At 41.8% G+C, this 115,343-nt stretch carries 92 protein-coding genes and 7 pseudogenes (1 of these 99 only partly in view); 70 read left to right on the top strand and 29 right to left on the bottom strand.

Annotation, left to right across the window (positions count from 1 at the left end):
• The 3 genes from ACMX2I_RS12605 to ACMX2I_RS12595 form a co-directional block, all read left to right on the top strand.
• Positions 1-8,721: the 3' portion of an SDR family NAD(P)-dependent oxidoreductase gene (locus tag ACMX2I_RS12605; RefSeq protein ID WP_414957119.1), read on the top strand. Its footprint begins 4,026 nt before the window's first position; the window shows 8,721 of its 12,747 coding nt (coding positions 4,027-12,747); the start codon falls outside the window, past its left edge; the stop codon is at positions 8,719-8,721.
• Between the two features lie 67 nt (positions 8,722-8,788).
• Positions 8,789-25,252: an amino acid adenylation domain-containing protein gene (locus ACMX2I_RS12600; RefSeq protein WP_414958337.1), complete on the top strand. Its 16,464-nt coding sequence runs from the start codon at positions 8,789-8,791 to the stop codon at positions 25,250-25,252.
• A 14-nt stretch (positions 25,253-25,266) separates the two neighbouring features.
• Entirely contained in the window at positions 25,267-32,886 is a 7,620-nt protein-coding gene (locus tag ACMX2I_RS12595) for a beta-ketoacyl synthase N-terminal-like domain-containing protein (RefSeq protein ID WP_414957118.1), read from the top strand.
• Between the two features lie 42 nt (positions 32,887-32,928).
• On the opposite strand, the gene ACMX2I_RS12590 is transcribed toward ACMX2I_RS12595, so the two are convergent.
• The 4 genes from ACMX2I_RS12590 to aprX all read right to left on the bottom strand — a co-directional run bounded on the left by ACMX2I_RS12590 (position 32,929) and on the right by aprX (position 37,068).
• Positions 32,929-34,146, bottom strand: coding sequence for a cytochrome P450 family protein (locus ACMX2I_RS12590; RefSeq protein WP_414957117.1), 1,218 nt, complete (start codon positions 34,144-34,146; stop codon positions 32,929-32,931).
• A 225-nt stretch (positions 34,147-34,371) separates the two neighbouring features.
• The gene (locus ACMX2I_RS12585) at positions 34,372-34,728 is read right to left on the bottom strand and encodes a hypothetical protein (protein WP_087991470.1); all 357 of its coding nucleotides are present in this window, start codon (positions 34,726-34,728) and stop codon (positions 34,372-34,374) included.
• Between the two features lie 78 nt (positions 34,729-34,806).
• Complete coding sequence (locus tag ACMX2I_RS12580) at positions 34,807-35,631, bottom strand: MBL fold metallo-hydrolase (protein WP_414957116.1); 825 nt, start codon at positions 35,629-35,631, stop codon at positions 34,807-34,809.
• 108 nt (positions 35,632-35,739) lie between these two features.
• Complete coding sequence (aprX, locus tag ACMX2I_RS12575) at positions 35,740-37,068, bottom strand: serine protease AprX (protein ID WP_414957115.1); 1,329 nt, start codon at positions 37,066-37,068, stop codon at positions 35,740-35,742.
• A gap of 221 nt (positions 37,069-37,289) precedes the next feature.
• Here aprX and ACMX2I_RS12570 point away from each other — a divergent pair, with 221 nt between their 5' ends.
• The 3 genes from ACMX2I_RS12570 (at position 37,290) to ACMX2I_RS12560 (ending at position 39,036) form a co-directional block, all read left to right on the top strand.
• Positions 37,290-37,523 carry a hypothetical protein gene (locus ACMX2I_RS12570; RefSeq protein ID WP_087991473.1) on the top strand — a complete coding sequence of 78 codons (234 nt, stop codon included), beginning with the start codon at positions 37,290-37,292 and terminating at the stop codon, positions 37,521-37,523.
• A gap of 278 nt (positions 37,524-37,801) precedes the next feature.
• On the top strand, positions 37,802-38,509 hold the full coding sequence (locus ACMX2I_RS12565) for a poly-gamma-glutamate hydrolase family protein (RefSeq protein WP_414957114.1): 708 nt from the start codon (positions 37,802-37,804) through the stop codon (positions 38,507-38,509).
• 74 nt (positions 38,510-38,583) lie between these two features.
• Complete coding sequence (locus ACMX2I_RS12560; RefSeq protein WP_394714969.1) at positions 38,584-39,036, top strand: OsmC family protein; 453 nt, start codon at positions 38,584-38,586, stop codon at positions 39,034-39,036.
• Between the two features lie 11 nt (positions 39,037-39,047).
• Here the strand turns inward: ACMX2I_RS12560 and ebrB are convergent, their stop codons facing one another.
• The 3 genes from ebrB to ACMX2I_RS12545 form a co-directional block, all read right to left on the bottom strand.
• Positions 39,048-39,401 carry a multidrug efflux SMR transporter subunit EbrB gene (ebrB, locus tag ACMX2I_RS12555; RefSeq protein WP_087991493.1) on the bottom strand — a complete coding sequence of 118 codons (354 nt, stop codon included), beginning with the start codon at positions 39,399-39,401 and terminating at the stop codon, positions 39,048-39,050.
• Positions 39,402-39,417: 16 nt separating this feature from the next.
• Positions 39,418-39,735 carry a multidrug efflux SMR transporter subunit EbrA gene (gene ebrA / locus ACMX2I_RS12550; protein ID WP_087991476.1) on the bottom strand — a complete coding sequence of 106 codons (318 nt, stop codon included), beginning with the start codon at positions 39,733-39,735 and terminating at the stop codon, positions 39,418-39,420.
• Between the two features lie 140 nt (positions 39,736-39,875).
• Complete coding sequence (locus ACMX2I_RS12545) at positions 39,876-40,124, bottom strand: hypothetical protein (RefSeq protein ID WP_087991477.1); 249 nt, start codon at positions 40,122-40,124, stop codon at positions 39,876-39,878.
• An 89-nt stretch (positions 40,125-40,213) separates the two neighbouring features.
• Between ACMX2I_RS12545 and ACMX2I_RS12540 the strand changes: the two genes are divergently transcribed.
• From ACMX2I_RS12540 to ACMX2I_RS12500, 9 genes are all read left to right on the top strand, one after another.
• Positions 40,214-40,627, top strand: a complete 414-nt coding sequence (locus ACMX2I_RS12540) for a YmaF family protein (RefSeq protein ID WP_414957113.1) — start codon at positions 40,214-40,216, stop codon at positions 40,625-40,627.
• Between the two features lie 99 nt (positions 40,628-40,726).
• Positions 40,727-41,671, top strand: coding sequence for a tRNA (adenosine(37)-N6)-dimethylallyltransferase MiaA (miaA, locus tag ACMX2I_RS12535; RefSeq protein ID WP_414957112.1), 945 nt, complete (start codon positions 40,727-40,729; stop codon positions 41,669-41,671).
• Positions 41,672-41,710: 39 nt separating this feature from the next.
• Positions 41,711-41,932 (top strand): RNA chaperone Hfq, encoded by a 222-nt coding sequence (gene hfq / locus ACMX2I_RS12530; protein ID WP_003221097.1) that lies wholly within the window; start codon positions 41,711-41,713, stop codon positions 41,930-41,932.
• 198 nt (positions 41,933-42,130) lie between these two features.
• Positions 42,131-42,406, top strand: a complete 276-nt coding sequence (locus ACMX2I_RS12525) for a YmzC family protein (RefSeq protein ID WP_414957111.1) — start codon at positions 42,131-42,133, stop codon at positions 42,404-42,406.
• Between the two features lie 81 nt (positions 42,407-42,487).
• Positions 42,488-42,718 (top strand): hypothetical protein, encoded by a 231-nt coding sequence (locus tag ACMX2I_RS12520; RefSeq protein WP_003238362.1) that lies wholly within the window; start codon positions 42,488-42,490, stop codon positions 42,716-42,718.
• Between the two features lie 243 nt (positions 42,719-42,961).
• Entirely contained in the window at positions 42,962-43,354 is a 393-nt protein-coding gene (gene nrdI, locus ACMX2I_RS12515; protein WP_087991481.1) for a class Ib ribonucleoside-diphosphate reductase assembly flavoprotein NrdI, read from the top strand.
• Positions 43,314-45,416, top strand: coding sequence for a class 1b ribonucleoside-diphosphate reductase subunit alpha (gene nrdE / locus ACMX2I_RS12510; protein ID WP_414957110.1), 2,103 nt, complete (start codon positions 43,314-43,316; stop codon positions 45,414-45,416). The genes nrdI and nrdE overlap by 41 nt, the downstream gene beginning before the upstream one ends.
• Positions 45,417-45,433: 17 nt before the next feature.
• Positions 45,434-46,423, top strand: a complete 990-nt coding sequence (gene nrdF, locus ACMX2I_RS12505) for a class 1b ribonucleoside-diphosphate reductase subunit beta (RefSeq protein ID WP_087991483.1) — start codon at positions 45,434-45,436, stop codon at positions 46,421-46,423.
• A gap of 49 nt (positions 46,424-46,472) precedes the next feature.
• Positions 46,473-47,093 (top strand): hypothetical protein, encoded by a 621-nt coding sequence (locus tag ACMX2I_RS12500; protein WP_414957109.1) that lies wholly within the window; start codon positions 46,473-46,475, stop codon positions 47,091-47,093.
• Positions 47,094-47,156: 63 nt separating this feature from the next.
• Here the strand turns inward: ACMX2I_RS12500 and ACMX2I_RS12495 are convergent, their stop codons facing one another.
• Positions 47,157-47,924 carry an N-acetylmuramoyl-L-alanine amidase gene (locus tag ACMX2I_RS12495; protein WP_414957108.1) on the bottom strand — a complete coding sequence of 256 codons (768 nt, stop codon included), beginning with the start codon at positions 47,922-47,924 and terminating at the stop codon, positions 47,157-47,159.
• 806 nt (positions 47,925-48,730) lie between these two features.
• Between ACMX2I_RS12495 and spoVK the strand changes: the two genes are divergently transcribed.
• The 6 genes from spoVK to ACMX2I_RS12465 all read left to right on the top strand — a co-directional run bounded on the left by spoVK (position 48,731) and on the right by ACMX2I_RS12465 (position 55,955).
• Positions 48,731-49,699: a stage V sporulation protein K gene (gene spoVK / locus ACMX2I_RS12490; RefSeq protein WP_148961936.1), complete on the top strand. Its 969-nt coding sequence runs from the start codon at positions 48,731-48,733 to the stop codon at positions 49,697-49,699.
• Positions 49,700-49,831: 132 nt separating this feature from the next.
• Positions 49,832-51,094, top strand: a complete 1,263-nt coding sequence (hflX, locus tag ACMX2I_RS12485; protein ID WP_367387408.1) for a GTPase HflX — start codon at positions 49,832-49,834, stop codon at positions 51,092-51,094.
• A 17-nt stretch (positions 51,095-51,111) separates the two neighbouring features.
• Positions 51,112-52,377, top strand: a complete 1,266-nt coding sequence (locus tag ACMX2I_RS12480) for an aminotransferase class I/II-fold pyridoxal phosphate-dependent enzyme (RefSeq protein ID WP_414957107.1) — start codon at positions 51,112-51,114, stop codon at positions 52,375-52,377.
• Between the two features lie 109 nt (positions 52,378-52,486).
• The gene (glnR, locus tag ACMX2I_RS12475) at positions 52,487-52,894 is read left to right on the top strand and encodes a transcriptional repressor GlnR (protein ID WP_003238341.1); all 408 of its coding nucleotides are present in this window, start codon (positions 52,487-52,489) and stop codon (positions 52,892-52,894) included.
• A gap of 58 nt (positions 52,895-52,952) precedes the next feature.
• Positions 52,953-54,287, top strand: coding sequence for a type I glutamate--ammonia ligase (glnA, locus tag ACMX2I_RS12470; RefSeq protein ID WP_087991491.1), 1,335 nt, complete (start codon positions 52,953-52,955; stop codon positions 54,285-54,287).
• 1,278 nt (positions 54,288-55,565) lie between these two features.
• Positions 55,566-55,955: a DUF2651 family protein gene (locus tag ACMX2I_RS12465; protein ID WP_414957106.1), complete on the top strand. Its 390-nt coding sequence runs from the start codon at positions 55,566-55,568 to the stop codon at positions 55,953-55,955.
• A gap of 452 nt (positions 55,956-56,407) precedes the next feature.
• Here the strand turns inward: ACMX2I_RS12465 and ACMX2I_RS12460 are convergent.
• A pseudogene (locus ACMX2I_RS12460) lies at positions 56,408-56,496 on the bottom strand (ATP-dependent DNA ligase); the annotation flags it as partial.
• 207 nt (positions 56,497-56,703) lie between these two features.
• Between ACMX2I_RS12460 and ACMX2I_RS12455 the strand changes: the two are divergent.
• The 8 genes from ACMX2I_RS12455 (at position 56,704) to xynB (ending at position 64,687) form a co-directional block, all read left to right on the top strand.
• The gene (locus ACMX2I_RS12455; RefSeq protein ID WP_414957105.1) at positions 56,704-57,576 is read left to right on the top strand and encodes a PhzF family phenazine biosynthesis protein; all 873 of its coding nucleotides are present in this window, start codon (positions 56,704-56,706) and stop codon (positions 57,574-57,576) included.
• 405 nt (positions 57,577-57,981) lie between these two features.
• A complete protein-coding gene (locus ACMX2I_RS12450) occupies positions 57,982-58,155 on the top strand; it encodes a hypothetical protein (protein ID WP_414957104.1) in 174 nt (57 codons plus the stop codon).
• A gap of 64 nt (positions 58,156-58,219) precedes the next feature.
• Positions 58,220-58,642, top strand: coding sequence for a UPF0715 family protein (locus ACMX2I_RS12445; RefSeq protein ID WP_414957103.1), 423 nt, complete (start codon positions 58,220-58,222; stop codon positions 58,640-58,642).
• Positions 58,643-58,751: 109 nt separating this feature from the next.
• Complete coding sequence (locus tag ACMX2I_RS12440) at positions 58,752-58,916, top strand: hypothetical protein (RefSeq protein WP_414957102.1); 165 nt, start codon at positions 58,752-58,754, stop codon at positions 58,914-58,916.
• A gap of 221 nt (positions 58,917-59,137) precedes the next feature.
• On the top strand, positions 59,138-59,608 hold the full coding sequence (locus tag ACMX2I_RS12435; RefSeq protein WP_414957101.1) for a hypothetical protein: 471 nt from the start codon (positions 59,138-59,140) through the stop codon (positions 59,606-59,608).
• Positions 59,609-60,360: 752 nt separating this feature from the next.
• Entirely contained in the window at positions 60,361-60,897 is a 537-nt protein-coding gene (locus tag ACMX2I_RS12430) for a hypothetical protein (protein WP_414957100.1), read from the top strand.
• A 754-nt stretch (positions 60,898-61,651) separates the two neighbouring features.
• Positions 61,652-63,043, top strand: coding sequence for an MFS transporter (locus ACMX2I_RS12425; protein WP_414957099.1), 1,392 nt, complete (start codon positions 61,652-61,654; stop codon positions 63,041-63,043).
• A gap of 42 nt (positions 63,044-63,085) precedes the next feature.
• Positions 63,086-64,687 (top strand): xylan 1,4-beta-xylosidase, encoded by a 1,602-nt coding sequence (gene xynB / locus ACMX2I_RS12420; protein WP_414957098.1) that lies wholly within the window; start codon positions 63,086-63,088, stop codon positions 64,685-64,687.
• Positions 64,688-64,838: 151 nt separating this feature from the next.
• Here the strand turns inward: xynB and ACMX2I_RS12415 are convergent, their stop codons facing one another.
• Positions 64,839-65,990, bottom strand: a complete 1,152-nt coding sequence (locus tag ACMX2I_RS12415; protein WP_414957097.1) for an ROK family protein — start codon at positions 65,988-65,990, stop codon at positions 64,839-64,841.
• A gap of 253 nt (positions 65,991-66,243) precedes the next feature.
• Here ACMX2I_RS12415 and xylA point away from each other — a divergent pair, with 253 nt between their 5' ends.
• The 3 genes and pseudogenes from xylA to ACMX2I_RS12400 form a co-directional block, all read left to right on the top strand.
• Positions 66,244-67,581 carry a xylose isomerase gene (xylA, locus tag ACMX2I_RS12410; RefSeq protein WP_289347405.1) on the top strand — a complete coding sequence of 446 codons (1,338 nt, stop codon included), beginning with the start codon at positions 66,244-66,246 and terminating at the stop codon, positions 67,579-67,581.
• A 168-nt stretch (positions 67,582-67,749) separates the two neighbouring features.
• Positions 67,750-69,255 (top strand): xylulokinase, encoded by a 1,506-nt coding sequence (gene xylB, locus ACMX2I_RS12405; RefSeq protein WP_414957096.1) that lies wholly within the window; start codon positions 67,750-67,752, stop codon positions 69,253-69,255.
• Between the two features lie 298 nt (positions 69,256-69,553).
• Positions 69,554-69,789: pseudogene (locus tag ACMX2I_RS12400) on the top strand (hypothetical protein); the annotation flags it as partial.
• A gap of 82 nt (positions 69,790-69,871) precedes the next feature.
• Here ACMX2I_RS12400 and alr read toward each other — a convergent pair.
• Complete coding sequence (alr, locus tag ACMX2I_RS12395) at positions 69,872-71,056, bottom strand: alanine racemase (protein WP_414958336.1); 1,185 nt, start codon at positions 71,054-71,056, stop codon at positions 69,872-69,874.
• A gap of 215 nt (positions 71,057-71,271) precedes the next feature.
• Here alr and ACMX2I_RS12390 point away from each other — a divergent pair.
• The 3 genes and pseudogenes from ACMX2I_RS12390 to dutA all read left to right on the top strand — a co-directional run.
• Positions 71,272-71,344, top strand: a pseudogene (locus tag ACMX2I_RS12390) (hypothetical protein); the annotation flags it as partial.
• Positions 71,345-71,473: 129 nt separating this feature from the next.
• A pseudogene (locus ACMX2I_RS12385) lies at positions 71,474-71,978 on the top strand (DUF2691 family protein).
• Complete coding sequence (dutA, locus tag ACMX2I_RS12380; RefSeq protein ID WP_414957095.1) at positions 71,956-72,390, top strand: dUTP diphosphatase DutA; 435 nt, start codon at positions 71,956-71,958, stop codon at positions 72,388-72,390. Before ACMX2I_RS12385 ends, dutA begins: the two are co-directional and overlap by 23 nt.
• A 415-nt stretch (positions 72,391-72,805) precedes the next feature.
• On the opposite strand, the gene ACMX2I_RS12375 is transcribed toward dutA, so the two are convergent.
• The gene (locus tag ACMX2I_RS12375; protein ID WP_414957094.1) at positions 72,806-73,396 is read right to left on the bottom strand and encodes a DUF1643 domain-containing protein; all 591 of its coding nucleotides are present in this window, start codon (positions 73,394-73,396) and stop codon (positions 72,806-72,808) included.
• A 44-nt stretch (positions 73,397-73,440) separates the two neighbouring features.
• On the opposite strand from ACMX2I_RS12375, the gene ACMX2I_RS12370 reads away from it, so the two are divergent.
• The gene (locus tag ACMX2I_RS12370; protein WP_414957093.1) at positions 73,441-74,280 is read left to right on the top strand and encodes a thymidylate synthase; all 840 of its coding nucleotides are present in this window, start codon (positions 73,441-73,443) and stop codon (positions 74,278-74,280) included.
• Between the two features lie 1,014 nt (positions 74,281-75,294).
• Positions 75,295-75,879 carry a hypothetical protein gene (locus ACMX2I_RS12365; RefSeq protein WP_414957092.1) on the top strand — a complete coding sequence of 195 codons (585 nt, stop codon included), beginning with the start codon at positions 75,295-75,297 and terminating at the stop codon, positions 75,877-75,879.
• A gap of 30 nt (positions 75,880-75,909) precedes the next feature.
• Here ACMX2I_RS12365 and ACMX2I_RS12360 read toward each other — a convergent pair.
• From ACMX2I_RS12360 to ACMX2I_RS12340, 5 genes and pseudogenes are all read right to left on the bottom strand, one after another.
• A pseudogene (locus tag ACMX2I_RS12360) lies at positions 75,910-76,128 on the bottom strand (hypothetical protein); the annotation flags it as partial.
• A 337-nt stretch (positions 76,129-76,465) separates the two neighbouring features.
• Positions 76,466-77,188, bottom strand: a complete 723-nt coding sequence (locus ACMX2I_RS12355) for a YrpD family protein (RefSeq protein WP_414958335.1) — start codon at positions 77,186-77,188, stop codon at positions 76,466-76,468.
• Positions 77,189-77,349: 161 nt separating this feature from the next.
• Positions 77,350-77,711, bottom strand: a pseudogene (locus ACMX2I_RS12350) (YoqO family protein).
• Between the two features lie 238 nt (positions 77,712-77,949).
• Complete coding sequence (cotC, locus tag ACMX2I_RS12345; protein WP_087991446.1) at positions 77,950-78,153, bottom strand: spore coat protein CotC; 204 nt, start codon at positions 78,151-78,153, stop codon at positions 77,950-77,952.
• Between the two features lie 264 nt (positions 78,154-78,417).
• Positions 78,418-78,513: pseudogene (locus ACMX2I_RS12340) on the bottom strand (SRPBCC domain-containing protein); the annotation flags it as partial.
• 130 nt (positions 78,514-78,643) lie between these two features.
• Here ACMX2I_RS12340 and ACMX2I_RS12335 point away from each other — a divergent pair.
• The 11 genes from ACMX2I_RS12335 (at position 78,644) to ACMX2I_RS12285 (ending at position 89,203) form a co-directional block, all read left to right on the top strand.
• On the top strand, positions 78,644-78,904 hold the full coding sequence (locus tag ACMX2I_RS12335) for a hypothetical protein (protein WP_414957091.1): 261 nt from the start codon (positions 78,644-78,646) through the stop codon (positions 78,902-78,904).
• A gap of 22 nt (positions 78,905-78,926) precedes the next feature.
• Complete coding sequence (locus ACMX2I_RS12330; RefSeq protein WP_414957090.1) at positions 78,927-79,115, top strand: hypothetical protein; 189 nt, start codon at positions 78,927-78,929, stop codon at positions 79,113-79,115.
• 148 nt (positions 79,116-79,263) lie between these two features.
• On the top strand, positions 79,264-80,454 hold the full coding sequence (gene chrA / locus ACMX2I_RS12325) for a chromate efflux transporter (protein WP_414957089.1): 1,191 nt from the start codon (positions 79,264-79,266) through the stop codon (positions 80,452-80,454).
• 241 nt (positions 80,455-80,695) lie between these two features.
• Entirely contained in the window at positions 80,696-82,264 is a 1,569-nt protein-coding gene (locus tag ACMX2I_RS12320) for a spore germination protein (protein ID WP_414958334.1), read from the top strand.
• Positions 82,265-82,291: 27 nt separating this feature from the next.
• Entirely contained in the window at positions 82,292-83,383 is a 1,092-nt protein-coding gene (locus ACMX2I_RS12315; RefSeq protein ID WP_414957088.1) for a spore germination protein, read from the top strand.
• Complete coding sequence (locus ACMX2I_RS12310) at positions 83,373-84,584, top strand: Ger(x)C family spore germination protein (RefSeq protein WP_414957087.1); 1,212 nt, start codon at positions 83,373-83,375, stop codon at positions 84,582-84,584. Before ACMX2I_RS12315 ends, ACMX2I_RS12310 begins: the two co-directional genes overlap by 11 nt.
• A 156-nt stretch (positions 84,585-84,740) precedes the next feature.
• Positions 84,741-85,547, top strand: coding sequence for a hypothetical protein (locus ACMX2I_RS12305; RefSeq protein WP_414957086.1), 807 nt, complete (start codon positions 84,741-84,743; stop codon positions 85,545-85,547).
• A 4-nt stretch (positions 85,548-85,551) separates the two neighbouring features.
• Positions 85,552-86,172: a DUF4166 domain-containing protein gene (locus ACMX2I_RS12300; protein ID WP_414957085.1), complete on the top strand. Its 621-nt coding sequence runs from the start codon at positions 85,552-85,554 to the stop codon at positions 86,170-86,172.
• Positions 86,166-87,806 carry a YndJ family protein gene (locus ACMX2I_RS12295; RefSeq protein WP_414957084.1) on the top strand — a complete coding sequence of 547 codons (1,641 nt, stop codon included), beginning with the start codon at positions 86,166-86,168 and terminating at the stop codon, positions 87,804-87,806. The genes ACMX2I_RS12300 and ACMX2I_RS12295 overlap by 7 nt, the downstream gene beginning before the upstream one ends.
• A gap of 96 nt (positions 87,807-87,902) precedes the next feature.
• Positions 87,903-88,214, top strand: coding sequence for a hypothetical protein (locus ACMX2I_RS12290; protein ID WP_414957083.1), 312 nt, complete (start codon positions 87,903-87,905; stop codon positions 88,212-88,214).
• Between the two features lie 230 nt (positions 88,215-88,444).
• Complete coding sequence (locus ACMX2I_RS12285) at positions 88,445-89,203, top strand: poly-gamma-glutamate hydrolase family protein (protein ID WP_414957082.1); 759 nt, start codon at positions 88,445-88,447, stop codon at positions 89,201-89,203.
• Positions 89,204-89,229: 26 nt separating this feature from the next.
• Here ACMX2I_RS12285 and ACMX2I_RS12280 read toward each other — a convergent pair whose 3' ends face one another.
• Positions 89,230-89,682, bottom strand: a complete 453-nt coding sequence (locus ACMX2I_RS12280) for a YndM family protein (RefSeq protein WP_087991452.1) — start codon at positions 89,680-89,682, stop codon at positions 89,230-89,232.
• A gap of 177 nt (positions 89,683-89,859) precedes the next feature.
• Here ACMX2I_RS12280 and fosB point away from each other — a divergent pair, with 177 nt between their 5' ends.
• Positions 89,860-90,282, top strand: coding sequence for a metallothiol transferase FosB (gene fosB / locus ACMX2I_RS12275; protein WP_414957081.1), 423 nt, complete (start codon positions 89,860-89,862; stop codon positions 90,280-90,282).
• Between the two features lie 80 nt (positions 90,283-90,362).
• Positions 90,363-90,785, top strand: a complete 423-nt coding sequence (locus tag ACMX2I_RS12270) for a hypothetical protein (protein WP_414958333.1) — start codon at positions 90,363-90,365, stop codon at positions 90,783-90,785.
• Between the two features lie 385 nt (positions 90,786-91,170).
• Here ACMX2I_RS12270 and lexA read toward each other — a convergent pair whose 3' ends face one another.
• A complete protein-coding gene (lexA, locus tag ACMX2I_RS12265) occupies positions 91,171-91,788 on the bottom strand; it encodes a transcriptional repressor LexA (RefSeq protein WP_087991432.1) in 618 nt (205 codons plus the stop codon).
• Positions 91,789-91,938: 150 nt separating this feature from the next.
• Here lexA and yneA point away from each other — a divergent pair, with 150 nt between their 5' ends.
• The 6 genes from yneA (at position 91,939) to ACMX2I_RS12235 (ending at position 96,299) form a co-directional block, all read left to right on the top strand.
• Entirely contained in the window at positions 91,939-92,256 is a 318-nt protein-coding gene (gene yneA, locus ACMX2I_RS12260; protein WP_414957080.1) for a cell division suppressor protein YneA, read from the top strand.
• An 18-nt stretch (positions 92,257-92,274) separates the two neighbouring features.
• Positions 92,275-92,928: a recombinase family protein gene (locus ACMX2I_RS12255; RefSeq protein WP_087991430.1), complete on the top strand. Its 654-nt coding sequence runs from the start codon at positions 92,275-92,277 to the stop codon at positions 92,926-92,928.
• Positions 92,929-92,991: 63 nt separating this feature from the next.
• Complete coding sequence (locus ACMX2I_RS12250; RefSeq protein ID WP_087991429.1) at positions 92,992-93,225, top strand: DUF896 domain-containing protein; 234 nt, start codon at positions 92,992-92,994, stop codon at positions 93,223-93,225.
• A 167-nt stretch (positions 93,226-93,392) separates the two neighbouring features.
• Positions 93,393-95,396 (top strand): transketolase, encoded by a 2,004-nt coding sequence (gene tkt, locus ACMX2I_RS12245; protein ID WP_289347426.1) that lies wholly within the window; start codon positions 93,393-93,395, stop codon positions 95,394-95,396.
• Between the two features lie 152 nt (positions 95,397-95,548).
• Complete coding sequence (gene sirA, locus ACMX2I_RS12240; RefSeq protein ID WP_087991427.1) at positions 95,549-95,995, top strand: sporulation inhibitor of replication protein SirA; 447 nt, start codon at positions 95,549-95,551, stop codon at positions 95,993-95,995.
• Between the two features lie 85 nt (positions 95,996-96,080).
• Positions 96,081-96,299, top strand: a complete 219-nt coding sequence (locus ACMX2I_RS12235) for a YneF family protein (protein WP_003221221.1) — start codon at positions 96,081-96,083, stop codon at positions 96,297-96,299.
• A gap of 73 nt (positions 96,300-96,372) precedes the next feature.
• Here ACMX2I_RS12235 and ynzD read toward each other — a convergent pair whose 3' ends face one another.
• On the bottom strand, positions 96,373-96,546 hold the full coding sequence (gene ynzD, locus ACMX2I_RS12230) for an aspartyl-phosphate phosphatase YnzD (protein WP_087991451.1): 174 nt from the start codon (positions 96,544-96,546) through the stop codon (positions 96,373-96,375).
• Between the two features lie 220 nt (positions 96,547-96,766).
• Here ynzD and ccdA point away from each other — a divergent pair, with 220 nt between their 5' ends.
• The 3 genes from ccdA (at position 96,767) to ACMX2I_RS12215 (ending at position 98,483) form a co-directional block, all read left to right on the top strand.
• Positions 96,767-97,474: a cytochrome c-type biogenesis protein CcdA gene (gene ccdA / locus ACMX2I_RS12225; RefSeq protein WP_087991426.1), complete on the top strand. Its 708-nt coding sequence runs from the start codon at positions 96,767-96,769 to the stop codon at positions 97,472-97,474.
• 87 nt (positions 97,475-97,561) lie between these two features.
• Positions 97,562-97,924 carry a response regulator gene (locus tag ACMX2I_RS12220; protein WP_087991425.1) on the top strand — a complete coding sequence of 121 codons (363 nt, stop codon included), beginning with the start codon at positions 97,562-97,564 and terminating at the stop codon, positions 97,922-97,924.
• 67 nt (positions 97,925-97,991) lie between these two features.
• A complete protein-coding gene (locus ACMX2I_RS12215; protein WP_414957079.1) occupies positions 97,992-98,483 on the top strand; it encodes a CcdC family protein in 492 nt (163 codons plus the stop codon).
• A gap of 58 nt (positions 98,484-98,541) precedes the next feature.
• Here ACMX2I_RS12215 and ACMX2I_RS12210 read toward each other — a convergent pair.
• The 5 genes from ACMX2I_RS12210 to sspO all read right to left on the bottom strand — a co-directional run bounded on the left by ACMX2I_RS12210 (position 98,542) and on the right by sspO (position 101,263).
• Positions 98,542-99,692, bottom strand: a protein-coding gene (locus ACMX2I_RS12210) for an IS3 family transposase (RefSeq protein ID WP_414957078.1) whose coding sequence is annotated in 2 segments (ribosomal slippage) — positions 98,542-99,419 and positions 99,419-99,692 — 1,152 coding nt in all. Because the reading frame shifts where the segments join, the coding sequence is not laid out codon by codon here.
• A 112-nt stretch (positions 99,693-99,804) separates the two neighbouring features.
• Positions 99,805-100,233 carry a DUF2621 domain-containing protein gene (locus tag ACMX2I_RS12205; protein WP_414957077.1) on the bottom strand — a complete coding sequence of 143 codons (429 nt, stop codon included), beginning with the start codon at positions 100,231-100,233 and terminating at the stop codon, positions 99,805-99,807.
• 232 nt (positions 100,234-100,465) lie between these two features.
• Positions 100,466-100,858, bottom strand: a complete 393-nt coding sequence (cotM, locus tag ACMX2I_RS12200) for an outer spore coat protein CotM (protein WP_414957076.1) — start codon at positions 100,856-100,858, stop codon at positions 100,466-100,468.
• 80 nt (positions 100,859-100,938) lie between these two features.
• The gene (locus ACMX2I_RS12195; protein WP_414957075.1) at positions 100,939-101,085 is read right to left on the bottom strand and encodes a small acid-soluble spore protein P; all 147 of its coding nucleotides are present in this window, start codon (positions 101,083-101,085) and stop codon (positions 100,939-100,941) included.
• A gap of 31 nt (positions 101,086-101,116) precedes the next feature.
• Entirely contained in the window at positions 101,117-101,263 is a 147-nt protein-coding gene (sspO, locus tag ACMX2I_RS12190; RefSeq protein ID WP_003244839.1) for an acid-soluble spore protein SspO, read from the bottom strand.
• A 226-nt stretch (positions 101,264-101,489) separates the two neighbouring features.
• Between sspO and acnA the strand changes: the two genes are divergently transcribed.
• From acnA to ACMX2I_RS12155, 7 genes are all read left to right on the top strand, one after another.
• On the top strand, positions 101,490-104,219 hold the full coding sequence (gene acnA, locus ACMX2I_RS12185) for an aconitate hydratase AcnA (RefSeq protein WP_202327631.1): 2,730 nt from the start codon (positions 101,490-101,492) through the stop codon (positions 104,217-104,219).
• Between the two features lie 71 nt (positions 104,220-104,290).
• Complete coding sequence (locus ACMX2I_RS12180; RefSeq protein WP_414957074.1) at positions 104,291-104,803, top strand: redoxin domain-containing protein; 513 nt, start codon at positions 104,291-104,293, stop codon at positions 104,801-104,803.
• Between the two features lie 78 nt (positions 104,804-104,881).
• Positions 104,882-105,007 (top strand): FbpB family small basic protein, encoded by a 126-nt coding sequence (locus tag ACMX2I_RS12175; protein WP_003244964.1) that lies wholly within the window; start codon positions 104,882-104,884, stop codon positions 105,005-105,007.
• Between the two features lie 63 nt (positions 105,008-105,070).
• Positions 105,071-105,217 (top strand): acid-soluble spore protein N, encoded by a 147-nt coding sequence (locus ACMX2I_RS12170; RefSeq protein ID WP_010328560.1) that lies wholly within the window; start codon positions 105,071-105,073, stop codon positions 105,215-105,217.
• Positions 105,218-105,253: 36 nt separating this feature from the next.
• Positions 105,254-105,505 carry a small acid-soluble spore protein Tlp gene (gene tlp / locus ACMX2I_RS12165; RefSeq protein WP_087991420.1) on the top strand — a complete coding sequence of 84 codons (252 nt, stop codon included), beginning with the start codon at positions 105,254-105,256 and terminating at the stop codon, positions 105,503-105,505.
• Positions 105,506-105,588: 83 nt separating this feature from the next.
• On the top strand, positions 105,589-106,005 hold the full coding sequence (locus ACMX2I_RS12160; RefSeq protein WP_289347427.1) for a YbgC/FadM family acyl-CoA thioesterase: 417 nt from the start codon (positions 105,589-105,591) through the stop codon (positions 106,003-106,005).
• 15 nt (positions 106,006-106,020) lie between these two features.
• Positions 106,021-106,320 carry a hypothetical protein gene (locus tag ACMX2I_RS12155; RefSeq protein WP_087991418.1) on the top strand — a complete coding sequence of 100 codons (300 nt, stop codon included), beginning with the start codon at positions 106,021-106,023 and terminating at the stop codon, positions 106,318-106,320.
• A 32-nt stretch (positions 106,321-106,352) separates the two neighbouring features.
• Here ACMX2I_RS12155 and ACMX2I_RS12150 read toward each other — a convergent pair whose 3' ends face one another.
• Together ACMX2I_RS12150 and plsY are read right to left on the bottom strand one after the other, a co-directional pair.
• Positions 106,353-106,640 (bottom strand): HesB/YadR/YfhF family protein, encoded by a 288-nt coding sequence (locus tag ACMX2I_RS12150; protein ID WP_017696514.1) that lies wholly within the window; start codon positions 106,638-106,640, stop codon positions 106,353-106,355.
• Between the two features lie 87 nt (positions 106,641-106,727).
• On the bottom strand, positions 106,728-107,309 hold the full coding sequence (gene plsY / locus ACMX2I_RS12145; RefSeq protein ID WP_087991416.1) for a glycerol-3-phosphate 1-O-acyltransferase PlsY: 582 nt from the start codon (positions 107,307-107,309) through the stop codon (positions 106,728-106,730).
• Between the two features lie 168 nt (positions 107,310-107,477).
• On the opposite strand from plsY, the gene ACMX2I_RS12140 reads away from it, so the two are divergent.
• The 3 genes from ACMX2I_RS12140 to parC all read left to right on the top strand — a co-directional run bounded on the left by ACMX2I_RS12140 (position 107,478) and on the right by parC (position 112,674).
• Entirely contained in the window at positions 107,478-107,885 is a 408-nt protein-coding gene (locus ACMX2I_RS12140; RefSeq protein WP_087991415.1) for a CoA-binding protein, read from the top strand.
• Between the two features lie 397 nt (positions 107,886-108,282).
• Positions 108,283-110,250, top strand: a complete 1,968-nt coding sequence (gene parE / locus ACMX2I_RS12135) for a DNA topoisomerase IV subunit B (RefSeq protein ID WP_087991414.1) — start codon at positions 108,283-108,285, stop codon at positions 110,248-110,250.
• Between the two features lie 3 nt (positions 110,251-110,253).
• Positions 110,254-112,674 carry a DNA topoisomerase IV subunit A gene (gene parC / locus ACMX2I_RS12130; protein WP_414957073.1) on the top strand — a complete coding sequence of 807 codons (2,421 nt, stop codon included), beginning with the start codon at positions 110,254-110,256 and terminating at the stop codon, positions 112,672-112,674.
• 48 nt (positions 112,675-112,722) lie between these two features.
• Here parC and ACMX2I_RS12125 read toward each other — a convergent pair whose 3' ends face one another.
• Entirely contained in the window at positions 112,723-112,848 is a 126-nt protein-coding gene (locus ACMX2I_RS12125; protein ID WP_333517449.1) for a hypothetical protein, read from the bottom strand.
• Between the two features lie 25 nt (positions 112,849-112,873).
• Positions 112,874-113,227, bottom strand: coding sequence for a hypothetical protein (locus ACMX2I_RS12120; protein WP_414957072.1), 354 nt, complete (start codon positions 113,225-113,227; stop codon positions 112,874-112,876).
• A 479-nt stretch (positions 113,228-113,706) separates the two neighbouring features.
• Here ACMX2I_RS12120 and ACMX2I_RS12115 point away from each other — a divergent pair, with 479 nt between their 5' ends.
• On the top strand, positions 113,707-115,104 hold the full coding sequence (locus ACMX2I_RS12115; protein ID WP_148961703.1) for an alanine/glycine:cation symporter family protein: 1,398 nt from the start codon (positions 113,707-113,709) through the stop codon (positions 115,102-115,104).
• Positions 115,105-115,343 lie beyond the last annotated feature (239 nt).

Below are 115,343 nucleotides of genomic sequence, written 5' to 3'. Positions count from 1 at the left end.
AAGCAGCATCATCCGCAGGTTTCCTTTATCGATATCCGGTCAGTAGATGACATTTCTGCAATAGCGGACAAGTTGCAAGCATGCGGAGGCATTGACCATGTATTGTGGATGGCCCCGTCACACCCGGACAATATCGTTAGTGAAGGGCAAGAAGAGGCCGTTCTTCAGGCATTTAAGCTTGTGAAGGCATGTCTTCAATTAGGCTATGGTGAGAAGAAGCTAGAGTGGTCTTTTGTGACCGTCCAAGCGCAGCCGGTTACTCCATCTGAGAAAGTTCACCCCGCTCATGCAAGCGTTCATGGACTCGCGGGCACAATCGCTAAGGAATATCCGCATTGGAAAATCCGTCTTCTTGATTTTGAAGAAGGCTGCACATGGCCGGTACATCAAATGTTTACGCTTCCTGCTGACCGTCTCGGCCACACTTGGGCCTATCGGAATCAGCAATGGCATCAGCAGCAATTGATCCCATATCGTCATTCACCGTCAAATGACACGCTATACCGAACAGGCGGAGTATATGTGGTCATCGGAGGCGCTGGGTACATCGGGGAGGCATGGAGTGAGTACATGATCCGCCGCTATCAGGCGCAAATCGTTTGGATTGGACGCAGTCAAATCAATGATGCCATCCAGGCGAAAATAGACCGTCTCTCAGCGCTTGGCCCTGAGCCTTACTATATTGCAGCCGATGCTGCGGATATGCATTCATTGCAGCAGGCTTATGATCAAGTGAAAAAGGGTCATCCTGAAATTCACGGGATCGTTCACTCTGCAATGGTTTTATCTGAACAAAGTCTGGATAATATGACGATGGAAGAATTTACTGCCGGACTGGCGGCGAAGGTGGATGCCAGTGTTCGTACTGCCCAAGTGTTCCAACAGGAGCATTTAGATTTTGTTCTGTTTTTCTCTTCGCTGGTGGCACATATCAAAAACGTAAAGCAAAGCCATTATGCCTCTGGCTGCGCATTTGCAGATGCTTTTGCTCACCAACTTTCTCATATCTGGGCTTGCCCTGTAAAAGTCATGAACTGGGGATATTGGGGAAACAGTGAAGCGGCCGAGGATGAACAGTATGTACAGCTTATGAATCAAATTGGCTTAGGCTTAATTGAGCCTGCGGAAGGTATGAAGGCGTTAGAAGCACTGCTTTCTGGACCAGTCAGCCAAACGGCATTTATTCATACGACAAAACCTGTAGCAGTCGAAGGCGTGAATCAGAAAGAATTCATCACCCTTTATCCTGAGCACCCTTCGGCAGACGCTGAAAGCCTGAAGGGGCGCCTGCCGAAAACAGGACAATTTCAAAGAGTGACACACGAAGAGCTGGACGATCTTCTTTACAGACTTTTGTTAGGCCAGCTGCAAACGGCTGGGCTGTTTGATGGTCAAAGATTATCGATTGAACGCCTTCAACAATACAAGACTCGTGAATTTTATGAAAAGTGGCTTCGGCAAAGCAGTGAATTCCTTCTGCAGCATGGTTATCTTAAGAAAGATGGAGATTCATTGGTAAGGAAGGATCCAGCAGAGGATATCGCGCTGATTTGGCAAGAATGGAATGCGAAAAAAGAAAAATGGCTCAAAGACAGCAATACAAAAGCAATGGTTGTTTTAGCAGAAACCATGCTGAAAGGATTACCGGATATTTTGACAGGGAAAGTGCCTGCCACAGATATGATGTTTCCTCAGTCCTCAATGGAATTAGTAGAAGGCATCTATAAGCATAACAAAGTGGCAGACTATTTTAATAAATTGCTTGCCGATACGTTAATAGCTTATCTGGATGAACGGCTGAAGCACGATCCGCAGGCATCCATCCGCATTATGGAAATAGGGGCAGGCACAGGCGGCACGAGCGCCGGAATCTTTCAAAAACTGAAAGCCTATCAAAACCATATCAAAGAATACTGTTATACAGACCTGTCCAAAGCATTTTTGCTGCATGCTGAAAAGGAATATGGGGCGGAAAATCCGTACCTGACGTATCAGCTTTTTGATGTAGAAAAACCGATTGACCAGCAGGAAATCGAGGCTGGCGGCTATGATGTCGTCATTGCAGCCAATGTCCTTCACGCGACAAAGAATATCCGTCAAACGCTGCGGCATACAAAAGCAGTGATGAAAAACAACGGAATGCTGCTGCTGAATGAAATGGCGGGAAACAGCCTGTTCCCTCACATCACCTTTGGTCTCTTGGAAGGCTGGTGGCTGTATGAAGATCCTGCAGTACGGATTCCCGGCTGCCCAGGCTTATATCCTAGCAGCTGGAAAGCGGCACTTGAAAGCGAAGGCTTTGAATCTGTCTTCTTCCCGGCCGAAGCGGCCCATGATCTCAGTCACCAGATCGTCGCTGGCTCAAGCAACGGGCTGGTACGCCGTTTGATGGAAACTGTGATCTCGTCAGAGAAGGATGTTTCATTAGCGTCTAATAAGGAGCCAGCTAATACACAAAACATAGATTCGGAGAAAACAGGACAATCAAATCATGCTCACCTCAGAGAAAAAAGCACAGAATATATGAAAAAACTAATCGGGGAAACATTGAAAATTCCTGCTAGCAAGATTGAGTCATCTGAACCGCTTGAAAAGTACGGGATTGATTCTATCGTCGTTGTCCAGCTGACGAATACCTTGCGTAAAGAATTTGACCATGTAAGCAGCACTTTATTTTTCGAGTACCAAACGATTGACGCGTTAGTTGAGCATTTCATCCAAACAAAAACAGAAGCGCTGATGAAACTGACAGGTCTTGACCGTCAAGTTCACCAACAGACACCGGCCGCAAGCATGAATAAGTCTTCAAAAGAATCTGGGCAGGCCGCTAAAGGAAAGCGGCGCTATCGCAAGCTTGGCTTCAGCAGGGAGAAAGAAACGCCAACACACGCTCCTGCCAGCCGTGATGTTGCGATTATCGGCATTTCCGGCCGTTATCCTCAGGCGGAGACAGCTGAAGACTTTTGGAATAACCTAAAAGAAGGTAGAAATTGTATTGAGGAAATTCCGAAAGAACGCTGGGATTGGAAAGCCTATTACGATAAAGAAAAAGGAAAAGAAGGGTCGATTTATACGAAATGGGGCGGCTTTATCAAAGATATGGACAAATTTGATCCATTATTTTTTCAGATTTCTCCGCTTGAAGCAGAAAGAATGGACCCTCAGGAGCGATTATTTCTGCAAACCGCTTATGCAAGTATAGAAGATGCGGGATACACGCCTGACACGCTCTCTACAAGCAGAAAAATCGGCGTCTTTGCCGGAGTCATGAACAAAAATTATCCGACCGGCTACGGCTATTGGTCTATCGCAAACAGAATATCGTATTTGCTGAATTTCCAAGGCCCAAGCCTTGCAGTCGATACAGCCTGCTCCTCCTCTCTGACAGCGATTCATCTAGCGCTGGAAAGCATTTATAGCGGATCGAGTGATTGCGCCATTGCCGGCGGTGTCAATCTAGTTGTTGACCCGGTTCATTATCAGAACCTATCTGTCATGAATATGCTCTCTGCAAGTGATACATGTAAATCTTTCGGCGATGACGCAGATGGATTTGTCGACGGTGAAGGCGTAGGCGCTATTGTGTTAAAGCCGTTGCAACAAGCAATAGCAGCCGGAGACCATATTTACGGTGTGATAAAGGCAAGTGCGATTAACAGCGGAGGAAAAACAAATGGATATACGGTTCCAAATCCTCATGCACAGGCACAGCTGATTAAAGAAACGATTGAGCGCGCCAATATTCCCGCCCGAACCATCAGTTATTTGGAGGCGCATGGAACAGGCACCGCATTAGGAGATCCGATTGAGATAGCGGGATTAACAAAAGCATTTGAGGAAGATACGCTGGAGAAACAGTTTTGCGCGATCGGCTCCAGTAAATCAAATATCGGTCATTGTGAAAGTGCAGCTGGAATTGCAGGACTGACAAAAATACTTTTTCAGTTTAAATATGGTCAAATTGCGCCATCATTGCATTCTCAGCGATTGAATCCAAACATTGAATTCAGCCATACTCCGTTTGTCGTTCAGCAGCATCTTGGTGAATGGAAGCGCCCGGTGATTGACGGACAGGAGGTGCCGAGACGCGCCGGATTGAGCAGTTTTGGCGCCGGAGGGTCCAATGCTCATATGATCCTTGAAGAATATATTCCGCAAACAGAAGCGCAAACGCCTGAAGCTTTTCCTCCTGCGCTGATTGTGCTGTCAGCGAAAAACATGGAACGGCTTCAGGAAAAAGCGGAGCAGCTGCTCACAGCCATTCAAGAAAAAAGGTACTGCAAAACAGATCTGATCAGGATCGCCTATACCTTGCAAACGGGTCGTGAAGCAATGGAGGAACGGCTGGGTTTTATAGCGGAATCATTAGAGGATCTTGAGAGAAAGCTGAGCGATTTTATCGAAAATAAAGCAGACAGCCTGTACCTGGATCGCATCGATGAGAACAAAAAAGCATTAGCGGTCTTATCGGCAGATGAAGATACAGAAAAAATCATAGAGGCATGGATGAGCAAAGGGAAATACACGAAACTGCTTGATCTTTGGGTGAAAGGCTTGTCTTTTGACTGGGATAAGCTGTATGGAACAAATACGCCTGTCCGGATCAGTCTTCCCGCATATCCATTTGCAAGAGAACGTTATTGGGCACCAGATCAGGCAAAGACCCCAGCGTCTAAAGAACAGCAAACAGAAGAGCATTTTGAGGTTATGACTTTTCAAGAGGTGTGGAAAGAAGAACCGGCAACTCTCACATCGAAACGCTTCAAAACGCTCATCTGTTTTCTGACGGATAGAGAAAAGCAAAACGCCTTCGCTTCATCTGTAAAAAACGTTGATCAAGACACCAAGGTCATTTTTATTTCGCAGGGTGAGGTGTACAGCAAACAGTCTCAATACAGCTATCAGATTGTACGGCAAGAACCTGTCACTTTTGAAAAAGCCTTCCAGAGCATTCAGGAGGAACATGGAGAGCCAGATGCAATCCTCTATATGTGGCCTGCGGAAGATGAGAGCTATATAAAGGACCATTCATGCATTGTCTATTTATTACAAGGGATGTCCTCAGCGAAGCTCCATCCTTCACGGCTGCTGCTGGCGGGACGTTTTGAAAATGGTCTTGACCGGAGCTATCTGGAATCATGGATTGGCTTCGAACGCTCACTCGGGCTTGTTTTTCCACATACAAAAGTGACTGGAATCTTTCAGCCGGCAGATCAAGAATCGATGGATGATTGGGCACGTAAAATCTGGACGGAATTACAGGCTTCAACTGAACAAACCGTTTTGTATCAAAATGGGAAACGATGTGTATGTCACATGAAACAGACCACCATACAACCGAACGACAGCAAATTGAAGTCTGGCGGCACTTACCTGATGACAGGCGGTTTAGGAGGGCTCGGTTATTTATTCGCCAAGCATTTGGCTAAAAACTATGCCGCAAACCTTATTTTGACAGGGCGGTCGCCTTTCAATGACGAAAAGCAAAAGCAAATAATAGAATTAAAGAATCTAGGCGGCGAAGCCATGTATGCAGAGGCAGATGTTTCTGATCCTATCGCGATGGGAGACTGCGTGAAACGAGGGAAAGACCGATTTGGCGCCATCAACGGCGTTATTCATGCAGCTGGCATCGAGAGCGATTCTGCTATTTTTGATAAAGAGATCGATAGCTTCCAGCGCATCATTGAACCGAAAATCAGCGGTACGATAGCGCTTGATGAATGGCTTAAAAATGAAATCCTTGATTTTGTTTGTTATTTTTCTTCGTCTTCTGCGGTTTTAGGAGATTTTGGCTGTTGTGATTATGCGATCGGGAATCGGTTCCAAATGGCCTATGCACAGTACAAAAATGGGCTTCATAGCGGCAAAACGTATGTCATCAACTGGCCTGTATGGAAAGATGGCGGAATGAAGATCGGTGATCAAGAAACAACCGAATTGTACCTGAAATCAAGCGGCCAGCGCTTCTTAGAAGCCGATGAAGGCATTCGCCTATTCGAACACATCCTGTCTCAGCAGGATGCTCAGCATCTTGTGATAGCCGGTCAGGCCAGCCGGGTCAGCCGCTTTTTAGGTATGACCGAATCAGCTATTCCGGAACCAGCCATTCAAGACCCAGCTGTACTAGAAAAAAGAGACGAGGTAAAAACGCTAAGCGTTGAAAAGCGTTTAGAACACGATCTGAAAGAGCGTATTCACACATTGCTTAAAATCTCAAAGGACAAGCTGGATTTGAACAAAAATTGGGCCGACTTCGGATTTGATTCGATCTATTTGGCTAAATTCTCGAATATGTTATCAAAGCATTTCAACATCGAAGTGACACCGGCTTTATTTTTTGGCTACTCGACTTTACAGGAATTAATCCGTTTCTTCTTAACGAATCACAAAGAGCTGATCGAAGCATTTTACCGGGAGGATGCACCTGAGGCACAAAAGAATCCTGAAGATGATGCTCCGGTTCCTGCAGAACTGGATACCAGCAAAAAAAGCGTCCGGCAGGTTCACGCTGAGCCTATCGCCATTATTGGAATGAGCGGCAGATTTCCTCAAGCTGATTCGGTCATGGAGCTGTGGGACAATCTGAAAAACGGGAAAGATTGTATCACTGCCATCCCGAAAGAACGCTTGGACTGGGGTGGAGCTAACGGAGGTCCAGAAAAAGCAGTGCCGAGATGGGGCGCATTTTTGAAGGACATAGACCGATTTGATCCGCTGTTTTTTCAAATATCGCCTAAAGAAGCTGAAAGCATGGACCCGCGCCAGCGCATCTTTCTAGAGGAAGCTTGGCACACATTTGAAGACGCTGGCTATATGGGACATCGAATAAAAGGAAAATCCTGCGGTGTTTACGTAGGTGTGGAAGAAGGAGAATATGCGCATTTAACCGGAGATACAGATTACATTAACGGAACACAAAACGCCACATTATCTGCGCGAATCGCATACGCATTAGATCTAAAAGGACCTAATATGGCATTGACAGCAGCATGTTCATCTGGACTTGTGGCGATTCATCAGGCATGTTCAGCCCTCCGTCAGGGAGATTGTGAAATGGCTTTAGCCGGCGGCGTCAGCCTGAATATTTCTCAAATGTCATTTGAGGCGCTGACAAGAGCCGAAATGCTGTCTCCGAACGGACAATGCAAAGTGTTTGACCAAGATGCCAATGGTCTGGTGCCAGGTGAAGCGGTGGCTGCTGTTCTCCTGAAACCATTATCAAAGGCCATTGAAGATAATGATCACATTTATGGCTGCATAAAGGCCAGCGGTGTGAATTACGATGGCAAAACCAATGGCATTACGGCACCAAATCCTTTTAGCCAGACAGAATTGATCGAGAACATTTATGAAAAAAATGAAATCAACCCGCTCAACATTCAATATGTGATGGCGCACAGTACCGGCTCGAATCTTGGTGATCCGCTTGAGGTCGAAGCGTTAACGAGCGTGTTCAGCAAATATACGAAGCAGAAGCAATTCTGCATGATGAGCTCGATTAAACCTTTAATTGGACACACATTTGCAGCGTCAGGGGTGGTTGCTTTAATCAGTATGCTGATGGCAATAAAAAACCAGACGATTCCGGCTACTCATCATTGTAAAGCGGACAACCCGTATATTCAGTTTAAAGAAAGCCCGTTTGTGCTTTGCAAAGAGAACCTTCCATGGATCAGGAAAAATCAGAATCCGAGGATGGGAACCATCAGCACAACAGGTATCAGCGGCACCAATGCCCATGCAGTCATTGAAGAATACATCCCGGATGAGCAGCCGTTCACACAGCGGCATAAAGAGTCAGCTGAATGCCCGCAGGTTATCGTGCTATCGGCCCAAAATGACGATCGGCTTCAGGATGCTGTCAGCCGCATGATAGTGTATCTTGAGCAGAATCAGAACCTATCTTTACCTGATGTTGCATATACACTTCAGGCTGGAAGAAAAGCCATGGAAGCGAGGCTCGCGATTGTTGTGAACAATCAGGAGCAATTGGTGCGAAAATTGAAGGAATATGCGGAAGCAATGAAGAATGGTGAGGTATCAGGCCAACAGGCATCCCTTTATATAGGACATACGGAAGGGGTGTTAGTAGAACAGGATGAAGCATTCCTGCAAGCACTCGCAAAAGAGAGAAATTTGGAAAACATTGCGGAATGTTGGGTGAAAGGATATCAGATCCCGTGGGAACTCCTTCATGAAGGCGATGACGTTCGGATGGTTCCTTTACCTGGCTATCCGTTTGCAAGGGAGCGGTATTGGGTTTCGTCAGGGAATCATCAAACAAAGGCCGCTAAACCGCATATACAAGACATGAAAACAGAGATTGACGAGCCTAATGGCGAAACACACATTCAAAAGATCATTGTTCAATTTTTAGCACGAGAGTTGGGCATATCTGAGGAGCGAATAAGCTTCAAAAGAAACTTTTTGGATTATGGAATGGATTCAATTCTTGGCCGAAAATTGATGCGTCATATCGAAAAAATCACGCAGATGAAGGTGACTGGCCGGGAAATCCTTGAATATCAGACAGTCCAAGATTTATCCGCTCATTTGGCGTTGAAAGCTGAAAAACGCAATCAAAGCGCGGCAGCACATCAAACAAAAACGTATACAGACGAGCAAATCATCGGATTGATGCAAGAGGTGGCGCAAGGAAAACTGGATTTTAAGAGTGTGCAAAACATCATAGAAGGGAGTAAATCGTATGAATCATAAAGAAATTCTCGATGCCTTCAGATCAGGAGAATTAACCATTTCTGAGGTGGAACAACATCTTCAAGGCATGAAGCGGCAGTTCAAAAGCCCGCTTTCAGAAGGGCAAAAAGGGCTGTGGATGCTTCAAAAAATGTCTCCTGAAATGAGTGCTTATCATATTCCTTTATGCTTTCGCATCACTAAACCAATACATGCAGAGACGTTCAAGAAAGCCCTTCTGTTTGTACAGAGACAATATCCTGTTTTAACCAGTGTGATTCAAGAGGAGAATGGCATACCATTTCAAACGGTTCAGTCTTCAGAGGCTCTTTCTTTTGAGGAAGAGGATATATCGACTATGAAATCAGCAGAGATACTGCCTTTTCTAAAAGGAAAAGCAAAAGTACCTTTTCGTTTGGAAGCTGGTCCGTTATGGCGCACACATCTTTTTCATCGGTCAAACGAAGAATGCATTTTGCTCATCACGATTCACCATATCATATTTGACGGTGTGTCGATGCTGACTTTGATATCGTCGCTTTTCGAGGCGTATCAACATTTGCTGAATGGTGTTGAACCGGTGCAGCAGACGCTAACGGCTGATTATTATGATTTTGTCAAATGGGAAACCCGGATGCTGAATGGCAGAGAAGGGGAAGAGCATCTCGCTTACTGGAAAGAACAGTTGTCTGGGAATCTGCCAGTTCTTGATCTTCCGGCTGACCGTCCGCGGTCTTCCGCGCGAAAATTCAAGGGGCAAGCTTATAAAAGCTTGCTCCCCCATTACCTGAGAAAACAAATCAAATCGTTTGCCCGCACGTATCAAGTGAATGAATCGGTTGTGTTGCTGTCCATTTACAAAGTATTGCTGCATCACTATACAAAACAAAAGGATATCATTGTCGGCGTCCCAACAATGGGGCGGCCAGAAGATAGTTTTGAATCTACTATCGGATACTTTATCAACATGATGGCTGTTCGGAGCAGGAATCTCGGATCTCAGCCATTTACAGCATTCATTCGGGAGCTGCAGCTGACAATGGCTGACGGTCTGGACCATGCGGCGTATCCGTTCCCTGCATTGGTAAGAGAGCTGAATGTAGACCGCTCGGCCGCGGATTCGCCGGTTTTTCAAACAGCCTTTCTGTACCAAAACTTCTTTCAGACAACAGGCTTACAAAAAGTGCTCGAATCATATCAAACGCTTGGCATTGAATATATGGAGGATATTCGGCAAGAGGGAGAATTTGAGCTGGCACTCGAAATATATGAGCAAGAAAATGATACAGTGCTTCATCTTTTGTACAATCCTGATCTATATGAATTGTCCTCCATTGAAGGTATGATGGAGAACTATATGAAGCTCGCGCAGCACATGATGGAGGATCCGTCTTTGCCGCTTGAAACTTACTCTTTTCAGTTAAATCAAGAACAAAATAGTTTGCTGGAACAATGGAATGCGACAGGGACAAACACGCCAAATGACAAGTGTATACATGAAGTATTCGAGGAAAAAGCGAAACAAAACCCGGATGCGGTTGCTGTGATTTTCGAAGACAGGTCTCTTACATATAAAGAACTAGATGAAAAAAGCACATCTGTGGCAGTCTATCTTCAACATCAGGGGGTTGGACCTGAACACCCCGTTGGAATTTGTACAGAGCGTTCGTTTGATATGATTATCGGGATTTTAGGAATACTGAAAGCCGGCGGAGCGTATGTGCCGTTAGATCCAAGCTTCCCGCAAGAACGGTTAAAGTACATGCTCGAAGACAGTCAGGCATCCATTGTCCTGACCCAACCTAACGTTCGTGATTCGGTCAGCAAATTAACTGGCAGCCATGTAAAAGCAATCAATATCGAGTTGGCTTGCCGAAACGGTTATACAGATCAGCAAAGCAGCGATTTAAAGCGGGAAGCAAAACTGGAGCATCTCGCCTATATCATTTACACATCGGGAAGCACAGGACAGCCTAAAGGGGTAATGGTAGAGCATCGAAGCATTATGAATACCCTGAATTTTCTTGAATTTCACTATCCCGTGACTGCTGAGGATGCATATTTACTGAAAACGAACTATGTGTTCGATGTATCGATTTCGGAATTATTCGGATGGTTTATCGGAAACGGCCGCCTTGTGATTCTTCCGCCTAATGGAGAAAAATCACCGCAGCTGTGTATGGATTATATAGAAAAATACCAAGTGAGCCACATTAATTTTGTGCCGGCTATGCTGCATGTCTTTTTAGAAACGGCGAAAGACAACAAGCAGCTCACAGAGGATGGACCGCTCAAGTATATGATGGTTGCAGGCGAAGCTTTCCCTAAAGAATTAGTGAAAAAGGCGGTATCGATCTTTAAAAACTGCCATGTTGAAAATATTTACGGACCTACGGAAGCCGCCATTTACGCTGCGTATTTCGGATGCGGAAAAGGAGATATCGCAAGTCACCATACACCGATTGGAAAGCCTGTCTCCAACGTGAAAATTCATATTGTGGACCGGCATTTGAAGCCTGTCCCGATCGGAAAACCAGGTGAGCTTTGTATTGCGGGAGCCGGTTTGGCAAGAGGCTACTATCATAAGCCTGGCCTTACGGCTGAAAAATTTATTGATAATCCGTTTGAACCGGGGACCAAGCTTTATAAATCGGGTGATTCAGCAAGATGGCTTCCTGACGGCAACATAGAGTATTTAGGACGGATTGACAGCCAAGTCAAAATACGCGGTTTTCGCGTCGAGCTTGGCGCAATTGAAATAAAGCTGGGTGAATTTCCGGGCATTTTAGATCAGGCGGTTGTGGTGAAGCAGCTGGAAGGCCATCAACAGCTCGCTGCTTATTATACAGAGAAAAGCGGACATTCCCCTGCAGATCCAAAAAAATTGCGCCGGCATCTAAAATCCAGTCTGCCGGAATATATGATACCTTCACACTTTATCCGCTTAGATAAGATGCCGTTATCGCCTAGCGGGAAAGTGGACCGTAAAGAACTGGAAAAACGCGAGATCGTTTTCAATAGAAAGAAATCAAATCAATTGCAGTTAACGGAAATAGAGGATCAGGTGCTTCGCATTTGGGAGGAAACGCTCAAGGTCAGCGGCTTTGGGCCGGAAGACGGATTTTTCGATGCGGGCGGCGATTCGCTTCTGGCTGTAGCCGTGGCTGAACGAATCAAAAAAGAATTGGATTGTGAGTTTAGTGTCACTGAGTTATTCGAGCATTCCACGATCCGTGCCATAAGCCAATACATTTTGGAAATGAAAAACGCAGATCAAGCGATAACTCAAATTGAAGACAATCATGATCTCAAAGATGATGGAAAATACTCGCAGCAGACGGTTCCTTCCTATTTTGACGATAGTGTTGCGATTGTGGGGATATCCTGCCAGTTTCCTGAGGCGAAGCATCATCATGACTTTTGGAATCGTATCAAAGAAGGCAAAGAAAGCATTCAGTTTTTCTCTGAAGAGGAGCTTCGCGAAAACGGAGTTCCGGAAGAATTGATTCAACATCCTGACTATGTGCCTGTGCAATCTGCGATCGAGGGGAAAGATTTATTCGACCCTGGTTTCTTTCAAATTTCTCCGAGAGATGCTGAGTATATGGACCCTCAGCTCCGCCTTTTATTGCTGCATTCCTGGAAAGCGATTGAGGATGCAGGATATGTGGCAAATGAGATTCCGGCTACAAGTGTATATATGTCTGCAAGCAGCAATTCATACAGAACGTTATTGCCGAAGGAGGCTATAGAAGGGCATGAATCACCTGATGGCTATGTCTCATGGGTTTTAGCCCAAAGCGGAACCATCCCGACGATGATCTCAAATAAGCTCGGATTAAAAGGGCCAAGCTACTTTGTTCATTCTAACTGCTCTTCATCACTAGTCGGCTTGTATCAGGCATACAAAAGCCTGACATCAGATGAATCTCAATATGCGCTTGTCGGAGGCGCAACATTGCACGCACAATCAGCGATCGGCTACGTGCACCAAAACGGGTTGAATTTTTCAAGCGACGGACATGTTAAGGCCTTCGATGCTTCAGCAGACGGAATGGCCGGGGGTGAAGGCGTAGCGGTTATCCTGCTGAAGAAAGCTGTGGATGCCGTAAAAGACGGAGACCATATTTATGCCATTATGCGCGGAATAGGCATCAATAATGATGGGGCAGATAAGGCCGGCTTCTATGCGCCAAGTGTAAAAGGCCAAACAGAAGTGATACAGCATGTATTGGATCAAACCAACATTCATCCCGAAACGGTCAGCTATATTGAAGCGCACGGAACGGGAACGAAATTAGGCGATCCTATTGAAATGTCCGCATTAAATAAAGTGTACAAGCAATACACGGACAAAAAACAATTTTGCGGAATTGGTTCAGTGAAAACGAATATCGGCCATTTGGATACAGCTGCCGGGCTAGCCGGATGCATTAAAGTTGCGATGAGCTTATACCATAATGAACTTGCACCGACCATCAACTGCACTGAGCCGAATCCGAATATAAAGTTTGAAAGCTCGCCTTTTTATCTAGTCCGTGAACGAAAGCCATTAGAGAAACGAGAAGGTGTCCATCGGGCGGCTCTGAGCTCATTCGGTCTTGGCGGCACTAACGCCCATGCTATTTTTGAGCAATATGAAAACATCTCTGATATGAGAGCGGAGAACGAAGGCAATCCGCCCTATCTCATTCCTGTATCGGCAAAAAATAGAGGGCGGCTCCTAGCATACGTGAAGGAACTGCTGATCTATATCAGTCAAAACGAGCAAGCGCATATGTCTCTAAGAAATATTGCATACACCTTTCAGGTTGGACGGGAAGCAATGGACAGCAGGATCATTTTTATGGTGAACGATCTGGAAGAATGGAAACAACAGATGGAAGATTTTGTGAATGGGAAGACCCTAGCAGAAGGCAGTATCCAAGGAGAAAAAACGAGAAGAATGACATCCGCTGAACAGCTGCTTGGAAACGCTGAAGCAGAAGAATTGGCTTCATCACGAATATCAAAAGAAGAATTGAAAAAGCTTGCTGAGATGTGGGCAAAAGGCTTTCATGTTGAATGGCGCAGACTTTATCCAAATACGAAGCCGCGCCGTATCAGTTTGCCGACGTACCCTTTTGCTGAAGAACGGTACTGGCCTGAAAGCAGCACCAGCGATGTAACAACAATTGAACCATCGTGTTTGCATCCTTTGGTGCACCATAATACATCTGTTCTGTCAGAGCAGCGGTTCAGCTCCATCTTTACAGGACAAGAGTATTTTATTGCCGAGCATATCATTAAAGGCATGGCAATTTTGCCGGCAGCGGTCACGCTTGAAATGGCAAGAGCCGCTATAGAACAAGGAATTGGCGGTTTAGAAGATCAAGAAACCGGAATCCGCCTGAAAAATGTTGTTTGGATGCGCCCAGTTGTAGCAGGAAATGAGCCAGTTCAAGTAAACATCGGACTTTATGATGAAGACGGCGGACACATTCATTATCGGATGTATGGTGAGCCGGAATCTGCTGATGCAGAACCGGTTGTATATAACCAGGGGATAGCGGAATTGATTCAGATAAAGCAAGAAAAAGCGCTGGATCTTGCTGAGATCAAAAACCGATGTGATCAAAACAGGTTGGACGCTGCCCTGTTTTATGAAGGAATGATCGGTGCCGATTACGGTCCTGGCTACAAGAGTGTAGAAGCTGTATATAAAGGCGATGGCCAGCTGCTTGCCAAATTATCACTGCCGGAATCTGTCATGCATACGTCAGACGATTATGTTCTTCATCCAAGTGTAATGGATGGGGCGTTACAGGCGGCTGAATATTTGCAAAACGTCGTTAGGGCGGAGCTTTCACGCAGTGAAGACTTTAAGGCGGCACTCCCATTTGCCCTGGAGGAACTTGAGATCTTTCAGCAATGCGTTTCTGACATGTGGGTTTATGTTCAATTCAATTCGAAAAACAAACCGGGGGATCTGATACAGAAAGTCGATATCGATCTATGCGATGAGCATGGCACGATTTACGTGCGGATGAAAGGTTTTTCGACGAGAGTAATGGAGGCTGATATACAAACCGAACCATCAAAAATGAACGCTGAAACTTTATTGCTTCAGCCCGTTTGGCAAGAACAAAAGGCAGCTGACGGAGCAGGTCCAAAAAAATATGCAGAGCACCTCGTGTTCCTATGTGAATATGATCAAGAGACGAGAAAACAGATTGAAGCAGTACTCAAGGGTGTCCATGTTTTCAGCCTGGAAGCAAGGCCTTCTTCAATGGAGGCGCGTTTCCATTCATATACGGAACAAGTGTTTAAAAAGGTACAAGAGCTCATTCACACGAAATCGAAAGGCGACACGCTTATTCAGGTCGTAACCTCTGCCGAAGGAGAACAGCAGTTGTTTTCAGGGCTGACAGGACTGCTGAAAACAGCCGGGCAGGAAAATGCCAAACTAACCGGCCAAATGATTGAAGTCAGCAGTGAAGAAAGCGGAGAAAGCATTGCTGGCAAACTGAAAGAAAATCAAATGAGCAGCGATTCATATATCAAATATCAAAACGGCACTCGGTACATTGCTGATTGGCGTGACATCAAAACGGCCAGCCGTGACATCAGCAAGCCGTGGAAAGACGATGGCGTTTATCTCATTACAGGAGGTGCCGGAGGATTAGGCCTTATTTTTGCAAACGAAATCGCTGAACAAACGAAGAATGCGACAGTCATTTTGACAGGCCGCTCACCTCTTAGCGAAAGCAAAAGGAAAAAGCTTAAAGAGCTTCGCGACAAGGGGGCTGAAGTCACCTATCGGCAAACAGATGTGTCCGATAAGATTGGAGTCTGCCAGCTCATCGACGAAATTCTGAAAACGTACGGCCGTCTAGACGGCATTCTTCATAGCGCGGGAATCATCAAAGACAGCTACATGGTCAATAAACCGGCAGAAGACCTGCACGACGTGCTGGCGCCTAAAGTAAAAGGGCTTGTTTACCTAGACGAAGCGAGCAAGGACTTGCCATTGGACTTCTTTATTCTCTTTTCCTCTCTTTCAGGAAGTTTAGGAAGCATTGGTCAATCTGACTATGCGGCAGCCAATGTATTTATGGATATGTATGCAGGCTATCGAAATGGGCTTGCCGAAATCAGCCAGCGGCACGGAAAGACACTTTCCATAAACTGGCCGTTATGGAGAGAGGGCGGCATGAAGGTCGACCAAGAAACAGAGAAAAGGCTTGTGCAACTGGCCGGGATTGTTCCTATGAGAGCAGAAAAAGGAATTCAGGCATTATATCAAGCGTTTCATTCCGAAGCAAACCAAGTCATGGTGATTGAAGGCGATGGGCATAAGATAAAACAAAACATGTTCGCAAAAACCGTCTCAGCACCTATGGGAAAGAAGGAAACAGAGAACTTGACTGACCAAGTAAAAAGCATTGATACAGACAGTTTGCTGGATAAAGTAAAGGGGATGTTAAAACGGGAGGTCGCCAAGCTGTTAAAGGTCAAGCTTGAAACGATTGATGATCATGTCGAGATGACGGTGTATGGATTTGATTCTATCTCAATGACGGAATTCACAAACCATATGAACCGCGCCTATAAGTTAGAGCTGACGCCAACCGTCTTTTTTGACTACCCGACGATTCATGCATTTGGCAAGCATTTGGCCGAAGAATATCAAGCGGTATTTGCGAACACATTTGCTGTGCGCGCTGTATCGGCTCAGGTTCAGCCTGCTGCCAAACAGGAGCAAGCCTTGCATGTCAAAGCTAAAAGACGCCGAAAGCAGCAAGTCATACTGCCAAACGCCGCACAAAGTGAAGCTGGCCATGAGCCAATTGCGATTGTAGGCATAAGCGGGATTTTCCCTATGGCGAAAGATGTTGATGCGTTCTGGGAGGCTTTAAAAGAGGGCCAAGACTGCATGACGGAAATTCCGAAAGACCGCTGGGATTGGCGGGAATATGAAGGGGATCCGGCGAAGGAAGGCAATAAAACGAATGTAAAATGGGGCGGTTTTATCGACGGAATTGCCGATTTTGATCCATTATTCTTCGGCATCTCCCCGCGTGAAGCTGAACAAATGGAACCTCAGCAGCGCTTATTGTTGACTTACGCCTGGAAAGCGATCGAAGATGCAGGATATTCGGCGAAACGTCTGTCAGGCACAAAAACAGGCGTCTTCATTGGAACCGGAAATACAGGGTACAGCTCCCTTTTGTCAAAAGCCAACTCGGCAATAGAAGGCTCAGCGGCAGCCAATACGAGCCCTTCAGTCGGGCCGAATCGGGTCAGTTATTTCCTGAATCTTCATGGGCCGAGCGAACCGATTGATACAGCATGCTCCAGCTCATTGGTGGCGATCCACCACGCCATCTCTTCAATTGAGGAAGGCACTTGTGAGATGGCATTAGCAGGCGGCGTGAATACGATTATCCTTCCTGAGGTGTATATCAGCTTTGATAAAGCCGGTGCGCTCAGTAAAGAAGGGAAATGCAAGACGTTTTCAAATCAAGCCGATGGTTTTGCTCATGGGGAAGGGGCCGGCATCCTGTTTCTGAAAAAGTTAAAAGCGGCTGAAGAAGCGGGAGACCACATTTACGGAGTCATAAAAGGCAGCGCAATTAATCACGGCGGCCGTGCAGCATCTTTAACGACGCCTAATCCGAAGGCGCAGGCGGATGTCATTCAGTCGGCATATCAAAAAGCGGGTATCGATCCGAAAACCGTGACCTACATTGAAGCGCACGGAACCGGGACGGAGCTTGGAGACCCGGTTGAAATTAACGGATTGAAATCAGCTTTTCAAGCATTGGGCATGAATGAAGGCGATGCATCAGCCAATCCTTATTGCGGACTGGGGTCAGTGAAGACAAACATTGGCCACTTATCGCTGGCAGCAGGTGCAGCAGGGGTTATTAAAATATTATTGCAGCTTAAGCATAAAACCTTAGCGAAAAGTCTTCACTGCGAAACCGTGAATCCATACATTCAGCTGAAAAACAGTCCGTTCTATATCGTACGGGAAACGGAAGAATGGAAAGCGCTGAAAAATGGACAGGGAGAAGAGCTGCCTCGCCGGGCAGGTGTCAGTTCATTTGGGATCGGCGGCGTAAACGCCCACGTGATTATTGAGGAATATATTCCAGAAGCGGCCGATGAGTTTGTACCGTCCATCACACCTGAACATCCGGGTATCTTCGTTTTATCGGCTAAAAATGAAGCACGGCTAAAAGAACAGGCACAGCAGCTGGCTGATGCGCTTGATAAGGAAACATATGGTGGCGCAAATCTCACCCGCATCGCTTATACCCTGCAAGCCGGACGGGACGCGATGGAAGAACGTCTTGGGATTATTTCCGGTTCCGTTGAGGATTTGCAGCAAAAGTTAAAAGACTTTGCAGCAGGGAAAAGCGATGTGGAAGATTTATTTAGAGGCAGGATTGATAAAGGCACACTGCAAATGCTGACAGAAGACGAAGAGATTCAAGAAGCCGTCGAAAAATGGATGGAACGGGGAAAGTACGCAAAACTGCTTGAATTATGGGTAAAAGGCCTTGATGCAGACTGGACGAAACTGTATGGCGAGAATGTGCCTAAGCGTATCAGCTTGCCGACATACCCTTTCGCAAAAGACCGTTATTGGATCTCTGATCATATAGAAAAAAGCGGCAGCCCTGTAGCAAACAAAGACACTTCCCGCCTTGGCGCAGCCGTGCTGCATCCATTAATGCATCAAAACACATCGAACCTCTCGGAACAAAGGTTTAGCTCAATCTATACAGGCGAAGAGTTTTTCCTTGCCGATCATGTAGTCAAAGGCCAACGGATCTTGCCGGGAGTGGCGCATCTTGAATTGGCGCGGGCTGCCGTTGAGCAGGCGGCAGAGGTACAAGGTGTTCCGTGCACCATGAAGCTAAAGAACGCGGTGTGGGTGCGCCCCATTGTTGTAGAGGACCAGCCTCAGCACATACACATTAGGCTTTTACCGGAGAAAAATGGTGAGATCTCATATGAAATCTACGGTAATCCAGACATTGCGGGCGAACAGTCAATCGTCTATAGCCAAGGCAGCGCTGTATTGAGTTCTGCTGAAAATCAGCCGGCGGTTGATCTGCAATCCTTGCGGGAGCAGTGTCAGCAAAGCCATTTCAGCGTTGATGAAGTATATGACACCTATCAAAAGATTGGTTTTGAATACGGTCCTAGTTATCGCGGGATGGAAAAAATCTATACAGCTGAACATTTTATTTTAGCAAAATTGTCATTGCATCCGTCTGCTTTAGATTCGCTCAGCCAATACAACATGCATCCTGGGCTGATGGACTCTGCTTTGCAGGCGTCAAGCATTTTGACAGGCGCCGGAGATAACCAACTGACACTGCCTTTTGCGGTTCAGGAGATTGAAGTCTTTGGAGCATGCTCGTCAGAAATGTGGGTATACGCAAGATACAGTCAAGGCAGCAAGGCAACTGACAAGGTACAAAAGCGGGATATTGATATGTTAGATGGGAACGGCAAAGTTTGCGTACGGCTGAAAGGATTATCTTTCAGAGCAGCGGAAGGCGGAAATGGATCGACGGAACCTGATCAAATGCTGGAAACCTTGATGTTTGAAGAAAAGTGGGTGCCTAAGGATTGTGAAAAAGAACATTCTGAGCCTCATTACGAACGGCACATTGTCATGCTTTGTGACATGAATGGACTCACAAAAGACAGCATTGAATCAAGAGTTAAAGGAGCGGAATGCATCGTTTTGGATACTTTCCGCGAAGGACTGGCAGAGAGTTTCCAAGATTATGCCGAACAAGCGCTTAAGACGGTACAGGATCTTCTCAAAAGCAAGCCGCAAGGCAATGTCCTGATTCAGCTGCTTACTTCTGCAGCAAGAAAGCAGTACTCATTTTCAGGGCTATCGGCGCTCCTTAAAACCGCCAGCCTGGAGAATAAAAAATGGATAGGCCAGACGATTGAAATCGATTCAAACGAAAACATTGAAAGTATAGCAGAAAAACTGAGAGAGAATAAAAGACACGCAGGAGATCAGCGCATCAAATACGAAAAGGGCAAACGGTACATCAATGATTTGCGTGAAATGCAAATGGCTGATCGGGAAATAAGCCTGCCGTGGAGAGATAAGGGAGTATACCTCATCACAGGCGGCGCAGGAGGACTTGGGTTTATTTTTGCAAAAGAGGTTGCTCGTCAAGTTGAACAGCCTGTGCTCATTCTGACAGGCAGATCTGCATTGAATGCGGATCAAGAGACGCAGCTTAACGAACTTCAGCGATTAGGGGCCCGAGCAGAATATAGGCGGGTTGATGTGACGCAAGCGGAAGAAGCCTCCGGGCTCATCACAAGCATTACGTCTGATTACGGAGACTTGAATGGTGTCATTCACAGCGCAGGCCTGATTAAAGATAACTATCTCATGAACAAAACCAACGAAGAACTGACACAAGTTTTTGCTCCTAAGGTAAAAGGGCTTGTGAATGTGGATGAGGCAACCGAGCATCTCGCGTTAGATTTCTTTATCCTCTTTTCTTCAATATCCGGTGTCGCCGGCAGCGCGGGGCAGGCGGATTATGCGATGGCTAATGCGTTTATGGACAGTTATGCAGCTTATCGAAATGAGCTGGTGACCGCCATGTACAGGCATGGGCAAACGCTGTCGATCAATTGGCCGCTCTGGAAAGAAGGCGGTATGCGCGCGAATAAAGAAATTGAAAACATGACTTTGAAAAACACAGGTGTGACTCCAATGCGAACTGAGACCGGCATTCAGGCGCTGTATAAAGGTTTGGCATTCGGCAAAGATCACGTCATCGTCATGGAAGGGATCAGAGACATGATGAGGGAAAAGCTGACTCAAAAGCCGTCTTCTGATGATGTGCCAATGCAAACAGCGCAAGTACCAGTGATACCTGAAGCCAGGATGGGTCAAGACAATTTATTTGACCACATTCAAGAAGCTTTGAAGCAAACAATCTCTCAATTGCTCAAAATCAAACCTGAAGAGATTGACACGGATATGGAGTTTAATCAATATGGTTTTGATTCGATTACGTTAACTGAATTCGCAAATACACTGAATGAGCAGTACAAGCTGGATCTCACGCCTACGATCTTCTTTGAGCACGCAACTGTTTATGCATTTGCAGCGTATCTGTCAGAAGAATATCCGAATGCTTTTACAGCCCAATTGTCTGCCGAATCTGAAATGCTGATACAGCCTGTCGAACAAAATATAAAAAATATGACGTTTTCGACTGAAAACCGCTTTGTAAACCCTTCGGTAACGCCAGTAGAAAAGACAGCTGATCATAGGCCTGAGCCTATCGCGATTGTCGGGATGAGCGGTGTTTTCCCGAAGGCAAAGGACATCGAGGAATACTGGAGGAACCTGAAAGCGGGCGCGGATTGTATTACAGAGGTTCCAAAAGACCGCTGGGATTGGCAGGAGTATTACGGAGACCCTCTAAAAGAACCGAATAAAACAAATGTCAAATGGGGCGGTTTTATTGATGAAGTCGCTGACTTTGATCCATTGTTCTTCGGCATATCGCCGCTTGAGGCTGAGCAGATGGAGCCTCAGCAACGCCTGTTAATGACCTATGCGTGGAAGGCGATAGAAGAAGCGGGGTACTCAGCGAGAAGCCTGTCAGGAACCAAAACGGGCATCTTCATTGGGACTGGAAACACGGGGTATAGTTCACTGCTGTCAAATCTAGACATAGAAGGCTCAGCAGCTGCGAATATGAGTCCTTCTGCCGGACCGAATAGGGTCAGTTATTTCCTGAACATTCATGGACCGAGCGAACCGATAGATACTGCATGCTCAAGCTCTTTGGTCGCCATTCATCATGCGGTATGCGCAATTGAAAACGGAAACTGTGAAATGGCGATTGCAGGAGGTGTCAACACAGTCGTAACGCCGCAAGGCCATATCGCTTATGATAAGGCCGGGGCGCTGAGTAAAGAAGGAAGGTGCAAAACATTTTCTGATAGAGCCGATGGGTTCGCAGTCAGTGAAGGCGCCGGCATTCTCTTCCTGAAAAAAATGACAGCGGCTGAACGAGACGGTGATCATATTTACGGTGTCATCAAAGGAAGTGCGGTAAACCACGGAGGCCGCGCAAACTCTCTGACGACTCCTAATCCGAAGGCTCAGGCGGATGTCGTAAAAACAGCATATGAAAAAGCGGGAATCGATCCAAGAACCGTTACTTACATTGAAGCGCATGGAACCGGAACAGAGCTTGGTGATCCAGTAGAAATCAACGGCCTGAAAGCGGCATTTCAAGAGCTGTATGAAAAAACGGGTGACCCGGCTGTTCAAGGCAGCCATTGCGGACTTGGGTCAGCGAAAACAAACATCGGTCATTTATCACTGGCGGCCGGTGTGGCGGGTGTCATTAAAGTGTTATTGCAGCTAAAACATAAGACGCTTGTAAAAAGCCTGTACAGTGAAACCATCAATCCGTATATCAGACTGGAAGGCAGCCCGTTTTATATTGTGCAGGAATCCAAAAAGTGGCAAGCGCTGCAGGATGAAGCTGGCCGAGAGCTGCCACGGCGCGCCGGCATTAGTTCATTTGGCATAGGCGGCGTCAATGCCCACGTGGTCATTGAGGAATATATTCCAAAAGAAACCACTCGATCTGCACAAGCGCCAGCTGTGACAGCACAACACCCGGGCATCTTTATCTTGTCAGCAAAGGATGAAAATCGTCTGAAAGACCAAGCCCAGCAATTAGCAGACTTTATCAGCAGCCAACCTGTCACATCTCGTGATCTCACTGATATTGCTTATACACTCCAAGAAGGGCGTGATCCAATGGAGGAGAGATTAGGGATCATCGCTGTCTCGGCGGAGGACTTGCTGGAAAAACTGAACCTCTTTATAGCCGGACATGCGAGTGCGAAGTACATGTCAGGCAGAGCGGACAAAGGGATTGTACAGACATTGAGATCAGATGATGAAATACAGAAAACGCTCAAAAGCAGCTGGGAGCCCGGAACATATGAAAGGCTGCTTGAATTATGGATAAAAGGCATGGAAATAGATTGGAGTAAACTGTATGGCGGCAAACAGCCGAAACGCATCAGCCTCCCAACCTATCCATTTGCAAAAGAACGCTACTGGATAACGGATATGAAAGAAGAAGCAGTCACGCATCATGAACCAAATAGTTTCGAAACAGCAGCATTGCACCCGCTAGTACAGTCCAACACATCCGATTTGTCAGAGCAGCGTTTCAGCTCGACCTTTACAGGTGCTGAGTTCTTTTTCACCGATCATAAGGTGAAGGGAAGCCCAGTCATGCCGGGTGTAGCATATCTTGAGATGGTTCATGCCGCCGTTTCGAGAGCAGTGAGAGAACTCAAAGATGAGCAAGCTGTTATCCATATCAAAAATGTTGTGTGGGTGCAGCCGATTGTGGCGGGCGGGAAGCCTATTCAAGCCGATATCAGTCTAGATCCCCAGCAGGACGGTGAGATGGCCTTTAACATCTATACTGCGGATGGGCACAATGGGCGGAAAATACACTGTCAAGGCAGTGCTGCAATCAGCCGAGCAGGAGGTATTCCAGTTAAGGATATCAGCATGCTCAAAGATCAATGCAGTCTAAGCACTCTTTCCCACGAGCAATGTTATGAATTATTTAAGGCAATCGGCATTGACTACGGACCTGGTTTTCAAGGAATAGATCGGCTTTATATTGGCCGTAATCAAGCCTTGGCAGAGCTTTCCCTGCCTCTTGGTGTGTCTCACACGCTGGACAAATTTGTTCTTCATCCAAGTATGGCAGACTCTGCTTTACAAGCATCAATCGGGCTGAAACTGAATTCCGGTGACGAGCAGCTTTCCCTGCCTTTTGCGCTGCAAGAGCTCGAAATATTCAGCCCGTGTACAGATAAAATGTGGGTTTCTGTGACATCTCGTCCAAATGAGGACAGAATACAGAGACTGGATATTGATCTCTGTGATGAACAAGGCCGAGTGTGTGTGCGAATCAAGGGTATTTCCTCAAGGGTGCTGGAAGAAGACATACAACCGCAAGATGAGCCGAAGTCACCGGATGTCAAGACATCTCTTGATGGAGCGCTTCTTATGGCGCCGGTATGGGATCAAGTTCAATTGGTGAAGAGCGTCATGCCGCCTGCTGATGAGCGTGTTGTCATCCTCGGAGGGGAAGACAACAGCAGAAAAGCTGTTCAAAGGCAGTATCCGTTTGCCAAAGGGGTGCACATTGAGCCGAACACATCGATTCATGAGATTGCTGACCAGCTTGAAGCACTCGGATCGTTTGATCATATTGTGTGGCTGTCTCCTTCTCGTGTGACAGAATGTGAAGTCGGTGACGAAATGATTGAAGCCCAAGGTCAAGGCGTGATTCAAATATACAGAATCATTAAGGCGATCCAGTCTTTAGGCTATGGAGAGAGGGAGATACGCTGGACGGTCGTGACGGCGAACACGCAATATGTTGATCAGCATGATATTGTCGATCCGGTCGATGCTGGTGTGCACGGCCTGATCGGTTCGATGGCAAAAGAATATCCAAATTGGCAGACAAAGCTGATTGATGTCACGAAACATGAGAACTTGCCTGTGCCTGAAATCTTTTCCTTGCCTGCTGATGAAGAAGGGAATACTTGGGCCTACCGGAATAAGAGCTGGCATAAATTGCGCTTGATTCCAGTGCACAACAATCAACCGGTGCAAAATAAGTATAAGCGCGGAGGCGTTTATGTCATTATAGGCGGCGCAGGCGGAATTGGCGAAGTCTGGAGCGAATATATGATCAGAACATACCAGGCGCAGATCGTTTGGATTGGCAGAAGAAAAATGGATCCAGCTATTCAAAGTAAACTTGACAGACTTTCGCACCTGGGGCCTGCCCCGCTTTACATTCAAGCTGATGCGGCTAACCGAGAGGAATTGGAGCGCGCTTATGAAACAATGAAACAAATGTATCGAGAAATCAACGGCATCATTCATTCTGCTATTGTCTTGCAAGACCAAAGCCTGATGAACATGAACGAGGAATGCTTCAGAAACGTTCTTTCTGCAAAAGTAGATGTCAGTGTGCGAATGGCTCAAGTTTTCCGGCATGAACCACTGGACTTTGTTTTGTTTTTCTCTTCCGTGCAATCGTTTGCGAGAGCTTCGGGACAAAGCAATTACGCTGCCGGCTGCAGTTTTAAGGATGCTTTTGCACAGCGGCTTTCTCAAGTATGGCCTTGTGCAGCAGCCGTGATGAATTGGAGTTATTGGGGAAGCGTCGGTGTGGTTTCCTCACCGGATTATCAGAAGAGAATGGCTCAGGCAGGCATCGGCTCTATTGAAGCCCCTGAAGCGATGGAGGCATTGGAATTGCTGCTCGGGGGACCGCTGCAGCAGCTGGTGATGATGAAACTGGCAAACGATATGAATGATGAAGCGGAACAGATGGAAGAAACAATTGAAGTTTACCCGGAAACTCACAGCTCAGCCATTCAAAAGCTGCGAAGCTATCACCTGGGTGACAGCACAAAGATTCAACAACTGTTATAGGAGGGGGAGCGCCAATGCTGAACACAGAAGACATTCTCTGTAAAATGCTTTTCGCACAATTGCAGTCCATAGGTTTTTTCACAGAAAGTAAATCCCAGCCAGTATTGGAGAATTTCTATGGCAGATGGTTAGAAGAAAGCCATTCGATTTTAGAACGCCATCAATTTCTCAAGCGGACGGCGAATGGACATGTTCCAACGCGCTCAATAGGAACCGTGAGTGAGCTGTGGATGGAATGGAATGAACAAAAATCGGACCTGCTTCAAGACAATAATATGAAAGCCATGGTGACATTGGTGGAGACAGCACTTAAAGCCTTGCCGGATATTCTGACCGGCAAGGTGTCTGCCACCGATATCCTGTTTCCGAATTCATCAATGGATCTAGTAGAAGGCGTCTATAAAAACAACCAAGTCGCAGACTATTTTAATGATGTGCTGGCGAACACACTAACGGCCTATCTGCAAGAACGTCTGAAGCAAGAGCCTGAGTCAAAGATTCGTATATTAGAAATCGGAGCCGGAACCGGCGGTACAAGCGCGGCTGTTTTTCAAAAGTTGAAAGCCTGGCAGACACATATAAAAGAATACTGCTATACAGATCTGTCTAAAGCATTTTTAATGCACGCAGAAAATAAGTATGGCCCGGACAATCCGTATTTGACATATAAACGATTTAATGTGGAGGAGCCGGCATCTGAACAGCATATTGATGCGGGGAGCTATGACGTGGTCATTGCAGCGAATGTGCTGCATGCCACGAAAAATATCCGGCAGACCTTGCGAAACGCAAAAGCAGTTTTGAAAAAGAACGGACTGCTCCTCTTAAATGAAATAAGTGATCATAATATATATTCGCATTTGACGTTCGGCCTTTTAGAGGGCTGGTGGCTGTATGAGGATCCTGCTCTCCGTATACCGGGCTGCCCGGGTCTGTATCCGGACACTTGGGAAATGGTGCTTGAGAGTGAGGGATATCGCCATGTTTCCTTTATGGCTGAACAATCACATCAGCTCGGCCAGCAGATCATTGCTGCTGAAAGTAACGGAGTCGTTCGTCAAAAAAAGAAAACTGAGATAGAAGATACAGCACATTTACAAATCGATGCGGAAAAAGTTCATTCACAGAATAACGATTCTCTCATTGAACAAACGATTCAATTTGTGAAACATACGCTGGCAAAATCGATCAAACTATCACCAGAGCGTATTCACGAAGATACGACTTTCGAGAAGTATGGAATCGATTCGATTTTGCAGGTCAATTTCATTCGTGAATTAGAAAAAGTGACGGGGGATCTTCCAAAAACCATTTTATTCGAACATAACAATACAAAAGAACTCGTCGACTATTTAGTAAAGGAGTACGAAAGTAAGCTCCGGACAGCGCTGTTAAAAGAAACACAGCAGCCTGCAAAACACGAAGCACCTGTTCAAAGGGAGCGTGCAGCTGCTAGTAAGCCGCTTGCTTTTACCGCACGCCGCTTTGCCGGAGAGCAGCAGATCAAAGAAACTCAGCAAGCATCAAATAGTGAGTTGAAAAAAGAAAAGACAAGCCATTTCCAAGTGGCACAGACGAATGATCTTGGTACAGAAGATATCGCAATAATCGGGATCAGCGGACGCTATCCGATGTCTGCTGGCTTAGAAGAGCTTTGGGCGCATTTAATCGCTGGAGACAATTGTATTACAGAGGCGCCGGAATCCAGATGGCGCACATCTTTATTGAAAGCATTATCAAAAGATTCAATACAGTTGGCAGATAAGAAGCGGTATGGCGGATTTTTACAAGACATTGAAGCATTTGACCATCAGCTTTTTGAGGTGGAGCAAAGCCGGGTGATGGAAATGACGCCGGAACTGCGCTTATGTTTAGAAACCGTCTGGGAAACATTTGAGGATGGCGGCTATACCCGAACCCGGCTGAATAAACTGCGGGATGATGATGCCGGAGTGGGTGTCTTTATTGGGAATATGTATAACCAGTATTTTTGGAATATCCCATCATTAGAGCAGGCAGTCCTCAGCTCAAATGGGGGAGACTGGCATATCGCAAACCGCATTTCCCACTTTTTCAACCTGACTGGACCGAGTATCGCTGTCAGCTCAGCATGCTCCAGTTCATTAAACGCCATTCATCTTGCCTGTGAAAGCCTGAAATTGAACAGCAGCTCTATGGCGATTGCGGGAGGAGTCAATTTAACACTCGATCTCTCTAAGTATGATTCTTTGGAGCGGGCCAATCTGCTGGAAAGCGGAAACCAAAGCAAAAGTTTTGGCACAGGAACCGGACTTATTCCCGGGGAAGGTGTCGGAGCAGTCTTGTTAAAACCGCTTTCGAAGGCAATGGAAGATCAGGATCATATTTACGCTGTGATCAAAAGCAGTTTTGCCAATCATAGCGGCGGAAGACAGATGTATACAGCACCAGATCCGAAACAGCAAGCAAAATTAATCGTCAGGTCGATTGAGCAGTCGGGCATTGATCCGGAGACTATCAGCTATATTGAATCAGCTGCAAATGGTTCAGCGCTGGGCGATCCTATTGAAATGATTGCATTAACAAACGCATTTGAACAATACACGAATAAGAAACAGTTTTGCGCGATAGGTTCTGTCAAATCTAATCTGGGACATTTGGAGGCAGCTTCCGGCATTTCTCAGCTGACAAAAGTTCTGCTGCAGATGAAGAAGGGCACGCTGGTGCCGACAATCAACGCAACACCTATCAATCCAAATATTAAACTGGAAAACACAGCTTTTTATCTTCAAGAAAAAACGGAGCCGTGGCATCGCTTGAATGATCCTGAAACAGGAAAGCAATTGCCTCGCAGAAGCATGATCAATTCCTTCGGAGCGGGGGGAGCCTATGTCAATCTCATTATAGAAGAATTTATAGATATGGCTCCTGAGAGACGGATCACTTCCCACCAGCCGGAATGTACAGCCGTTTTTTCAGCAAAAACAAAATGGAGCCTGCTCAGCTACCTTGAAAACATGCAATTGTTTTTAGAGAAGGAAGCTGCTCTGGATATTGAACCAATTGTACAGGCTTTACACAGAATAAACCACGATTTAGAGCATAGGGCTGCATTTACAGTAACATCGACTCAGGAACTGATCGAAAAACTAAAGATGTTCCGTACATCCAAAGAAAGCTCACGCCAGCAAGGTATTTATACATCATTCGATTTACAGCCGTGCGCGGGATCAGCCCAAAAGGAACGAGAAACAAGCGCAGCAGAGCAATGGGCAGCAGGGGCATCCGTCGATTTTAAAGAAGCAGCTCAAGGGAACCGATCCGGCTGGATTCGCCTGCCGCACTATGCATTTGATCATCATACATCATTTCATTTCGATGTTCCGGCGGGTCAGGGGAAACCATCAGCTGTCGAAAGCGATAACAATCATCCGGTCATACAAGATCAATTCACATATGATGAGCCTTACGTGCAAGGCCACGTCTTCAACAATGAACGGGTACTCGTCGGCGCAACATACAGCAGTCTGGCCATTGACGCATTTTTCAACATGTTTCCTGAGGAAAACAGCGGCCGTATCAGCAAATTAAGCTATATCAATCCAATTGTCATCAAACAAGGCGAGACCATTGAACTGCAGGCAAAGCCGCTTCAAAAAAATCAAGGCATAGAATTACAAATCATGTACCGTGAGCTGGCCTCTGATACATGGAAGCCTGCCGCAATCGGGCAATGCCAAAAAAGTTTGTTTGAAACAAAAGAAGTCAATATCGAAAGCTTAAAGCAATCGTTAACCGAGCTTCATCACATCGATCAGATGTATAAAGCCGGGAATGGCCCTGAGTGGGGATCGTTATTTAAGACGATTACACATCTTTACAGAGATCATAAGTCCGTACTGGCAAAAATTCGCCTGCCTCAAAGCGATCTGGCAAACGGGCATCATTACACTGTAAGCCCATTGATGACAAACAGCGCCTACTTGGCTATCCTTAGTTTCTTAGAGCAATTTGACATTGAAGGCAGTTTCCTGCCATTTGGAATCAATGATATCCAATTTACTAAACATACGATAGAAGAGGATTGCTGGCTTCTGATTACATTGGTTAAGAATACAGGTGACATGCTGCTGTTCGATGTAGATGTGATCAATGAATCGTCAGAAACGGTGCTGCGTTATTCGGGCTACTCGTTAAAACAACTGCGAGTTACAAATCAAATAAGGAATGAAAATCAGAACATCAAAGTCCGCGGTCTAAAAGACCGTATCAAAAGCTATGTAACAAATAAACTGGCAGTAAACATGGCCGATCCGTCAAAACTGGCTCTCTCAAAAACTCATATTATGGAATTGGGTATTGATTCCTCTCAATTGGTTGGGCTGACAAGGGAGATCGAATCAGAAACAAAAATCGAATTAAACCCGACGTTGTTTTTTGAATATCCGACTGTTCAAGAGCTTATTGAATTTTTTGCGGACAACCATGAAACATCTTTTGTTCAGCTGTTTGGTGGAGTTGATCAGCAGCAGGAACGCTCAGCTCAAGTCGAAAACCAAATGAAACAGATTCCGGCTGATGAGATGAAGACGGATAAAGCAATCGAACATGCAGCCGACGGTATAGCCATTATCGGCATGTCGGGACAGTTTCCGAAAGCAAACAGCGTAACGGAATTTTGGGACAATATCATTCACGGAAAGAACTGTGTTTCTGAAGTGCCGAAAGAACGCTGGGACTGGCGTGAATGTGCCAAAGTTGATAAAGAAGGATCATCAAGCCTTCAATGGGGCGGATTTATAGAAGGAATAGGTGAGTTTGACCCGCTGTTTTTTGGCATATCACCTAAAGAAGCGGCACATATGGATCCGCAGGAGTTTCTGCTCTTGACACATGCATGGAAGGCGATGGAAGACGCAGGCTTAACAGGACAGGCCTTATCAAGCCGTCCGACAGGCGTATTCGTCGCAGCTGGCAATACGGATACAGCTGTGATTCCTTCCTTAATTCCAAACCGTATATCGTATGCGCTGAATGTAAAAGGGCCAAGCGAATATTACGAAGCTGCCTGTTCCTCCGCTCTTGTGGCTTTGCACAGAGCTATACAATCCATCCGAAACGGCGAATGTGAACAAGCCATTGTCGGGGCTGTGAATTTGCTGCTTTCACCAAAAGGATTCATTGGCTTCGATTCAATGGGATATTTGAGTGCTGATGGACAGGCCAAATCCTTTCAAGCAGATGCGAATGGCTTTGTCAGAAGTGAAGGCGCAGGGGTTCTCATCATTAAACCTTTGCAAAATGCCATTGAAGATTCCGATCATATTTATTCGGTCATTAAAGGTACAGGTGTATCGCATGGTGGCCGGGGAATGTCACTGCACGCGCCAAATCCGGTCGGTATGAAGGATGCAATGCTGAAGGCTTATGAAGGAGCGCATATTGATCCCAAAACGGTGGCCTATATCGAAGCGCATGGGATCGCCTCTCCATTGGCAGACGCGATAGAAATAGGTGCGTTAACTTCAGGCTTAAGCCAGCTAGAGTCGGAACTTCCACAGGAAGTACAGGAGGAAGCGCCGTGTTATATCAGCAGCTTAAAGCCGAGCATTGGACACGGTGAACTAGTCTCCGGTATGGCTGCTCTCATGAAGGTCAGCATGGCGATGAAGCATCAAACCATACCAGGCATTTCCGGATTTTCTTCATTGAATGACCAGGTGTCAATAAAGGGCACCCGTTTCCGAATGATTCCACAGAACCAGCAATGGGAGGATGTAAAGGACGGCTCAGGCAGAATCATCCCGCGCAGAGCGGGTATCAACAGCTATAGCTTTGGAGGCGTAAATGCGCACGTCATTTTAGAAGAATATATTCCTTCATCAAAAGCACCGGTTAATATGAACGAGAATGAAGCTCATATTGTGGTTCTTTCAGCAAAAAATCAAGATAGGCTAAAAGCAGTTATTCAACAGCAGCTTGATTATGTGAACGAACAACAAGAACTGTCATTGCCACATTATGCTTATACACTTCAAACCGGACGAGAGGAGATGGAGGACCGGCTGGCGCTGGTCGTCCGAAGTAAAGAAGAACTGGTTATCGGCTTGCAAGACTGCATAACAGCTGCAGAAAAAGGCGAAAAGCCAAAAAGTTCTGTGCCTGTTTTTTGCGGGAATGCAGAAGAGGGCTCGTCAGATATCGAAACCTTGCTTGATGGGCCATTAAGAGAAATGGTGATAGAGACCCTGTTGTCCGAGAACAACCTTGAAAAGATCGCATTTTGCTGGACAAAAGGGGTGCAAATCCCGTGGGAGCAGTTTTATCAAGGAAAAGGCGCCAGCAGAATACCATTGCCAACCTATCCATTTGAAAAGAGAAGCTGTTGGAATGGTTTTCAAGCATTAGAGAATACGCCTTCTGTTTCACATGAGATGCATATCAACATCAGCGATCATCACATGTTAGCTGATGTATTAGGGATGGATCCAGAAGAACTGCATCCTCATAAGCCATTGCAGCATTACGGGTTTGATTCGATTTCTTGCATACAGTTATTGCAGCAACTGCAAGCAAAGGTTGATCCTTTCATTACCTTGGCGGAGCTGCAAGCATGCCAAACTGTGCAGGATATGACGGACTTGATCGCAAAGAAACAGGCGGATGCCTCCTTACAAAACGAGCACACTCGTACGTTCCCGGAATTGATACCGTTAAATGACGGCAAGCGGGGGCGCCCTGTATTTTGGTTTCATGGCGGGGTAGGTGGCGTTGAAATCTATCAGTCATTTGCGGAAAAAAGCCAGCGCCCTTTTTACGGTATTCAAGCAAGGGGATTTATGACTCAACATGCTCCTTTGCATGGAATTGAACAAATGGCTTCCTATTATATAGAGATCATCCAAGCCATTCAGCCGGAAGGCCCTTATGATGTAGGCGGATATTCCTTAGGCGGAATGATTGCATATGAAGTCACACGCCAGCTGCAAAGCCAAGGCCTTGCTGTCAAAAGCATGGTGATGATTGACTCTCCATACAGTTCTGAGCCGAAAGAGAATGAAGCTTCTACGAAAACATCAATGCTGCAAACGATCAATACGATGCTAGCATCGATTGCGAAGCCGGATAAGCTTACTGACGTTCTCATCAGCCGTGAAGAGGTAGACACAAACTCAGAGGATGAAGAATTCCTGTCTGAGCTGATTGATTTGGCAAGAAAACGGGGATTGAACAAACCGGAGAAGCAAATACGTGCGCAGACTCAGCAAATGATGAAAACCCAGCGTGCCTATGATGTTGATTCGTACACTGTTAATCCTCTGCCTGATCCTGAGGCGGTAAAATGTTATTACTTCCGCAATAAAAGCGGGTCTTTCTTTGGAGATTTAGACATTTATTTCACCTTCTCAAATGAAAAAGCACCGTTTGATCAATCTGCCTACTGGGAGGAATGGGAGCGGCAAATGCCACATTTCCATCTGGTGGATGTCGAATCAAACAACCACTTCATGATATTAACAGAACCTAAAGCCTCCAAAGCCATGTTAGAATTTTGCGAAAAACTCTATTCAAACAGGGGAGTCGTTAACGCGAATTTCCTTAAGGCTTTCCGGAAAAAACATGAAGCGAAAGAAGATGAATTGGTGAAGCGCTGAGAAACACAAACGCCCCCTTTTGAAGGGGGCGTTTTGAATATGTTATTTTGAAAGTAACACAGGGAGACTTTCTAACCCTCTTAAAAAGACATTTTTTCTCCATTGGATGTCATCAGGCGCTGCCGCGAGTTCAATATCCGGGAATCTCTTCAGAAGCGCGTTAAATGCAATGTGGCCTTCTAGTCTGGCAAGCGGCGCTCCTAAACAGAAATGAATGCCAAAGCCGAAAGAAATATGTCTGTTAGGCGACCGATTTATATTTAGTATTTCCGGGTTCTCAAAAAAGCTTGGATCGCGATTGGCAGATCCGATGCCTATAAAGATCATGTCTCCTCTTTTGATCGAAAACCCCTTGTATGTAAAGTCCTCGATGGCCCACCGATTTGCCATCATCACAACAGGCGAGGTGTATCGCAGCAATTCTTCAACAGCTGTAGCGATCATTTCAGGATGCTGCTTGAGCTTCTCACATTCCTCCTTGTGCTGAAGCAATGCGAGAGTGCCCGATCCAAGCAAGTTAACAGTTGTTTCAAGACCCGCTACAACCAGTAAAAACAGCATCGAATAAAGCTCTTTTTCGCTTAACTTGCTGCCGTTTTCTTCAGCATGCACAAGTTTGCTGATTAAATCGTCTTTTGGCTGTATTCTTCTGTCGTGGATCAGCTTGGCGATATAGTCTTTAAATTCATGAAGGGCTTGATTAGTCAGCTCTCTGTTACTTTCAGAGGTATCAACCATCGCATTGGTCCAGATTTGAAACTGTGCCCGATCCTTTTTAGGAATTCCCATCAATTCAGATATAACAATAAAAGGCAACGGGGATGCGAAGGATTTCATGATGTCCGCTTTCTTTTCTTTTTCCATTTCATCTAAAAGCTGTTCAGAAATGTGTTCGATGTTGCTGCGCAGATTTTCAATCGTTCGGGGAGTAAATGCTTGATGAACAAGTGATCTCAAGCGGGTGTGATCAGGTGTGTCTTTTGCCAGCATATGATCGGATACGAAATCGATATCCTCGCTGACGTTGAGCATTTTGATTTGTTCTTGGCTCATCACGTTTTTAACGTCTCTTGTAATCCGATTGTCTTTTAAAAAGGCCATACAATCATCGTATCGGGTAATTAACCAAGCCGGATATGTACCTCCGAATCGTTTTAATTCAAATCGGTGAAGGGGATCTTCCTCTCTAAATCGGCCCAAAACTGAAAAAGGATTGTGATGAAATTCTTTTCCGTGCGGATGAAACATCAATTTTTCCATTTGCATTCTCCTCGCCTAATAGGGTAAATAGATGTTTTTGCAGAACCAGCTTGTGAAATACAGAATTGTTTGAAACTTAATCCTGTCTCTAAAACTATATATCTATTTTAGGCGTCATTCAATAGGGTGAAGAACGAAAAAATGAAAAAGTGGCTTCATGTAAAGCAGCGCCTTTGAATGATAGCTCAAAGGCGCTAAGCTGTATGATTTTGATGAAAGTGACCGTCAGCTGTGCTGGACATCAAATGTATAGACTGCACGATCTGTTACGACCTTCAATCCTTCGTTTTCTTGGTGAATATGAATATCACCTAATAAAGGAATCTCATAGGCGTTTTGCGGAAGCGGTATGTTGCCTTCTTCTGTGAATGTTGTTCCTTCGCCTTCTAAAACGAGTTCTTCATTTGCAACATAGTCATCAGGATGATTGGTGCTGCGTATCCCCACTTTTTCAAGGTGGAGAACAATCTGATCCAAGTCAGAAATCTCTTCATCATGGGTCAATTCACCTTTTCTAATATCAAGTGTTTGGCCGACTTTTGATTCCAGCCATTGAGAAAGCTGTGTATTCGGGTGTGCCATCAATATTCCTCCTTTTGATCTACACGATACTATTCCCAATTGCTGCATCTTTTACACGGAAAAGAGCCGCCTCGCCCTTTATGTATGAAACAACTTGTTGTTCAGTGCCTTGATATAACGTACGGCAGAACGCTGGACCGCGTCGTCGGCATTTTCTTTGACAACTTTTGAAAAAGCATTATAAATCCGGTTAAATTGAAGCGGTTTCACTTTGGCTGCTATTTCTTCAACTTTGGAGGCGGGGAGGGGAATGAGATTTGGATAGCTGTACATAAAGCTGACCCAGTTCCGATCGGCCGCAACCGCAATGATATCCCCGGTCAATAGACAGCCTTTCCCTTCATTGCCGTTGCGCCAATGGAGAACAGCACCGCCTTTAAAGTGTCCGCCCAAGCGGTAAAGGTCCAGTCCTGGCTTCATCTTGAGCGTTTCCCCTGACCAGTACTGAGTGTGATTGCTTGGCCTTGTCACCCATTCTTTGTCGTCCTCATGAATATAGATCGGGGCCTGAAACGCTTCAGCCCACTCCACCTGAGCAGAGTAATAATGAGGATGAGACAGAGCGATAGCTTGAATTCCGCCTAATTCGTCGATTTGCTTAATTGTCTTTTCGTCAAGATATGAAATGCAATCCCATAGCACGTTGTAGCCCTTATGCTGGATCAAATATGCTGTTTGTCCGATCGCAAACTCTGGTTCAGTTTTGATGCTGTAAAGATGTTCTTCTGCTTTTTTGAGGATGTTTTGAAGGTTTCCTTTTTCACGCATGTCTGCAAGGGTTGTCCAAGCTTGTCCATCCGGATGAATATACTGTCTTTCGTCATCGCAAATCAGACATGAGTCCGGCGGATTTACTGTTTGCGCATGTTGTACACCGCATGTCTCGCAGATATAATATGGCATTTCTGTCACTCCCTTCATTTATTTTCTATATTTTATCCCATTATTATGAAATTTGAAAATATAAAGCCGGCAAGTCTACTGAGAGATTTGCCGGCTCTATGAAGCTGTCTATTGGCCGGGAACGGAATTTTCTGCGTTGACAGCGCCCGCGCCGTAAACATTCGGATCTTCATCTTTCCATTTGTCCGTGCCATTTTTCAAAAGCTCTTTCACTTCATCAGGTGTAAGATCCGGGTTTTGCTGCAGGATTAAAGCTGCGATTCCTGCACATATTGGTGTTGCCATCGATGTTCCTGACATTGTAAAGTACTGAGATCCTACACGGCTTGACTTTTGAAGCTTATCGATATAAGAATTTGGAGAGCGAAGGGAAATGATATCAACACCCGGCGCTAAAATATCGGGCTTTACTTTCCCGTATACTGTCGGCCCGCGGCTTGAGAAGGAAGCGACCGTATCATCATCGCTGCTTGCGGTATCGTTATCGTCAAGGGCACCTACTGTCATCACCTTTTCGCTCACGCCCGGGCTTGCAATGGTTTGTGGATCAGGCCCAGAGTTTCCGGCAGCGACACAGACGACAATCCCAGCGTTCCACGCTTCGTCAACCGCTCTGACTAACGGGTCTTCCTGTTCATTATCATATCTAAGCGCATCGCCCCCGAGCGACATACTGATAATATCGATCGGTTCATCCGGATTATCCTCATTATATTGAATACACCACTCTACACCTTCAATAATGTCCGCTAATGTTCCTGAACCTTGCTTGTTCAATACCTTTACGCCGATTAGATTGGCTTCAGGCGCAGGTCCACGGTATTGGCCGGAAGAGGATGCGCCGCTGCTGGCGACATCACCTGCACAGTGTGTGCCATGGCCATTATCATCATACGGCTCAGTTTTTTGATTGACCATGTCGGCGAATCCGATAATCCTGCCTTCTAAATCAGGGTGCGGGTAGATTCCTGTGTCGACAACAGCGACAGTAACACCTTTTCCTGTCAGGGTTTGCCCGTTTCTGACAACTTCCTTCGCGTGGCTTGCTTCGGTTGCCGTGTCTAGAAGCGCTTTGACTTCACGGTTTAAATACACTTTGCGGATATCACTGCATTCAGAAAGAAGTAAATCTAGCGCTTGTGGGGTCACCTCCGCGCTGCAGCAATTGATTGTGTTGAAGCGTCTTTTTAGCTTGCTGCGTTTTTCTTTTTGCAGCACCTCTCCAGCCATTTGAAAGCCGGTCTCGTGACAGCCTTCCTCAAATTCAATAATGACCGACAATTTTTTTCGGTTTTTCAATTTGGTTTCGAAAAACTGATGCAAGAAGCAAGGAGTCCATTTGAAGGGCTTGTAAAGCTGCAAGACGCTTTCCCGTAACGGCCAATCTAGCTTATGAGCATTTGCTCTCACCATTTGTACCATAGAGTACCCAAACATGTATTTTCCTCCTATTATAAGGTATTCTGTATACTCTATGAACGGATGATAGGTTTGGTAAGTTTGTTTGTCCTTCATAGTAAGCGGACAAGAGTTGGTTTTAATGAATCTTTTGAATCAAATACGAAAGATTCAGGAGAGGAGGCAATCATTGGGGATTGAAAAAGAACATTTGTTCGTATTATAATGTTGTCATCAAACTGGCAAGGAGAGAACAACGTATGAATTTCTTCTTACATCGGTCTTTAGAAAGCCAAATGCCAATCAGCATTATATATATGAAGAAAGACGGAACGATTAGTAAAAGAACAATTATTGTAAGGCAGAAAAGCAAAACGCAAATCAAAGCTTTTTGTTTTTCGAAACAACAGATCAGAACGTTTTTGTTAGACTCTATTCTCTCTTGTGACTTTGTGAGAACAAATAAGCAAAACTTCCATTTTTCAGGCCGATAACAGGCTGTCCGTCTCAGCATGCCGGACAGCTGCTAAAAAATCTCCTTACACCTCTATACATGTATTTGCCAAGTGAGGTTGTTCCTACCTTTTTTGTCTTTCCTCTCAATCTTTTTTCACTCATATTTGAAACGAACCACTATTAACCGTGACAATCAATTGATTTTTTGAAACCGGGAACTTTTTCACTGATGATATAGTGTATACAATGGTAAGATAAAACCTATTGGCTAAACCTCATATAATGAACCGCGCCATTCTTATGAAAGGAGTTAAACATGAGAAGATTTTTACTAAATGTCATATTAGTCTTAGCCATTGTCTTATTTCTGAGATATGTTCATTACTCATTAGAACCTGAACCATCTAATCAGCCAGATACATATTCAAATTTCAGCAGCTTGGCAGAAAATGAGAGCCCAGCCAATTATGATATTTCTTATAATGAAAAAAAAGGAAGCAAAGTCTTAATTATGTCTCCGCATGGCGGAAGAATTGAAGGCGGAGTAAGTGAGCTTGTGCGGTATTTCAATAATGAATACTCTACATACCTGTTTGAAGGCTTAAAGTCACACGATAACCAAACACTGCATATTACAAGCACCAACTTTGATGAGCCATTGGCTAGAAAAAAAATCACGGAGCATCAATATGTTGTGGCTTTTCACGGATATAAAGGGGAAAGCAAGAATACACTTGTTGGAGGCACAGACCGAAAGCGTGCGAAAATGATCGTAAGGGCCCTCGAGAGAAGAGGGTTTTCAGCTGAGTTAGCGTCATCTAAAAGCGGCCTTGCTGGATTGAATGCCGAAAACATTAACAACAAAGGGGAAACGGGGCTGAGTATCCAGCTGGAAATCAGCCGCGAGCAGAGAGAAGCATTTTTCGATGATTTTTATTATAAAAATAGGAAATACACAAAGAACAGTGAATTTTATGATTATGTCCGTGCAATCAACAGTGTCCTTGAACAAGAGTATTCATAACAAGCAGACAAGAAGACAAAATAAGAGAAGATCAGTAGACTGAAATAGGATCATTAAAGGAGGCAAAACAGACGATGGCAGATCATCATTTTTATTTAAAAGCGAACTGGCCGGGTAAACGCAACGACGTTGGTACGATCGAAAGCGGAAACCTCATCACATCTATTTCCATTCCTAAAGAAATGGATGGACCGGGAGAGGGGACCAACCCGGATGAAATGCTTCTCGGGGCGGCAGCAACCTGTTACATTATTACACTTGCTGCGATGATGGAAAGAAGCGGGCTGGAAAAAGAAGACCTGCAGATGGAGTCAGAAGGTATTGTCGACGTCACCAAAGGAGTCTTTACATACAAAAAGATCATTCACCGCCCCTCCGTCGTGCTCAAACAAGATGCTTCACAAGAGGATGTCGCATTGGCGCACAAGCTTTGTGAAAAGGCGGAGTCGTCTTGCATGATTTCACGCGCCATTCAAGGAAATGTCGAGGTGCAGCTTGAAGCCTCTGTAAAACGGAGTGGTGAATAAAAAACAGACGGTCACTCACAGACCGTCTGTTTTTTTTCTTCAGCAGGGGCTTTCGATTGATTTAAAACGACGACGCCTGCAATGACAAGCGTGAGCCCGAATACTCCCTTTAAACTGATGGTTTCGCCAAAAAGCAAAAATCCGACAATGGCTGTAAGCGCCGTTCCAACACCCGACCATGTCGCATACGCGCTTGATAAGTCTAATGTTTTTAAAGAAAAGCTTAGAAAGGCAAAAGCAGAAAGAAATCCGCCAATGACTCCGATAATGGGCCACGCTTGTGTAAATCCTTCTGAAAGCTTCAGCATCGTGCTCCCGAAAACCTCAGATACAATGGCAAGAGCCAAATAAAGAAATCCTTTCATCATCATCAACACTCCCTTACTGCCAGTTAAGCAACACAACTCCTGAAATTAATAAAAGGATTCCGATAAGTCCTTTCACGTTCAGTTCTTCCTGAAACCATTTCACTCCGATCACTGCCGTCAGCACCGTGCCCACACCGCTCCAAGTTGCATACGAGAGGCTGAGGGGGATATGATTTAAGGTGAGTGACAGCATGTAAAGGGCGATGAAATAGCCAATCACGACCAAGGCGCTGGGCTTCCACTTTTTGAAGCCGTCAGACACTTTCAGCATGGCCGCTCCGATTGATTCCGAGCATATGGCAATCGTGAGGAATATGTATCCTATTAACATCGTAAATGCTCCTCACTTCAAATGTGTCTTGAGATCATAAAATCGTCAGCTAGAAAAATAGTAGTGTATGCCTAACAATGAGTCAAGAGATTCGTTTCCGGTCCCATAAAAAAGACCCCTTTTTAAGAGGTCTGTTGTGCTTAATAGTAATAAGGATATGGAGGATAGTAGGGATATCCGCCATACAAATAAGGATTAAATAAAGCGCTTCCTATAAGCCCACCTGCAAGGCCTCCGATAAACGGCCCTCCAAAAAAACCAAATGGCCGGCCAAAACCAAATCCATAGCCAAATCCAGGTCTTCCAAACCCAAATGGCCTTCCGAATCCGTAAGGCCTTCCAATGATCCTTGTATCTGCAGCAGTGAAATAATGATCTACCTCATTCATGTTTTCTTTCCTCCTGTCATAAAGTGTAGATGATGCAGTGTATTCAGCCTACCCGGATTTGATTGGGCGTTTGATGAAAAAGAAGGGGTGTGAACACATTGGGCCTGTATCCATCTGACTGGTCAAAAGCGCCGCCTCACGTACATGCTTATCTTGCCAAGACGACCAGAGAACAGGGACATTATCATCTCATTGAAGGGTTTACTCAGCCGGCAAACGGATCGAACACAGATCAGCATACACACTACTTTTCAGGGATTACGTCGTTTGAAAACGGACACTTTCACCGGTATTACGGAATCTCGGGCCCTGCGATTCCCCGGACAGACGGCACCCATTACCACGAAATCGAAGAAACGACGTATCTGGCCTATAATGAGCCGATTGAGATCCGGTACGGAGGCGTTGTGTATGACCCGAATGATGACGGAAGAAAAACGCATCGGCATGCCCTGAAAGGAAAGACGAGAGAAATCGTCGGCAATGAGCCGCTCGGCTGGTAGAAGGATGTTTACCGATGCAAAAAAAGGGCAAAATGGATAGGTGGTTGTACATGATGAATGATATAATGGGGGGAGATTTATAAAAGAGAGTGATACATATTGAATAATACGAAGCAGCCCGTTGTCATTTTAGTAGGGCCGACGGCAGTGGGGAAAACAAATTTAAGTATTCAGCTGGCTAAATCCTTGAACGCGGAAATTATCAGCGGAGATTCGATGCAGGTTTATAAAGGGATGGATATTGGAACAGCTAAAATCACCGAACAGGAGATGGAGGGAGTGCCTCATCATCTGATTGACATTTTAGATCCCCGAGATTCCTTCTCCACCGCAGATTATCAAAGCTTAGTGAGAAACAAAATCAGCGAGATTGCCAAAAGAGGAAAGCTTCCGATGATTGTCGGCGGTACAGGGCTTTACATACAATCTGTGCTTTACGATTATACATTTACGGAAGAGGCGAACGATCCTGCGTTTCGGCAGAGCCTGCAAATGGCTGCTGAGCGGGAAGGCGCTGACTTTCTTCATGCCAAACTCGCTGCGGCAGATCCAGAGGCAGCTGCTGCGATTCATCCGAATAATACGAGAAGAGTCATTCGCGCGCTGGAAATTTTACATACGTCTGGAAAAACGATGTCTCAGCATTTGAAGGAGCAAAAACGAGAACTCCTGTACAATGCAGTGTTAATCGGGCTGACAATGGATAGAGACACGCTTTACGCTAGAATTAATCAGCGTGTTGATATGATGATGGAGGCAGGTCTTCTTTCGGAAGTGAAACGCCTCTACGACAGGAATGTGAGGGACTGTCAATCGATTCAAGCGATAGGCTATAAGGAGCTATTTGCACATTTTGACGGTTTTGTGACGCTTTCTGATGCCGTCGATCAATTGAAGCAGAACTCAAGGCGGTATGCGAAACGCCAGCTGACATGGTTTCGCAACAAAATGCAGGTGACCTGGTTCGATATGACACCACCCGTTGATATGGAGCTGAAAAAAAAGGAAATTTTCACACATATAGCAGGAAAACTCGAACTTTAATCGAAACTGTATGATATAGAGAATCAAGGAGGACGAAACATGAAACCGATTAATATTCAGGATCAGTTTTTGAATCAAATCCGGAAAGAAAATACGTATGTCACTGTTTTTTTGCTGAATGGCTTTCAGTTGCGGGGCCAGGTGAAAGGCTTTGATAACTTTACCGTATTGCTGGAATCGGAAGGGAAGCAGCAGCTTATATATAAACATGCGATCTCAACGTTTGCGCCGCAAAAAAACGTCCAGCTTGAACTCGAATAGATCAAAAAATACCATGTTAAGGCATGGGGAGGCTGTCGGGGGAATTCCGGCAGCCATTTTTTAAAATTGATCCACTTTCGTTTTCCAAGCCTTTTTGTAAGCTGACCATGCCAAGGCACGGTCTTTTTTTATGAGATCAACATATGTGAATTTAAATGGTATATTATGTATAAAAAAGAATCTGGGAGTGACGCGACCTTGTTTGAAAGTGAGACAGAACTGAGACGGATCAGGATTGCGCTTGTGTGGATAGCCGTATTTTTGCTGTTCGGGGCGTGCCGGAATCAAGACACCATCATTGAAACAGACAGCGGCAATTCAGGTTATGAAACGCCTCAGCCAACCTCGTTTCCTCTTGAACATAATCATTTTGGCGTTGTGGAGGACGGCTATATCAAAATTTATGAGTATAATGAGTCCCGCAATGAGGTAAAGCTGAAAAAAGAATATTCGGATGATGATGAGCTTGAATAAAATTCACAAGCATCCGAATTTACAAAGCGGATGCTACCCGCTAAACTAAATACAGACACAGATCAAACAGAGGGTGAAAACATGAAGCATAAAGTGATCGTGAATCATTGGGAAGAAATTTGCGAAGATGATTCTTGCTATGAGTACGGAACAAGCATCATTGTGAACGGAAAAGAATTAATCAGAGAAGCGTCAATTATCAGCGCCTTGAAGGCGGTTTTAGAAGAGATCGGTGCGGATGTTGAAATAGAAGAAACAGTAGAGAGCGAAAAATGCTGTGATAGCTTAAGAAAAAAAAATCTAGACTACTAAGCAGTTTTTTTTCATGTTATGATATACATCGGCTTAAAAACGACACCCCGAGTAGGACGAGAGATCATTCTCGTTCTGCTCTCTTTTTTGGGCCCTGATGAGCCTGCCCATTTGCCTGATTTGATCAAAATATGAATTTTTCACGAAAACAAATCTATATATTGTGTTTTTGTTAGAGGATAGTATACTATATATAGTGTTAGTGATGAGAGATTCATATTTTTTGATAGGTCGTGATAAAACGTGGTACAAATCATATTTGATTCGAAAACAGGGAATGTTCAGCGGTTTGTGAATAAAATAGACTTTCAGCAGATACGCAAGGTGGACGACATTGACCACATGGACACTCCGTTTGTTTTGGTCACCTACACGACGAACTTCGGTCAGGTACCGGCATCAACACAATCATTTCTCGAAAAATACGCCCATCTTTTATTAGGAGTCGCTGCGAGCGGCAATAAAGTATGGGGCGATAACTTTGCAAAAAGCGCCGATACCATTTCAAGACAATATCAGGTGCCGATCTTGCACAAATTTGAACTCAGCGGCACATCTAAAGACGTTGAATTGTTTACTCAGGAGGTAGAAAGAGTTGTCACAAAATCAAGTGCCAAAATGGATCCAGTTAAATAACGAAATCATGATCCAAAAAGATGGAAAATTCCAGTTTGATAAGGATAAAGAGGCTGTACATAGCTATTTTGTAGATTATATCAACCAAAACACAGTTTTCTTTCACGACTTAAAAGAGAAGCTGGATTATTTGATTGAAAACCAATACTACGAAGAGGAATTCTTAAGCCTTTATTCTTTTGAAGACATTAAAGACGTGTTTAAGACAGCTTACGCTAAGAAGTTTCGTTTTCCTTCCTTCATGAGTGCGTTTAAATTCTATAATGACTATGCTTTGAAGACGAATGACAAGAAAAAAATCCTCGAGCGTTATGAGGACCGAATCTCAATTGTTGCGCTGTTCTTCGCAAACGGCGACACTGAGAAAGCAAAAGAATATGTGAACCTGATGATCAATCAGGAATATCAGCCGAGCACACCGACATTTTTGAACGCCGGCAGAAAACGCCGCGGTGAACTGGTGAGCTGCTTCTTGCTCGAAGTCAATGATTCTTTAAACGACATTTCAAGAGCGATCGATATCTCCATGCAGCTTTCTAAGCTGGGCGGCGGGGTTTCTCTTAACCTGTCCAAGCTTCGCGCCAAAGGTGAAGCCATTAAAGATGTTGAAAATGCCACAAAAGGCGTTGTAGGCGTGATGAAGCTCCTTGATAATGCGTTCCGCTACGCTGACCAAATGGGACAAAGACAAGGATCTGGAGCGGCGTACTTAAACATATTCCACCGCGATATCAATGATTTTCTTGATACGAAAAAGATTTCAGCGGATGAAGATGTACGTGTCAAAACGCTTTCTATCGGTGTTGTCATTCCGGATAAATTCGTTGAGCTTGCGCGTGAGGACAAAGCGGCTTACGTATTTTATCCGCACACGATTTATAAAGAGTACGGCCAGCATATGGATGAGCTGGACATGAACGAAATGTACGACAAATTTGTCGACAATCCCCGGGTGAAAAAGGAAAAAATCAACCCGCGGAAATTGCTTGAAAAACTGGCGATGCTTCGTTCTGAATCAGGCTATCCATACATCATGTTCCAAGATAACGTGAATAAAGTGCATGCGAATAACCATATTTCCAAGGTGAAATTTTCTAACCTTTGCTCTGAAGTGCTTCAGGCATCACAGGTTTCTTCATACACAGACTATGACGTAGAAGATGAAATTGGTTTGGATATTTCCTGCAACCTGGGTTCACTTAACATTCTCAATGTCATGGAGCACAAATCAATCGAAAAGACGGTTAAGCTTGCGACAGACTCTTTAACACATGTGTCTGAAACGACTGATATCCGCAACGCGCCTGCTGTAAGACGGGCAAATAAAGCGATGAAATCAATCGGTCTCGGCGCTATGAACCTTCACGGCTATCTTGCGCAAAACGGCATTGCGTATGAAAGTCCGGAAGCGCGTGACTTTGCAAACACGTTCTTTATGATGGTGAATTTCTACTCCATCCAGCGCTCAGCGGAAATCGCAAAAGAGAAGGGCGAAACGTTTGATCAATATGAAGGATCAACCTATGCGACAGGTGAATATTTCGAAAAATACGTTTCAACAGATTTCTCACCGAAACACGAAAAAATCGCTACTCTATTTGAAGGTATGCATATCCCGACAACAGAGGACTGGGAAAAGCTAAAAGCATTTGTGGCTGAACACGGCATGTACCACAGCTACAGATTATGCATTGCGCCGACAGGCTCTATCTCATACGTTCAATCAAGCACGGCGTCTGTCATGCCGATTATGGAACGGATTGAAGAAAGAACATACGGGAACTCAAAAACGTACTACCCAATGCCTGGGCTTGCATCTAATAACTGGTTCTTCTATAAAGAAGCCTATGATATGGACATGTTTAAGGTTGTGGATATGATCGGGACTATCCAGCAGCACATTGATCAGGGAATCAGCTTCACGTTGTTCTTAAAAGATACAATGACGACTCGTGATTTAAACCGAATCGATCTGTATGCACATCACAGAGGAATTAAAACCATTTACTATGCAAGAACGAAAGATACTGGGCAAGACAGCTGCCTTTCTTGTGTTGTTTGATTAAAGGAGAGTTTATAGTGACGAAAATTTATGACGCAGCAAACTGGTCAAAGCATGAAGACGATTTTACCCAAATGTTCTATAACCAAAACGTGAAACAATTCTGGCTTCCGGAAGAGATTGCTTTAAACGGCGATCTCCTCACATGGAAGTACCTCGGGAAAAACGAGCAGGACACTTATATGAAGGTACTGGCCGGACTGACTCTTCTTGATACAGAGCAGGGGAATACGGGGATGCCGATCGTGGCTGAACACGTAGACGGCCACCAGCGGAAAGCGGTGCTGAACTTTATGGCGATGATGGAGAACGCTGTCCATGCGAAGTCGTACTCTAATATTTTCATGACCCTGGCACCGACTGAAACGATTAATGAAGTATTCGAATGGGTTAAGCAAAATAAATATTTGCAGAAAAAAGCGCAAGTCATCGTCGGACTTTACAAAGCCATTCAAAAAGATGATGAGATTTCACTATTCAAAGCGATGGTTGCTTCCGTCTATTTGGAAAGCTTCCTCTTCTACAGCGGTTTCTATTATCCGTTATATTTCTACGGACAAGGAAAACTGATGCAGAGCGGTGAAATCATTAACCTGATCCTTCGTGATGAAGCGATTCACGGCGTTTATGTAGGTCTGCTTGCTCAGGAAATTTATAATAAGCAGACAGAAGAGAAAAAAGCAGAGCTTCGCGAGTTTGCGATCAACCTTCTGGATGAGTTATATGAAAATGAGCTTGAGTATACAGAGGACTTGTACGATCAAGTTGGACTCTCACACGATGTAAAGAAATTCATCCGCTATAATGCCAATAAAGCGCTGATGAACCTTGGATTCGATCCATACTTTGAAGAGGAAGACATTAACCCGATCGTTTTAAATGGATTAAATACAAAAACAAAATCACATGACTTCTTCTCTATGAAGGGTAACGGTTATAAAAAAGCGACAGTTGAGCCGCTCAAAGACGATGACTTTTATTTTGGAGATGAAAAAGAGCAGATCTAATATCTGCTCTTTTCGGCTTGAAGGTACAAATGAGGAGGACGCAGTAATCATGGGAAAAATGGACGAAATAATATTGGTCGCCCCGCGCGATGCCGTGTTTAAGAAAGAAAGCTTAACCTTCCAGGGTGTGAACAGTGAAGATAGCAGAGTAGCAGAAATCATGGCTCAGATCGAAGCGGGCTATCGTGAAATGAGAAGGGGAGATGCAGAAGAAGATCCTCATTATAAGCAGCCGATTCCTTATGTCGTCATTAAGCGGGAAGATGAAGTTTTCCTTTACGAGCGGCTGGCTGGCGGCGGAGAATCACGTCTGCACAATAAACTTTCTCTCGGCTTTGGAGGTCATATGAACTCCATTGAAAGAGCGGCTTCATTTACAGAAGTCTTAAAGCTGAACACAGACCGTGAGCTTGACGAAGAACTGCAAATCAACGAAGAGGATAAACAGGCGATTGTCACTCTGGGGCTCATCAATGATGATGAGAACAGTGTCGGCAAAGTGCATATCGGTATTCTGTCTGCGCTTCAATTAAAGTCTGGTTCACAAGTGGAAGTCAAAGAGAAAGAGCAAATTGCGGGAAAATGGATGAAAGTCTCTGAATTAAAACGGGACGACATCTATAACCGTCTGGAAACATGGTCTCAATTTGTTGTTGATATTCTTGAATAATAGAACCCGGTTTCTCGTGATGAGGAGCCGGGGTTTTTTATGAGACGCTCGTCCGCCTCTCGATTATGATTCTAGAATGACAATCGCGTCAAAGCCGGCATTTTTCGCTCTAGTGGCAAGGGCGTCTGCATTGGCTTTGGATAAAAATGCGCCAATCTGTACTTTGTATAATCCGTCCTTTAAAAGGACAATCGTGTCAAAGCCTTTAGCTTCGGCATTGCTTGCGAGTGAGTCCGCATTCGCTTTTACTTTAAATGCGCCGACCTGAACCTTATATAAGCCTGAACTGGAGGTCTTTTTAAGCTTAAAGGCTTGCTCCAATCCGTTTGCATGGCCTCTCGCTAAGCTTTGAATAAAGCTGCTTGTTTTCAGCTTATTCGCATCCGTTACGGTATCAATGAACCCGTTCTCAGTCAATAGGGCAGGCATTGCCGACTCCCTTAGGACGTGGAAGTTTGCTGTTTTTTTGCCGCGGTCTGCAAAGTTGACAGCTTGTATCACTTCAGAGTGAATCGCAGATTGGTAAATCGTCGTCGGGGCCCCCACACCCGGGTAAATATAGCTTTCAAAACCTGTGCCTCCCCCGGCATTAATGTGAATGGACAAAAAGAAATCTGCACCCCAGTTATTTGCAGCATTGGTCCGGTCGCTTAAGCTGACATATTGGTCGCTTGTCCGGCTCAGCAGCAAAGAAACGCCTTCATACTCATTTGTCAATATCGTACGCAAAGCTAAAGCGATTTGCAGGGTTAACGTTTTTTCTTGAAGGCCATTTCCTGTTGCGCCTGGATCAGAGCCGCCATGGCCAGCGTCAATAAAAATTTTAACCATTCTCTATCACCTCATTACAGGATATGAAAAAACACGACTTCTGCTTGTACGATTATCATTCGTCTGAAAAATAAGGAAATAACCCTTTCACATGCGGAAATTATTTCTCGGGAAAGCGCACAATTCAACATGAAGCGACAGCAGATTCTCTCTGAATGAAAAATGTGAAAAAATCATTTGTTTGTGAGTATTAGTATGATGGGGGCGGCTTGATTTCCGCTGATTCCATCTGGTCTTCGGCTTTGCATCAGGAATTTGAAACGTAAATGAATGCGCAGCGCTCCTTATATGCTGAGAAGAAAAAGGGAACGAAAACGTGTCGCTGAAGATAGACATCTCTTTATTAATAGAAGAAAAAGAAATGTCTCGGGCATCTTAGGCCGAATGAGGGCGTCAAATTAACCGAGTTTTGGCTTGGTTCCTGTTCAAAACCGAAAGCGCCATGCTAAACAGGGTGCGCGAAGGAGCTCTGGTGGGCTCTTCCGCTGACAAATTTGTTTGAGCTGTTAAAAGCGATATAGGAAATGTCCCTCAAGGGATGATAGAAACCTGATATTGAGTAAATAGTGATAATGAGGTTTATCTGTCAAAGGCATATCTCCGGTGTTCCTTACAAAATTGTTAAAAACAAAATCTCTTGGTTTGTCCACCCCATGTCCTTGAATACAATAAGAAATAAAGTATTTCTCGGGAAAGCGCAAGATTCCTTATCATTCCCGATAAAAGCAATTGTTTCGACACATGATAGGCGTTTGTCACAAAGGGCATCCGCTTGAATATCATATAGAGAGAACAGAGAGGTGAAAATGTTGGAGCGCGCTGTGACATATAAAAACAACGGACAGATCAACATTATTCTTAACGGACAAAAGCAGGTGCTGACGAATGCTGAGGCAGAGGCGGAATATCAAGCTGCATTGCAAAAAAACGAAGCGAAGCACGGTATTTTAAAGGAAATGGAAAAAGAGATGAGCACGTTGGTTGGGATGGAGGAAATGAAGCGTAACATCAAGGAAATATACGCTTGGATTTTTGTAAACCAAAAACGCGCGGAGCAAGGCTTGAAGGTGGGGAAGCAAGCGCTGCACATGATGTTTAAAGGAAATCCGGGAACAGGAAAAACGACGGTTGCTCGGCTGATCGGCAGGCTGTTCTTTGAAATGAATGTCTTGTCAAAAGGCCACTTGATAGAAGCAGAGCGGGCTGATCTGGTCGGGGAATATATCGGCCACACCGCCCAAAAGACGAGAGATTTAATCAAAAAATCATTAGGAGGCATTTTGTTTATAGACGAAGCTTACTCGCTGGCAAGAGGCGGCGAAAAGGACTTTGGGAAAGAAGCGATCGACACGCTCGTCAAGCATATGGAAGATAAACAGCATGAGTTTATTTTGATCCTCGCCGGATATTCTCGGGAGATGGATCATTTTCTCTCATTAAATCCCGGTCTCCAATCAAGATTTCCCATCTCCATTGATTTTCCGGATTATTCTGTCACCCAGCTCATGGAGATAGCGAAACGAATGATCGCAGAAAGAGAATACCAGCTGAGTCAAGAAGCGGAATGGAAATTGAAAGATTACTTAATGACAGTGAAAAGCACGACAAGTCCCATTAAATTCAGCAATGGCCGTTTTGTCAGAAATGTGATCGAAAAATCGATCAGAGCGCAAGCCATGAGGCTTTTAATGGGCGATCAATACTTAAAGAGCGACTTGATGACCATTAAAAGCCAAGATCTTTCCATTAAAGAAGAAGCGTCTGGCTCTGTATAGACCTCTCAGTTTTCGAGAGGTCTGTTTTTTGCTGTATTTCTAACTTTTCAAAGCAGTCGATTTGTGGTATACACATGCAGGGTTTGGTATGATAATACTACTGCCCAATATGCAAAAGAAAGGAACATCCATTTGAACGAACAGGAAACAAGACAGGAAAAAGCCATTTTAGTCGGATGTCAGCTGCCGCATATCACGGATGAGCATTTTGAAAATTCTATGGAAGAGCTTGCATCTCTGACAAAAACAGCAGACGGAACCGTATTGACCAGCGTCACTCAAAAAAGGAACAGGGCTGACGCCGCTACATATATAGGAAAAGGAAAGGTAGAAGAGCTGAAGGCATTGGTGGAAGAGCTTGAAGCTGATCTCCTTATTTTTAATGATGAGCTGTCGCCAAGTCAATTGAAGTCATTGGCAACTGCAATTGAAGTGAAAATGATTGACCGCACGCAATTGATATTAGATATTTTCGCAAAGCGGGCGAGAACGAGAGAAGGCAAACTCCAGATTGAACTGGCTCAGCTGCAATATGCACTTCCGCGTCTGACGGGGCAAGGAATTAATCTCTCCCGGCAAGGCGGAGGAATCGGGGCGAGAGGTCCCGGGGAAACAAAACTGGAAACCGACCGCCGCCATATCAGAAATCGTATTCATGAAATCAACACACAGCTTTCGACTGTCACTCGCCATAGAAGCCGATACCGTGAAAGAAGAAAGAAAAATGGCGTGCTTCAAATTGCGCTTGTCGGATATACAAACGCGGGGAAATCTACATGGTTCAACCGCTTGACAAGTGCAGACAGCTATGAAGAAGACCTTCTGTTTGCCACACTGGACCCGATGACCAGAAAAATGGTCCTGCCAAGCGGCTACAGCGTACTTCTGTCAGATACAGTAGGATTTATTCAGGATCTTCCGACGACACTGATTGCTGCATTTCGGTCAACACTTGAGGAAGTCAAAGAAGCGGATTTGATCCTGCATTTGATTGATTCCTCAAATGAGGATTACCCGGGACACGAAAAAACGGTGCTTCGGTTGCTTGAGGAACTTGAAGCCGATGGCATCCCGATGCTGACGGCTTACAATAAACGTGATCAAAAGCTGCCTGATTTTATTCCGACGGCCGGGAGAGATCACATTATGGTCAGTGCGAAATTTGAGGAAGACGCTTATACGTTTAAAGAGGCGATTCAGCGCTATTTGCGCCAAGAGCTGTTAACGTCTTTTGAAGCACGTGTGCCGGCAAGTGAAGGGAAGCTTCTTTCCAGAATCAAATCGGAAACGATGGTTGACCGGTTCTGCTTTGATGAAGAAAATGAACGGTACGACATATCAGGTTATGTACAAGAAGAGCAAAGCATCATCGGTGAATTAAAGAAGTATATGTAGGAAGGAAATACAAAAACATGTTTGACACATTAACACACGGAGAATTATTGAAAAAAACGGCAATGGAAGTGGAAGCGGACATCGCCGGCGTTCATAAACAAATAGAAGAAATTAGTGAGCGCAATGAATGGAGAGTGCTTCAAAGCTATAGAAAACACAAAGTAGGCGACACTCATTTTACGCCGTCTACAGGATACGGCTATGATGATATCGGGAGAGACACGCTTGAAAGCATTTATGCGGATGTGTTTGGAGGAGAAGCGGGTCTTGTAAGGCCGCAAATTATATCAGGCACACACGCCATTTCGATTGCTTTGTTCGGTGTTCTCAGACCGGGGGACGAGCTCCTTTATATCACGGGCAAGCCATATGATACGCTAGAAGAAATTGTGGGCGTCAGAGGCGGAGAAAACGCTGGATCATTAAAGGATTTTCAAATTGGCTACAATGCGGTTGATCTGACGGAAGACGGTAAAATAGACTATGATGCAGTCGCCGCTGCGATCAATCCGAAGACGAAAGTAATCGGCATTCAGCGCTCAAAGGGATATGCGAATCGTCCTTCTTTCTTAATCAGTGAAATAAAAGAAATGATCCGTTTCGTAAAAGAAATCAATGAAAACCTGGTCGTATTTGTGGACAACTGTTACGGTGAATTTGTAGAAGAGCTTGAGCCTTGCCATGTCGGAGCCGATCTGATGGCGGGATCTCTCATTAAAAATCCCGGCGGAGGTCTTGCGAAAACAGGAGGCTATCTCGTCGGAAAAGCGAAATGGATTGAAGCTTGCTCATACCGTATGACGTCACCGGGCATCGGCAGGGAAGCAGGGGCATCTCTTTATTCGCTCCAAGAAATGTATCAAGGCTTCTTTTTGGCGCCTCACGTTGTGTCGCAAAGTTTAAAGGGAGCGGTGTTTACCGCAAGATTCCTTGAAAAACTGGGCTTCACTTCAAACCCGAAATGGGATGCGAAAAGAACGGATTTGATTCAATCTGTTGAATTTAATGACAGAGAAAAAATGATTGCCTTTTGCCAGGCGATTCAATATGCCTCACCGATCAATGCGCACGTGACCCCTTATCCGGCCTACATGCCGGGATACGAAGATGATGTCATTATGGCAGCGGGCACATTTATTCAAGGAGCAAGCATCGAATTATCAGCAGATGGCCCTATCCGCCCGCCGTATGTAGCGTATGTTCAGGGAGGATTAACCTATTCGCATGTGAAGAATGCCATCTGCAGTGCAGTGGATTCACTCATGGAAAAACAATTAATTTAAATTTTTTAAAAATTTCACTGAATTTGATGTTAAGAATCCTTACATCTTATTGACACAAAATATAACATCACCTATAATGAAACTAAGTTAAGAAAAGGAGGAAATTGAGATGAGTGATAATATTCGCCGCTCAATGCCTTTATTTCCAATAGGAATTGTCATGCAGTTAACTGAGTTATCAGCAAGACAAATTCGATATTATGAGGAAAATGGACTGATATTTCCAGCGAGAAGCGAAGGGAATAGACGATTATTTTCGTTCCATGATGTAGATAAACTGTTAGAAATCAAGCACCTGATAGAACAAGGTGTAAACATGGCAGGGATTAAACAAATTCTGGCGAAAGCAGAAGCCGAACCAGAGCAAAAACAAAACGAGAAGACGAAAAAACCAATGAAACATGATCTGTCCGATGACGAACTGAGACAGCTCCTGAAAAACGAGCTCATGCAAGCCGGCCGTTTTCAAAGAGGGAATACATTCCGCCAAGGCGACATGTCCCGCTTCTTTCATTAATCCGTTAGCAACTGTTTTGCTATATACATTTACCTTTTAAGAGGAGGAGTTTTACGAAATGGCAAAGTACACTAGAGAAGATATCGTAAAATTAGTCAAAGAAGAAAACGTGAAGTATATCCGTCTTCAGTTTACTGACATTCTTGGAACAATCAAGAACGTTGAAATTCCTGTAAGCCAGCTTGAAAAAGCGCTTGATAATAAAGTCATGTTTGACGGTTCTTCTATTGAAGGATTCGTTCGCATCGAAGAGTCAGACATGTACCTGTATCCAGATCTGAATACATTTGTTATCTTCCCATGGACAGCTGAAAAAGGTAAAGTAGCACGTTTCATCTGTGATATCTACAATCCGGATGGTACACCTTTCGAAGGTGACCCGCGAAACAATTTAAAACGGATTCTGAAAGAAATGGAAGACCTCGGCTTCAGTGATTTCAACCTCGGACCTGAGCCTGAATTCTTCTTATTCAAATTAGACGAAAAAGGCGAGCCGACGCTTGAACTAAACGACAAAGGCGGATATTTCGACTTGGCTCCAACTGACTTGGGAGAAAACTGCCGCCGTGATATCGTACTTGAGCTTGAAGAGATGGGCTTTGAAATCGAAGCGTCTCACCATGAAGTTGCGCCTGGCCAGCACGAAATCGACTTTAAATATGCTGGTGCTGTCCGCTCTTGTGACGACATCCAAACGTTTAAACTAGTTGTCAAAACAATTGCCCGCAAACACGGTCTGCATGCGACATTTATGCCAAAACCGTTGTTCGGTGTGAACGGTTCCGGTATGCACTGCAATCTATCACTCTTCAAAGATGGCGTTAACTCATTCTATGACGAAAACGCTGATCTTCAGTTAAGTGAAACAGCGAAACACTTCATTGCAGGTATCGTGAAGCACGCAACAAGCTTTACAGCAGTAACAAACCCGACTGTGAACTCTTACAAACGTCTTGTCCCTGGCTATGAAGCACCTTGCTACGTAGCATGGAGCGCGCAAAACAGAAGCCCGCTTATCCGTATCCCGGCTTCCCGCGGCATCAGCACACGTGTTGAAGTACGCAGCGTAGACCCAGCTGCTAACCCGTACCTTGCACTCAGCGTATTGCTTGCTGCAGGCTTAGACGGAATCAAAAACAAACTGGAAGCGCCAGCTCCAATCGACCGCAACATCTACGTGATGAACAAAGAAGAGCGCATGGAAAACGGAATCGTTGACCTTCCAGCAACACTTGCGGAAGCGCTAGAAGAATTCAAATCAAACGAGGTCATGGTCAAAGCGCTAGGCGAGCACCTATTCGAACACTTCATCGAATCAAAAGAAATCGAATGGGATATGTTCCGCACACAAGTTCACCCTTGGGAGCGCGAACAGTATATGTCTCAGTATTAATCTTTCAATCCCTTGGCACTATTGGTGTCAGGGGATTTTTTTGATTTTGATTAATAGAATGAGAAATTAGCATTTTTGGTCAATGACCAAATTATGACCAAAAATATTTGAAATTAGAAATCTAACTCTACGATTGAGGACATAAAACATTACAAATTTAGAAGCATATATGTATTGGTGTATTTATTACACAACCTATAGGAGGTAATAAATCATTTGGGAGACATTAAATATGATCCTTTTAAGGTTAATGGACATCAGTGAAGATGAATTTAACTTTGCCTCAAGAATATAAAAATTTGATCATAACAAAATGGTGGATTGATTTAATTTTAATGCGTTTCCAAGAAATCAGGAAACATCTTGGTCAGACGACCATATTGAAGTTGAGGGGCTACCACAAAAACTGTTGTTCATACAGGGAGATGGACACAAATGGGTTGCATTAGATTATCCGCCAAACTATGAGAATCACCTGTACAGTACTATGACCTTGAATTAAATACTGACATTAGGATTGCAGACTTATTTGATGAATTTTTATCTAAGCTATACACATATGAATGCGAAGATGAAATTCATGAATACGATAACTTAGATTTTGATGAAATACATACTTTTGATCTAAATGATCCTGATGCTATACAGAAAGAAGAAGTCGAAAAAATACTGGTTAGTAAGAATTCTTTGGAGTTTCATAAAATTTCTCTTTTTCCAATCCAAGATCTCGAAGACCTAGTGTGAATACTGCACGTTATTAGAGAAAATTCCATAGGGCAAAAGGTGATATGGCTTTTGAATTGGCTGATGTATTGATGTCAATTGTTTCTTCGTACACACACCAAATAAAGTTGAACAATTTAAGAACTATAGTTTGAGAAGCTGCTCAGGAGGTAGGAAAGTCCAAAAATGAAGATACTGAGATGATATTAGATCAACTTTAAGACTTCATGTAAAACAAACTTTAATTTCCTCTCTTGTTTATTCTTAATATCATCTTGACAAGAATGGTAATATGTTAAAATACTAAGAAAAGAAGGAATGAATGAAAAAACTATACAGAAGACTAAGACATTCGTTTTGAGTTAGTTTCTGCCGATCATGTTTTGGTATATTCATATTATCGTTGCTGTCTCATACAATGGAAAAGTAGCTTTTTTGGTGAAAATCTAAATAAGAAAACACCTTTCAAAATTCTATGCAGGCAATAGTGAAATGTTATTGAATGATATTAAATTTGATGATAGTAACATGTACGTCCTTATCAAAGGGTTTGACATGCAAAAAGAGAATATCTTAGGGGAAATAACCTCCTATGACTTAAAATCAGGGAAAAAGGTTAATACAACACCATTAAAAGCGAAAAGAATGGGAAATTGCACTTATTGCATAATGAATAAGATGAGGAGGATATCTCATTTGGGTGGTCCTGCATTTTTAATACTACTTGTACTGCCGGCTGTATCATTTATCTTAGGAATAATAGGATACTTTATTTTCAAAAGAGTATGGGTAACAACCTTGATTATATTTGTACTCTCTTTAGTTTTTATGCTAATTGAAATAGGGTTAGAGCCGACTTTTTTAATCTGGGTGTCTATCATGACAGTTGTATGTTTTATATCTGGAATTCTAACTAAATCCATTGCAACTTTAATTAGAGGATGATAGCAGAAGCGAAGCGTTAACGATAACTTTGACAGCATTTTTGTGGTAGCATTTCTTTCAATGAAACCCTAAGTAATATGGCAACTTGATTTGCTCCTAATTAACCCCTTTTATAAGGGGGGTGAATTATTACCAACATTTACATCGAATTTTTGTACTTGTTAGTAGTGAATAGAGAACTTTTGTTTTGTTAATATTAGATCAATAAAGGAGTGAGCGATATGCTTAGAGATCGAGGAACAATCAAATTTATATTAAATGTCAAGAACTTAATTTAAAGCCCAGTTTCAGGAAGTCTTTTTATATAATGTCACACAAAATGTAATGGAAAAGTAGGCGTTTTAAGGTGATTCGTGACAGAGATCGTATTAAGTGGGTTTCTATGGTTTTACCTAAATATGTAAAATTACTAAGGGAATATAATGAAAGTTTATATAAAGTCAAAAAAAAGGTTTTCCATCGAGTACTGTTCCATCTGGAATAAGAGTTCTGGAAACTTACTTGTTACTTCGTTGTTGTGACGAGTATATAGCTTAATCTGGAGAAGTTGCACCGTTTCACCCCTTTGGATTGGTTATCTAAAGGGGTGTTTTTATATTGAAAGAAAAAGAACATCTGAAGTTGAAAGTGGATTAAAAAACTGTTGAGTGACAATAGAGTTGTTCCGTTAAAGGGCCGTATTGTTGAAGATTAACTAGGAAGGAAAATGATGTTAAAATGAAGCTTAAAGCAAAGGGGGATTAGAAAATTGTGTTATGAAGTTGTAAATACAACAGTGTTTTCTCTGGAAAACGGTGGAGGTAACCCGTGTCCTGTTGTTTTGAAAGCAGATAGTTTAACAACAGATAAAATGCAAAAGATGACAAAGGATTTTGCTCATGAATCAGCCTTCGTTTTAAAATCAACTCGTTCTGATTGTGATGTAAAGATTCGTTTCTTTGTTCCATTACATGAGATGGAAATGTGCATCCATGCGACTATAGGAAGCATTACAGTTCTCGTTAACCGAGGTATGATAAAACATTCACCGACTATCGTGGAGACAATGTTAGGGCCTGTTAAAGTTGAATGGGAAGTAAAAGGATCGAATTTAGATGTTAATGTGGAACAATTCTCCCCCAAATTTTTGAATGTAAATCCTACAGTAGAAGAAATATGTAAAGCATTATGTATTGGAATAGATGACATAAATAATTTTCCTATTCAGTCTGTCTCTACGTCTCGTTATAAACTAATTATTCCTTTAAAAAGCGTGGGAACTCTTAACAATCTTAAACCTAATTTTGAATACCTTTGGAAATTATGTGATGAGTTTAACACTACTGGGTTTTATCCTTTTGCCATTGAGCAGGAAAGCAAGCAATATGTCCAGGCACGTCAATTTCCTAAGAGAGCTGGATACAACGAAGATCCGGCAACTGGTGTAGCCGCATCTGCATTAGGGGCATATTTAACCGAAAATAAGGTAATCTACCCGTTAAAAGATGGTTGGAACAGCTATAAGATTATTCAAGGAGTCGCTATGGGGCGGCCTAGTATTATTAAATCCGAAACTTTTATACAAGAAAGCAAAATTATTAGAACCCGAGTAAAAGGAAACGCAATAGAAAAACTCTGTTAATGGTCTTCAACAAACGGGCGCGATTGTATCACATGGGGAACTTGTAAGTTCTAAATAAAACAACAGTTTTAATTAGATATGACCTCTCTGTATAATAAAGGAAATAGATCGGGGGATTGCAATGAAAATCTTAAAATTTCAATTTGATGATTCGTTCTTTGACTTACATGCAGCGTTTAAAGTTAATTTGGATCTTCAAAAGATTATGATATCCAGAAGGATATGCTTATGATAAGTAAAGCGATACTCAAAACAGCTGGCTATATAAACTTCTTAATCCAAGATACATACATTAGATATGAAGATAACAATTCAGTTTATTGTCATTATTGCTTTGAAGAAACTAAGTAAATTTTCGCCATAAGAAACTCTGGTCTATATTTGGTACTTATTTGGGAGGAAAGTATGTCAATTTTAACAATAATTGAAATCGTGTTAGTGGCAACTATTTTAGGATTATTTGCTTGGACTTTTAAAAAAGAAAAAAATGCTGATGAAAACGTGTTTAATTATGCTAGATATATGATTTATTTGCTTGTAGCAGAAGTTGCAATGTTTGTGATATTTCAAATTGTTTAAGTTAAAATATATATTGTAAGGGATTTTAAGGAAGGATCTAGATAATGTTGTTGAAGCATTCATCATGAAAGGGGTTATAAACATGCAAGTTTTAAGGATCTTTATTGTTCATGTCTTATCTGCGTTATCAGCTGCTGCTGTTTATGTTTTTGGCATTGATTATGATGGTTACTATCCATACATTCTAATAAGTGCTATTCTCTATATCTTTTATTTAATCTTTGCAACACCTGTTCAATACTTTTTAAATCGTAAGCCAAAAAGATTTAGCCTGAAATATTTATTCATATACTTATTCTTTTCCTTCTTAGTATGGTTATTCTTCGCTTTAATCACTGATCCAATGAACACCTTAGGGATTCTATTATCATACGAAATTTACTTATTTAGCATTTCATTTGCTATTATCTTTTGGGTCTGGGACTCAGTTTTCTGCAAACCAAGGCAAAGACAGCAATCTAAGTTATCACAATCCACAAACTCATGATACATTTAAGGAATAACGGTGCCATATAAAAAATTGGATTTGACCTCATGAAGAATAATTCAGAATGGCTTGACTTTACTTTACTTTATTTTGAAAGGGGTCGAGTAAGGTGAATAGAAAAAAGGATGAAATACAAAGAAAATATAGGGAACAAATGAGAGAGAAGACAGAACAAGAAAAAAGAGATGGCAGTTCACATACTTTTGAGATTGTTGTTGTACTAGCCATCATTATATTGCTGATATTCTTTAATTCAGTATTCAAAGCTTTTTAGATAAAAGAATCGTTAATTGTAAAAATGTAGGCTATTTTTTAAAAAATAGCCCAGTGCAGCCAAACCAATTCTAAGTACTAATGCTTCAATCTTTCTGATTAGAAAAAAAGGGGTTAAATGAGTTTGAGGATATTCACCATATGGAAGAATTTGAGGACTTGAAACTTAAAGGGGCAATTAATGCTTAAATAATGAATCACTACATATTGGGGATATAAAAAATGAAATTGTATAATGAATTTATAAATATAGCTAAAACTCTTAATAAAGAATTAGATATCATTCCATTATTATATGGCTCTTTAGGTCTTGAAAAGGTAACTGGGTTGGATTTTTCCCCAGAAGATATTGATATCCTTATTCCTTTAATTTTTTTAGAGGAAAAGTGGGAAAAACTAAAAAAAATTATGGAACTGCAAGGTTATAAAATGGTTGATTTACATGAGCATGAATTTAGGAAAACTAATACTAATATAGGCATTGCGTACATAGAGGATTTAAAACCATTTGCAGATGTAGACTATAATAACCTAGAGGTTTTTGAAGATTACGGAGCGAGATATCATTTGATAACTATTGATGATTACCTCAAGATTTATAATAATTCTTTGTTAGATGGCTATAGAAGAACAAAGAAGAATAATAAAGACCAAAGTAAAATTAACATATTGAATAAACTGATACAGAATTAATTTCTGTTTTTAATAACAAACTTATGTTTGCAGCAATGCCGCAATGAAAAAGCATTTAATCAAAAGTACAATTTCTAGCACTTTCATTACCAATAAAAGTTTAAAGTGGAAAACCAATCTCTCATTAAATAAAAATAAGAGTTTTAAAAAAACTTATTTGTAAAGTGAAATTTTAGTACGATTAAGCACTAACTATATCTATCTTAGTTGAAATTATATTCAGCATGCAAAAAATATAGGTGCGGGCTCTTTTGTCTTTTGCTCTTGCCTTCATGAGTGTTTGATAATCAGTCTAAATCCTTTGTTCGTTTGCTAATTTTAGACCGTATTCTGACGCTGAATTTTCATCATCTCGCCTGCAGTTTTTGCGCTTATTCTCAGCAGAGGGTAACTCATCTTTAAAATCTTCTTTCCGATAAATATCTAAGGTCGTGACGTCTTCTGTTAAAACATAATGGAATTTGATATTGAAATAACATTAGCTAAATCATGTTCTAAGATTCTTCTATGTAGATAAGTCGGCCTCTTCCAAGCTACCAAGAATACACTCGTTAAAGAAGCAATTTTAATCAAGATCAATTGATTGGTCAGCAATGCCAGCCTAATCTTCATAAAATGATTTTATGTATTAGCACTCCTGAAAGCTCGCTATCTAAGCAGTTTTGAATATGTCCCAAATATAAAGTATCCTGTATATACCATCGTTGGTATAGCCACTATAGCCGAGAGTTCCCTATAAGGAGGACAACACTGTGCGGAAAGCTTTAAGACGTTTATTCAAGATACAGAAAAATCAAAGTCCAGACGCTGATGGCTATTTGCATATTCTAGAGAAGGCTATAAATCTAGAATTAAAACAAAAAATATATGCGTTGGAAGGCTTAGGGGAAGTAGTGGCAGAAAAACTGCAACGTAAATATACAGATGTTTTTGAAAGTCAGGGCAAACGTAACCTTAGCATCAAAATTTGTAGAGATATAGATGGAGATGGGATAAGTGATTTAACAGCTGAGAGGTGCTTGGAAAAAGAATACCGTTCCCAAATCACAATTAATTATGAAACTGTAGCAGCCAATGAAGATAAAGATATAGACGCATTTACAATTGATTTATGGTATTACTACGGTGGATTTATAGGAAGCGGTTGTGGAACATTATTCGATTTAAATAATGACTTAGAAAAGGAAATTGAAGAGGTACTAATTTTTTACTCAATGACAAACAATCCGAGAAATAAGAAGAAAGCCACAAAGGGCTTTCCGATAACTGGTTATGTTTTTAGCGAATAGAAAAGCCCCTAAGAGAGCTTGGATTATTGCATGTACCTTATTATGTGCATGATGAGAAGGTGGAATGATCACTTTAAGTTTCAAGCTTTGATGCGTATTTAGGAAATAAAGACTGAAACTTTGTTTTAATTTTAAAACGATATTGGATGAAGAATACATAATTAAATCCCTTTATGTTTTCGGTAACCTGATCCATCTATAGTGGTTGTCATGATGTAAACATTATTCGTGTTTTATTTGCCAAAAGTTTAAATTGAATTTTTGAAAGAAAAATTTGTTAAGCTTTCAACCGCCTATACCCGAAAAACATAGAAGAGCAGTCCCTATAGCGGAGAACAAGCCTTTTTTATGAGGAACCGCTTTATAAGTGTTATTCTCTTTATCTGTTATTTAATCTTTGCTGTGCCTGAAAAAGTAAATTTTCTGAAAAAAATGTTGAAAAAGCTGAAAGGATTTTATAATATTAAATCAAGTTAGTTTGTTTGGTCAACAAACTAATGAGGTGAACTTATAGTTGTCCATAAGATAAGTTCTTTTTCAATATGGATGAAAGGGGGAAGAGGCTCGACGAAAAACAGATGAATTTACTGCTTGCTGATTACTATTTAGATGATGATAATGCTCAGTAAAGTAAACCACTAGAATTTTTTTACACCTTTTTGAAAGCGCTTTTATAAAACACTGTTCATAAGTCTGGAGATATTTTTTCCATTTCTTACTGTTCCATATTAAAGGGTCGAAAAGGGGAGTAATCATGCTCAGTGAAAATGTAAAGAAGATTAGGATGGTTGAAAAAGTTGGATATGCGTCTGGGGATTTCGCGTGTAATTTAATTTATGCAACGGTGTCTACTTACCTTTTGTTCTTCTATACAGATGTATTTGGTTTATCGGCAGCAACAGCCGGTACGATGTTCTTAGTGGTTAGAATCATTGACGCCCTCGCTGATCCTTTTATCGGAACAATAGTAGACAGAACGAACAGCAGATTTGGGCGCTTTAGACCGTATCTTTTATTCGGAGCTTTTCCATTTGTCATACTGGCCATACTCTGTTTTACAACCCCAGATTTTTCGGCGATGGGGAAATTAATATATGCCTATATGACCTATGTTGGCTTGTCGCTTACATATACAACGATAAACGTTCCATATGGAGCGTTAACTTCTGCAATGACTAGAAATAATCAAGAAGTTGTTAGTATAACATCTGTTCGTATGTTATTTGCGAATCTTGGAGGGCTTGTCGTTGCTTTTTTTGTTCCCTTACTGGCTGCCTATTTAAGCGATACTTCCGGCAACGAATCTCTTGGCTGGCAACTAACCATGGGTATTTTGGGAATGATAGGCGGGGGCCTTTTAATCTTTTGTTTTAAAAGCACAAAAGAGCGTGTCACTCTTCAAAAATCTGAAGAGAAAATTAAACTATCTGATATATTTGAGCAATTTCGTGTTAATCGTCCACTTGTTGTATTAAGTATTTTCTTTATTATCATTTTCGGAGTGAATTCAATAAGTAATTCAGTTGGCATCTATTACGTGACGTATAACTTAGGAAGAGAGGATTTAGTGAAGTGGTACGGTTTGATAGGAAGCTTGCCTGCATTGGTCATTTTACCGTTTATTCCAAAGCTTCATCAACGATTGGGAAAGAAGAAATTACTAAACTATGCATTATTACTGAATATAATCGGCCTCCTAGCTTTACTGTTTGTTCCGTCAAGTAATATATACCTCATACTCTTCTTTCGATTAATTGCTGCTGCTGGAAGTCTCACTGCCGGGGGATATATGTGGGCGCTCATTCCTGAAACAATAGAATATGGAGAGTATAGGACTGGGAAAAGAATGGGCGGGCTCATATACGCTATCATCGGATTTTTCTTTAAATTTGGCATGGCCTTGGGAGGGGTTGTACCGGGATTGGTTCTAGATAAGTTTGGATATGTGGCAAATCAGGCACAAACGCCGGAGGCATTAACGGGAATTTTAATTACAACTACCATTATACCCGTGTTCTTACTGGTTCTAGCCATGATTGATATTCATTTCTATAATCTAGATGAGAAAAAATATAAAAACATGGTACGAGAATTAGAGAATAGAGATAAAGTTTATTTGGATAACATTGATGAATTCAAAGCTTAAACATTGATGAGTGAAAAGAAAATAGCTGAGGAGGAGTCCCAAATGAAGATTATCAATCCAGTACTTAAAGGATTTAATCCCGATCCAAGTATTTGTAGGGTAGGAGAGGATTATTATATCGCTGTATCTACATTTGAGTGGTTTCCAGGAGTACAGATACACCACTCAAAAGATTTAGTGAATTGGCACTTAGTTGCACATCCATTACAGAGAGTTTCACAATTAGACATGAAAGGAAACCCTAATTCAGGTGGGGTTTGGGCGCCATGTTTAAGTTATAGCGACGGAAGGTTTTGGCTGGTCTATTCGGATGTTAAGGTCGTAGATGGCGCTTGGAAAGATTGTCACAATTATTTAGTGACTTGTGAAACGATTAATGGTGACTGGGGAGAACCGATTACATTAAATAGCTCGGGGTTTGATGCATCTTTATTTCATGATACAGATGGAAAAAAATATTTATTAAATATGTTATGGGATCAGCGTATTGATCGGCACTCATTCGGAGGAATTGTCATACAGGAGTATTCTGATAAGCAGCAAAAATTAATTGGTAAACCGAAAGTTATATTTAAAGGAACGGATAGAAAGCTGACGGAAGCTCCGCACCTTTATCATACCGGGAACTATTATTATTTATTAACTGCAGAAGGAGGAACTCGGTTCGAACACGCTGCTACAATTGCCCGTTCTTCAAATATTGAAGGGCCATATGAAGTTCATCCTGATAATCCACTCTTAACATCGTGGCATGCTCCAGAAAATCCACTGCAAAAATGTGGACATGCCTCCATTGTTCAAACACATACAGGTGAGTGGTATTTAGCTCATTTAACGGGACGACCTATTCATCCTGACGATGATTCCATTTTTCAGCAGAGAGGATATTGTCCTTTGGGCAGGGAAACAGCTATTCAAAAACTCTATTGGAAAGATGAATGGCCTTATATAGTTGGTGGAAAAGAAGGAAGCTTGGAGGTAGAAGCGCCTGCTGTATCAGAAAAAATGTTTCCAGCAACCTACCCGGAGGTTGATGAATTCGAGGATTCTACATTAAATATTCATTTTCAAACGTTAAGGATCCCGTTTACAAATGAATTAGGTTCATTGACTCAAGTGCCAAATCATTTGCGATTATACGGTCATGAATCATTAACCTCGACATTTACTCAGGCATTTGTAGCCAGACGTTGGCAAAGTCTCCATTTTGAAGCGGAAACTGCAGTTGAGTTTTATCCGGAGAATTTTCAACAAGCCGCCGGATTGGTGAACTATTACAATACTGAGAACTGGACGGCTCTTCAAGTCACGCATGATGAAGAACTTGGCCGTATTCTTGAATTAACGATATGTGATAACTTCTCTTTTTCACAGCCATTAAAAAATAAAATTGTTATTCCTCGTGAGGTAAAGTATATATATCTAAGAGTAAAAATTGAAAAGGAAAAGTATTATTATTTCTATTCTTTTAACAAAGAAGATTGGAGAAAAATTGACATTACATTGGAATCGAAAAAATTATCAGATGATTACATCCGTGGAGGAGGGTTCTTCACAGGTGCCTTTGTAGGAATGCAATGTCAAGATACCAGCGGAAATCATATTCCGGCCGACTTTAGATATTTTCGTTATAAAGAAAAATAATGTACACGTGAAAAAGGAGACTTCTATTGAAGAACTCCTTTTTCATAGGAGAAGGTATCTTTAATAAAATGGTCTTATTCAACATTACACCAACAAAACAAAAACTCATCTTTGAAGATGAGCGTAGAACATAGAGTTTTGTACAATTTAATCATGTAACGATATCTAGAAAATGTTCAATAACAATCGAAGACATTCCTAATGCCGGTGCATTCTTTCCTAAGGAAGATGGCAATAACTCATAGCTATTGGCCAATTGGGAATAAACCCTTGATGACACTTCACTTCTAATTGAATTTAAAACCATTGGATGCGATTCGATTATGCTGTTTCTTAAAATGACGGCTTGTGGGTTGAAAGTATTTAAAATATTGGTAAGGCCTATGCCTAAATAGAATCCAAAATTTTGTAGCGCGTTTAAAGTTCCAATATCATTCAGATGGACGAGGTCTATGATATCTTGAGTGAACACTTTTTTCTCTTTAGTCTGAAGAGATGTTAATAAAGCCTTCTCGGATGCATACAATTCCCAGCATCCTCGGTTTCCGCAACTGCATTTAGGTCCATTAAAGTCTATTGTCATATGTCCCATTTCTCCGGAGAATCCGCTTACACCTCTATATAAATGATTGTTGATAATGACGCCGATCCCTATTCCTGTACTGATGCTTGCATAAATAATGTTATCGTGATTTTTTGCAGCACCGAATACTTTTTCTCCATATGCACCGGCATTTGCCTCATTTTCAATAAAAACAGGAACATTGAACTTCTCTTGGATGAAAGGTTTTAAGTCAATATTTCTCCAGTTGGAGTTCGGAGTGAAAACAATTTTTTGATTTTCATCAATGAGCCCAGGCACGCATATGCCTATACCAATAAGCCCGTACGGAGATTGTGGCATATGTGTCATAAAGTGATGAATCATATTCACTAGAATGTCTTTCGTTATTTCTGGAGAATTGCATTCCAAATGGTGGTGTTGATCCAGAACGATCGTCCCTTCAAGGTCTGTTAAAATGCCATTAATATAATCCACACCAACGTCTATTCCTACGGAGTATCCAGCCTTTTTATTAAAAACAAGCATGACAGGTCTTCTGCCGCCGCTTGATTGTCCCTGGCCGATTTCAAATACAAGATTTTCTTTCATTAATGTGTTTACCTGTGATGAAACAGTTGATTTATTTAAACCAGTTCTTTCAGATAATTTAGCTCTTGAAATAGGTGAGTTCTTAAGTATTTCTTTTAATAATAATTTTTGATTTACTTTTTTGACAAAGGTTTGATCTGCGATATCCACTTCATCCACTCCATTTGTATAACCTATAAATTAAGTTGAAATTTTTATGTGTTCAGTATGAAACATGGTACATAGCGAATCTTACCCTTATTATATCTAATGTGTTCATAAAAAACGAAAAAAATATTGAAAATGCGGATGAGGTTATATAAGATGAAAATAAGTTAGTTTGTTTGAACAACAAACTAATAAATAATCTACTTACAATATGGCATAAAATGCGCCTGAATTTATTTTTTAAGGGGGAAATCACATGGCTCAATCTCATTCTAGTTCAGTTAACTATTTTGAAAGCGTAAACAAAGTGGTTTACGAAGGGACAGACTCCACTAATCCTTTAGCATTTAAATATTATAATGCTCAAGAAGTAATCGGCGGAAAAACGATGAAAGAGCATTTGCGTTTTTCTATTGCTTATTGGCATACATTTACCGCTGATGGCACAGACGTTTTTGGAGCGGCTACGATGCAAAGGCCGTGGGATCAGTATAAAGGAATGGATCTGGCCAAGGCGAGAGTAGAAGCAGCATTTGAATTGTTTGAAAAACTGGATGCACCATTTTTTGCTTTTCATGACCGAGATATTGCACCCGAAGGAAGTACGTTAAAAGAGACGAATCAAAATTTAGATCGTATCGTGAGCATGATGAAAGAGTACATGAGAACCAGCAACGTTAAGCTATTATGGAATACTGCAAACATGTTCACGAATCCACGTTTCGTCCATGGTGCCGCGACTTCCTGCAATGCAGATGTGTTTGCGTACGCTGCAGCACAAGTAAAAAAAGGGCTAGAAACAGCAAAAGAACTTGGCGCCGAGAATTATGTGTTTTGGGGCGGCCGTGAAGGATACGAAACATTGTTAAATACCGATTTAAAATTTGAACTTGATAATTTGGCCAGATTTATGCATATGGCAGTGGATTATGCGAAGGAAATCGGGTATACAGGGCAGTTTTTGATTGAACCAAAACCAAAGGAGCCGACCACTCATCAATATGATACAGATGCAGCAACAACCATTGCCTTTTTGAAGCAATATGGCTTAGACAATCATTTTAAATTAAATCTCGAAGCCAATCATGCCACATTAGCCGGACATACATTCGAACATGAATTACGCATGGCAAGAGTACACGGTCTGCTTGGCTCTGTTGACGCGAACCAAGGTCATCCTCTTTTAGGCTGGGACACGGATGAATTTCCGACAGATTTATATTCCACGACATTAGCAATGTACGAGATCCTGCAAAATGGAGGCCTTGGAAGCGGCGGATTAAACTTTGACGCAAAGGTCAGTAGATCTTCTTTTGAGCCTGATGATTTAGTATATGCCCATATTGCGGGGATGGATGCATTTGCAAGAGGATTGAAAGTAGCTCACAAATTGATCAAAGAACGTGTGTTTGAAGATGTGATTCAACATCGTTATCGCAGTTTTACTGAAGGGATTGGCCTTGAAATTACAGAAGGAAGAGCTAACTTTAATACACTTGAGCAATATGCGCTAAATAATAAATCAATTAAAAATGAATCTGGAAGACAGGAACAATTAAAAGCAATATTGAACCAATACATTTTAGAAGTATAACAGATGAAAGAGAAGCTCCATCCTGTCGTAAAAGATATAGCAGGATAGCCAAGTTACCTGAACTACCCGTCATGATTCCTTACCTCTTGATTATGGATATGACGGGTAATTTCTAAAATTCGGATTTATGTAGAGCGAATGGTTTTTAAAGGGTTAAGGAGTGAAAACATGAAGTATGTCATTGGAATAGATCTTGGAACGAGTGCTGTTAAAACCATTTTAGTTAATCAAAACGGCAAGGTTTGTGCAGAAACATCCAAAGCATATCCGCTCATCCAAGAGAAGGCGGGATATAGTGAGCAAAATCCTGAAGACTGGGTGCAGCAAACAATTGATGCATTGGCTGAATTGGTTTCTATATCTAACGTTCAAGCCAAGGATATTGACGGAATAAGCTATTCAGGACAAATGCATGGATTAGTACTGCTTGACCAAGACAAACAGGTGTTACGTCGTGCCATTCTTTGGAATGATACCAGAACGACGCCTCAATGTAACAGGATGACCGAGGAATTTGGCGATCATCTGCTTGACATCACAAAAAACCGTGTTCTAGAAGGGTTTACATTACCAAAAATATTATGGGTGAAGGAACATGAACCTGAACTTTTTAAAAAAACTGCTGTTTTTTTGCTACCGAAGGACTATGTGAGATTCCGTATGACTGGTGCGATTCACACTGAATACTCCGATGCAGCAGGAACTTTACTTTTACATATTACTCATAAGGAGTGGAGTGATGATATTTGCAATCAATTTGGTATTTCTGCAGCTATTTGTCCTCCGCTTGTTGAATCTCATGAATGTGTAGGGTCGCTGCTTCCCAATGTTGCGGCGGAGACAGGGCTACTGGAAAAAACAAAAGTGTACGCTGGGGGAGCAGATAACGCTTGTGGTGCTATCGGAGCCGGTATTCTCTCTTCCGAAAAAACACTATGCAGTATTGGGACATCAGGGGTCATACTTTCCTGCGAAGAAGGCAATGAAAGAGATTTTAAAGGAAAAGTGCATTTTTTTAATCATGGAAAAAAGGATTCTTTTTATACGATGGGGGTCACGCTTGCTGCAGGATACAGTTTGGACTGGTTTAAAAGAACGTTTGCACCAAACGAATCGTTTGAGCAATTACTGCAGGGGGTGGAATCTATTCCGATAGGGGCAAATGGACTGTTATACACTCCTTATTTGGTTGGCGAAAGAACGCCGCATGCGGATTCTTCTATTCGGGGAAGCTTGATCGGAATGGATGGAGCTCACAAAAGAGAGCATTTTTTGAGGGCAGTAATGGAAGGCATCACCTTCTCTTTACGTGAATCAATTGAGCTATTTCGCGAATCGGGTAAATCAGTTCATACTGTTGTTTGTATCGGTGGGGGAGCTAAAAATGAAACGTGGCTTCAAATGCAGGCAGATATTTTCAATGCGAGGGTAATTCAATTAGAAAATGAACAAGGTCCAGCCATGGGGGCCGCTATGCTAGCTGCCTTTGGGAGTAGGTGGTTTGAATCCCTTGAAGAATGTGCAGAGCAGTTCATTCGTGAGGCTGCTGTATTTTATCCAAAGGAACAAAATGTTCAAAAGTATAAAACACTATTTGATTTGTATAAGAACATTTACACTCACACAAAGGATCTCAATTCGGCTTTGAAGAGCTTTCGAAAAGCAAAAGCCTAATGAGAAGTGCGGGACGTAAATAGTGTATTATGTTTACGCACAACACCCCTCACGTTAACGCAAGGGGTGTTTTCGCTGTTTCTATATCATTCAACAAGCTTAAAAAGCACGATTGACTCTATCTATAATGAGTTACTAAAACAGATAAAAAATATAGAGTATTATAAAACATCTACTAATCCCTTTTGATCAATGAGCGCTGTGTGTCTTAAATAAATTCAAGAAGATAAGCGTGCAGAAGCAGAAAAAAATACATAACTAGGCATGGGATCACACAAGGAGTGCGGTCTTTTACAGAGCGGAAACATTCCCACAAAGATTAAGAGAACTTAGTTCTGGGTTAAGTGTTTTTTCCTTTGGATATTAAACTTTGTGATCGGTTTTGTGTACAAATTCATGCCGGAAACAAAGGGGCGTACATGTAAAGAACGCAAAGAGCATTTTCGTTCTCGACACGATAAAAATACCATGAAAAATCAGTTCTTAAGGTATAATCAATCATTAAGTTGGCGCATTATATCTCTCAGTATATAGGAGGTTGGTTTCGGAAAAGTAAAATCCCCCGGTAGAGGAATCTTGGTCAGCATAAGTATTTGCAAAAAACGCACGTAAAATCCTACACGTACATTACTGGAGTGGATACCTTGATAATCTCGCCATCTCTTATATAAAAACGAGGGATGCGGCGGCTTAATGTTGACACCACTTCGTAGTTAATCGTATTAAGCATGTCAGCAACTTCATCAACGGTGATCTCAGCTCCTTTTTGCTGACCGTAAATCACGACTTCCTCTCCTTGTTTACCTTCACCGTCCTCACCTAAACTAACCATGATCATATCCATTGTCACTCTCCCCGCCACTCGCACTCGTCTTCCGCGATGAAGAACAATTCCGCGATTGGAAAGTTCACGAGAATAACCGTCAGCATATCCGACCGGGAGTGTAGCAATGACTTCATCGGGTTCTGCGATGTATGTAGCACCATAGCTAACGGTTCGGGGTTCTGTCCGCATGGTTTTCACATAAGCGATGCGTGCCTTTAAACTTAATGCAGGTTCAAGCTTAACGAGGTTTAGTTGTTTGATATAGTCTGAAGGATATAAGCCGTACATGCCGATGCCTAAACGAATCATATCAGCGCTATATTCAGGAAAAGCGATCGCCGCAGCCGTATTGTTCATATGCACGGTGGGCAATTCAATGCCTTGATTTTTTAAAAAGCTGAGAAAACTGATAAATTTATCGTGCTGCAGCTTGGTTAGTGTAGTGTCTGGTTCATCAGCTGTTGAAAAATGGGTATAGATACCTGCCCATCTTAGGAATTTACTTGCTGTTAATGCTTTCACTACTGCTAAAAGTTCTTCTTTTGTGCGTAACCCTAATCGACCCATACCGGTATCCACATTAATATGAATACCTAATCGGTCAGTACTCTCTTCGTTTTCCAATATCTTGTTCGCTTTTTGAATCCAATCAACCTGAAATGCTGTTAACTCAATATTCCAAGCCGCTGATTTTTTCACACAACTAAGGGATGTAAAACCTAGCACAAGGATAGGTGCTGTAATGCCCGCTTTTCGTAAAACGATTCCTTCCTCTACGCTGGCAACAGCGAGCTCACTCGCCCCGTTTTCCAGGGCATGGCGCGCCACTTCTACAGATCCATGACCATAACCGTTCGCTTTTACGACAGCCATAATTTTGCTCTTATTTGGAATATGACGGCGAATCGCTCGCAAATTTTTTTTTATGGCATCAAGATCGACTTCGATCCAAACTTCTCGGCAAAGCTTTGTCATCATCGCTTCCTTCCTTCTTATGGAATAGTAAAAACCGCATTTAGCCGCAAAAATAAATGTTAATTGTTGGATGCGTTCAATCTTATTTTATTCAACTTCATTTGAAATCATTCAACAGTAAATCCATGATATACGAGAAGGTGATCATCGATGCCGAAGCTGGCTTCCGGAAGGTTTCATGAACTGGAACTCTCCTACATAGGAGTACCCCGAACAACAAGCGGGACATTTATATGAAGGTACTGGCTGGACTGACCTCTTCTTGATAAAGAACAGGGGAATACAGGGCGCCTATTGTACAGACGAAGAAAATTTGTGAAATGAGTATTTCATAAGAAAGAAGAGCGGTATCAAATGGCAGTCGATTTCGTGTTACACCAATCTAACAATTGAGTATAATTTTAGAGAGGCGTTTACATGAAAAGGGGAGTTCATTTTCAAATACCGAATGAATATGGAAATGATCTATGGAGAATACTGCAGCCGTTAGAAATAGCTAATTATATGTGGCACAAACGAGTGGAGAATCCTATTTTGTTGTAGATGGAGAGCTCGATGATGAGGAGTTCTTTAATGATTACTCAATTGTTGAAGGGGCTGACTTTGCGAAACGATTAAAAACAAATCAGCACTATACCATTTTCGTCGATCTGCATGTACATTTGGAAAAAAAGTTATCAAGGCCAGACATATGAAAAGTTTATTGACAGTGACTGCGAATTTGTCCTATTGTTGGCAGATAGCGGCTATGTTTCGATATACTGCAAAGGCAGAAGTGACATAGAAAAGCTCTGCTTCAATGCTTTGAAACGATTTTCTTCAATTTATAACTGATGAAAACGACACAAGAACAGGTCTTTACAGTATGATAGTTAATATTTTTAAAGGAGCTAATACATATGACAATGCAAATAAAAATTAAATATCTAGATGAAACCCAAACGAGAATCAGCAAAATTGAGCAAGGAGATTGGATTGATCTCAGAGCTGCTGAAGATGTAACAATCAAAAAAGATGAATTTAAACTTGTCCCATTAGGTGTAGCAATGGAATTGCCTGAGGGTTACGAAGCACATGTCGTTCCCCGTTCAAGTACATATAAGAACTTTGGCGTTATTCAAACAAACTCAATGGGTGTTATCGATGAATCGTACAAGGGTGACAGCGATTTTTGGTTCTTTCCCGCTTATGCATTGCGTGATACAGAGATTAAGAAGGGTGATCGTATCTGTCAATTTAGGATTATGAAGAAAATGCCAGTAGTACAATTGGTTGAAGTTGAGCATTTGGGGAATGAAGACCGTGGCGGGATTGGATCAACCGGAACAAAGTAAATAACAAACCTTGACTGTCTTCATAAAATGCTGGACTGATTATGAAGATACATCAAAAGCTTGTTGGAAATCGAGCATAGATGAAGTGAAAGGGGAGTTGTTTTAAACAAAGCCCAATTTCGTAAGGACAAATGACATTTGATATTGAGGGAAATACAATGCAATAAACCAGATGCAAAGAATAGGGGATTGAATATGTTTAGACAATATCCAATGTGGTACACGCCACCTCAGTACAATTTTTTGCCTCAATATCAAGCTTACACATCATTTAGTGATCCTAATCGATGCTACAGTATCTGTATGTACCAGACACACGGGAACTATCAATACTGCAGTAGACTTTGCTATGAACAAATCATTGTATAATCAACAAAGGAGGAGGTCGATTCCTCCTCTGAAATGTCTGATTGTGTCACCATTTTATCATTAAGTCGCTGACGCTTTTCCTTCCAGGATGAAAATAATATCCAGTGTCAGTCAGTTCTTTTCCCTTCCAATTTAGGTGACCAGTTGTGATACCATTAGATCGTAATTCGTTTTCGAGTTTATGTATGTCTTGGTTATAAATTTCTTTAGGAAAACCATTTGGATTTTCCCCCCAAGCAGCTATAACATGATCGGATTCACCGCAAATTCTTAAAATGGTGCCTAAGTTTTTTGTTTTCATAAATCGTTGTTTGTCTGGAGATGAAATCTTAATATTTTCCAGTAACTCAAACAAATTTTCTGAATTAGGTTCGTAGAAGGGATAGGCGTTTACAATGTATATTGTACCTATTTCATAACAGTTTTCTCTTGTATGGAGAAGTTCAGACAGAATGTTAATTGTAGGATCAGAAACTGTTGCATCAGCATCACTCGGATTTTTACAAATAAAAGTACATACTTTATCAAACTTATTATCAAGTTTAATTTTTAAAAAGTAACGTATTTTAACACTGCCTATGTTATCGAACTCAAAACCAGTCACTTTTTCATTGTGCTTATATAAGGATTTTCTCATGCTTCACCTCATTACTAATTTAAAAAGGAAGAAAGGATTTTAAAATGACTCAATTTGATAAACAATACAATTTAATTATAAAGGATATAATGAATAATGGAATCTCAGACGAAGAATTTAATGTAAGAACCAAATGGGACTCTGATGGAACACCGGCACACACACTTAGTGTAATCAGTAAGCAGATGAGATTCGACAACTCAGAAATACCTATTTTAACGACCAAAAAGGTGGCCTGGAAAACGGCCATAAAAGAGCTGCTCTGGATTTGGAAGCTTAAATCTAACGATGTTACTGAATTAAACAAAATGGGCGTACCTATTTGGGATCAGTGGAAACAAGAAGACGGCACTATCGGAAATGCTTATGGATTTCAACTGGGGAAGAAAAACAGAAATCTAAATGGAGAAAAAGTCGATCAGGTTGATTATCTTCTTCATCAATTGAAGAACAACCCATCTTCACGGAGACACATTACCATGCTGTGGAACCCTGATGAACTAGACGCAATGGCTTTAACACCATGTGTATACGAGACACAATGGTATGTTAAACAAGGGAAACTCCACCTTGAGGTAAGAGCGCGGAGCAATGACATGGCCTTGGGGAATCCATTCAATGTATTCCAGTATAATGTGCTGCAGCGCATGATTGCTCAAGTCACTGGTTATGAGCTTGGTGAATATATTTTTAATATTGGGGATTGCCATGTGTACACACGTCATATCGACAATTTGAAAATTCAAATGGAAAGAGAACAGTTTGAAGCACCTGAACTATGGATCAATCCTGAAGTTAAAGATTTTTATGACTTTACCATAGATGATTTCAAGTTAATCAACTATAAACACGGGGACAAGCTTTCATTTGAGGTAGCGGTTTAATGCTGCCTCTTTTTTTATTTATTAAAGGTAATATTCTATCAAGATATAAGTGCGAATAAAAAGAAAAGAAAATTATAGCGCAAACGAAGCGAAGGGATTATTTGAAAAGTGATGGATTGTCTTACGTGCAAGAGAATGCCCAGATTCTTTGATCAAAAAATTGAATGAACGATGAAAAGGCTAGTGGTTTTATAAGGTGTTAATTCCTGCTAATAATACCGTGATGCTTAAGAATATTATAATGCAAAGAAAAGCCCATACAATAGCTGTAAATGGATTGTTGAGTCCTATCCTATCTTTCCAACTTTTATTTGTGGATTGACTGATTTTGTATTTTGCTAACTGGATACAAAAGATCACATTCAAAAAAAATGAAATAACAAGAGCTATAACTAAATAAAGGTTCATTTTCATCAACCTTTCTAAATTTCTTAAACACTTGAATAGCTAAAGTGTAAACCCAATATTAACATAAACATATTTTACTTTAAAGGATCAGCATTAAACAATAAATACGATACTATATGCACTTTGAGGGTTATTTATTCTTGAAATTAAATCAACAGTGTTACCTTATATAAATATTGATAATTTCTTGGGGTATAAACATAAGTGACAATATTATTTAACCAGACTTCTTAATGACAAGTGATAGAGAAGAGATGCTCAGGACAAAAGTTCATCCTACGGAAGGCGAATAGTATAATCATTATGATCCTTTCATTCTTTGCACTATTAGTGGCAGGTTTTTTTGATTTTGGTTAAAAAAATAAATGAGCCATATTTTTAGCATTAAATTGTATTACTGAATCAACTGCCTTTAAAATTTGACAGAGTATGATGAAATAGCGCTATGTCAAATGATTTTATACTAAGAGTTACAGTATTATTCTCTTGGCCTAGCTATATTTTCATTAAAATATTCTTAATATTTAAAAATAACCATTTAAATATATTTCTAGAAATTGTATACTTATATGGTACTAAATGAATACATAGAAAGGACTGTTGTCGATGAAAAAAGTTTTTTGTAAGTTAGCCATTAGTTCCATTGCTCTATTTATATTAAGTGTTCCTAATGGCGATGTATTAGCTGCTGAAAAAGGAGCAGACAAGCCTGTCATAATTAAAGATGTTGAATCAGAAGTGCAAACAGTATTTGCAAACGAGTCGATTGAATTAACAAGTAACTCAGGAGACGGAGAGTTTACTGCGCAATTTGTGAATGATTTTCGTAATGTTAAGATGAATGTTAAAACGTATAAAAGTTGGTCTAGTTTTAAAAGAGTTTCCGACAATATAGCAACGGGGAGTAAAGGAGGATCTATTACTGCAAACAAAACAGTTACTTTTACAACAACTGTAAGTGGAACAATTAGTGGTTTAGGAATATCTACTGCAGGCTCTGTAGCTAGCTCTAAAGGATACACTCTAAATGTTGGAGCTAATAAAAGAGTCTATATGGCATATAGAGTTAGGTATAATGTAGAAGAAGGATACAACTGTCGCAAGGATATTGTTACTGGTAAATGCGTATCAAAGAAAAAATATGTAGTTAAAAAACCTATGTATGGAGAATATGCTCTAAAAAACTATTAATTTTTATATAAAAAAGATTAGCTTTAAAAGCTAATCTTTTTTATTAAGAAGAAAATATCCTAATTTTGAAACTAGATACAAAGTGAAAGCAATCATTAATGTTCTAGATATAACAATTCCATGAATAGCTAAATCATATCCAGCAGGTATCAACGCTTTTGTATTAAACGTAAAATACATTGATACCAGAAGAGCAATAATAACAAAAATAATCCCCAAAAGACCTGTTTTTTCGTTTTTCATACAAATTCCACCCTATATTATAATATGATAAAAATAAACGAAGGAGCTGAAGATTTTGACAATTCACTTTATATTAATTAAGCAATGGGATATTGTCAACCTAGGCTTTTAATAATATGTATTTCTAAAGTATTTATAAATCTTACCAAAGTTATTTTAAAATTTCAACTTTTTCTAGTGCAGGAGAAATCTTTTGCTTCTTTCTAATCGTAATCCCATAAACAAAACGTCTTAATTTACCGCTATTCGTATATCCTATAAATTTTTGGATACCGAACATTTTAAGGAGAAACGAAGCAGCAAAAAGCCGCCTGGCAATGCCGGCGGCTTTTTGCTGCTTCGTTTATTTATTAACAGAAATCGTAACGTTATTTCCTGAAACAGAAACCTTTGCGTTATCTTGCGTATCTATGACAGGTGTGACGGCTTTATTGTCGATTGTAATGTTGTTAAAGGCTGTCGAAAAGGTTGCTTTGATGGCAGAACGCTGACTTTCATACGAAACAGCTGCGGTAGCAAGAGTTTTCCATTTTGAGATTGTGCCGATATTGGTTCCTTGGATTTCTGTGATAATTCGGCCTGTATACCCGTCATTGTTCGTTCCCCAAAGGGTCATGCGTGTATTGCCGTTCAAATTTTTATAGATTGTCATTTGGACTGTGCTTCCAGGACGGAAACCTTTGGTATATGTGAATTTGTCTTTTCCTTCGATGTACGTTTCATCATTTTTGGCCCCGACCTTCATGAGAGGCTTCCAGACGTTGTATTGTTTGCTGTACTGAAGCCCGAGATCTGCCTCAGTTCCGCTTTTTGCGCTAAATCCTGAATAAATATACGGAGTAGAGACCGAGTCATTATTTTTTACGGTGTCAGGAAGCTTGATTTTAGCTGTGAAAACGGCGCCAGTACTGTTCAGATAGGCGCGGCCGCCGATTCCTTTAGGCAGCTGGGAAGCTGCTTTTGCGACCTGAGTGTCTGCCGCGGGCAAGCCAGGAATACCCGATGAAAGTGTTCCGAAAAGAACTGCTGTTCCTACTGCACCTGCAATCAATACTTTTTTCAACACAATTCCCCCTTTTGATAATGGTTTCGGCATTAATTATACCTTATTTTGGAACAGGATTTATGGATATAAATCGACAAAATATTTCATATTGGGATTGTTTAAGGAGAGAAACTGCTCCTCCAATCTGACACTTTTAACATTATAATAATGAAAGGACCAGTTCACAATCGTTTTAAACGATTTGAAATCTTCCTCAAAATAAAAGTACAAATGCTTAAAGAAACGATAATCAAAAGAATGCCAGCTATCGTTTCCCAGCCTTTGAAAAAGAGGTGATGTTTCTTAAATGTCTGTCCTTGCAAAATGATAAAAACACAGATACCGACTAAAAAAAGAAAACAAATACTTAGAGTCGTTAACGCTTTACGTGAGTATGTTTTCATTTCGTCTTTAACATACAGCAATACGAAAACAAAGCAGCTAACATTGGCAATCGTTCTTATCACCTCACCTCAAAGCTTTTCATTGCAAAAGATATAAATAGACAAAGTAAAATGAGATAAAATACTATGTTTTTAGACAAAGAACCTCTCCTTTTATGTATGGTCCTCAAAGAGTTTACAAAAGTTTCTTTGCACCTGCCATACTTGGAAGTGGGAACAAATACACAATCATAAACTAATTAAACTATGTACTAAATATTCAATATAAATTTAGACATCGTCATTAAGGAAAAATTCAAATTAAACCACAGCAGGTCAAACAAAAAAACCCGGCATTCAACCGGGGAAAAAGTGAAAATGAGGAGATGTTAATGGAATTTAGTAATGTTTCTTATGCTTTTTATACTCTACAACATAATCATAGTCTTTTTTGTCGTGGTCATAATATTTTTTGTCATAATCACAGTCGTAATCTTTTTTATCACGGTGATCGTAGTATTTTTTATCATATTCATAATATTTCTTATAATACGTTTTTTTGACCGTATAATACTCTTCTTTATATTTTTTGTAATAACCCATATATACTCCTCCTTTATTGTTCATACGCTTTATGATATGGCGAATTGATTGTGCGGCTTGGACAGTTACAATCATAGAAGGAAAAAAGGGCTGTCCAAAATCACTCAGAAAAATCCGATTTTTCATCGACCGCATCATTTATCTTATATTAGTTTATCTTCTATGTTTCTGAATCACTCTTTTTCTTACATTCTGAGTCAGTCTGCTGGTCGATTCTGATAAGGTTTTTTCTGCACCGAAGGGCGAAATGATAACGAGGCTTTATGAAGAGGAGACTGCCTCCCAGACTTTCTGAATAGGCACCACCAGAGTAATGTTTTCCGTAATATCCCGTAATGGATTTTTATGATTTTGATCCATTTCGTTTACCTCTTGACAGATGATGTTTTTTCAATTAAATCATATAATAACTAATAAGATCATGGCCATTCGCTTTCATTATTTATTTGCAGTCAGTTGATGAACATTTCTGTCAAAGGGGGCGTTTTGCATGTATGAGAAAGAAAATACAGCGAGAGAGTGGAAAGTGTATATTTTCGTCTTTTTGTTGATGATTGTTTGTGCAGCTGCAATTGTTATTGTTGGAGAAAAAATCCGGTTCAACCAAATTGTTCTGCGAGGATTTGATGGGTTCATCAGTTTTGTTTTATTAGCCAACGTACTGTATTTCTGGAGGCGGAGCAAGGGTATCGCCTTTTTTTCAGGAGTTTTAGCTTTACTCAATTTCATGATGGTCATTTCTTTGAGTTAGAATCTAAAACAGGAGGTTTTTTATGCTTGGAAAAATCAAAGCAACCATTGATAACAGTCCGGGAAAGCCGGCTAGGATTGTAGTCAGTGAAAAAACGTTTCAGCAACTGGAGAAAGAGATGCGTTTTGTTTACGTTTCTAAACCGAAAACGATAATGGGAATACCTGTGGAAGTGTCAGATCAGGCAGAAAGCTTCAAACTGGAATATTAATTGATTCCGAACTGAAAATGAGCATTTTTTATCATATAGTTAAGATTCGTTATCATTTCAACCAAGCGCTTGCAAACATGGTTCAGTTTTTTATACTTAAGTGGAGTATTTCTGCTTTTTTAAAATGCTGAGAACATGGGAGGAAGCGATGCGCGAACATAAGAGCAACAGCTTTAAAACGCTGATAGAAATTTTAATTGTTTCAACAAGACTTGGGTTTACATCATTCGGAGGTCCCATTGCTCATCTGGGCTATTTCTATGAAGAATATATTCGCAAAAGAAAATGGCTTGATGAAAAAAGCTATGCCGATTTGGTTGCTTTGTGTCAATTCTTGCCTGGTCCGGCGAGCAGTCAAGTTGGGATTGGAATTGGTGTTATGCGTGGCGGGTTACTTGGCGGGATCGTTTCATTTCTCGGCTTTACGCTGCCCTCTGTTTTGGCACTGATCATATTTGCTCTTTTATTAAAACACACCAATATAGAGCAAGCCGGATGGATTCATGGTTTAAAGATCGTAGCGGTGGCAGTTGTTGCCCACGCTATAGCGGGAATGGCTCAAAAACTGACGCCCGATGTCAAACGAAAAACGATCGCATTGTTTGCATTGATTGTTTCACTTTTATGGCAAACCGCGTATACCCAAGCTGGCATTATCGTCATCTCCGCAGCGATTGGTTTTCTGGTGTTTAAAGAGTCTATCGACAAAAAAGAATCAGCTTTTCATTTTCCTATCTCTAAGACATTCGGAACCGTGTGTCTTTCATTATTTTTCGGATTGCTGGTTCTTCTGCCCGTCCTTCGAGAAACTGCGGATTTGCGTTGGCTTTCTATGTTTGACAGCTTTTACAGGGCGGGTTCCTTGGTTTTTGGCGGGGGACATGTTGTATTGCCCTTATTGGAACAGGAATTTGTACCAGCTGGAATGATCAGCAAAGAAGCATTTTTAGCAGGATATGGTGCAGCACAAGCTGTGCCGGGACCGTTATTTACATTTGCCGCTTATCTAGGTGCAGTCATGGGCGGCTGGCAAGGCGGAATGTTAGCTGCCATTGCCATTTTCCTGCCGGCGTTTTTGCTGATTTTAGGTACGTTGCCCTATTGGGATGTTTTGCGGAGGTACCCTAACCTAAAGGGAGCTCTTGCAGGCGTAAATGCAGCGGTAGTCGGAATATTAATTTCAGCTTTTTATTTTTCGATTTGGACAAGTGCGATTTTGAATCCAATTGATTTTGCGTTTGCGGCCGTATTGTTCAGTATGCTTGCTTATTGGAAACTGCCTCCGTGGGTTGTCGTGTTCACTGGTGTGATTGGCGGCTTTCTTCTGAACCTTCTTTAATCTTGCTTTCTCTAAAGCGTGATGAAGATATTCATCATGCTTTTTTTATTGTCAAAAAAGAGGAACATAAAAAATAGATGTATGGGAAAAATAATCCTATTAGAGAGAAAGGAATTGACAGATGGATAATATGATATCAACACTTACTGACTGGACAGTATGGTTTCAAGCATTCGTTGTATTCCTCATTCCATATGCAATCAATAAAGTATTTACTTGGATTGAAAAATAAGAAGGTGCAATCATGAGGTGGCGGAACAATCAGCACAAAACACAGAAGCAGCATCAAGGCTCAGATCAATCTAAAGCTGAAAAGCCGGATCAAGAAGTGTTAACCGGTAACTTTGAGTGCGACATTGAGCTATTCAAAAGAAAAATCGGGCATAACGGAGACGTTCATATCCGGGAATTTGAGATCACTCATTTACATGTGAAAGCAGCATTGATCTTTGTTGATGGACTGTCTGATCAAGATTCGATTAATAAAGGAGTATCAGCGTTGCTGGTCATGAATCAGCCTAATCAGGTAAGAGAGGACATATCTCAATCTGGAAAAGGCATTTTAAATTCGCAGGATATAAAGAATCAAATCGGATCAATCTGTGATGTCGTAGAAGCAGAAAAAATCAGTAATGTCGTGCTGGATGTTTTCATGGGTTCAACAGCGCTTCTTATCGATGGAATGCCGCAGGTCTTTCTTCTGGGAACCATAAAGAAACAAAATCGAAGCATTGAGGAGCCGCTATCTGAAGCGCTTGTCAGAGGGCCGCGTACGGGCTTTACAGAAGAGTTGAGTACGAATACAGCTCTTTTAAGGCAGCAAGGAAAAAATGATCAATTAACATTTCAGAGATTTGAAGTAGGGACAAGGCTAAAAAAGGATTTAATCATCGCTTATATGTATGACATAGCAGATCCAGAAGTGGTCGAGGAAGTAAAAAAAAGAGTGAAAGGAATTGAGATCGATCATCTGCCGGAATCTGGATATGTTGAACAGCTGATCGAGGATAATTATCTCAGTCCCTTTCCGCAAGTACAAAGTACAGAACGGCCTGATCGCGTCATCAGCGGATTAATGGAAGGCAGAGTAGCCATTCTGCTTGACGGCACCCCGTTTGCTTTGCTTGTTCCGGTCACTTTCAGCATGGTGCTTCAATCGCCTGAAGATTATTATGAACGGTGGTTCCCAAGTTCATTTATCAGATTACTGAGGTTCATTGCAGCAATCATCACGTTATTTGCACCGGCTTTATATATATCATTTATTTCTTTTCATTCAGGGTTAATTCCAACCAAACTGGCAATTTCAATTTCCGGGACGCGTCAGGGTGTTCCATTCCCATCAATCATTGAAGCTTTATTTATGGAAATTGCGATCGAAATTTTACGAGAAGCGGGGCTTCGTCTGCCAAAACCCATCGGACCTGCGATAGGCATCGTTGGCGGGTTAATTATCGGGGAAGCAGCTGTGCAAGCGGGCATTGTCAGTCCTATTATGGTCATTGTTGTTGCGCTCACAGCAATCTCTTCATTTGCCATCCCGCATTACAGTACAGGCATCGCACTTCGGATGCTTCGGTTTGGCGCGATGTTTTGCGCGGCGGTGTTTGGGTTATTTGGAGTTATTATGTATTATCTGCTGTTAAGCAGCCATGTCGTAAAGTTGAAAAGCTTTGGTCTTCCATACGCAAGCCCAGCGGTCCCTTATTATGTGAAAGATTGGAAAGATTTTATCATCAGAATGCCTCTCTTAGTCATGAAACGCAGACCAAAAATCATGAATACAGATAATGCAAAACGGGTGAAATGACGACTTAGACAGGATGGTGATAATCTCATGTCCAGCCCAAAGAGTAAAATTACAACCGCACAAGCAACGGTGATCATTATTAATTATATGCTCGCTGCAGGAGTTCTCACGCTCCCTCGGACAGTAACAGAACAAACAAAATCGCCTGATGGATGGATTTCCATTTTATTAGGCGGGGTTATCGCGATCATTGCCGGAATAGTCATCGTGAAATTAAGCCAGCAGTATCCTGAGGAGACGTTTTATGAATATGCTGGTCATATTGTAGGCAAATGGCTCGGCGCTTTAATCAGTCTCATTTTCATTACTTATTTTTTAGCTCTCGGTGCCTTCGAAGTGAGAGTCATGTCAGAAATTGTTGTGTTTTTTCTCCTTGAAGGGACGCCATCGTGGGCGATAGTCATGACGGTTCTTTGGATCGGGCTTTATTCAATTACACAAGGGCTCGATCCCATTGCCCGGCTTTTTGAAATGATCTTTCCGGTTACGGTCATTATCTTTTTAACTGTAGCGGTCATGAGTATAGGTATATTTGAGGTCAACAATTTACGCCCTGTATTAGGAGATGGAATCATGCCGGTTCTCAAAGGAGTGAAAACAACGGCCCTTTCGTTTACATGTTCTGAAATTATGCTTATTCTAGTAGCGTTTATGAAGAAACCGAAAAAGGCGTTGAAAGCGGTTGTAATCGGGACAAGTGTTGTGACATGTTTTTATATTTTTACGCTGATTATGGTTATCGGTGCAATATCCGTTGACGGTGTTGTAACGAGAACATGGCCGGCACTTGACCTGATGAGAAGCTTTGAGATATCTGGTTTAATATTTGAACGATTTGAATCATTCCTGCTAGTCATTTGGATTATGCAGCTTTTTGCCACGTTCATTATCACTTTTTATGCAGCTTCTTTAGGAGTCTCGCAAGTTTTCAAAAAGAAACCCGTTTCATGTATGTTTTGGCTGCTTCCTGTTGTTTTTATTCTCTCTTGCATGCCCAAAAATGAAAATGATGTGTTTATTTTGGGCGATATGGTCAGTCATATGGCTTTGTATATATTTGGCGTTCTGCCGATTTTGCTTTTAGTCATATCGAAATGGAGGAAAAGAGGTGAAACGTAAAATCAAACATCCAGTGTCCGCTATTGCCATCGTATGTTTGTTTATGATTTGTGTAACAGGGTGCTGGAGCAGCAGGGAAATAGAAGAGCTTGGTCTCACATTTGCGATCGCAATTGATAAAGGAAAAGAAACAAATACTGAAAAAGAGTTAAAAGAAGAGGGAGGGAGCTATCCAAAACAAGACAACCTTACACTGACCTATCAATTTGTTAATGAAAAAGTGGTAGGTGCGGGACAAAACGGAGGAGGCGGCGGACAAGGAACGCAAAAAGCGTATCAAAATATAAGTGAAACAGGTGATTCGTTACAACAGATTGGGAGCGAGGTTGCATTAAGAAGGGACCGTGAAGTGTTTAGCCCGCATTTAAAAGTGGTTGTCATGAGTGAAGATGTATTGCGTACATATCCTATCGACAAAATGCTGGATCAATTTTTTCGTGATAATGAAATCAGGCTGAGCTGTCTTGTTTTATCTGCAAAAGGGAAGGCGAGAGATGCCCTCCAACTGAAAGAGAGTGATGAAATTCCGGCATTTCGGCTGACTGGATTAGTTGAGAATGAACATAAAGTTTCCAGAATACTTCGCCCTGTAACACTCGCGAAACTAATCGGTAAACTGCATTCCGGCAGCAGTTTTTTACTGCAAAATGCAGTCTCGGCAAATGGAGCGGTCAAGTATTCCGGATCAGCGGTAATTAACGGGAAGTCTAAAAAAATGATCGGCTTTTTAGATGAATATGAAACGGAGGGAATTGCTTGGATTGCCGGAGGAGGAAAAGGCGGAGTTGTAAAGTGCTATGATAAAAAGAGCCAGCAGATTATCGCGTACGATATCAATTATATAAAAAGTAAAATCAAGCCTATAATAAAAGGAACGGATATATCATTCCATGTGGATATTGAATCGGAAGGGGATTTGGTTGAAAACTGGAACACAAATGAGACGTTGGACACACAGTTTATAGAACGTATTGAAAAGAATATTGAAAACGAAGTGAAAAAAATAGTCGGTCATGTATTAAAAAGAATCCAGCAAGATTATAAAGCTGATGTTGCGGGTTTTGATGAATCATTAAGACTTGAACATCCGGACTTATGGAAAAAGGTGAAAAAGAACTGGGATGACACCTTCAGCAAGGCCGACATCACGTACAGTGTAAACACCACAATTACTCATTATGGAACGGTTAAAACTCAGTAATGAATCAAATAGATTTTTAAAAAGAAGAGAAAGAAACATCTCTTCTTTTTCTTATGCATTTTTCAGGATGAAGATACTTTTTTTGGGGTAAATGCATTTTTTAAAACAATCAATATGATAATATGAAATTGCTTAAAATAGAAGGGAGGAGGGGCTGTGAGACAGAAACCGATTTATGTAGAAATCGAAATGAGATCTGACCTGGATACGCTCTGGGAATATACGCAAACCCCAGCGCTGCATAAAGAATGGGATCTCCGGTTTTCAAATATCACATATTTGCCTAAGCAGCAATACGAAAAGCAGAAGTTTCTTTACGAAACAAGAATAGGCTTTGGGCTAAAGGTATCGGGTACAGGAGAAACAGTCGGTGTTTTCGACAAATATTCATCTGAAAGAGTTTCTTCACTGGCTTTTGGATCTGATCATCCGTTATCCCTGATTAGGCGCGGCAATGGCTACTGGAAGTATATACAGCGAGACAACGGGAACATGACGTTTTTAACACAGTACCAATACAAAACAGCCTACGGACTGCCGGGAAGATGGATCGATCGTTTATTTTTTCGGCCGCTGCTTGGCTGGGCGACTGCATGGAGCTTTGATGTACTAAGGCTTTGGATTGAGCAAAACAAACATCCGAAACACTCCATTCGATCGGCTATCGTCTATGTGTTCATATGTTTATTTTTTAGTCTGTTTTGGTTTTATCAAGGCTTTATAGGTTTTGAAACAAGTATCTTTGCAGGTACAGCGAAGATAGGATGGGGTGTTCTATGGCTCATTCCATTAAAGAAAAAATGGATCATTCATGCAGTCCAGGCTTTTATCTATGCTGGGTTCGTTTTTTTAGGTTCCGAGATATTATTATCAATTCTGTTGAGTGTGTTTTCTGCGGCAAGCGGCGTTTTTAATCTTCAGCTCCCTAGTACCCGGCACACTAAACGAAAGAGAAAGAAGTGACATTGTGAATTCGATTTATGAAAAAACGATCAAGAACTATCATTTGCTGCATCCCAAGCTGCAAAAACGATATCAATTAGACGAATCTCATACATTCAGCGGGACAGGAACGATGTCAGAAATAAGCGGAGGCTCTTTTCTGGTCAGAATGCTGTTAAAGATGGGTGTTTTTTTCAGGTGCTTCTTTTCAGAAAGAGGCAAAGACATCCCTTTTACGATACAAAATAGAACTTGTCTAATGAATCGGGAACATATCGGGATAGAATGGAATCGTACATTTTTCTTTAAAGACAAAGAACGTTTTTTTGACGCGATAATGGTATACGACGAAAAAGAAGACAAAATACTCGATTTCTTCGGCAGACCTCATCTTCTGCTCTCTGTATTAGTGTTAGAGGCATCTCTTGACGGCTCTCTTACGATTACATCGGGAAAGCAATGGCTGTTGATATGCGGAAAACGAATACCGCTGCCAAAATGGCTGACCGGTACGTCCGTTGTTTGCGAAACGTTTGATGAAAGCAAGAATTGCTTCACCATTCAAGTGCATGTGCAAAATACAATTCTCGGCACTCTTTTCTATTATAAAGGAACGTTTCAGGAAGAAGAGAGAGAATCATGTTAAAACGAAATGGCATGATCAGTACGCTTTATTTTATAGGGTTTCTTGCAGCGGAAACACCCCATCTATCAGTGGCAGAGGCGCTTGTTTTGTTATCCATCCTCTTTTTCGTTCCGGGTATTTTTCCTTTTGTCTTTCATCAATCGCCGCTTCGGGCTGCTCAATATCTGGAATCTGGTTTCATACAGTGCTATCCGGCAGCCGCTTTCTTTGCGGTGCTGGCTCTTGTGACAGACATCGGGTGGTTCGCTCTGATCTGGTGGATCTACACTGTCTTTATGGCGTTGTACGCGCTCCTTCGCTTGCGGGATACAAAGATACATAGAATCGAAGAGACCTCAGTTTTGTTCGGGCTTATCTATTTGGCGGGGGGAGGGTTTTGGTTTTTTGCTTATGCTGCACATTTGCAGATCATGCAATTTGGCCCGCTTATCATTTTGCTGACTGCAGTCCACTTTCACTATTCAGCTTTTCTGATCCCGATCTTTAACGGCTTGCTCGGAAGAACCGCCAGAAATAATCGGATGTTGTACAGTTGGATAACATGGGTGATTTTGTTTTCGCCCATTCTTATCGCACTTGGCATCACATATTCAAAAACACTTGATGTCATTGCGGTTGGCATCTATATGGCGGCGCTTTATCTTCATGCATATTTGGTGTTTACCACAGCTTTTCGCAGCAAGACGGGAAAAATTCTTATTCGGCTTTCTTCTGCCGTTCTAATGTTAACGATCACTTTTTCGATGATTTATTCATTTGGTGTATTTCGGCAGGAAGTTACACTGAGCATCAATCAGATGATTTGGATTCACGGTTTTATCAACGCGTTTGCTGTGATACTGCCCGCTCTCATCGGATGGAGGATAGAAGATCCAAAGCCTTTTGATGCAGACAGCGTAAAGATATTCAGCCGGATCTACGGAAAAAGAAGGATTGGAAAAGCCTTTTTAGCTGACATTCAGGCTGAAAATAACGTTCAATACAGAGGGCTTGTGGATGATATGGAAAGCCTTCGTTCAAAAGATTTTTCACCCGAAAAACTGGCGCCGTTCATTCTATCGTTTTATGAACAAACCGTTGAGTATGACGTTAAAGCAAAAGTGACGTGGAGCACGTGGTTTCGGCCGCTTGCATTTGTTTACGAATGGTTCAGCAGAAAAATCGGCCAAATACATCTGTCGACGAACCCTGATTGGTATAAAATGTACAGCACGATAAAGGGTGTTCATTCGAAAAAAGACGGAAGAAAAAGAGTGCGTGCCTGGATCAGAACAAATGAAAAAAACGAAACCATTTTTACCGCTCTATATTCAGTGTATCGTTCAAATGAAGAGGGGTATATGAACATCTCTCTCCCGCTTCCATTCAGCAGCATGACAGGCATTTTAAAGCCTTATCATCATCATGAGAAACTGGTTTTGACAAGCAGGCGGAGAAAAAACGGAGCTGGAGATGAGGGAATTTATCTGCAAACCAGAGCGGGAACTTGTCCGCTTCCTTTATCTGAGACCTTTCTGATAGAAGCTTCGCATGACAACAGATTAACCGCTGTTCATCATATGTGGCTGTTTGGATTAAAATTTCTAACTGTACATTACATTATTACATATTGTCGTCCAAATGAAAGAACCTAACACAAAGAAATGGCTTCGTCTGACAGCTGTTTGACGATTCGATCAGCTGCATTCCAATTCTGCGCCGCATCTAAACGGGAAAGGAAGTGACTAGCGATGTTTTATATCAGTTTATTTCTGATTCTTTGGCTGGCTGCTGGATTTGCAGTGGGAATGAAACAAGTGTATGTCGATCAGCTGTTTGGTAAAGATGTGATCGAAAGGCTGGAAAAAGAGAAGGGGGATCACGAGCGTGCTGACCGGTTTATCAAACATCGTGTTCTTTACATCGCAGCAGTAACATTAAGCGGGTTTATCGCTGTTTATCATGAAGTGAAAACCATCCCGCAAAGGCGAAAAATAAGAAAAATTGAAAAAAACATCATGAAACTGAATGAAGCAAAGAAACGAAGAATCAATAGAAAATAAAAATGCACAGGCCAAAGAGCAGGTGCGTTTTTTTTATGTTAGATATGGGAATTGGGATGCAGGCGGTGCCAATACCTTTTCATAAATTCAAAAATGAGAAGAACAGCGCCCGGGCTAATGGTATATAATATTGTGAATTTAACAAAAATTTAACAAGGAGGACGAGAGAATTCGTGCTAAAGCCTCAAAGAAACCGACATCCTGTTGATTTGGACTTAGAGGCGGAGTAGATGAAACCGGCCAAAGTATCCCTGCTCCGCCGTTTGCTCCATTCCTTGAAGCATGTTGATTGTAACATAGCCAAACGTTTCCCATCAACTCTTAAAATTGTAAAATTATTGATTGTTTTTGTGATGTTCATTCCGATTTCTTCAATTTACGCGGAAGATGTCTATCAGAATTTTGAGGAATTAAAAAACAATGAAAAGCCTTCAGATTACCGTATTGTTACGATAGAAACCGGCAGTCCTGTCCTTATTTTAGCCATTCACGGAGGAGGTATTGAAGGCGGGACAAGTGAAGTAGCAAGAGAGCTCAACAAAGAGTCTTCGATGTATTTATTTGAAGGCTTAAAATCGTCAGGAAACTCTGTGCTGCATATTACGAGTACGCATTTTGACGAGCCCCGGGCCTTGAGGATGACGGGAAGTCATGAATATGTCATTTCATTGCACGGGTATGCAGAAGAAGATCAGCAGATCGAAGTCGGCGGTACAGACCGCGTAAGAGCGGCAGATTTAGTTGAAGAACTGCAAAATGCCGGTTTTCCTGCTGTCTTGCTCAGTACAGACCATCCGCATGCAGGCGTTAGTCCGAATAACATTGCAAATAAATCAAAAACAGGTTTGAGTATCCAGATCGAAATGAGCACAGGTTTTAGAAAATCTTTGTTTGGCGTATTTTCTTTAAAAAGCAGATCTGTTACTCAAAATGAGAGATTTTATGATTTTACCGAAGTGATGTCCCGTTTTCTGAAAAGTAACTACTGAAAAATAGGAGGCCATAAGCCGGCCTCCTATTCCTCATGCTTCTCATTGGTAACGTCAGGAAGCAATTCGTCTGCGGCTTCTGTTTGATATTGAAGGGTGTTATCCCTGGCTGTCAGTTCATTTCGGAAGGTTTCATCCAGCACATTCTTCAGCAAATACCGATGAAAAAAGTATTCAAAAACAGTAAGACAGACAGCGGAAAGAAGAGCGGCTGCAAACGGTGAGAAATCATTTCTTGTTTGGGTTAAAGCAAAGACCCAAATCATAACGAATGAAAGTCCAAAGTCAGCCAATGAAGCTATAATATTGTTTGTTCTCGGAAGGACGAGCATGTCACCGGAAAGGTATGAGACAAAACCTAAGAAAAGTGCAATAAACATCACACTTAGAAAGGATGCATAGTAGACCCTGTCCAATATTACATATAAAAGGGCGAGAGTGAAAGCAATCTTTGAAGAAAGTGCAATGAGATGTTTCATTTGATCACCTAAGTTGTTATTTTTAAGGAAAATCCTTTTCTTAATCGTCATCTTTGTTACAGTCATTATTTTAAACAATTCGGTTTTGTTTACACTGGTATTTTTTTCTTGTTGCATGAAACCTTCTTGGCGCAAAAACGTACATATGGTTGATCAGCTTTAGAGGGGGAATTTATTGTGGAGATAAAAGGAATCAATCATTTGTTATTTTCTGTTTCTCATTTGGACACATCAATTGATTTTTATCACAAAGTGTTTGATGCCAAGCTGCTGGTAAAAGGAAGAACAACAGCATATTTTGATTTCAATGGCATCTGGCTTGCACTTAATGAAGAGCCTGACATTCCGAGAAATGACATTAAGGCATCATATACTCATATTGCTTTTACTATTGAAGATCGTGAGTTTGAGGAAATGTCAGCAAAATTGAAAAGGCTTCATGTTCATATACTGCCTGGCAGAGAACGAAATGAACGCGATCGAAAGTCTATTTATTTTACCGACCCAGATGGCCATAAATTTGAATTTCATACTGGAACCCTTCAAGACAGGCTTCGTTATTATAAACAGGAAAAAACGCATATGAAATTTTATGATTGAAACGACCTCGAGATATCACAAAGAACATATACATAAATTGAATAAAGGTTGAAATATGGTAAGGAGGGGTTTGGTTGAAAATGAAAATACTGGCCTTAACGGCAGTTTTGACGTGTTTTTTTGGCATTGGCAGTACCCATGCGTCAGCATTAGATTTTGATCACAAAACAGACTTTATTTTAAATGACAGCACAAAGTCGTTTGTTCTGGAAAATATCAGTGATGTTCCGGCAATCGAATATTTTTTAGGCTACCAGTTTACGATTTTGGGAGCCAATAGTTGTTCAGTTGAGCTTAAACTTCAACGGATGGGGCTTACGGGGCAATATACTACGCTGAGCACGAAACAATTCAGAGGCAGTTGGTTTGATTTTAGTGCTCAGGATAAGGTTTCAATTGATCCATTTCATCGATACCGTATCTTTGCAGAAGAACATTCGGAAAACTGCACAAGTGTTCGAGTAAAAGGGAGTTATGGTATTCAATATTTTCATTTTGATTGAAGCTCACGATGATAAAGGTGAGCTGTTTTTTACATAAAATAGAACTAACTAAACTATGTACTAAATTTTCACATAAATTAATTGCCGCGCTCTCTGCATAAATCTAAACCCGTATCATTCCACGACCTAGTAATGAAACGTTTTTAAGCAGATCGCGTCTAATGTTTTAAACAGACAACATTCCGATAAAAAGTTTCCTAAAGGAAAGAAAATTTCTTGACTTCAACAATTGTTTAGTGGATAATTATGGTGTAAACATGATGTTCTTTTCCTCCTATTCAGGCTCGCACCTAAAATTCAGGGCGAGCCTGCTTTTTTTTGATACAATAAACCCCCTCTCCATAAAGGAAGAGGGGGTTATTTCATCATCTGATAGTTCAATAGATTAATGGACGGTTCTGAACACGCCAATTACTTTCCCTAGAATGCTGACATTCTGTAAGATGATAGGTTCCATCGTTGGGTTTTCAGGCTGTAAGCGAATGTGAGTATCCTCTTTATAGAAACGTTTTACCGTAGCTTCATCATCTTCTGTCATCGCAACGACAATTTCCCCGTTGTTTGCTATGTTTTGCTGTTTAACGATGACATAATCCTTATCGAAAATACCAGCGTCAATCATACTGTCTCCCATAATTTCAAGCATAAACACATGCTCGTCCGGGGGAACCATACGGTCAGGAAGCGGAAAATATTCTTCAATATTTTCTATTGCTGTAATAGGAGATCCCGCCGTGACTTTCCCGATGACCGGTACATTAACGACCTGGCTTTGCGGAATGTCTACTTCTTCATCAAGAATTTCTATCGCTCTTGGTTTTGTCGGATCTCGTCTGATCAGCCCTTTTGTTTCCAAGCGGGCTAAGTGGCCGTGGACAGTTGAACTGGACGCAAGCCCGACAGCCTCTCCGATTTCTCTTACGGAAGGCGGATATCCTTTTGATTTAACCTCTGCTTTAATAAAACGGAGGATATCAAGTTGCCTTTTTGATAGCTTCGTCATTTTTCGCACCTCAAAACGTCGATTTTAAGAAGATTATAGCATGATTTTCCTTACAGTACAAACATAGGTTCGAAAAAAACAATTGACAGAAACGTTTGTTCGTATATACTGAAATTATAAAAAAGCGAACAAACATTCCTGTTGGAGGTTATGATCATGGGTAAAGAATCTATTATTTTTGTCGGTCTGTTTACAGTGATTTTGAGCGCGGTAATCCTTTTGCTGTCATATACAAGCAGCGGCCAGGAGCTTAATCAGTATGTTAAAATAGAAGTCCAGCAAGGCGATTCACTTTGGTCTATAGCCGGCCAGGTAGCAGATAAAAAGAAAATAAACAAAAGTGAATTTATTGAATGGGTGGCTGATAAAAATCATCTTCAGACGTCTGATATCCAGCCGGGAGATGAATTGGTGATTCCATTGAAAAAGAAGCATCAGGATGCATATGAATTGGCAACTGTAAGATAGAGAGGAAAGATAGAAAAAATGAAAGCACTCATTTATGCCCGCGTAAGCACAAATAAAGAACAGCAGGAGACGTCATTAAAGCGGCAGGAGGAGGAGCTTACGGCAATTGCGGCCGAGAACGGCATGGAAGTCGTCAAAGTGATTTCTGAGAAAGCTAGCGGATATGAAATGGATCGGGATGGTGTATTTGGGCTGCTTGATGAGATCAAGAATTCTGGAATTGATGTCATTTTGGTTCAGGATGAAACTAGGCTCGGACGTGGAAATGCAAAAATCGCACTGCTTCATTGCATCTATAGAGAAGGTGTGAAAGTCTATACAACGGCTCACAGAGGTGAACTGGAGTTATCGGAGGCTGACTCGATGGTGCTGGAGATCGTCAGCATTGTGGAAGAGTACCAGCGGAAAATTCACAACATGAAAATCAAGCGGGGGATGAAACGTGCAGTAAAAAACGGTTTCAAACCGCAAAAAAACCTGAAAAACCAACATGAAAACAGCGGAAAAGAAAGAATAGAGGTGCCCATCTCAGAGATCGTCCGCCTAAGAGCGAATAAACTGACGTTCGCAGAAATTGCGGCTACGCTGAGAGGATTTGGGTATGATGTATCTAAAGCGACCGTCCACCGGCGGTTTCAGGAATACATAGAGAATGACGAGACAGCCGATTGAATCAGTTGTAAAACTCTTTTTGATCTAGTACTATATAGACAAAATGCCATAAAGGAGTTTAACATGATTTCAAACGAAAAAATTGCCAGAATTAATGAACTTGCTGCCAAAGCCAAAGCTGGCGTTATGACAGAAGAAGAAAAAGCTGAACAGCAAAAGCTCCGTCAAGAGTATTTGAAAGGTTTTCGCTCTTCTATGAAAAACACATTAAAAAGTGTGAAAATCATTGACCCGGAAGGCAATGATGTTACACCAGAAAAACTAAAAAAAGAAAAAAGAAATAATAAACTTCACTAATAGAAGAGGAATACGGCAATAACGTATTCCTCTTTTGCATATACTATAGCAACACTTTCATGGGACAAATTTCAACAAGTTTCTCTCAAATTTAAGCTGAAACAGTTGAGAAAAAGTCGTCAGACATTTATGATGTAAGGGTACAACACATAAGGAAGGGGATTTTTATGGATACAATTGAAAAGAAATCAGTTGCTACCATTCGCACACTGTCAATAGACGCTATTGAAAAAGCAAATTCTGGTCACCCAGGGATGCCAATGGGGGCAGCTCCAATGGCATACACGCTGTGGACAAAATTTATGAACGTAAGTCCGGCAAACCCTGGCTGGTTTAACCGTGACCGTTTTGTTTTATCTGCTGGACATGGATCAGCACTTTTATACAGCATGCTTCATTTAAGCGGGTTTGATCTTAGCATCGAAGATCTTAAGGGATTCCGCCAGTGGGGCAGCAAAACACCTGGACATCCGGAATTCGGACATACTGCCGGTGTTGATGCGACAACAGGACCGCTTGGCCAAGGAATTGCCATGGCTGTCGGAATGGCTATCGCTGAACGCCATTTAGCGGAAACTTACAACCGTGATTCATTTAACGTAGTTGATCATTATACATACAGTATTTGCGGTGATGGTGATTTAATGGAAGGCATCTCTTCTGAAGCCGCTTCACTAGCAGGCCATCTTCAGCTTGGCCGTCTGATCGTATTATACGATTCTAATGACATCTCTCTCGATGGAGATCTCGACCGTTCGTTCTCTGAAAACGCAAAACAGCGTTTTGAGGCAATGAATTGGGAAGTTCTTTATGTTGAAGATGGAAACAACATCGAAGAATTAACAGCGGCTATCGAAAAAGCACGCCAAAATGAAAAGAAACCTACATTAATTGAAGTGAAAACAACAATTGGATTTGGTTCACCTAACCGTGCCGGTACATCGGGTGTTCACGGTGCGCCGCTTGGTAAAGAGGAAAGCAAATTAACAAAAGAAGCTTACGCGTGGACATATGAAGAAGATTTTTACGTTCCTTCAGAAGTTTATGAGCATTTCGCTAAAGCGGTTAAAGAATCAGGCGAGAAAAAGGAACAGGAATGGAATGCCCAATTCGCTAAATATAAAGAAGTTTATCCTGAACTCGCGGAACAGCTTGAGCTGGGAATCAAAGGAGAGCTTCCAAAGGACTGGGATCAAGAGGTTCCTGTTTATGAAAAAGGAAGCAGCCTGGCATCCCGTGCATCTTCCGGTGAAGTTCTCAACGGCCTTGCGGAAAAAATTCCTTTCTTTGTGGGAGGATCTGCTGACCTGGCGGGATCAAACAAAACGACAATTAAAAATGCAGGTGATTTTACAGCGGCTGATTACTCAGGCAAAAACTTTTGGTTCGGTGTTCGTGAATTTGCGATGGGCGCAGCCTTAAATGGTATGGCGCTTCATGGCGGACTTCGTGTATTCGGCGGGACTTTCTTTGTCTTCTCTGACTACCTGCGTCCGGCAATACGCCTTGCAGCATTAATGGGTCTTCCTGTCACATATGTCTTCACACATGACAGTATTGCGGTAGGTGAAGACGGTCCGACGCACGAGCCTGTTGAACAGCTTGCTTCACTCCGTGCGATGCCTAATCTTTCCTTGATCCGTCCTGCAGACGGCAATGAGACAGCGGCAGCATGGAAACTTGCAGTACAAAGCAATGAACAGCCAACAGCGCTTGTATTGACACGCCAAAACCTTCCTACGATCGACCAAACAGCTGAAGAAGCATTGGCAGGAGTAGAAAAAGGTGCATATGTCGTTTCTAAATCTAAAAACGAAACACCTGACGCTCTTCTCATCGCTTCAGGCTCCGAGGTGGGTCTTGCGATTGAAGCGCAGGCTGAATTGGCAAAAGATAATATCGATGTGTCTGTTGTCAGCATGCCTTCAATGGACCGTTTTGACAAACAATCAAATGAATACAAGAACGCCGTCCTTCCTGCAGATGTGAAAAAACGTCTTGCGATTGAAATGGGCTCATCATTTGGATGGGGCAAATACACAGGGCTTGAAGGAGACGTGCTCGGCATAGACCGATTCGGTGCATCCGCTCCTGGTGAAACCGTCATCAATGAATACGGCTTCTCAGTTCCAAACGTAGTGAACCGAGTCAAAGCATTACTCAATAAGTAAGTCTTTCAAAGAGGATGAGTCAAATCATCCTCTATTTCTTGTTTATCCGACAAAAATAGTATTGGCTGTTTAACAGTAATAGACAATTCTTTCTTTTCTTCTTTTGTATAATAGAGTGCAAATGAAATGCTGCTGAAAAAGGGGATGAAAAGATGGAACGTCACTACTATACGTACCTGATAAAAGAGGAATTTGCCAATCACTATTTCGGGCGGGAATCGGTTATGTTTGAGCTGTTTCAAGACTATCATTGGACAAGCCTGACAAAGCAGCGGTATGAAATGACAGAGAAACAGATTCAATATATTACACAGCCCATCCCGATTTTACATATGCATCAGCGATTAAAAATGAATTTACACAACACGGATTACAGGCAGGTGGATTATATTTATAGATTAGCTTTGCCGAAAGCAAAAGGCCACGCGACGTTTATGATGAAAGAGAACATGATAGAAATTGTGGCTTCGGGGAATTACGAGGCAGAAACGATATTCTTTGAAGTGCTGAGAAAAGTAAGCCCTTGCTTTCTGGCTATGGATTTCAATTCGAAGCGTTACGGCTGGCTAAATCCGGTGAAAGAAAGAAATTTTGTCTAAAACCGAAGAAAAAGAGATGTAAATGTTGTATAATAGCTTTTGGTTTAGTACACTTTAAACTAGACAACATGAAGGAGGAAATAAAATGACTTTATGGGTTGGCATCCTAGTGGGCGTTGTTGCATTGCTCATAGGTGTTGCACTCGGGTTTTTTATTGCTCGTAAATATATGATGAGCTATCTTAAAAAGAATCCGCCTATTAATGAACAAATGTTACGCATGATGATGATGCAAATGGGAATGAAACCTTCTCAAAAGAAAATCAATCAAATGATGAAAGCCATGAATAATCAAACGAAATAATACGTAAAGATTATGATATAGAGAAACATGGTTATAAAATAAAAAACCCTTATACGGGTTTTTTATTTTGCAATCATTCGTCACCCGCTACTGCTCGAAGGCGCTGCTTTTGATATTGTATGAGAAGATGGTCAAGCTCCTGACTGAGCTCTATCGTACTATGAGATGTCATTCCGTTCGCCATGACAATTTGCAGCAGCTCTGCTCTTTTTTTTTCGATTTCATTTAATAGATGCTCTCTAATCACAGGGATGTATCCTTTCATACATTAGATCTTCAAAGTGAATGTTTGTTTATATTATATCCATATTTATACTAATTTTCAAATGAGAAGGAGTACAATAACTCAATGTCAAATTAAATTATATAAGTTTTTTCTAAAAATAGAAATCCTTCAAGTGAAAGTGTTAAAAAAATGAAATGATTTTGTCATTTGAAGGAATGTCAAATCGTGAAGGGATGATGACATGGGAGACGTGAATTATTTTTTGACCTTCGGAGCGGGATTTCTATCCTTTATTTCGCCTTGCTGCCTGCCGCTTTATCCAGCTTTCTTGTCATATATTACAGGGGTCAGCATGGATGATGTGAAAACAGAAAAGCTGCTGTTGCAGAAAAGAAGTTTGTTTCATACTTTGTGTTTTTTACTTGGCTTTTCAGTCATTTTTATCGCTTTAGGTTATGGAACATCTTTTATTGGCAGCCTCTTTAGGGATTATCACGATGCGATTCGGCAAATTGGCGCGTTGCTTATTATTTTGTTCGGTTTTATTACACTTGGCGTGTTCCGGCCTGAGGCGATGATGAAAGAGCGGAGAATCCATTTTAAGCATAAACCAAGCGGGTTTTTAGGTTCCATCTTAATCGGAATGGCATTTGCAGCGGGATGGACGCCATGTACCGGTCCGATATTAGCGGCTGTGATCACACTCGCAAGCACAAATCCAGGCTCAGCGGTGCCGTACATGATGTTATATGTACTCGGTTTTGCTGTTCCGTTTCTTTTATTGTCTTTTTTTATCACAAAGCTAAAGTGGATAAGAAAGAACCAGCTTTTGATCATGAAAGCTGGCGGCGTCTTGATGATTGTGATTGGTGTGCTGTTATTCTTTAATTGGATGAGCCTGATTATTATTTTACTGTCGGATCTTTTTGGAGGATTTACTGGTTTTTAACGGCAAATTACTTTCGTACTACTACTAATCCTTTTGTTTTTGGTACAATAAGACTATTATCTGTGGAAATCGATTTTGGAGGGGAATATGACAAGAGTTTTAGTTGTAGACGACGCCAAGTTCATGAGAGTGAAACTCAGAGAGATCTTGGAAGAGGCAAATTACATAATCGCAGGCGAAGCGGCGGACGGCGAGCAAGCAGCGGACCTGTATAAAACACTGCGGCCGGACATCGTGACAATGGATATTACAATGCCAGTGAAAAACGGCATTAAGGCGCTTCGTGATATCTTAACCTTCGATCCTAAAGCGAAGGTCATCATGTGTACCGCAATGCGGCACCAAAGAATTGTAACAGAAGCGATTGAACTGGGGGCAAAGGACTTTATTGTCAAACCGTTCGAGGAAACAAAAGTGCTAGAAGCTGTCAGCCGCGTTATGGGACATTAAAAGTCATTGGTTTTTTTTATTGTTTTGGAGTATAGTATATAGTATCAACACTCCTAGAAACAAAGGAATGATAAATATGATGATTATAGTTTCATCGGTTATTGCTGTGTTAATGGCTGTAGCTGTGATGGTGGTCAGAATAAAATCTTCTGATAAGCCCGTTTCACCGAAAAAAATCATTCTTCCGCCGATTTTTATGAGTACGGGAGCGTTAATGTTTTTATTTCCGGTATTTTGGGTAACTGGTGCAGAGTTTTTAGAAGCATTCACTTTAGGCGTGATTTTCTCTATTTTTTTAATCAAAACGTCTAAATTCGAAATTAAAAATAATGAAATTTACATGAAACGCTCTAAAGCATTTGTATTTATATTAGTCGGCCTTTTGGTGATCAGAATCGTGATGAAATCGATCTTGAGTACATCAATTGATTACGGCGCACTGAGCGGAATGTTTTGGATTCTGGCGTTCGGTATGATCATGCCGTGGAGAATCGCCATGTACTTGTCATACCGAAAACTTCATAATGAGCTGCAGTCTGCTAATATTCAAATGAATTAAAAAACCTTTCCTCCTGTGGGACTGACCCCCGTTTTTGAGACAGGGATCAAAACACCTTTTAAACAGCCAATTGCCGATAGTTTATCGGTGATTGGTTGTTTAGTTTCGTTTGAATACGAATGTTGTTATAATAATAAATGTATTCTTTGACAGTGCGTTCTACGATGGCGGTCGTGGTTCGATCAATGCTGTTAAGATAGAACGTTTCAGACTTTAGTGAGGAATGAAACGATTCGATGGAGGCATTATCAGCGGGTGTCCCTTTGCGGGACATGCTCATGGTAATGCCTTTTGTTTTAACAGCTTTCTGATACTCGTAAGATGTATACACAGATCCTTGGTCACTATGTAACACGCAGTTCTCAGGCAGTGTTGGCAGTTGATCAAGTGTGTGTAAGACAAAGTCTGTGTCCTGCTTATCTCCAATCGTAAAAGCAATCACTTCTCCATTGTATACATCCAATATACTGGAAAGGTACAATTGCTTCTGTCCATAAGGCAAATACGTGATGTCCGTTACTAGTTTTTCAAGAGGATGATCAGACTGAAAGTTCCGATCTAATATATTATCGACCACGGCATATGGCTGCCCATTCTTCTTGCGCTTTTTCACCTTAACCCGGCACTGCCACTGATTTTTCTGCATAATACGCTGAACCGTTTTATGGTTAATACACATTCCCTTTTTTAATATAGCTGTAATTTTTCGATATCCATATCGATACTTGTGCTCTCGGCACAACATGCCGATTTGTCTTTCTAAATGCTGTTTAGGTTGATCCTTCGTCAGATTCTTCTTCCAACGATAATAAGACGCTCGGGAGATACCTAAATGAAAACAGATATCTTGTACGGTCATTGATCGGTGCAATACTTCTACAAGTTCGACTGACGTTTGGCTATCAACTTCCTTTCCAATTCGTTGTACTTTTTTAAAACTTCATTCTGTTGTCTCAGGTAACGATTCTCTGCCTGCAGTTTCTCTAATTCGGAAGAATACTCCGGACCTTTTCCATAAGTGTATTGCTTACCAACAGGCTGTTCAAATCGATGTGTATCACCAGCCTTATACCATCTGACCCATGTCTTAATCTGCGTATTATTTTTGATATTCAACTCCTGCATGATCTCTTTCATAGGTACGCCTGCCAATCTCATGTCTACAGCCTTCTGTTTCACTTCAAGCGGATAACTCACTCTTGTCCCCATAGAAAAAACACCTCCAAGTCTAATGTCGGATAACAATCATCCGTTTTCAAACTTGAAGGTGTTTTTTATTTGTCTCATCTTATGGGGTCAGTCCCCTGTCAGGAAAGGTTTTTTATTTAAGAAGGGTTTGATATGGTTCGAGATCGATTTTTTTGTCTCTGAGATGCCTTTTTAAGAAGGTATGATCTCTTTTAGGAGTTGCGAGAATATAGCCTCTGATCATAAGCTGCTGATCAATCTTTGATACCTTTTCTTTTAATGCAAGCTCACCGATTTTACCCGCGATTTTGGCTTTTGCTGCATCTCTGAACAGCTCCGGAACCGGAGATACCAATTCATTAAGGAATTGTTTGTTTTCATTGCACCACAAATGCCTGCTCTTTTCGATATAGTAATCCTGCCAATCCAGCTCTGACCTGCCGTCTTCTTTTGGTAAACGCTTTAAAAACTTTCGAAACATAAAAAAACCGCCGATTGATAATAAGACAATCATCGTGATCACCCAAAACAGAATAAACCACAAAAACCAGCCTTCCAGCATCGATCATTCCCCCTTATTCTAACCATATTGTATACGAAGAGAGATTAGAAGAACACAGTAAAAAAAGAATAGAAAAAAAGTGATAGACGTCTAGTCAAAAGAGATAGTAGATCATAATCTATTGTATAGTGAATCTGCTATTTGGCCATGGGAGAATCACTAGAGGGCATTTGACGATAAATGGACGGAAAAAAGTCACTTTCATAATAGGGGATGAAAGTGACTTTTCATTTTAGCTAAGAGGAAATTGAATAGAAAAAGAAGAATCATTTTCTGTTTCTTTATTGACGGCAACTGTGAGTAGTTGGTTTTCGCATTCGGTTTGAATGATTTTGTCATTTAAATAAAAAGGAAGCATCATTTGTTTTTCAAAAGTCTGTCCTGACGATTTGACCGTTAAGATGAACTCGCATCCAGACAGGGTAACCGTTACTTGTGTCGGCTGTAAAAAAGTCAGATCCGCTTCAATAATATACTGCTGACTTGTTTCATATAAATCAATAGGCAATGTTTCGTCGTACCAGGCGAAGGGATCTTCAAAGAATTGCCGAAACCATTCATCCATACCATCGAAATCATTAGCGTCATTACGTTTAGAATGAGTCATGGAAGCATTCCTCCACATATCAACCTTGCTTGACATCATATGCGGCGGATCAGAAATGGGTGAACGTATAAAAAAACAGACACTGAGGTCTGCTTTTCTTACATATCGTGGCTTGAATTGTACTTTTGTCTTGTGTGGTTCCGGTTTTTCACTTTTTTGCTTCCGCTGAGAGGCTCCGGCTGGCCCGGATTGTGTCCTTTAGGGGCGTTTTTATGCATATCTTTACTAGTATTTTTATTGGTCATAAAATGAGAACCTCCTTAAAAGAGTTCGATGTTATTGATTGGTTTTTCTTTTTTTATTATTTTGGCGTTCCGCTTCAGTCAGTACAAGCTGGTCGTTTTCGATATAACCTGCGCCTTTGCCTTGGCTTTTTGCGTCATTCATGCCGTTAATGACGTGATTCGCTTTTCGTTTGACCATCATTATCACCTCCATCATAATATGGCTTCTTTTGTTTCGTTCTATGAGAGATCATAAACAGCAATAATTACCGGTACGTTTGTCTGATAAGCCGAACTTATTGTATTTAATAAAAACATTGATATTTACTTATGTATGATTTTGTTTTAATATGAAATTGTGAGAAAATTGTGATGGGATTTACGTTCATCTGAGAATGATCTGATCTGAAGGGGGATTTTGGAGAATGGCAAACGAGCAAAAAACTGCAGCAAAAGACGTTTTCCAAGCGAGAAAAACGTTTACTACAAATGGGAAAACCTATCATTACTACTCTTTAAAAGCATTGGAAGATGCAGGGGTCGGGAAGGTTTCGAAGCTTCCTTATTCCATCAAAGTTCTTTTAGAATCAGTATTGCGTCAAGTTGACGGATTCGTGATCAAACAAGAGCATGTGGAAAATTTGGCAAAATGGGGAACTGCCGAATTAAAGGAAATCGATGTTCCGTTCAAACCATCTCGTGTTATTTTACAAGACTTCACAGGGGTTCCGGCAGTAGTAGACCTTGCTTCACTGCGTAAAGCTATGGCAGCTGTCGGCGGAGATCCTGATAAAATTAATCCTGAAATTCCTGTTGATCTCGTTATCGACCACTCTGTTCAGGTTGATAAAGCAGGAACAGAAGATGCGTTAGCTATTAATATGGACTTGGAATTCGAAAGAAATGCAGAGCGCTATAAATTTTTGAGCTGGGCAAAGAAAGCGTTTAATAACTATCAGGCAGTGCCGCCTGCAACAGGTATCGTGCACCAGGTAAACCTTGAGTTCCTGGCAAGTGTCGTCCATGCCATTGAAGAAGACGGCGAGCTTGTCACGTATCCTGATACGCTTGTCGGAACAGATTCACATACAACAATGATTAACGGAATCGGTGTTCTCGGATGGGGTGTCGGCGGAATTGAAGCTGAAGCAGGAATGCTTGGACAGCCTTCTTATTTCCCTGTTCCTGAGGTAATCGGCGCGAAACTTGTCGGCAAGCTTCCAAACGGAACAACCGCTACTGACTTGGCGTTAAAAGTGACTCAGGTGCTGCGTGAAAAAGGCGTTGTCGGCAAGTTTGTTGAATTCTTCGGACCGGGAATTGCTGAATTGCCGCTTGCGGACCGTGCAACAATTGCGAACATGGCTCCGGAGTACGGCGCTACATGCGGATTCTTCCCAGTAGATGAAGAAGCGCTCAACTACATGCGTCTGACAGGCCGTGATCCTGAACATATTGATGTTGTCGAAGCATACTGCAGAAGCAATGGCTTGTTCTACACTCCTGATGTTGAAGACCCTCAATTTACTGATGTGGTTGAAATTGACTTGACTCAAATTGAAGCAAACTTATCAGGTCCAAAACGCCCTCAGGATTTAATCCCGCTTTCTGCTATGCAGGAAACGTTCAAAAAACATTTAGTCAGCCCTGCGGGTAACCAAGGATTCGGTTTAAATGCTGAAGAAGAAGATAAAGAAATTAATTTTAAACTCCTTAATGGCGAAGAAACAGTGATGAAAACGGGTGCGATAGCCATTGCTGCGATTACAAGCTGTACGAATACATCGAACCCGTACGTTCTGATCGGTGCCGGACTCGTAGCGAAAAAAGCGGTTGAATTAGGACTTGAGGTGCCTAATTACGTGAAAACGTCACTTGCACCGGGTTCTAAAGTCGTCACAGGATATCTTGTGAATTCTGGCCTTCTTCCATACATGAAAGAGCTTGGTTTTAACCTCGTTGGGTACGGATGTACAACATGTATCGGAAACTCAGGACCGCTTTCACCAGAAATCGAAGAAGCGGTTGCGAAAAATGATCTGCTGATTACGTCTGTCCTTTCCGGAAACCGTAACTTTGAAGGACGTATTCACCCGCTTGTTAAAGGCAACTATCTTGCTTCACCGCCGCTTGTTGTGGCATACGCGCTGGCTGGAACGGTGAACATTAACCTGAAAACCGATCCGATCGGTGTAGGCAAAGATGGTCAAAACGTTTACTTTAACGATATTTGGCCGTCAATGGATGAAATTAATTCACTTGTTAAGCAAACTGTTACGCCTGAGCTCTTCCGCAAAGAGTATGAAACGGTATTTGACGACAACAAGCGCTGGAACGAGATTGAAACGACAGATGAAGCGTTATATAAATGGGATAATGAGTCAACCTACATTCAGAATCCGCCATTCTTCGAAGAAATGTCTGTTGAACCAGGCAAGGTTGAACCACTAAAAGGTTTGCGTGTTGTCGGTAAATTCGGCGATTCAGTCACAACGGACCATATTTCTCCTGCAGGAGCAATCGGAAAAGACACGCCTGCCGGTAAGTACTTGCAAGAGAAAGGGGTTTCTCCTCGGGACTTTAACTCCTACGGCTCCCGCCGCGGAAACCATGAAGTCATGATGAGAGGAACATTTGCCAACATCCGCATCAAAAACCAAATCGCGCCGGGTACAGAAGGCGGATTTACAACGTACTGGCCGACTGGTGAAGTAACATCAATTTACGATGCGTGCATGAAATATAAAGAAGATAAAACCGGCCTTGTTGTATTAGCTGGAAAAGACTACGGTATGGGATCTTCACGTGACTGGGCTGCAAAAGGAACAAACCTTCTCGGCATCAGAACGGTCATTGCTGAGAGCTTTGAGAGAATTCACAGAAGCAACCTTGTATTTATGGGTGTGCTGCCGCTTCAATTTAAACAAGGTGAAAACGCAGAAACACTCGGCTTAACCGGTAAAGAAGTGATCGAGGTAGATGTTGATGAAAGCGTACGCCCTCGTGATATCGTTACAGTAAGAGCAATTGATGAAGACGGAAATGTAAAAACATTTGAAGCACTTGTCCGCTTTGATAGTGAAGTTGAAATTGATTACTATCGCCATGGCGGCATCCTGCAAATGGTGCTTCGCGATAAAATGAAGCAGTCCTGATGAATTGATAGGAAGAGAAGGCATTTCGCTTTCTCTTCTTTTTATGACAAAGTGTGCTGCGGAGGTGGCATATGATGAAAAAATGGCTCGCAGGGATCCTGCTTATTATGCTTGCCAGCTATATGGGATGGAATTTGTATCAAACATACAGCAAAAAAGAAGTGGGAATAGAAGAGGGACAGCAAGCTCCAGAATTCACTTTGAAAACGCTATCGGGAGAGAAAAGTTCCTTACAAGACAGAAAAGGCAAAAAAGTCCTCCTCAATTTTTGGGCAACTTGGTGTAAACCGTGCCGACAGGAAATGCCAGCGATGGAACAGCTGCAAAAAGAATACGCAGACGAACTTGCGGTTGTTGCTGTTAATTTCACTTCAGCTGAGAAAAGTGTGAAACAGGTTCAGGCGTTTGCTGATACGTATGAATTAACGTTTCCTATCCTGATTGATAAAAAAGGGATTAATGCTGACTATAACGTGATGTCATACCCAACGACGTATATCTTAGATGAAAAAGGCGTTATTCAAGATATACATATCGGCACCATGACAAAAAAAGAAATGGAACAAAAACTGGATCTTGATTAGATTCAGTTTTTTTATGTTCTGAATGCTTACAAATTTTCAGAATTGGAAAAAATAAATGAATATGCGGAGGTGAGAAGAGTGAAGAAGATGAGAAAACGTTCTTTTCATGAGCTCGTCATGGAAAATAAAAAAGAGCTGATGACCAATACAGAGTATTTAAATCAGCTTGAGGAAAAGCTTGAACAGCGATTTAAGCAAAAATAACTTAAATTTGTATTCATGTTTACCCCTCCTTTTGAGAATCCTATCTGTTGAGGGGGGATAAACATGGGAAACAACAAGAAAAACGGTCAGCCTCAATTTGCTCCAAGCCACTTGGGTACGAAGCCTGTAAAATATAGAGCCAATAAAGGGGAAAAAATGCAGGATAAGTCCGGACAGCAGCCGATCATCATGCAGACAAAAGGTGAGTAGCGCAAAATTGAGTATATTTCTAGGAGGTCCATCCAAATGACAAATAACCATAAACAATACCAGCACCCTAATCCTGATGATCGTTCTGATAACGTAGAAAAGCTGCAGGATATGGTTCAAAATACAATTGAAAACATGGAAGAAGCAGAAGCATCAATGGAGTTTGCTTCAGGAGAAGATAAGCAACACATCAAAGAAAAAAATGCTAGACGCGAACAGAGTATCGAAGCGTTTCGCAATGAAATTCAAGACGAATCCGAAGCGAGACAAAACGGATACCGCTCTTAAAAACCAGGGAAACCTGGTTTTTTTCTTTCTGATTTGATTATGGTAAAATGGGGCTAAATTGACGTTAAGGGAGCAGAATAATTTTGCAGGTATCAAAAAAAGAAATAGAAGTGCGTTATGCAGAGACAGATCAAATGGGGATTGTCTATCACGCAAATTATCTTGTGTGGATGGAGGTCGGCAGAACGGCCCTCATAAAGGATTTAGGCTTTTTATACAGTGATATGGAAAAGAGAGGCGTCCTCTCACCAGTCGTTGATATCAATATATCCTATAAAAAGCCGCTTCATTATGGAGAAACCGCGGTTGTGCATACATGGATAGAGGACTACAACGGCTTTAAAACCGTCTATGGTTATCATATTTATAATCCGGCCGGCGAGCTTTCCATCGAAGCCACCTCATCTCATATTTGTGTGGATAAAGAAAGCTTTAAGCCTATTCAGTTCCGCAAAGCTTTCCCTAATTGGCACGCAGCATATGAAAAGGCCAAAAAATAGGGAAGTGAACGAGATATGGCGTTTGGAGTGAAACGGGAAGAACTCAACCGGTGGAAACAAGCAGTGAAAAGAGGAGACATTGCATTTTTAACCCATTACTGGCTGGATGACCGGTTTCCAGAAGCAAAGACCGTGACAAAAGCCGGCTGTGCAGATATTGATAAACTGATTCAATGGGGAGCGGCGTACGGTTTAAAAAAAGAATGGATACATAAGAAAAGTGAATTTCCTCACTTTGATCTCTTGGGTAAGACACAAAAATATATTTTGGAACAAGAGAACCTGACCGATCATCTTAAAAGATTTCATTTGTAAAAAAAGGAACGCACATAACGTGCGTTCCTTTTTTATTGATATTCAAAAACAGGTTCATCAGCATCCTCTGAATAGCTGACTAGAAGGTCATGGTTATCGAAGTACCATAGATCACTTTCTTCAATAAAGAAGGTAATGCCGTCGGCTTCTGCAGTGGCTCCAGCCTCTTGCGGGGCATCTTTCGCCACACCGAGGGAAAATCCCTTTTGAACGTTGCTACAGCCGCCGTAGCGGACGAAAAAGCGAACCTGATCTCCGCTTTCTAAATCCAGCTCTTCTTTATACCAGTTCAGTGCGTCTTCGTTAATTGTCATATTCATAACAGAACACCCCTTTGTACTTCATTTGAATTTTCTCTATTATAAACGTATTAGGCTATTCTGTGTCAAAAGAGAAGGTTTTTACGTTTATAACCATTTCACTTTAGGTTCTGTTTTATTGATAATTCGTTTAATGTTCGCCCGGTGTCTGTATATCACAAAAATAGTGAGCAGGGCAACAACAATCAATAAATACCTATCATGGACAAAGAGACTATATATAACAGTATAGATCCCCGTTAACATCGATGACAGGGAAACAAATTTAGTCAAGTATAAAAAGATGAAAAATACCGCGATCATCGTGATAAATAACAGAGGTGCGTAAAATAGCAAAACGCCTCCAGACGTTGCCACGGCTTTACCGCCTTTAAATTTGGCGAATATAGGAAACACATGGCCTAAAACTGCAAAGACTCCTATAAGAAGCGGATGAATATCAACATGCATGAGGTAAGGCAATGCAGTTGCCAACGTCCCTTTCAAAATATCTCCGGCTATGACGACGGAACCAGCTTTTACGCCCAGCGTACGGAACGCGTTGGTTGCGCCTAGGTTGCCGCTTCCGTGTTCCCGAATATCAATTCCCTTGGCAAGCTTGCCCACGATTAAGCCAGATGGAATGCTGCCTATCAGGTAGGCCAAAATAATCAATAAAGCAATAAACATCTACATTTCTCCTTTTTCAAAGTCCCTTCTTTCTATTTTAACATGAGATGTCATGATCTGATGACAAGTTTTTTGTAAAGTTTGCTTACAAATCCACACAAATGTGCACCATATTTTGATTTCTTTCATTTTGATCGTGTAAAATAGATGAAAAAGGAGTGGTACAGAATGCAAAACCCTTCCAAAGCGGAATTGAAAGAGATTCTTGATAGAAGCAAGCGAATAGCGGTAGTGGGGCTTTCGGACCGGCCGGATAGAACGTCACATATGGTTTCAAAAGCGATGCAGGATGCGGGCTATGATATCATTCCCGTCAATCCTACAATTGATGAAGCTCTGGGTGTCAAAGCCGTTTCATCTTTAAAAGAGATTGACGGCCCAGTTGACATTGTCAATGTATTCCGGCGCTCAGAACAGCTGCCAGGCGTTGCGGAAGAGTTTTTGGAGACAGATGCTCCAGTATTTTGGGCACAGCAAGGGCTGGTCAACGAAGAAGCTTACAAGATGCTAAAGGAAAAAGACAGAACGGTTATCATGGATCTGTGTATAAAAGTGGCGCACGCAGTAACAAAATAGATGCAGAACCGCAAAAATCCTTGTGAATTCAAGGATTTTTGCTTTTTAATTTTAAGATATTGTTTGCGTATTACGGTGAAACAGATACAATAAAGCTTGAACAGCTTTTTTTGAACACCTTGTCCAGCTGGGTTTCGGCCGTTCGATTTGCGAAGGTCTGCTGCTTTATATATAATAAACAAACATACGTTCTCATTTCGTAAAAACAGCACTTTGCCCGATGTTTTGTGAACTGATTCGTTAGCTTTATGTTGCGATCACAAACATATTGGTTATAATGGGGAGTCCAAGGCAGTACCGCCTTAAGGCGAGGTTTATAAAAAATACTTTTTACAATTGATGCGCATTACTGAAAAAAGAGAAAGACAATGTTAGTTTTTGAAAGGGGTTTGTACGTTTGGCTAGAAAACAGCAATTTGATTACAACGAAGATGCCATTCAGGTGCTCGAAGGCCTTGAGGCCGTCAGGAAAAGGCCGGGTATGTATATTGGTTCTACTGACGCGCGGGGCTTGCACCACTTGGTTTATGAAATTGTAGATAACTCTGTCGACGAGGTGCTTGCCGGCCATGGAGATCACATTATCGTCAAAATACATAAAGACAACAGTATTTCTGTACAGGATAGAGGCCGCGGCATGCCGACCGGAATGCATAAGCTCGGCAAACCAACCCCTGAAGTGATTTTAACGGTGCTTCATGCCGGAGGAAAGTTCGGCCAAGGCGGTTATAAGACAAGCGGAGGGCTGCACGGAGTTGGTGCATCAGTCGTAAATGCTTTATCTGAATGGCTGACGGTTACCATTGAGCGGGACGGTTTCATTTATCAGCAGCGGTTTGAAAATGGAGGAAAACCGGTTACATCCCTCGAGAAGATCGGCAAAACAAAAAAGACAGGAACGCTTACGCACTTTAAGCCAGATCCAACGATGTTCAGTGCAACAACTTATAATTTTGAAACGCTTTCTGAACGATTAAGAGAATCTGCGTTTTTGTTAAAAGGATTAAAAATTGAGCTGATTGATGAGCGGAATGACCAGCAGGAGGTCTTTTATTACGAGAACGGCATAGAAGCATTTGTCGCTTACTTAAATGAGGAAAAAGACGTCTTGTCTGAAGTGGTCTCGTTTGAGGGCGAGCATCATTCAATAGAAGTGGACTTTGCGTTCCAGTTTAATGACGGCTATTCTGAAAACATTCTGTCATTTGTTAATAACGTCAGAACAAAAGACGGCGGTACTCATGAGTCAGGTGCAAAAACAGCGATGACACGCGCTTTTAATGAATATGCGAGAAAAGTGGCTTTGCTGAAAGAAAAGGATAAGAACCTTGAAGGCACTGATATAAGGGAAGGGCTTTCAGCCATTATCTCTGTTCGCATTCCCGAAGAGCTTCTTCAGTTTGAAGGACAAACAAAAGGAAAGCTCGGTACAAGCGAAGCGAGATCAGCAGTTGATGCGATTGTTTCAGAGCAGCTTGCTTATTTTTTAGAGGAAAACCGGGATACCGCAACGCTCCTTGTGAAAAAAGCAATCAAAGCGAGTCAGGCACGCGAAGCGGCACGCAAAGCCCGTGAAGAAGCAAGAAGCGGCAAAAAACGCAAAAAATCTGAAGCGACATTAAGCGGAAAGCTGACGCCCGCCGGTTCAAGAAACCCGGCAAAAAATGAATTGTATCTCGTTGAGGGCGATTCTGCAGGCGGATCAGCCAAGCAGGGAAGAGACCGCAGATTCCAAGCGGTTCTGCCTTTACGCGGTAAAGTCATTAATACGGAAAAAGCGAAACTTGCTGATATCTTTAAAAATGAAGAGATCAATACGATCATTCATGCGATCGGCGGCGGAGTCGGAGCGGATTTCTCAGTCGATGATATCAACTACGACAAAATCATCATTATGACCGATGCCGATACTGACGGCGCTCATATTCAAGTGCTGCTTCTCACTTTTTTCTATCGCTATATGAAACCGCTCATTGAGCATGGCAAGGTGTTCATTGCACTGCCTCCTTTATATAAGGTCAGCAAAGGAAGCGGGAAAAAGGAAATCATTGAATATGCATGGTCTGATGAAGAGATGGATGATGTCCTGAAAAAAGTCGGCAAAGGCTATACCATTCAGCGATATAAGGGACTTGGAGAGATGAACGCAGACCAGCTGTGGGAGACGACGATGAATCCGGAGTCCCGTACGCTTGTAAGGGTCAAAATCGACGATGCGGCACGCGTAGAGAGACGTGTTACGACGTTAATGGGAGACAAAGTGGAGCCGCGCAGAAAGTGGATTGAGAAAAACGTCGCTTTCGGCTTAGATGAAGAAAGCAATATTTTAGAAAATGAAAACTTATCGGTCGCTGAGGAGGTTTAATGATTGTCACAGCCAGAATTATTTCATGATTTACCATTAGAAGAGGTGATCGGGGACCGTTTTGGGCGCTATAGTAAATATATTATTCAAGACAGGGCGCTTCCTGATGCAAGAGACGGCTTAAAGCCGGTACAGCGCAGAATTCTGTATGCGATGCATACAGATGGAAACACGTTTGATAAAAACTTCAGAAAAGCGGCCAAAACGGTCGGTAACGTCATCGGTAACTATCATCCGCACGGTGACAGTTCGGTTTATGAAGCAATGGTGCGGATGAGCCAGGATTGGAAAGTGCGAAATGTGTTGATCGAAATGCATGGAAACAACGGAAGCATCGACGGAGATCCTCCGGCAGCCATGCGTTATACAGAGGCGCGATTATCTCCGATCGCATCTGAGCTTCTGCGGGATATTGACAAAAATACGGTTGAGTTCGTTCCGAACTTCGATGATACAAGCAAGGAGCCTGTCGTACTCCCGGCGATGTTCCCTAACCTATTGGTCAACGGATCTACCGGGATATCAGCGGGATATGCGACTGACATTCCCCCTCATCATCTCGGAGAAGTCATTGATGCAGTTATTAAACGCATCCAAACGCCATCTTGTTCTGTTGATGAACTCATGGAAGTCATAAAAGGGCCTGATTTTCCGACAGGCGGTGTGATTCAAGGTGTTGACGGCATAAGAAAAGCTTACGAAACCGGAAAAGGAAAAATCATTATCCGCGGAAAAGCTGAAATAGAAGGAATCAGAGGCGGACGTGAACAAATTGTCATTACTGAAATTCCTTATGAAGTAAACAAAGCCAACCTTGTGAAAAAAATGGACGAGTTCCGCATTGATAAAAAGGTTGAGGGCATCTCAGAGGTTCGCGATGAAACGGACCGAACAGGGCTGAGAGTGGTTATTGAACTGAAAAAAGAAGCGGATGCCAAAGGCATTTTGAATTTCTTATATAAAAATACCGATTTGCAGATCACATATAACTTTAATATGGTGGCCATTCATAACCGCCGTCCGATGCTGATGAGTCTGCCGGCTATTTTAGATGCATATATCGGCCACCAAAAAGAAGTCGTCACAAACCGTTCCGTTTACGAGCTTCAAAAAGCAAAAGACAGGCATCACATCGTAGAAGGTCTCATGAAAGCTTTGTCCATTTTGGATGAAGTCATTGCAACAATCCGTTCTTCAAGCGACAAACGTGACGCTAAAAACAATTTGATAGCGAAATATGAATTTACAGAGCCACAGGCTGAAGCGATCGTATCATTGCAGCTATACCGTTTAACCAATACAGATATCACAGCGCTGAAGGAAGAGGCTGAAGAGCTAGATGAAAAAATTGAAGAGCTCGAATCCATTCTGAGCAATGATAAAAAGCTGTTAAAAGTGATCACAAACAGCTTAAAAGCACTGAAAAAGAAATATGCAGACACAAGACGCTCTGTGATTGAAGAAAAAATTGAGGAAATTAAGATTAACCTTGAAGTCATGGTTGCCTCTGAAGATGTATATGTGACCGTTACGAAGGATGGTTACTTAAAACGGACGAGCCAGCGCTCATATGCCGCTTCCAACGGTCAGGATTTCGGAATGAAAGATACGGATAGGATACTGCATCAGTTTGAAATGAATACGACAGATGTGCTGCTGCTCTTTACGAACAAAGGAAGCTATATCTATTGCCCGGTTCACCAGCTGCCTGATATCAGATGGAAGGACATGGGCCAGCATTTTTCAAATGTGATTAGCATTGATGGTGATGAAACGATTGTAAAGGCCATATCGATAAAAGAATTTGATCCAGCAGCGTATCTATTGTTCTTTACGAAAAACGGAATGGTGAAAAAGACAGAGCTCACCCATTATAAAGCACAGCGTTATTCTAAAGCGCTCGTGGCATTAAATTTGAAGGGTGAAGATGAACTGATCGATGTACATGTGACAAATGGGGAAAGCCAGATCTTTATGGCCACTCACCTTGGATACGGCCTATGGTTTGGAGAGGACGAAGTAAATGTAGTTGGTGCGCGTGCGGCAGGTGTCAAAGGGATTAACTTAAAAGAAGATGACTTTGTGGTCTCCGGAGAGATCCTTCAAGAATCTGATTCAATTGTATTGTTCACACAGCGGGGAGCGGTAAAACGCATGAGTCTCGCCGAGTTTGAAAAAACGTCCCGTGCAAAACGCGGTGTCGTGATGCTAAGGGAACTGAAGAAAAATCCTCACCGTGTCGTATCGGTGTTCGCTTGTCGTCTTGATCAACGACTTATGGCGGAAACAGAAAAAGGCGACAGAAAAGAACTGCAGGCAAAAGACTTGCGGACAAACGACAGATACAGCAATGGCTCTTTCTTTATTGATGAAGAGGAATCAGGCAAGGTCACAGCTGTTTGGCGCCTTCAAACAGAGCAATAATATAAAAACCCGCTCACATTATGCGAGCGGGTTTCGTTTGTTTTTCAATTAGCTTTCATGGCTGGTGAAAAGATCTGTAAAGGCATGAACAAATTCGATTCCTTGCCATACAAATAAATTCAGCGCTGTGAAAGAAAATAAGCCTATAATCACCATTCTTAAGATAAACAACATGTTTAACAGCCTCCTCATATTTTCGTTATATAATCGGGTGATGTTGAACATGAAGTTTGCCGAAATAAGACGATTGATAAAATTTGGCCAGTATAAAGCTTTTTTTCCGCTGGCGCCTGCGGGAGTATCCCGTATCTTTGCTTTCAGCGGTCAGAAGCCGAACAGCCATTGTCCATAAAGCAGTCAGCGCAAATGCCCCTGTGATGGATTTCTTCTCATCATCAGCATTTTGGCCGGCTTTCATCTCATGTAATTCCTGCTGGTCGGCTACGGCTTTATAATGATGGCCGATATCAAAGGCGTGGGGAATTGAGAACAAATGAAAACTGGCAATCGCCAAGAATAAGATGGACGCTTTCAGTATCGTTACTTTTTTCAAATGATCTCCCCCTCCTTTAATATTACTGAATATTTTTATAATAATACCCTAACCCATCCCGAAAGTAAACCTGATTTATTAAATTTAAAAATAAAGTTCACTTTGTTAAGTATATATCTTTTTACTTATTTTTGAAAGAGAAACTTCATTTATTAGTGTATGTATACCCGGTCTGAGACGTGAATAAAAACATATTTTAAATGATATGTTTGTTGTTTAGGATTTATGTCTTTATTTATCAGAGAAATTCTTACTTTTCAAAAGAAATACGATTTTTAGTGAAGCTTATAAGAAGTAATTTTTTATTCATAGGAAAATAATAGAGAGGAGGACCGAAGGAGGGAGTATCAATCTAGGACAATAATCTTCACGAAAAAACTTCCTAATTCGACATATTGTGATATAATAAGACTTATCATGTTAAAAAATCTAACATCAAATTTGAAATTACTATGAATTGATGAATACGGGAGGTCAATATGGAGTCTTTTTTCAACAGCTTAATCAATATTCCAAGTGCTTTTATCTGGAAATATTTATTTTATATTTTAGTAGGACTTGGGTTATTTTTTACACTTCGTTTTGGTTTTATCCAATTCCGTTATTTTATTGAAATGTTCAGAATAGTGGGAGAGAAGCCTGACGGAAATAAAGGCGTTTCATCTATGCAGGCATTCTTTATTTCAGCCGCATCCCGAGTCGGTACAGGGAATTTGACGGGTGTTGCCTTAGCAATTGCGACAGGCGGACCGGGCGCTGTCTTTTGGATGTGGGTTGTAGCTGCTGTAGGTATGGCTTCAAGCTTTGTTGAGAGCACGTTAGCCCAGCTTTATAAAGTGAAGGACGGAGACGATTTCCGCGGCGGACCGGCCTACTATATTCAAAAAGGCCTTGGTGTCAGATGGCTCGGCATCGTATTCGCTGTCTTAATTACCGTATCATTCGGTTTAATTTTTAACGCTGTTCAATCCAATACAATTGCAGGAGCGTTAGAAGGCGCTTTTCATGTGAATAAAATAGTTGTGGCCATTGTTCTTGCTGTTTTAACGGCCTTTATTATCTTCGGTGGTTTAAAACGTGTTGTCGCTGTGACACAATTGATTGTTCCAGTCATGGCTGGGCTTTATATTCTCATTGCTCTTTATGTTGTATTCACAAATATTTCTGCATTCCCAAGCGTTATTGCGATCATTGTTAAAAACGCTTTAGGAATTGAACAAGTTGTCGGCGGAGGACTGGGAGCGATCATCGTCATTGGTGCACAGCGCGGACTTTTCTCTAACGAAGCAGGAATGGGTAGCGCGCCAAACGCTGCTGCTACTGCTCATGTTTCACATCCGGCAAAGCAGGGCTTTATTCAGACATTAGGCGTGTTTTTCGATACATTTATCGTATGTACGTCTACAGCGTTTATCATTTTACTGTACAGTGTAACACCAAAAGGTGACGGCATCCAGGTTACACAGGCTGCTCTGAGCCACCATATTGGAGGCTGGGCTCCTAGTTTCATAGCTATCGCAATGTTCTTGTTCGCCTTTAGTTCAGTTGTCGGAAACTACTATTATGGCGAGACAAACATTGAATTTATTAAAACAAGCAAAACATGGCTGAACATTTACCGTATCGCGGTTATTGCTATGGTTGTCTTTGGGTGTGTAGCAGGCTTCCAGATTGTTTGGGATATGGCGGATCTCTTTATGGGGATTATGGCGTTGATTAACTTAATTGTGATAACGCTCTTGTCAAACGTAGCTTACAAAGTGTATAAAGATTACGCGAATCAGCGTAAACAAGGACTTGACCCTGTATTTAAATCGAAAAACATCCCGGGTCTTAAAAACACTGAAACTTGGGAAGATGAGAAACAAGAAGCATAAAAACACGGCTGCATTCACTTCAATGAATGCAGCTTTTTATTTGCCGAAAAGAAGCGGAATATTTTGATTTGATAAAATAATGATGTGTAAAGTCCTGATTATACACTTTTATCTTTGATCCACATGTATCAGCTTGTATCTGAAACAACACAAAAAGAGAAATTAGACAGGCTTTTAAGCCGGCTAAAAACAAGAAATTAGGTTGATAGACAAACATAAGAAAGCTTTTTACAATGAGT

The organism is Bacillus sp. SW14 (assembly GCF_047608225.1).
Lineage (GTDB): Bacteria > Bacillota > Bacilli > Bacillales > Bacillaceae > Bacillus > Bacillus subtilis_G.
This window is presented reverse-complemented; position numbering and strand designations above follow the sequence as displayed.

Coding starts and splice junctions, on each gene's coding strand:
- ACMX2I_RS12425 (WP_414957099.1), top strand. CDS start 61,652: ATGCTCAGTGAAAATGTAAAGAAGATTAGGATGGTTGAAAAAGTTGGA.
- ACMX2I_RS12520 (WP_003238362.1), top strand. CDS start 42,488: ATGAAGCATAAAGTGATCGTGAATCATTGGGAAGAAATTTGCGAAGAT.
- cotC (WP_087991446.1), bottom strand. CDS start 78,153: ATGGGTTATTACAAAAAATATAAAGAAGAGTATTATACGGTCAAAAAA.
- ACMX2I_RS12270 (WP_414958333.1), top strand. CDS start 90,363: ATGAAAATACTGGCCTTAACGGCAGTTTTGACGTGTTTTTTTGGCATT.
- xylB (WP_414957096.1), top strand. CDS start 67,750: ATGAAGTATGTCATTGGAATAGATCTTGGAACGAGTGCTGTTAAAACC.
- ACMX2I_RS12370 (WP_414957093.1), top strand. CDS start 73,441: ATGACTCAATTTGATAAACAATACAATTTAATTATAAAGGATATAATG.
- lexA (WP_087991432.1), bottom strand. CDS start 91,788: ATGACGAAGCTATCAAAAAGGCAACTTGATATCCTCCGTTTTATTAAA.
- ACMX2I_RS12500 (WP_414957109.1), top strand. CDS start 46,473: ATGGGAAAAATGGACGAAATAATATTGGTCGCCCCGCGCGATGCCGTG.
- ACMX2I_RS12180 (WP_414957074.1), top strand. CDS start 104,291: ATGATGAAAAAATGGCTCGCAGGGATCCTGCTTATTATGCTTGCCAGC.
- glnA (WP_087991491.1), top strand. CDS start 52,953: ATGGCAAAGTACACTAGAGAAGATATCGTAAAATTAGTCAAAGAAGAA.
- ebrB (WP_087991493.1), bottom strand. CDS start 39,401: ATGAAAGGATTTCTTTATTTGGCTCTTGCCATTGTATCTGAGGTTTTC.
- spoVK (WP_148961936.1), top strand. CDS start 48,731: ATGTTGGAGCGCGCTGTGACATATAAAAACAACGGACAGATCAACATT.
- ACMX2I_RS12365 (WP_414957092.1), top strand. CDS start 75,295: ATGAAAAAAGTTTTTTGTAAGTTAGCCATTAGTTCCATTGCTCTATTT.
- ACMX2I_RS12150 (WP_017696514.1), bottom strand. CDS start 106,640: ATGAATATGACAATTAACGAAGACGCACTGAACTGGTATAAAGAAGAG.
- ACMX2I_RS12580 (WP_414957116.1), bottom strand. CDS start 35,631: ATGCCATATTATATCTGCGAGACATGCGGTGTACAACATGCGCAAACA.
- ACMX2I_RS12220 (WP_087991425.1), top strand. CDS start 97,562: ATGACAAGAGTTTTAGTTGTAGACGACGCCAAGTTCATGAGAGTGAAA.
- ACMX2I_RS12565 (WP_414957114.1), top strand. CDS start 37,802: ATGAGAAGATTTTTACTAAATGTCATATTAGTCTTAGCCATTGTCTTA.
- ebrA (WP_087991476.1), bottom strand. CDS start 39,735: ATGTTAATAGGATACATATTCCTCACGATTGCCATATGCTCGGAATCA.
- ACMX2I_RS12545 (WP_087991477.1), bottom strand. CDS start 40,124: ATGAATGAGGTAGATCATTATTTCACTGCTGCAGATACAAGGATCATT.
- ACMX2I_RS12595 (WP_414957118.1), top strand. CDS start 25,267: ATGCTGAACACAGAAGACATTCTCTGTAAAATGCTTTTCGCACAATTG.
- ACMX2I_RS12445 (WP_414957103.1), top strand. CDS start 58,220: ATGAAAGGGGTTATAAACATGCAAGTTTTAAGGATCTTTATTGTTCAT.
- ACMX2I_RS12465 (WP_414957106.1), top strand. CDS start 55,566: ATGCAAAAAGAGAATATCTTAGGGGAAATAACCTCCTATGACTTAAAA.
- xylA (WP_289347405.1), top strand. CDS start 66,244: ATGGCTCAATCTCATTCTAGTTCAGTTAACTATTTTGAAAGCGTAAAC.
- ACMX2I_RS12195 (WP_414957075.1), bottom strand. CDS start 101,085: ATGACCAATAAAAATACTAGTAAAGATATGCATAAAAACGCCCCTAAA.
- ACMX2I_RS12450 (WP_414957104.1), top strand. CDS start 57,982: ATGTCAATTTTAACAATAATTGAAATCGTGTTAGTGGCAACTATTTTA.
- ACMX2I_RS12570 (WP_087991473.1), top strand. CDS start 37,290: ATGAATTTCTTCTTACATCGGTCTTTAGAAAGCCAAATGCCAATCAGC.
- ACMX2I_RS12315 (WP_414957088.1), top strand. CDS start 82,292: ATGTCCAGCCCAAAGAGTAAAATTACAACCGCACAAGCAACGGTGATC.
- dutA (WP_414957095.1), top strand. CDS start 71,956: ATGACAATGCAAATAAAAATTAAATATCTAGATGAAACCCAAACGAGA.
- ACMX2I_RS12170 (WP_010328560.1), top strand. CDS start 105,071: ATGGGAAACAACAAGAAAAACGGTCAGCCTCAATTTGCTCCAAGCCAC.
- ccdA (WP_087991426.1), top strand. CDS start 96,767: ATGGGAGACGTGAATTATTTTTTGACCTTCGGAGCGGGATTTCTATCC.
- tkt (WP_289347426.1), top strand. CDS start 93,393: ATGGATACAATTGAAAAGAAATCAGTTGCTACCATTCGCACACTGTCA.
- ACMX2I_RS12115 (WP_148961703.1), top strand. CDS start 113,707: ATGGAGTCTTTTTTCAACAGCTTAATCAATATTCCAAGTGCTTTTATC.
- ACMX2I_RS12480 (WP_414957107.1), top strand. CDS start 51,112: ATGTTTGACACATTAACACACGGAGAATTATTGAAAAAAACGGCAATG.
- ACMX2I_RS12590 (WP_414957117.1), bottom strand. CDS start 34,146: ATGGAAAAATTGATGTTTCATCCGCACGGAAAAGAATTTCATCACAAT.
- sirA (WP_087991427.1), top strand. CDS start 95,549: ATGGAACGTCACTACTATACGTACCTGATAAAAGAGGAATTTGCCAAT.
- chrA (WP_414957089.1), top strand. CDS start 79,264: ATGCGCGAACATAAGAGCAACAGCTTTAAAACGCTGATAGAAATTTTA.
- ACMX2I_RS12205 (WP_414957077.1), bottom strand. CDS start 100,233: ATGCTGGAAGGCTGGTTTTTGTGGTTTATTCTGTTTTGGGTGATCACG.
- ACMX2I_RS12495 (WP_414957108.1), bottom strand. CDS start 47,924: ATGGTTAAAATTTTTATTGACGCTGGCCATGGCGGCTCTGATCCAGGC.
- cotM (WP_414957076.1), bottom strand. CDS start 100,858: ATGTGGAGGAATGCTTCCATGACTCATTCTAAACGTAATGACGCTAAT.
- ACMX2I_RS12280 (WP_087991452.1), bottom strand. CDS start 89,682: ATGAAACATCTCATTGCACTTTCTTCAAAGATTGCTTTCACTCTCGCC.
- ACMX2I_RS12125 (WP_333517449.1), bottom strand. CDS start 112,848: ATGTTGTTTATCTTAAGAATGGTGATTATAGGCTTATTTTCTTTCACA.
- ACMX2I_RS12585 (WP_087991470.1), bottom strand. CDS start 34,728: ATGGCACACCCGAATACACAGCTTTCTCAATGGCTGGAATCAAAAGTC.
- ACMX2I_RS12435 (WP_414957101.1), top strand. CDS start 59,138: ATGAAATTGTATAATGAATTTATAAATATAGCTAAAACTCTTAATAAA.
- yneA (WP_414957080.1), top strand. CDS start 91,939: ATGATCATGGGTAAAGAATCTATTATTTTTGTCGGTCTGTTTACAGTG.
- ACMX2I_RS12215 (WP_414957079.1), top strand. CDS start 97,992: ATGATAAATATGATGATTATAGTTTCATCGGTTATTGCTGTGTTAATG.
- ACMX2I_RS12290 (WP_414957083.1), top strand. CDS start 87,903: ATGTTTTATATCAGTTTATTTCTGATTCTTTGGCTGGCTGCTGGATTT.
- ACMX2I_RS12375 (WP_414957094.1), bottom strand. CDS start 73,396: ATGAGAAAATCCTTATATAAGCACAATGAAAAAGTGACTGGTTTTGAG.
- plsY (WP_087991416.1), bottom strand. CDS start 107,309: ATGTTTATTGCTTTATTGATTATTTTGGCCTACCTGATAGGCAGCATT.
- tlp (WP_087991420.1), top strand. CDS start 105,254: ATGACAAATAACCATAAACAATACCAGCACCCTAATCCTGATGATCGT.
- ACMX2I_RS12295 (WP_414957084.1), top strand. CDS start 86,166: ATGTTAAAACGAAATGGCATGATCAGTACGCTTTATTTTATAGGGTTT.
- ACMX2I_RS12335 (WP_414957091.1), top strand. CDS start 78,644: ATGTATGAGAAAGAAAATACAGCGAGAGAGTGGAAAGTGTATATTTTC.
- ACMX2I_RS12600 (WP_414958337.1), top strand. CDS start 8,789: ATGAAGCGGCAGTTCAAAAGCCCGCTTTCAGAAGGGCAAAAAGGGCTG.
- ACMX2I_RS12155 (WP_087991418.1), top strand. CDS start 106,021: ATGGCGTTTGGAGTGAAACGGGAAGAACTCAACCGGTGGAAACAAGCA.
- aprX (WP_414957115.1), bottom strand. CDS start 37,068: ATGTTTGGGTACTCTATGGTACAAATGGTGAGAGCAAATGCTCATAAG.
- hfq (WP_003221097.1), top strand. CDS start 41,711: ATGAAACCGATTAATATTCAGGATCAGTTTTTGAATCAAATCCGGAAA.
- ACMX2I_RS12285 (WP_414957082.1), top strand. CDS start 88,445: ATGAAACCGGCCAAAGTATCCCTGCTCCGCCGTTTGCTCCATTCCTTG.
- ACMX2I_RS12235 (WP_003221221.1), top strand. CDS start 96,081: ATGACTTTATGGGTTGGCATCCTAGTGGGCGTTGTTGCATTGCTCATA.
- acnA (WP_202327631.1), top strand. CDS start 101,490: ATGGCAAACGAGCAAAAAACTGCAGCAAAAGACGTTTTCCAAGCGAGA.
- glnR (WP_003238341.1), top strand. CDS start 52,487: ATGAGTGATAATATTCGCCGCTCAATGCCTTTATTTCCAATAGGAATT.
- xynB (WP_414957098.1), top strand. CDS start 63,086: ATGAAGATTATCAATCCAGTACTTAAAGGATTTAATCCCGATCCAAGT.
- ACMX2I_RS12560 (WP_394714969.1), top strand. CDS start 38,584: ATGGCAGATCATCATTTTTATTTAAAAGCGAACTGGCCGGGTAAACGC.
- ACMX2I_RS12330 (WP_414957090.1), top strand. CDS start 78,927: ATGCTTGGAAAAATCAAAGCAACCATTGATAACAGTCCGGGAAAGCCG.
- ACMX2I_RS12250 (WP_087991429.1), top strand. CDS start 92,992: ATGATTTCAAACGAAAAAATTGCCAGAATTAATGAACTTGCTGCCAAA.
- ACMX2I_RS12140 (WP_087991415.1), top strand. CDS start 107,478: ATGCAAAACCCTTCCAAAGCGGAATTGAAAGAGATTCTTGATAGAAGC.
- sspO (WP_003244839.1), bottom strand. CDS start 101,263: ATGGTCAAACGAAAAGCGAATCACGTCATTAACGGCATGAATGACGCA.
- alr (WP_414958336.1), bottom strand. CDS start 71,056: ATGACAAAGCTTTGCCGAGAAGTTTGGATCGAAGTCGATCTTGATGCC.
- ACMX2I_RS12255 (WP_087991430.1), top strand. CDS start 92,275: ATGAAAGCACTCATTTATGCCCGCGTAAGCACAAATAAAGAACAGCAG.